Raw genomic sequence first — 115,343 nt, 5'->3', positions numbered from 1 at the left:
CCTGCACTAGCAGGTTTTATAATCGTCATAATAGGTGGATTTAATGCTCTTTGGATAAATGTATGCTCTTTTGTAGCCACGTTAATAGCTGTATTACTATTACCGAAATTAGAAAAAAAGAAAGTACTAGATAAAACAAAAAATCTATTACAAATTATAGGGATTGATATGAAAGAAGGACTAAAATGGTTAAGGAACGATCGCCTTAATCTCGCTTTGTCTCTTCAAGCAATGGTGGGGAATTTTGGCGCTAGTGCTTTATTAGCCGGATTGATGTATTACTTGCTTACCACATTAAACCTGTCTGCTGAAGAAAGTGGTATTAATTATACTTTAATAGGAATAGGTGGCCTTTTAGGGAGTATCATTGTTATCCCACTAGAGCAGCGCTTTCGGCGTGGAATCCTCATCCCAACCCTTCTAGGTATGGGAGCAATTGGATTGACCTTTGCCATATGGAGTGACTATTGGCTTGCGCCAGGGATTTCATTTGGTATTGTGATGGTTTGTAATATCGCTTGGAATACAATTGTAGTGTCCGTCAGGCAAGAAACCGTACCAATCGATATGCAAGGAAGAGTTTTAGGATTTTCACGTGTGCTTACTCGTTTGGCTATGCCATTAGGAGCACTAGTAGGTGGATTCATTTCCGATCTTAATCCGGTTGCGATATTTATTTTGGCGTCAACTACAAAGATTATTGAGGTTATAATCGCACTTGCAAGTCCTATACGTAAACTATGAGTAGTATTAATTCCTCATTTGTTAGAGATAACTAAATAAGTAAAAAGTTGACTCTCTTAGCGTGCGAGAAATCAGCTTTTTCTTTGTGAAAATTTAAAGCTTCTGGTGACAAGGAAGCTTATTTTATCGTTTTGGGGATGACCTGTTTTCTTGGCTTGATGGGCATGGGGGTAATCCAAGATGTTAGCTTGGTAGGCATGTATGGTGACCCTTATTAAACATTGTTAACTTTCTGTATAAATATTATAAATTTACAGTATTTTTTAAAGGTGAATACAGGGGTTCAGCCGAGATACGTGTAGAAATGGGTTATAAACATACATTATTTCACAAATGCATCTTATCTTGAGGTTATATGGATTACATAAAGTTAAAAATATAGTGTTAAACCTAAAAAATACCATAACAGTGGTCACGGTGTTTTCCATATTAAAAATATGACTATCCTTTAAGTATTCTGAAACCGATTCATATTGTAGAAATATCCATTTTAAGATAATGATACGCTTCAAAATCGTCATTAAATATATCTGTAACTAATTGTATAGCCTCCGTATCATAAAAACTCTGATATGTTGGCAGCCGAGGGAATGATGGATCTGTAATGTCAGCTTCAGCGTAGTTTCCCTTATGAATCATCTTAGGCGCCTGATGATGCCATGATTTCGTTAATGTGTCTAGTTGGATAGTCTTTAGGTTATATTTAGTTTCTATTTTTGAGATTTCATTAGAAAAATTCTCTAAATATACATAGTTGGTTACAAACTCTTCTTCACCTTGAATATATTGTTGTGAATAGTGTGGATCAAGGTAGTCAGAATCTGCCCCATTCGCGTGAAGATAATGTAAAAAATGTTTAAATGATATTTTCTTTTTGCATGTACTATCGTTATAAATAAACTTTCTAATGGGTCCCCACTCTGGATTTTCTATATCTGGTGGAGCAATAAGCGAAACAAATGAGCTTACCGCTCTTTTGTAAGGATTCCGTACTAATTTTAGCGTGTCTTTTTCTCCTTTTAGAAGTTCGCTTGACAATTTCGTTATATAACCTGCTTTGCTTTTATATATATCATATTCATAGTTATGAATGAACCGATTATACTGCATTGCAATTTCATATAATCCTATCTGGGAAAAAAACCAATTTGCAAATGATGTACACCCACTCTTTTGACTCCAAAATAAAATTAAAGGGAAATTAGGATGAAAATGAGGGGCACGTGCCCCGTATTCAATGATTCTCTTTACTTTTTCGTTCATTATAAATGCCCCCCATTTCTCAATTTATTAGAATTTGTTATGAAATATTCAAGTGTTGAGAAATTTACTCACCATATTTTTGAATTTAAGTTTGTCATAGTTTATATACTGGTTTGCCATGTTACATATCGGATCACCCGCGTAGAATCGCTCATATAATTCATGCCGAGATCCTAAAGGGCTTCCAATTATATCCCATCCCAACTTAAAGAGCTTTGTTTTTTGGTCTGCTGGAATAGTAGCTCCTTTAAAATATTTTTCTAATAAATGTGATAATGGACTTTGAAAATCCTCTACACTAGAAGGTAGTTGTATGAAGCCACCGGCTCCAATAAGTTGTAAAACTTCTATAGCTCTTGGGTAATACTTAGATCCTAGATTTCTTGCTGTTTCAATGTATTTAAAATTAGGTAAATATGTTTTACGTTCATCTTGCTTCCCTTCTCTTTCTGAAGAGAGTAAAAGAGCTCTGATCGCGTCAATTTGCATAATAAGTTCCCGAAGCTTTTCTTGGACATGTAAATAAGAGTCAGCACCAATTGCTTACGCCATTTCACAAGCAATTGCTGTAACGAATTCTAACTTTATTAATAATCGAACAATCGCTTGGTGATAAGCTAAGCTGTTGGAAACTACATCTAATTTTAATTTCCTTAGAGCCTCTGGATTATCATACAGTAATACACGTTCCCAAGGTACAAAGACATCATCAAAGATTAATAGTGCATCCATTTCATCGTATTTGGAGCTTATAGGAGCATTAATTTGTTGTGAAAAATCAGTTGCGAACGATTCCCGACAAATCATATGTAAACCAGGAGAATTTACTGAAACTATAAGAAAATGCGCTAAAGAACTCTGTTCACTTTTTAATCTTGTTACAGGAGTAAGCGTCAAATTGCTTAGGTTTTATTCAGTGAACCGTATTATAAGTAAATGAGGCTATTTCTTAAAGGCTCTTTTCGTAAACTTTGTTGCTATGAGCTATAAAAGTAAAAATCGGTACCAGGACTTTTACGATTTTAACCTCTTATTTTCTATAAGTATGAAATCAATTTATTTACCCTCTTTTTTTGCATCTCCATCTATTCCCCATACCTTTCGTAGTTCTGTTGGTATGAGAAACGGGGTAAGGGTCCTTTTAAATTAGGATTTTAATTTTCTTGGTTAAGGTAACGTGTATATCTCGGCTGTACCCCTAATGGGTTCAATAAACTATATGTATACTGATTATCTTACATGAATCGCTCTAGCTGCCTGGAATAGATACCTGTTGCTTCGAACACAATTTCAGGTGATTCACCAGTTTCATCTGTAAGCTCATGTATCTTTTCATGTAGCTTTTCAAATTCAGGCTTAGAATGTTTGATTTCACTTTCAAATACACATTGTTTCTTCTCATTATAAATTACCATATAACTTTTACCCATCTAACTAATCCAAAGTACGTAGTGACATATGTCGCGGTAATTCTCTAGAAAACAATTGTAATTCATCAAAAATTGATAAATATATACAAAAACGCATCCTCTCGTTTTGAATTTATAGCGAAAGAATAGCGTTTTTTCCATATTTGAACACTACCACTTTATTAACTTGAATAAATTTATAAAAATCACACGTTACATGCCATTATTTACTTTCTGATGTTCTTTTACATGTTTTTTCTTGATTAATATAGCCTTATAGAAAGAAGCTAGACCTAATATAGCAAATACAATGATTGCAGGAATTCGAACTATATGTGGAAGATAACGCGGAAGAAAAAAAAGACGCACTTTTTCATCTATATCAAGTATTTCAAAAATGAATGGTACCATACTTTGATGAACGAAAGAAAAAATACCGAGAAATACAAGAAGTGCAACAATAGCAAGTTTTTTCTTAGGCAATTCAGTCGCTTTATTTTCTACTTTCTTTTCACTATCCTCTCGCTGATTTCTCATGCCATTTTTCATTTTAACTAGTAATTCAGGGCCACTTGATTCAAGCTTTACATAAGCAATGCGGCCAAACCACCAGGCAAAAAATGTTCCCGTACAAACACCTGTAGGTACACCCACCCATTGCAAAAAATTCAAATGAAACAATGTTCCAATCCACACCACTACCAAAGCAGGTATAGCAGTTGCTAGCACCATCACCATCATAAGGCAAGTTGTTATAAACATTTTACCAGCATTCATATCGTCACCAGATACAATAGTGCCACGCCCCCGCCGATGAGGATCGGTTATAGGGATTAAGTTAAATACCGAAAACAATACAATAAGGCCTGCAGCCCCGCCCAGTAATGCAGGAATTAATGCGAACACCCATGGATAAACCAAAGTCAGTCCGCTAGACATGGTGAAAATAACTGTCGCTACAATGGCAACTGGGCCGACAATCATCAACCAAGCTCCTTGTCGGCCTCGTATATCGATCCTTTCTGTGCCAGGAGTCACTAATATCAGCCACAATGCACTTCCATCAAAACCATATAAATTACAGGTAAACATACTTGTAAAAACAATCATAATTACTCCTGCCCATGGCATTAAGCCAGGTATACCAGCAATCGTAACTAGGAAGCCATAGAAAAACCCTATCCATAGACCCATCCGGAGGAAACGCCCTCGCTGTGGATCTCTTATCCAACACTGTAGTTCTTTAGTCATTATTGCCCCTATTTCAGTTTTTGGAAGGATTCGGGGAGCGTTCCTATGTTTTTTTACAGTAGTCCAACCTTTTATTTTTGTAACATTTGTCGTTGCACTTCTTGTCAATAATTTCGCCCATATGTATAACAGAAATCCGCAAAATATTGTTAGAACAATTAAAGAAACAAAAGCTAATAACCAATTTGATTGACTAGCCTGATCTACAGCAAATATCGCCCAGCTTGACGGGAAGATATACAGTACAATAGAATTTTTTGTTGTTATCCAGTTGATGGTAGGAAGTGCATACCAGCCCACGTTTAAAAACGCTATAACAAAACCAATGAGCATCGCTCCAATCTCCATACCGATCCGAGATTTCATCGTCTCGCCCATGATACTAATCACTACTTTTGACAGCAGCACTACAAGCAATAATTGCAGAAGGGTTGCCGGAGCAGCAACTATCATGGCCCATAGGTTAAGCCGTACTGCGTACAACAAGAGACCCGTGAAGGCTACTAGACTAATCAGTGGTCCTAATCCTATAAAAGCTACAACAAGTAATCCCCTAGCCAGTTTATATGGGCTGAGCGGGAGCAACATGAAATATTCCGGACGCAACGTCCCATCTCCACCGGTAAGCATCGGTCCCATTATCCAGCCGATCGTCCATACAGCAAAAACAATGTAAAGAATATCCTTCGGTGCGGCAGGATCAGTAGGATAAAAGGAAAAAAGTAGGACAGTTCCAATTGCTAATAATAGACCAAATAATCCTCCCATAATTAAGAGGACGGCTCTACCTCCATTCATCGAATGCCTAAGTATAGCTAACTTCATTCGGACTAATACACTAACCAAGACAATTCCCCTCCTTGAGCGGTACGACTGCCTACTAACCGAACGAACACTTCTTCAAGACTTTGTTCACCACAGACATCATGCATTGTTCCTGATGCAACCACGCACCCTTTGGTGATAATAGCAACGTGGTCACATAGTTGCTCAACTAGCGCCATAACGTGACTAGAGAATACTACAGAACCACCTGAAGCAACGAATCTCTGCAAAATCTTTTTTATAGTAGCTGCAGAGATGGGATCTACCGCCTCAAACGGTTCATCGAGAACAAGCAACTTCGGAGCATGAAGAAGCGCAAGAGCTAGCCCGATTTTTTTACGCATTCCAGTAGAATAGTTGATAACTAGCGTTTTTTCAGCATGATTCAATTCCAGTACGGTAAGTAGTTCCTCTGTACGATGAACCACTTCCTCGGCATCCAGGCCTCTCAATAGTCCTATATATGTTAATAGTTCGCGTCCAGTAAGCCTTTCTGGCATAGATAACCCGTCTGGCAATACTCCAACCAACCTTTTAGCATGTGTTGGATTTCTCCAGACATCGACACCAAAAATTTTCGCCTCCCCACCATCTGGTCTTAGTAATCCTACAGCCATCGACAGTGAAGTAGTCTTACCCGCTCCATTTGGTCCAACCACTCCGTAGAATGAGCCACTCGGTACCATTAAGTTAATATGATTAACTGCAATCGACTCGCCGAATCGTTTATATAAATGAAGAAGCTGCATTGCTGGAGAGGATTCATCAAATGTAAATTCCGATGATATTGATTCAGAGCTTTTCATAACCTTCGTTCCTCCTTCAGGATTTTATCCCGCTATTTTAGGAAAGTAAAGGGAAATTAGAAGGGGCTAGCCCCTCGCTTTGTCTTTCCACAGCCAGCGCACTCACACCCAAAAACAAGGGGAATACATGAATTAGATTTTAGATGAACTTAATTCTAAAGATCTATTGAGTATTAAAAAGGATAATTCATGATCTTTAATAACATAAGGAAATTCTTCTGGTTCTACCCAAATTCGGCATATTGCTTTTAAAAGGTAAGCATTCTGTAACATTCATTTGATAGAAAAGTTGATATCCAATAAGTGGGTATTTTCCATTTGGATCATATTTTGAATTTTCTTCATGACTAACTTTAATAAAAACTAAGAAGGATGTGTTTCCTGTAACATATCCTTCTTCCATAGCTTCTCGAAGAAGAGTTTGTTCAGGAGTTTCTCCTTTTTCAATATGCCCTCCTGGCATATTGAAACCTTGGTCTTTTATTTTAACCAATAGGGCTCACCATACATGCCCATCAACTTAAGAAAATCTAATACACCAAGCACCAAAAAATGTTATTATTTCTAAACAAGCTTCATTAGAAATAATAACGTTTTCTTATAAATCAGCTACTATTGCATTTAGGCCTAATCACAGAGTTACTGCTCTAGTCCATCAGATAGATCCTAATAAAAGGAAAATGGTTTAGTTTTGCTACATTTCTTAGTGGGGTACCGCCACATCGCTATCAACTTAATAAAACAAAATACCCCCTAAAATGAAAAAAAGGGCTGACTTCTCACAATAACTAACTATAGAAAAAGAAAATTTTCATTTCTTGACAGTTATTAATTAATAAAACCGGTTGCTGGATTTATCCTTTGATGGCAAAGTCATATCCCTTTAAAGGCTGTTGGGTAGAATAATGAGTAATAATTCCAGTTATTAAAGAAATTAATCCCCAAATTAATGCAAGGTAATGTACTTGGGAGCTTAAATAAAAAGGCACCCAAGTGAAACTCCCAAAATAACAAGTATGAAATATAAATAATCTAAATGATCCAGCAAAGAATAAGAAAATGAGCGGCATTTATAATACATATTACAGGAAGTAACATATCCGCATTCAGTTCTTTAACGAGAAACAATACTGGAATACAAACAACTACGACACCGGAGGAAAATGTAACAAATGATGAATACTGATTAGGTTTTGCAGACATTTTCATCACTTTAAATAAAGCTACTCCAATTATAGGAATAAGCAATCCACCCCATATATAAAACACTACTACTGCTACTTTAGGTAATGCATAGTTTATATAAATGCTAATAACCAAAAAACAGCACCTGCAATTAACATAAATCCTCCGCCTCGGTATTCTTTGATAAAATCATAGCGATCCTGACTAATCTCAACATTTTTAGGTACAAAAGGTATTCTCACAGTTTCCCTCCTCAATTAAATTTTCCCACCATTAAATGGCCTGTTTGCGGCGTCATTTCAAGTGATTTTGCAATGTCTTTTCATTTAAAATTCTAGCAAGTATTTAAGAATTCCTTCCTTGTTTTTTTGTGTGAGTGCTGGCTAGAGGTTTAGGGGCTAGCACTCATCGCTATTAAGCTAACAAAATTAAATTTCCTTCAAATGAAAAATGCGCTATTCTTTCTGTAGAATCATAGGAAAGGATGGCGTTTTTGTATGTCTATTTCTGTATCTGATAAATTACAACTATTTGCTCAAGAAATTCAAAACTTCTTATCTCCAAATTTCTTACGAGATCTTGCTAGAGATGCTGGTTTTGTACAACGAACCAGTAAGTACCAAGCAAAAGATTTAGTAGCTTTATGTGTATGGATTAGTCAAAATGTCGCTAAAACCCCTTTAACTCAGTTATGTAGCTGCTTAGAAGCATCAACAGAAGTGCTCATCAGTCCTGAAGGACTGAATCAAAGATTTAATGCCACAGCCGCGCAATTTCTACAACAAGTGTTAGCCGAACTTCTCAACCAGAAGTTATCTTCAACTAAGCTGTTCTCTTCTCCATACACTTCTATTTTCAAGCGTATTCGTATCCTAGATTCAGCTGCATTTCAACTTCCTGATGTATTTTCACCTGTTTATCCAGGTGCAGGAGGATGCAGCCATACTTAAAAGCTAAAAATACTAAATTCTTTTGATTCCTCGACTTCTACTTATCATGTAGTGTAATAATGAATGGACGAACTATTTCTCTTATAGATTTTGAAACCCTTAACTAATATCCTCAGACAACACTTTAATTATATAAAAAGTGCATTTAATTATGAGTTTTTTATATAATTAAATTCGTTTTTTGGGTATTATAATTTCCAATCCAATATATTAGTCGTTTAAAATTATCGGGATTTTTCATATGATATAGTTTCTTTATTCGCATTTCGATTCTGGTGCAAAAATAAAATATAGGAGAATAAAGCACATATATTCCCAACAGAATCGTATCTTATGCTGCAAGTCCAAACAATTGATGGATGAATTCTTTCTGATTTTGGACAGACTGGTCCCGTAAATCAAGCTGCCCTTTTTTACTTCTACTCCAGAAAGAATGGATGTAGCTGTATCAAAACATTTGAACCCAACGCATAATCATTGTATGCGAAATGGATAAACCCCGTTCTTCTAGCATTTCCACCAAATCATGCACCCTTTTTAAAGTAATAGTAACAGTATGTCCAAGATTTATAGATTCATTGCAATTGTCCTTAAGTTTTTGCACCAGAACTTATAATCCTTATACTCTTCTGTTGTACATATTCCACACGAGCAGGTACTGGATACACCTATACTTCCACTAAAATTAATCATATTATATGTTATTATATAAACATTCAGAAATTATGGGTATTATTGATTTTTAGTTTACTATAATATAAATATGTATACTTATATTTTTTTCATAACGTATTTTTCCAAAAGTTCATTTTCATTTGCTTTTTTCTGTGGAGTGCATTTTATTTTAGTAAAAGAAATAATAGCATGGTTTACAAAAATATCAATTTTTTTGATTGTGAATCTTTTTTCTGATAATTAACTTACCATTTTTTGTAATTATAGCAGATTTGAAAAAACAAACAAAAAAATCACCTCTTAAATTCAATTGTAATCCACTTTAATGAGGGAGTTAATACAATTACATTCCAAATCGCATAATCATCTACAAAACGAAAATAGGACCCTTAAAACGATTTCCGATTTTAAAGGGTCCTATTTTCGTTGGAAAATCTATTATTCTATTTCTCCCTTCACTTCTTCATATAAAATGTCTTCTGCAAACTTTTTGTAACCATTATACCCTTTTTTTGAAGCTATTTTCTTTATTGCTTCCACTACCTTTGGATCAAGATATAAGCTCACATGCTGCTTTTTTTCTATTGGTTCCTCTTTTGATATATTTTCAATTTCTTGCTTAAAAATTTCTAAATCTCTTTTTAAATACAATCGCTCAGTAGATTTCCCTTTAGCAATTTCTTTAAATGGTAATAAGCCATCTCTTGCAGCATTATGTACATATGTCTTCGATTTACCGAGAAACTCTGCTGCTTTCTTTAATGTCAAAGCATCTTTATACATTTCAACAAGTTTTAGCACATCTTCTTCTTTAAAACGGTATCCGCCATCTGCTTTCCAGGTAACAGGATTTATAGGTTGGATTTGTTTATACTTTATTAAATAGCTTAATTGATTTTTTGTTAAACCTACGCTATCGCATACCTCTTCGAAAGATAAATAGTTCATTTCTCACCTCATCCGAAACATTCATTCTAGTTTTTGTATTAATTTTCTTAGTTCGTACTTTGTTATACCCGTCTCTTTTACTACATCCTTTAATGAATACTCTTTATACTGCAGATACTTGATCGGATTATCTATGTAACGTTCCCTTACCTTATTAAATGTACTCTTTTTTGATAAAAGATTCAATTTCTCTCCTTTCTCACCAATGGAATCGAAAATTGGACAGCCTTTACAATGTTTGTAGTTTCGTTGTTTTGTCTTTTTTGCTCATCTGTACAATTCATTGATAGGTTGTTCAGAGGGCAAGTTGAACAATGGGTATATTCTAAATCATAAATTTCACGTAAAATTTTCCGAAGAAGATTTTTCAAAAAAATCTCCTCCTATCATATTTGGGTTGAAATGTACAAAAAAGCCAATTAAACATTTCAATTATATATTAACTAAGATGAAAAGTTAAATAACAAGAAAAATACTATTTTTAAATATTTCATTTTATACCACAATAAATAATCTATTTATTGTGGTATAATTGGAATAATAAAAGCTTATAAAAAATATGTATGTTTCAATTCATTCTACTAAAGGTTGTGACTAAATTTGAATATTATAAATTTCAAACATGATAATCAACTGATAAAATCGAAGTCGGATTTTTTTGATAATAGCCACTTTGAAAAAATCATGGGTATAGGCATCCGAAACATTGATTATTCCCAATTGAGTGAAGAATCCTTGGTTTACTTATTTTTACATGATGAACCTTCCTTAACGAAAAAGAGAAGTGATCGGACAAAAAAAATCTATCTACATGACCTTTCTCATTTCCTTCGTTACATAAAAGAAAAAGTAGGAACCATTCAAGAGTTATCGCATAATGAGATGGAAATCTACTTCTATGAACTAAGTAAGAAATATGCGGCCACTACATTACGTCGAAAAAAAACAGTGGTACAGCAGTTTCTACGATATGTATATGATAATAATGGATTAACTGATGACTATAGCACTCGTATAAAAAAGGTATCTGTAAAAAAAGAAGCGCTGGTCAATCGTGACCTCTTTCCTGAAGAAGTAAATGAGATTCTAGATACACTGAAGAAAACAAATCACTTTATGTATGCATTGTTTTTCCTCCTTACGACTACTGGACTCCGGATTGAAGAAGTTGCAAATGCAAAGTGGGCAGACCTTGTATTCCATTCCTCCTTAAATACGTATCTCTTACGTGTAGTTGGAAAAGGGAATAAAGACAGAGAAGTTCGTATTTTTGAGGATGTACTTGATGATATCTGTCGTCTTCGTCAATTACGAAGACAAACGAGTAAATTGGATGTCTCAAGTACATCTGCTTTTCTACCCAAAGCAGATGGCTCACACTATCGAGCAGACTACTTATCAAAATACGTGGCAGAAAAAATTGTAGAAACTAATTTACCGTTTCTACGCCACCGAAGAGATAGAATTACACCCCATACCTGTAGACATTTCTTTGCGAATTATTTAATGGGAAAAGGTGTTGAACTTAAGAAAATACGTGACTACTTAGGACATGAATCTATTATGACGACAGAGCGTTATTTAAGAGAGCGTACAAGACGTCAAAATCTGGCTACAATAGCTATTGGGGATTCATTGTTCTAGCATCTATATAATAGGAAGATTCTCGATTTGTCTTATCGATATCTCCCTATTTTTTGCTTACAGGGGTAGCGTCACATGCCCATCAAGCTAAGGTTTTGGATTACCCCCAAAATGAAAATTTTCTTTCTCTACAGTTAGTTATTTTGAGAAGTCAGCTCATTTTTTGTTTTTGGGGGATTTACTTTTCTTAAGCTAATAGGCACAGCAGCGTATCGCCTACATTTTAACGAAAATATGCTCTAATTTTTCTTTTTATCCGTAGGTGGTGTTTCAGCTTCTATTAACGGTTCTAATGGTGGCTCAAGCGTCACTTCAATTGTTGCTCCTTCTTTTAAACTTCCCCCTATTAAATTTCAATAAGTATAGGTACAATCATTGGTTTTTTCTTAGTATGTGTATATACATATTGTCGTATTGATTTTTTTATTTGTTTTTTCATTACATTCCATGAGTTTCTATTTGCTTCTTGTAGCTCGTTAACAGTTTTTATAGTAAGTCGATTAACGTCTCTTCGGAGTTCTGAGAAATCGCTATCCATAAATCCACGAGAAATGGTATCGGGGTCAGAAATCAACGTTCCTTCCGCTTTGCTCATAGTTAAAATAATCATGAGCATCCCATCCTCTGAAAGTTGTTTGCGGTCTCGTAACACAATTTCCCCAATATTATCGACATCCCCACCGTCTATATAGGTATTCCCCACCGGTATTTTCCGGGTCTGACGGGCAATGGTATGTTCAATATCGACGACATCCCCATTATTGATGATAAACGTGTTTCCTTGCTCTACTCCAACGGATTCACCTAACAAACGGTGATGGTGTAGCATTCTAAATTCACCGTGAATGGGAATAAAATATTTTGGTTTCATTAATGTAAGCATTAGTTTTAAATCTTCTTGATAACCATGGCCAGAAACATGCATTCCGGATGTACTTCCTGATCCATAAATCACTTTGGCTCCAAGTGCAAATAGGTTGTCTACGATACTTGTGATATTTCGTTCATTCCCGGGTATTGGACCTGCTGCAAAGATAACCGTATCTTCAGGTAAAATGTCGACACCGCGAAAGTTTCCTGTGGACAGGCGTGCAAGAGCAGCCAATGGTTCTCCTTGACTCCCCGTGCATAAAATGGCCACCCTTTCAGGATCCATTTCATTGATTTCATGTGGGTCAATTAACATTCCATCTGGAACTGTTAAATAACCACGTTCCATAGCAACCGCGATGACATTAACCATACTTCGTCCAAGCAACGCAATTTTTCGATTTGTTTTTTGTGCTGCATTCACGACTTGTTGAACGCGACTAATATTTGAAGCAAAGGTAGAAAGAATAACTTTGCGTTCGGCTTTCATGAAAGCTGCTTCCACATGTTCACCTACTATTTGTTCTGATGGGGTCAAACCAGGACGCTCTGCATTGGTACTCTCAGATAATAGAAGCAAGACCCCTTCTTTGCCGATTGCAGCCATTTTATGAATATCCGAATTCTCATTATTCGCAGGGGTTAAATCGAACTTGAAGTCCCCTGTATGTACAATATTACCCTCTGGTGTGTGAAAGACTATTCCCAAGCAATCAGGAATACTATGGATCACTTTGAAAAAACTTACGCTTATTTCCCCAATTGTCAAGTTTGAGTTTGAGTTGATTTCAATAAGTTCACTTTCTCTTAGGAGTTTATGTTCTTTTAATTTGATTTCAATTAATCCTAGTGTGAAGCGTGTGGCATAAACGGGTACATTCAATTTTTTTAAGAAGAACGGGATCCCCCCGATATGATCTTCATGTCCATGTGTGACAATTAAAGCCCTGACTTTATCTTTATTTTCTACTAAATAAGCTATATCAGGGATAATTAAATCAATTCCTAATAAACTTTCATCTGGAAACTTATTGCCACAATCGATAATCACGATATTGTTTGAATATTCAATCGCATACATATTTTTTCCGATTTCATTCAAGCCGCCTAAGGCGAAGATAGATAATGCATTCTCTATTGTACTCAAATTTATAACCTCCCATTTTAAATATAATCTTAGTAGGCCCTTTAGGTTTTCCCTTATCAGTAGGTTCAATGCTCGAGATTCCTAGAAAAAAGGGAACTTTAGACTTGTTTTTACCTAAATATACTGACTACAACATTGATGTCTTCGTTTCACACATTGTTTTCGAGGTCTTTCCTCCCATGGGGACAGCTGCTATTGAAATCACTCATGGTTTTCGATTCTTAATAAAGATGCAATTCTTTTTTAAGAAATGCACCCGATAATGGAAGATCGTTATGCAGAAGTGATGCTGCACTTATATTGTAGAATAGCCCTCTAAAACAGAAGAAGCTCTCCTCATACTAATTGCATAGCTTAGGGTGAGAACAAATTCTTCTAAATCATATCTACGCGCATTGGAAAAACCGTTGTCTTTACCTTTAACACTGAATCCACATCTCATCAGAACCTTAAGGAATACTTCAAATTATTAGCTTGATGGACATGGGACGACACCCTAATATGCTTGGATTAAAATCATTGCAAACAGCTAAAATGGTGATTGCAAGAATAGAAGTTATGCATATAATCAAAAAAGGACAAACTCTCCAAGATGAAAAGTTTGTCCAAAACCATGATTTCTTTGGTTCAACAATATAAAATTTAGTTCCGCTAGGAATCTTTCGTTCTTTTTTCATATCTCACTATTTTTGCATCAGAACTAACAATAGTGAATTAGAATAATGACTTAATACTTGCTAGGACAGTAAGGATACCTATAATAATGACAAATACATTGCTCATTTTCCCTCTATATTTAGCTAGTACAGGCACTTTACGAATTGCATACATTGGTAATAAACATAAGATAGCAGCAACTAACGGTCCGCTAAGGGCATCAATGATTCCAAGAATACTTGGGTTTGCATAAGCAACATACCAGCATGTTAATACGACAAAAGTAAGGATCATAGTCTTAACTGTTTTTTCTCCTATATCTTTCCCGCGTGTTTTACCGGACTTAATAATCATGTCACGCATTACTTCATATGCTCCTATATAATGGCCAAGGAAAGACTTTGTAATAGCCACAAAAGCAATGATAGGAGCTGCAATCGTGATTACAGGCGAATTAAGCTCATTAGCAAGATATGATAGGATTGACAAGTTCTGTTCTTTTGCCACCTTAAGATCATCTGGAGTCAAACTTAAAGTACTGCTCCAAACAAAGAACATAACAACAGCGAATGTCATGATATAACAAACTTTTTGTATTTGAGCACATTTGGCATCAGTAGCTTCTATTCCATACGTAGCTCTCTGTTTCATAACAAATGACGAAATCATAGGAGAATGATTAAACGAGAATACTATGATTGGTAGTATCATCCATATCGTTCCCAAATATCCTGTTCCTGTTGAAGCAGTAGAAACACTTGAAAAACTAAGCATTGACGTATTCCACTGTGGAATCAAAGATATTGAGATAAAAAGTAGAGAAGCTATGAAAGGATAAACTAGCATGCTCATTATCTTTACAGTGATATCTTGACCAAAATTTAGTATAACGATAAGACCGAGTACTAATACAAGCGATAAAATGGCTCTTGGAGGCTCCGGCATGTGCAATTGATGCACGATAAAACTACTTGCAGTATTTGTAAGTGCAACAGAATACATTAGCACGATTGTATAAATTGAGACGAAATATACTATGTTAAAAATGATACTTGCCTTATTTCCAAAATACTCTCTTATTGTACCTGTAATCCCCTCTTCAGCAGAATTGGAAGCATATATCATTTTAGCAAGCGCCCTATGTGAGTAATACATAACTGGATATGCAAGTAATGTAATTAGTAGTAATGATAATAATCCCCCTGAACCTGCATTAATCGGTAAAAAGAGTACTCCTGCTCCAATGGCTGTTCCAAAAAGGCTCAATGCCCAGGTAGTATCCTGTTTATGCCACTTTGTAGGATCTGGATATTCCTCATTTTTTACTGCAGTATTTTCAGCCTGAAATTCTATTTTTTTTGCAGTATTCCCATTCATATAATAATTCCTCCTTGTGTCCTATTCTTCCGTCTCTTTTTAAGGCTTAGGAATATAGACAGTTCTTGAAAAATGAATTGCTTACAAAGTACGCCACATCGTGTGTCCTTCTTCTAAGTTGATCAAAATCGAAAAATTCGCTAGTCATCAATCTGATGGGTTTGTTAGCTCTTACAAAACACTTTAATTATATAGTAGTATATTTTAGTGATAATAGCTCTCAATATACAGACATCCTTAGGAGAACAATAGAGAATAGGATTGCTAACTATTTCACAATATTTCCGATAACTGTTTATTAATTTGATTGTTTCTCCCCAAAGATTTTATTTTTAATGGCAATCCCTGTAGGTGTGGCCGCAATTCCGCCTAAACCTGTCTCTCTTAATTCGCGAGGCATCTGTCTTCCAACTCTATACATCGCTTCAATAACTTCGTCTGCATTGATGATATTGTTTACGCCGGCTAATGCGATGTCCGCTGCAGCTAAAGCATTTGCCGTTCCAATGGCGTTTCTCTTTACACAAGGAATTTCTACCAAACCAGCGACCGGATCACAAACTAAACCGAGTAAATTTTGTAATGCGGTTGAGAAAGCTTCAGAAGATTGCTGTGGCGTTCCACCGGCAGCTTCTACCGCCGCTGCAGCCGCCATCGCTGAGGCACTGCCTACTTCAGCTTGACATCCTCCGTAAGCTCCTGAAATACAAGCGTTATTTGCGACTATCGTTCCAAATAACGCTGAAGTGAATAGAAAATGGATCATATCTTCATGAGTTAACTGCAACGTATCTTTAATACTATATAGGACTCCCGGGATCGTCCCACTCGCACCTGCTGTTGGGGTTGCACAAATAGCCCCTAATGCAGCATTTACTTCATTAACACCGATAGCACTTTGAATCCCTAACACCATCAAATCTCCAGAAAGAGTTTTCCTATTTTCTCGATAGTTTTTAATTTTAACAGCATCACCTCCGGTTAAACCGGTCGGAGAAAATACCCCGTCGCCCTCGATACTTTTATTTATGGCATTTTCCATAGTCGCTAAATTTCTTTCCATTTTACCCCAAGCTTCTTCATAAGAAGTTTTAGTTTGTTCGATTTCCTGTTCGATTGCTAATTCATAAATTGGCTTTTGGCTTTTATTAGCTGCATCCACAATTTCTTTTATGGTCATATACATATTTTTTCACCCCTTAAAGTAACTAAAAAATAATGATATTAGCTATATTGCTTAAACTTCCTAATTCCTTCTGAACATAACCAGGCAATAGCGAATCCAAAGCGAATGCATATAAATATTTTCTGTTTTCTTCTAAACTATGAAAGTTGTTAATTTCCACATCATATTGTTTAAAGATCCTACGTAAGACAAATTCAAAGTCAGCTCTTTCGGAGATCGCAATAACAACTGGCAATGGCCCCTGCAGATCTAAGCTAAATCCGTCAATTTCAACATGTTTGACTTCAATTAATCCACCGCCGACCGAAATACCCATCGTTCTAATACTTCGGCTTTCATCCTCTAAATATATATCTGCCGTATTTGGATGACCAGCAGGACTATCACCCGCTTTTTCAATAAAGGTAATGTCAATTCCTTTAGATTCTGCTATTTTAATAGCATCTGGCACTTTGCTGTCATCGGCAGCAAATCCTAATATCCCAGCAATAATTGCAAAATCAGTTCCGTGTCCTTTATGGGTTTCAGCAAACGATTCATAATACCTTACCACGACTTTTTTTGGAAGACCTTGAAATAATTTATTGGCAACTGTCCCAATAGCCAAAGCACCTGCAGTATGTGAACTTGAAGGACCTATCATTACCGGCCCAATCACATCAAAACAACTTTTGTATTTAACTACCTTTTTTTCTTTAATAGATGCTACATTCATGTTCATATAAGCACCTCCATAATTTATTATTTTTAATTGCAGTTGAATCTAAGTTATTAGAATAACCAATTCAAAATAAGATCGAGTTGATAACGCTTTCATTTTTTGTGTTAATAAATTTCCCTTCTGACCACACACCTTTCTTAGAGTAATCGTATCAGTATGTCCAATTTTAGAAGTACTTGCAAGGTCTTTAGAATTTTTGCACCAGAACTAGGTTTGATATTTTCTCTAGAGGTAATAGATTATCTCTCGACGCCCTCATTATAACTTGTATATTTATGAGTCTAAGATTTTTTTATTTTTAGAAAGATTGAATAAACAGAATCTTGAATGGATAATAAATTATACTTGGCATGTAGCAATTGTGTCCATTGTTTGAAGCTGTATTAGTTAGTAGAAAAGCAAAAATAACACAGAGTTCCTTTCATTAACACATTGATCATATTGGAAAATCATTATAAAGATACTTATACTTTCCTTTGTTGAAACATCTTATTTTAGACGTGAAAGCTGTTGCAATAAATGATTAATGTAGATGGAAAGGAATAAATTAATGAAATATAAAATCTTTTTTGGATATTCATGATACATTTTGCATTTGTATACATTTTCAGAAAAAAGGAACTTCTTTTTGGGGTAGAACCACATCGCTATCAAGCTAAGATTTTGAAGCCCCCAAAAAACGAAATTTTAACTCGCTACATCTTCCATACCCGCATCCATAGTCCAATAAGATTGCATCTTTATTTACATACTTTGAGAATAAGTCGAGTTGAAAAGGTGTCGTGAATTCTTTTTCATTTGCTACTCCATTCCAGTATTCTTTTTGTTTATTCATACGTGACAACATTCCTTCCCCATAAATTCCCTTGATTATATTCCTAACAAGAAGAAAAAAACATTCTTTACATTCATTTGTGTATTTGATACAAATCTGAAATAACTACAAAAAACACTATCCTTTCCTATGATTCTACAGAAACATTAGCGTGTTTTTTCATTCTAGGGGGTACTTTGTTTTGTTAGCTTGATAGCGATGTGACGCTACCCCTTGAATAACATAGTAGAACAAGATCATCGCTTTATAAAGAAGCGAATCTGTTCTATGCTAGGTCTTAAATCTTTTGACACAGCTACATCTATTCTTTCTGGAGTAAAAGCCATGCATATGATTAAAAAAGAACAGATTGCTTTACGGAACCAGTCTGTCCAAAATCAAAAAGAATTCATCCATCAATTGTTTGGGCTTGCAACATAAGATACGATTCCGTTAGGAATATATATGCTTTATTCTCTTTTGTTTTATTTTTGCACCAGAACCCCTGAATCTATTCGTTTCCCAATCTGCCAAGGACAAATAGATTTCTTCTTTGTAATGAAATTGGTACGCTGTATGTATAATTGCATATCTGACTAATCACTTTAAGTGTTATATTTTAATAGCGATGAATGCTATTATTTCATAATTTGTCAATAAGCAATAGGTATGTGTGAGTAGAAGGAAGGAGACAAAAGGCTTCTTCCTTTTATACTATATAAAAGAAAAAGAACTCAAAATAACATTTGGAAGGGAAGCAAAAAGATGAAAGATAAAATCATTTCAATCATAAACACATATGTAAAAGATGGTGATTTTATAGGTGGTGTAAGTGAAGATACGATTCAAGAAGCGTCACACTTTCTAAACACTCCATTCCCAAACAGTTATCATTGGTTTTTAAAGCAGTATGGTAGTGGCGGACTTGATGGAATGGATATACATGGTTGTGAAGGAACTGCAGCGGATTCATCTGTTGTATATCACACGAAATTGTATAGAAAAACATACGCTCTGCCATTACAGTATATTGTTATAAATGATATTGACGGCACCGTAACATGCTTAGATACAAGTCGCATGAAAGACGGCGAGTGTCGAGTCGTTTTTCAAAAGAAGTGTATGCGATTACTTATGACAACTTTAGCGAGTATCTCTTAGATTCTTTACAAGAAACGATAGATAATTTGTATGATGAGAATTAGCTGTGTAATAGGACGATTTAAAGGGGGAATTCGATATGATGAAGGCCGTATTCTTTGGAGTAGCATACCTATTTATTGCCACTATAACAGGGTGTGAGAAAGATGAATCATCTATTGCCGTAAACACAGATGACATTGTGATACACATACCGAAAGAGAAATCGAAAAATCTGGAACGGTTCCAATCATTTACTAAACATGTGCAAGATAAACAGAGCGACGAGATACATATTAAAAACTACTTAACAGACGAGCAGGCCAAAGTACCGAGTGTAGAAACAGTAACGTATCAAGATGAAAAATTCACTTTCACCTCAACATACAAAGGCGAGTCTAGAACGGATACATGTAGCAAGTTCGTAACCCCAGAAGAAACCCATAATCAGGCCTATATGTTAAGAGATTGCGCTCAATCAAAAGATGGAATCATACTTCACTACACTGCAAAAGATGGTGAAGATGGAGAAGGTTCGCATTCTGTACAAAATAAAAGAGTAGAATTTGTTGAAGTTGAAGTTGAAGGTGATAAGAAATATAGTTTTGTAAAGGATATGGAAGTAGGAACGATTTTAAACGTAATAAAATTCTCTCATCAAGAAACCACACCTCATACATCGATTACACCTAAACCAAATTACAAAATCAATATCCATTATTTAAACGGTGAGATCGATCCACATTATATTTGGATTAACAAAGAAACATCTCAAGGCATCATTCTGGAATCCAAACAAGCGAATCAGGGGTATGAAATTGATAAGATGTTTGTAGATGACTTCGTAAAAATGTTGAAATGATAGCGCCATCCCTTCCTTGCATCTACAGAAAGAATGGCTCATTTTTCTTATTAGGGGATATTTTATTTTGTTAGCTTGCTAGCGATGTGGTGCTTCCCCTAAAGGGAAAAATTAATACCTTTTTACAAATAACAGGAAATGATATTAAACCTTGATGGAGTAAATCCCCCTTCACTTCCTCTATTTAATTCTTTGGTAAGGATATATTTTCCTGATGATAATCATAACCTATATCAGAATTTCATTTATTATAGGAAAATTCCAAAAGGGGTGAATGTGATGGGTTTCCCGCCTCAACGACAAAGTAAACCTGGGATTGAATCATTAATGATACCTAGACCTATATTTGATAACCCCAATTACAAGCCAGCCGGTAAACTTATAAATAAGGTAGCGCTTATAACTGGTGGGGATAGTGGAATTGGGAGGGCTGTCGCTGTAGCCTTCGCGAAAGAGGGTGCAGACATAGCAATCTCATACCTAAATGAGCATAGTGATGCAAAAGAAACGGAGTTCTATATTAAAAAGTATGGCCGTAGTTGCATTACCATTCCAGGTGATATTGGGTATGAGCAGCATTGCCAACAAGCAGTAATGCAGACAATTCACCAATTTGGTCGTATTGACATTTTGGTGAATAATGCCGGTGTACTATACATAAGGAACAGTCTACTTGATGTAGATTCTAACCAACGAACAAGTACCTTTCACACAAATGTTTTTTCTCAGTTTATTTTGACGAAAGCTGCTTTGCCATATATGAATTCAGGGAGCTCCATAATAAATACAACATCCCTTAGTGCCTATCATGGAGATCAAGATGCAATTGATTACGCGGCATCTAAAGGAGCCATTGTTTCCTTTACACGTTCGCTGTCATCGTCACTGGCACCGCAAGGGATCCGAGTTAATGGTGTGGCCCCGGGACCAATTTGGACTCCATTAATTCCATCTTCCTTGCCTCCAGAATGGCTTGCCACATTTGGAGACCATGTTCCTATGAAGCGAGCCGGTCAACCGTTTGAAGTGGCACCTGCTTATGTATTCTTGGCATCCGAAGATGCATCTTACATATCAGGACAAATTCTGCACGTGAATGGTGGGGAAATTATAAACGGCTAACTATTTAACAAAAAATTACTTTTGAACTACCCCCACTTTCACTTCGTTTAGAAGAGGGGGATTCCTAAGTAAAGAGTTCTATCGAACTCTAATTTATTAGGCTATCTCCACAGTCCTTGCGGTTAGAAGCCTTATCGCTTCATTCTTTAGATTGATACTTGCGTTAATATCCCTATCATGGTGTGTACGACAAGAAGGGCAGTCCCATTTACGTAGGTTTAGATTTTTAACGTCTTTGTTTTGATATCCACAACAAGAACATAATTGGCTTGAAGCAAATATTTTCGATACAACAATCACTTGTTTACCGTACCATTTTGCCTTATATTCCAACATAGTTCGAAACTGAGACCATGATACCTCACTAATTGCTTTTGCTAACTTATTATTCTTTAACATATTCGATACTTGCAAATCCTCTATACCGATAACATCGTGGTTTTTGATGATTTCAGTCGAGATTTTGTCCAAGTAATCTTTTCTAGAATTCGTCATGTATTCATGAATTCTAGCTACTTTTACTCGTTGTTTATTCCAGCGAGAAGATCCTTTCATTCTTCTAGAAAGAACACGCTGTGCTTTTGCCAACTTCTCTTCTAATGATCGAAAAAACTTCGGATTTTTATAGGTAGTTCCATCTGACAAAATGGCGAAATCTTTTAGTCCCACATCCATTCCAATGTAAGAGTTTGTTTTCGGAAGTTCTTGCACTTCTGTTTCAACTAAGAATGACACAAAGTATCTGCCAGAAGGGTTCCGTCTAACTGTAGCATTTAAAATACGTCCTTTTACTTCACGACTTTTGGCAAATCGAACAAGACCTAGTTTTGGCAATTTTATTTTGTTTCCTACAACGGCAATGTTTTCATTTGTTTGTTTTGTGGTATAAGATTGTACGTTGTTCTTCTTAGATTTGAAACGCGGGGCATTGTTTTGTTTTTTGAAAAGGCGTGTATAAGCATCCGCAAGGTTGCGAACAGACGACTGAATCGCGATACTATCCACTTCTTTTAGCCAAACAAACTCTTTCTTCATGGCAGGGAGTTTGGCAGAGCATGTACCATATGTCAAACCTTTCCCTGTTTCTTTGTATGCATTATTCCATAGAGATAGGAAATGATTGAATACAAAACGAGAACAGCCAATCGTTTTATTGATTAGGGTTGCTTGTGCTTTATTTGGATAGATACGAAATTTATATGCTTTATTAATCATCATTCATTTCACCTCCATTTCGGTATGTTTCTATTATACAACAAACATATATTCGATAGGTAGTGAAGTAACAGTTTATGTATGTCGAACAATTAAGATGGCTTCCTGCCATCCCATGTCCGAAGCAAATTCATCTCCCACCTACTCACTTCGCGTTCCTTGAGGAAGGAGTCTTCTTGGCTAAAATGATGAATGAATTTATATTATATTGGCTTAAGTGTTATGGAATTAAAATCATAAAAAAACCAAATAACGTTTAACCAACCTGTAACCACTCATATAAGATTTGATTCGCATTGATACCTATGGTATTGATGTGAATTTTTGAAGTGCTTACAAAGAAATATAAGAGGTCATTTTTTAGATTCACAATCAATATTTTGAAGTTTATGTAAAAAAAGAAAAAGAATCCATATTTTTTAAAAAATGGATTCTTTTTTATTACTTCTTTAACTTAGTGTAATCTATATTCTCCTGTTAATTGTTCTTCGGCCATTCGAACTAAGCGTTTTGTAATTTCTCCACCGACAGAACCATTTGCACGCGATGATGTATCAGGTCCAAGTGTGACTCCTAATTCACGAGCAATTTCATACTTCATTTGCTCAATAGCACTTGCAGCAACTGAAATATGAAATTCATTTGCATTATTTTCGTGTCTTTGAATATTCATCGTTGCACCTCCATTATATTTGTATATAACATGTGCTTAATTATGATATTTATACATGAGTTAACTATTTTCTTCTATTTTATTCATTGCAACAGATCTGCAAATGAGGTACCCACATTATTCTTTCGTTTCATGTGCTTTTCTAAATAAATCTTTGTCGTTTGAATGTTTTCATGCTCCAGCGTTTGCATTAAATGATACAAATCAGCATTTCCTGTTCAACTGCCATGATTGCAAAAGCATGACGGATAGAATAAATTATTTATGTTAGGATGACCTTTCTAATTTAGTCTTTTGATATTGATTCACATAGTTGTACTATGGATTTCATATGTTATTAATTCTAAACTTCTCCATAATACCTATAGAAGAACTACCAACAATCCAAATCGGATTTTATACGTTTTCGCAAGTTAAGAAAAATTCATCCTAAAAACAGTCGATTCCGTAATATAAAGGAAATCGACTGTTTTTAGGGTTTTCTAGATTGCTATCTAAATTCTACTTTTAGTTGATGATTTTCGTCATAATGAGGAGCAGGATGGTATGGAATAGAAGGAATCTCAGAAATATTGTGCAAGCGTTTTTTATATTCCTCTAAGTAACGTTTTCGATCTTCTTCATTATGGGATGGTGTCCAGGCAATGAATGGTTCAACAGGCTCTGAACCAGAAAAATAAAGCATGCCATGATTAATATGATAAAGTATCTTCTCATGCATATCTCCATCCATTCCGTATGGTGTATAAGCATTTTTAGGGGAACCTGTTGTAGTAGACAACATCGCTTTTCTGCCTTTCAGTTTACCTGTATCATATCTTTCATCTCTTGAATAAATAAATCCAGAAGTAAATACTCTATCAAACCACCCTTTTAAAATGCCAGGAACAGAATACCACCATAGTGGAAATTGGAAAATAATAAAGTCTGCCCAAAGAAGCTTTTCTTGTTCTGCTTGAATATCAGCCGAAAAATTATTTGTCTTAGTTGCTTGTTTTTGTTCTACGGCATATTTTAAAAACTCATTATTTTCTCGCTGGATAAAATCATCTCCGTGCCCCTTCTTAGATAAAAGATAAATTTGTAATCTTAAATCTAAAATAAATTGTTTATGGTCCGTAGTACTAGTCCATTTATTATTTCCAAATCTATTCAGAATGATCAATAAATAAGATCAGACTATGTTGATATTTCGTATAAATAATATCATTACACTAATTTTCTTTTGGAAGAACAATTCTTTTGTACAATTGAACTGTAATAAAATAGTAAATCGAGTAAATTACTACAAAAATAATAATTGGTACCCAAATACGATTGTACGGATCAGGCAAAAGAACTCTGAACATGTTCATACCAACTAATACGTGAACAATACCCACAATTGCTGGGACTAAGAATACAAAGAATAACTCCTTATAAATTGATTGTGCTAATAACTCTCGGCGAACACCGATTTTACGAAGCATTTGATAACGTGTACAATCTTTGAATGCACCAGACAAAACTTTAAACATAAGGCAACTTGCCATCATCGCTAAGTAGGCAATTCCGACGAAGAAGCCCATGAACATCAATCCACTAAACATGCCATGAAAAGAATCATACATTTGATATTTACTCTTCAGTTCTTCAGGTTTCATACTTGTATATTTAGCTAACTGCAATTCGTCAAGTTGTTTCCATTCTTTTAAGTATGATTTAAAATCATCTGTTTTCCCAATAAACACAGTACTTTCTCGACCCTTTATACTATGGTACATGTTTTTATCTACAATTTTTACTTTATGATCAGGATATATATACTTTGGCTGGATTGTTTGGAAAGCGTCGCTCCATTGTTTTGGTTTCCCATCATCTTTACCCCATTGACTTGACAATGCAAATGCATCCGTGGGAATTCCCTCTGAAACTTTCATCGCCTTCCCATCTTTTCTATCGTTTACCAAAGGACGATTTTTCTCTAAATCTTCTTTTAGATAATAAATATACTGGTCATCTATTTTGTAACGATATTCATGCTTATCTGTAAATACGATTGCATTCAAAATTTTCTTTTCTTCCGCTGTTGGATTATGAATGACTGAATCGTAAATTTGATTTTGATCAGTAATTACTCCGGTGTTGTTTTTAAATGCCATACCACACGCAATTCCGCCAGCGCCAAGAGCCACTAAGATTGCTACTGTTGCAAGCACATTTGTTAGGCCATTAATGCGGAAATTTAATTGTGCAAAAGTAAAAGCATTGAGGCCTTTTTCGCTACGTTTTTTATTACTCTTTAACTTGTTAATCATAACTGGGAGAAATGATCCAAATAACATGTAAGTACCAACGGTTGCTGTGATTAATCCAACGGCCATTAATCCCAGACCAATTAGCGGGTTTGCATATTTCATATAGATTAGTGATGCATAACCAATACCCAATAAAATCACACCAAGGATTGCAACTACAACTGTCATTTTTCCTTTTATGGCGACACGTTCTGTTTGTGCATCTGCATGTACAAGTTGTAATACGGAAAAACGCGCTAGCTTAATACTACTTATACTTGCTGATAGTACAAATAATGCAAAGAAAAAGATGCAAGTAACCGTCATAGATGGCATGTAAAATGCTTGATAACCACTAACAGGAAGTTCTAATTGTTTCATTAGTAACTGACCGATACCTTCTGCGAGCCCTACACCAACTATAATTCCAATCACAAGAGATGTGGCACCTAATATAATTGTTTCGATAAACATAAGTAAGGTAACTTTATGCTTTTTTGCTCCTAACATCATATACATACCAAATTCTTTTTGGCGAAGAGATGATAAGAAAGAGTTTGCATATAAAATATAAAAAAATGTGATAAACGCTAACAAAAAGGACCCAATTTTAAATACAGACACAATATCCCTAATAGAAGAGTTAGATTCAAGGAACGCCTTATTGAGTGCTAATGTTTGAAACATATAAAAAGTTGAAATAGAGACAATAAGACCAACAAGTAAGACAATGTAATCTTGCAACTTACTTTTTAGGCCTGACATGGAAAGCTTAAATAACATGATTGAACTTCCTTCCTTACGCTTTTTGTGTACCTAAGTTTGCAAGCACGTCTAAAATTTCTTTATAGAACTCTTCACGTGTACCACCGCGATAAATTTCTTTATATAGCTCACCATCTTGAATGAATAAAATACGCTGACAGTAACTTGCACTGTACGGATCATGCGTAACCATCATAATAGATACGCCTTGCTCTTTATTTAAGTTTGTCATCGCATCCAGTAAACTCGTTGCATTTTTAGAATCAAGCGATCCTGTTGGCTCGTCCCCTAAAATAATTGCTGGTTCATGCACTAACGCACGTGCTGCTGCTGAACGTTGCTTCTGTCCACCAGATACTTCAGATGGATACTTTTGAAGGATTGCTGAAATGCCTAACATATCAGCTACTTTTTCTACTTTCGGTCCAATATTTCGTGATGAAACACCTTGAAGTGAAAGTGGAAGAGCGATGTTTTCGTAAATAGATAAGTTCTCTAATAAGTTAAAGTCTTGGAAAATGAATCCTAACTTTTGTGAACGGAAATCAGAAAGCTCACCTTGTTTCATTTTCGTAATATCCGTTCCTGCAATTTCAACAACGCCGTCCGTTGCTTTATCTAACGTTGAAATTACATTTAATAATGTCGTTTTACCAGAACCAGAAGGTCCCATAATTCCGACAAACTCCCCCTCTTGAATTGAGAATGAAACACCTTTTAACGCGTGTGATTGATTCTCACCTTTTTTACCGTACAATTTTTGAATGTTTTTTACATCTACAACTGGTTTTATCATATATATCCTCCTACGTTTGTTTTTTCATTTCTTTAAAATAAGCTGCTATTCTTATTTGCTTTTAATAAAATTTTCATGTTGCATCCACCTTAAAGCTACAATGAAAACTTTCTTCTTTATCTACTTCACTCACCTCATCGCTTTCAATATATACATGATAAACTATGAAAATTAGAAAATACCCCGTAAAAACCTTAAGAATTCTTAAGATTTTATAAAAAAAAAGCTTATGGAACCTGTAATTCCATAAGCCTTTCTATTTGATTGGATGTTCAACAATAAAGGACATCCAGCCGTCTTTATACTCTGCATGTATATTACCATGATGAAGTTCAACAATTCTTTTTGAGATAGCAAGTCCCAGTCCATTTCCTTGATCATCTTTTCTTGCCTTATCTCCCCTGAAAAACCTTTCAAACAATTTATTTGGATCGCTAGCAGGTGGCTTCTCGACTTTATTTGATACTTTTAAAATTGCTTTGTTACCTATTAGTTCAAGACTTATTGATAATTCGGATGGTTTCATGCTGTACTTTATCGCATTCATAAACAGGTTTTCATAAACACGTACCATTTTTTCTACATCCATGAAAATAGGTATTGTTTCTTCCGTTATTGATTTTTGAACGATTAAACCTTCCTTTTCAAATATAGGTATGTATTCTCCAACTATTTGCTCCAACAAACCTGATAAATCAACTTCCTTAAGGTTTAACTTAGCATCGAGGTCTGATAAACGGGTATATTCAAACAGTTCATCAATTAGATATTTCAGTCTCTGTGATTTTAAATAAGTGGTTTCGAGGTATTCCTGTAATTGTGTTTTACTGTCGTATTGCCCTCTTTTTAATAAATCTACATATCCGATAATAGATGTCAACGGTGTGCGTAAGTCATGAGATACGTTGGTAATGAGTTCATTTTTTGTACGTTCTAATCGTCTTTCCTGTTCAAATGTATTCTCCAATTCCTTGGACATATAATTAATATTTTGAGCAAGTTGGGTCAATTCGTCCCTACTTTCTATTCTGATTGTTAAACCAAGTTTTCCATTAGCAATATGGTGAACGCTCTCGGTAATAAGTTTCAAATATAATAATTTTTTCCGCACCATTAACAAAAATACTGCAATAAAGATAAAGATTATGATTGAAAACAAAATTAGCGTATAAATATAACCTGTAACTAGAGTAACTTCGGGCAGATAATTTTTCACGGATAGATGATAAAGCAATTTACTGAAGAGAAATATCGCACCAAGTGAAACAAAAAAACTAATTGCTACCGCAATAAGAAGTTTTGCAACTAACTTATTTCTAAGTTTAAACATCCTCATATTTTATATCCTACTCCCCATACTGTTTTAATGTAGATGGGATGTTTGGAATCTTCTTCTATTTTATCTCTAATTCTTGTAATGTGTACCATTACATTATTATCCGATTTGTAAAAATTCTCCTTCCAAACAGCTTCATATATTTTTTCAATACTTAAGACCATCCCTTTGTTACGAGCAAGAAGTTCAAGTATATCGAATTCTTTAGGAGTAAGCCTGGTTTCCTTTCCCCTTACCCATACTTGACGTGCATCTGTATTCAAGGTCAAATTACCAATTTCAATAATATTTTTATTCTTGTTCGTTGCAGTATTATATTTTGTATATCTTCTTAATTGAGATTTTACTCTAGCAATTAATTCTAATGGGTTAAACGGTTTTGACAAATAATCATCGGCACCAGAAGTAAGCCCCTGAATTTTATCCATATCTTCGGATTTTGCAGAAAGCATGATAATGGGAATAGTTCGTTCTTCCCTAATCTTCATACATGCTTTAATTCCATCCATGTTAGGCATCATAATATCCAAAATAATGAGATCAAACTCTTTTTCTTCCAACTGTTTTAAGGCCTCAATAGCATCTTCAACCTTTTGAGTTTGCAAACCTTCATTTTCCAAATAAATAGAAATAAGATTTCTGATTTCTTTATCATCATCAACAATAAGAATTTTAGCTTCCATATTTTTCTCCCTTATTTTTTGGTGTTGAACAGCTAAAAACAAAAGCAGGTGGTACGTTTCTAAGCTCCCATTTCTCATCTATTGTATCAAAAAACTGATTAAGGAACTTCTTTTTAAATTTTGTATATTGAAAAGTAATAAATACCCCATCTTTCTTTAAAATTTTTGTGGTAGTTAATAAAATTTCATCTGAAACATTTTGGGGCAAACTAGCAAAAGGAAGACCAGAAACAATATAGTCTGCATAAGGAATAGAGAAGTTTTTTAGATACTCGTCGATATTTTCCGCAGACCCCCATACAATGAATAAATTTTTCTCTTTTTTAAATTTTTCTTTCAACATTAAATAAAACTCTCTATTATTTTCCACTAGCATAAGAGTGGTATTCGAATTTCGTTTTTTAAGTAATTTCTCAGTGAATACACCCGTACCTGGCCCATATTCAATAATATATTTAGCGTTCTCAAAATTAATGTTTTCCATCATTTTTTCTGCGAGAAACTTTGAACTTGGAAGTACTGCACCGACGTTTCTTGGATTAGTTATACATTGAGATAAAAAAGACAAATGATTCATATTTAGTCACTCCAATAGATTAACTTTACAACCATAGTTTAAAATCCAAACATGAAGAAACTGGAGTGAAAATCCTTAAGAATCCTTAAGATTTAAAAAAACTGTTAAAATTTCTCGGCTTCAACAGAAAAAACGCGGGAGTTTACACTCCTACGTTTTTTTACTCATATCGTAAACATTCAATTGGATCAAGTTTTGCCGCTTTGTTAGCTGGTAGTAAACCAAATGCAATACCGATTAGCATTGAAATGCCTACTGCAAGAAGTCCAAGTTCTGTTGAGACAACGAGAGGCCATCCGGCAAAGATTGAGACGATCCAAGCGAAGAAAATACCGAGCATGAATCCGATGAAACCACCGAGTCCAGTCAAAATACAAGATTCAATTAAGAATTGTGTTAATACTTTACCGCGTGTTGCACCAAGTGCTTTACGAATACCGATCTCACGTGTACGTTCTGTTACGGATACAAGCATAATATTCATTACACCGATACCACCAACAAGTAAGGAGATAGCAGCAATACCACCGAATACCATTTTCATCATACCGATTGATTCGTCTAATTGCTTCGTAAATTCACCCATATCTTGAGCTTTAAATTTATGCTCAAATTTAGGAGCTTTCATCTCGTTCAAAATAGAAACAGCTTGTTTTTCTACACTTTTACGTTCTGTTGGTGAAGTTAGTGTTAATTTTACAGAGTCATACTCAGTTACTCCTGAAATGACAGGCGCGTTTTCAAGTGATGTATAACCTGCTGACATAGCCATTCCGGAATCATTTTTTGCTTCATAAACACCGACTACTTTATACGGTTTTCCTTTTATGTCTGTATATAGATTTGGTTCCCAACCATTAAATAATTTGTTGAAAGTTTCTTCATTTAATATAACAGCAGAGATTGCTTGTTTTAGTTCACTATCGTTTAATTCCCGACCGTGAACTAATTTTATTTTCGCATCTGTCATAAAGGCGACTGTTCCACCTTTTAGATTAAGAGAGACATCTTTTGAACCAGAAGATGCTTTTACTTTCATACTCACATCTGGATCAACATCTTTAACGCCTGGCACAGTTTGAAGACGTTTGAGCATATCAGCTGTGATTTTGGCACTATCTGTTCCATAATCGGGGTTGTTATAGTAAATCGTTACTTCAGTATCTTTTCCTTGCCCTAATTCTTTTTTAAACTTTGCGTTTGTACCATCACCCATTGAAATGATGGTAATGATGGCGCTAATACTGATAATAATTCCTAGCATCGTTAATATAGAACGCATTTTATGAGCAAAGATAGAGGAAAGGGCCATGCGTATATTTTCACTCGTGTTCAAAATTAACCTCTCCAATCTTGGACGATATTTCCGTCACGAATTACAATTTGACGTGCTGCCGCTTCCCCGATTTCACGATCGTGGGTAATCATAATGATTGTTGAGCCTTGTTTGTTTAGTTCGTAAAAGAGGTCCATAATTTGTGTACTCGTTTTCGTATCAAGTGCACCCGTCGGTTCATCTGCTAAGAGAAATTTCGGGTTATTTACGATTGCACGTGCGACTGCGACACGCTGCTTTTGTCCACCTGACAATTCATTTGGTAAGTGAGTAGCACGATCAGCTAAACCTACTTTTGTTAAAGCTGCTAGTGAACGTTCACGTCGCTCTTTTTTATCAACACCTGCATAAATAAGAGGTAATTCAACATTTTGCATTGCTGTAAGTCTTGGTAGTAACATAAAGTTTTGGAATATGAATCCGATCTCTTTATTACGAACGTGTGCAAGTTCTGTCTCAGACATGTTTGAAATATTTTGACCAGCTAGTTCATACGCACCTGTCGTTGGTTTATCTAAGCAACCGATAATGTTCATTAATGTTGATTTACCAGAACCAGATGGTCCCATAATAGAAGTGAATTCTCCTTGGTTCAGTGTTACGTCAATTCCGTGTAATATTTGAACGGATTCTGCACCATTTTGGAAGGATTTCGTGATGCCTTTTAAGTTAATCATTCAACCACAACCTCCATACCATCTTTTAAGTCTTTTTCAGGTTTAGAGATAATTTGTTCTCCTTTTTTCACTCCAGAAACTTTTGCTTCGCTATCTGTCTCGAATTCAACAGTAATCGCTTGTTCTTTCGCTTTACCGTCTTTTATAACGAAGACAACATTTTTGTCACCTTTTTTCACGATGCTGCTTTTCGGAACAATCGTACCAGTTGCTTCGCCAGATTTACTCGTTACGTATACATGGAAGCCGTTTTGTAATTCTTCACTATTATCTAATGTGACAGTGAATTGGTAATTAGAAACTGTTTTGTTTTCGTCCATACTCTTTAATGGTGTAGAACCGATTTCTGTTACTTTTCCTGTCCAAGTCTTACCAGCGACAGTTTTTGATGAAACAGTTACTTCTTGCCCAACTTTCATACTAGCAAGCTCATATTCAGAGAGTTGACCTTTTACTTTAAATGGACCAGCGTGACGAAGTGTAATGCCGCTCATACCTGTTTTTTCATCGGCAGTTTTTACGATATCATCAATTACACCATCAGTAGGGCTCGTTACAGAAAGGGTGTTTACTTTCTCTTTTGCTGCTTTAATCATTTCATCAGATTTTTCAACTTCAAACTTCTTCATTTCAAGTTGTGATTCTAATTGTTGTACTTCGATTTCCGATGCTTTTAATGCTTCCTGAGGAAGGCCTGCATTTTTATCTTTTTGTAATTTTTGTTTCGCTGCATCAATTTGTTTTTGATATAGTGTTACTTCTTTTTGTGCGATTTTCTTTTGCATTTCTGCTTCCGTTACACCTTGTTTAGCAGTAGGGTCATTATATTTAAACAGAAGCTGCCCTTTTTTCACTTCATCACCTTTTTTAACAGCTAATTCATACGTGCCTTTTGTTGGATCGAATGAAATTGTTTCAATACCATTTGGAATAACTTCGCCGCCAAATTTTTGTGCATTTTCAATTTGTTTTTCCGTAACTTTATAACCGCTATATGCCATTGCTACTTCTGAACCACCGCCAGCAAATGCAAAATATGATCCAGCTGCAATTCCGATTGCTACTACACTAGTAATTAACACTTTATTTTTCTTCTTCATCTATTTATCACCTTTTCAATGAGATTGTCACTATGTATCCACCTGAAAGCTACAAAGAAAATTTTCTTTTTTAATTTCTTCACTCTCCTCATCGCTTTCAATACATACATGATAAACTATGAAAATTAGGAAACACCCCGTAAAATTCTTAAGAATTCTTAAGTTTTATAAAAAAAGCTTATGGAACCTATAATTCCATAAGCCATTCTATTTAATTGGATGTTCAACAATAAAGGACATCCAGTCGTCTTTATATTCTGCATGTATATTACCATGATGAAGTTCAACGATTCTTTTTGAGATAGCAAGCCCCAGACCATTTCCCTGGTCATCTTTTCTTGCCTTGTCCCCCCTGAAAAACCTTTCAAACAATTTATTTGGATCGCTAACAGGCGGTTTCTCGACTTTATTTGACACTTTCAAAATTGCTTTGTTATCCATTAATTCAAGACATACGGATAATTCGGATGGTTTTATGCTGTACTTTATCGCATTCATAAAGAGATTTTCATATACACGTACCATTTTTTCTACATCTATGAAGATAGGTATTGTTTCTTGTGTGATTGATTTTTGAACGATTAAGCTTTCCTTTTCAAATATAGGAATGTATTCTCCAACTATTTGCTCCAACAAACTTGATAAATCAACTTCATTAAGATTTAACTTAGCATCTATGCCTGATAAACGAGTATATTCAAACAACTCATCAATTAAATATTTCAGTCTCTGTGACTTTGAATACGTGGTTTCAAGGTATTCCTGTAATTGTGTTTTACTGTTGTATTGCCCTCTTTTTAATAAATCTATATAGCCAATAATAGATGTTAACGGTGTGCGTAAATCATGAGATACATTGGTTATAAGTTCATTTTTTGTACGTTCTAATCGTCTTTCCTGTTCAAATGTATTTTCCAATTTCTTGGACATATAGTTGATATTTTGAGCAAGTTGGGTTAATTCGTCCTTCCCGTTAATCCCAATAGTCAAACCCAGTTTTCCATTGGCAATATCATTCACATTATCAGAAATGAGCTTCAAATATACTATTTTCTTTCGAACCAATATCAAAAAAATTACTATAAAGTTAAAGATTGCGAACGTGAATAAGAACAACATTGCGAATCTGAATTCAAACATGCCAAAATCTTCGTGTTTTATAAATAATGGATCTATGACGTATACCAAAATGAGGATTGTTAAACCAAATGAAACAAAAAAACTAACTGCAACAGCACCAAGAAGTTTTATAATGATCCTATTTCTAAAACTAACATTCTTCATATTTTATACCCAATTCCCCAAACAGTTTTAATATAAATGGGATGTTTAGAATCCTCTTCAATTTTGTCTCTTATTTTTGTAATATGCACCATGACGGTATTATCTGATTTATAAAAAACCTCTTTCCAAACTGCTTCATATATTTTTGCAACACTCAGGACAATCCCTTTGTTACGGGCAAGTAATTCGAGAATATCAAACTCTTTTGGAGTTAGCCTTGTTTCCTTTCCCCTTACCCATACTTGACGTGTATCTGTATTCACGGTTAAATCACCAATTTCTAGGATGCTTTTATTATGATTTATTGATGTATTGTATTTTTTAAACCTTCTTAATTGGGATTTTACCCTAGCGATTAATTCCAATGGATTAAATGGTTTTGTTAAATAATCGTCTGCACCAGAGGCTAGACCCTGAATTTTGTCTATATCCTCAGATTTTGCAGATAGCATAATGATAGGCATATTGCGGTCTTCCCTAATCTTCATACACGCTTCAATACCATCCATATTAGGCATCATAATATCTAAAATAATCAGATCAAACTCCTTTTCTTCTAACAGTTGTAAAGCTTCAATAGCATCTTCAGCCTTTTGAGTTTTCAGACCTTCATTTTCCAAATAAACAGAGATAAGATTTCTAATCTCTTTATCATCATCAACAATAAGAATTTTTGACTCCATATTATTCCTCCACATTTTTTCTCATATTGAACAATTAAAGACATTTACAATAAAGAGACATGTCTATCGTCTCTTTATTGTAAACTTGCAAACGGAAGACAAGAAATAACATAATGGATATAAGTGATATCGTTCCCTTAATATATTGTTCAATATTTACTGCTTATCCATATACAATTAATAAGTTCCCTTCTTCTTTAAATTTTGCTTTTAGTAAAAAAATAAAATCCCTTATTATTTTCCACTATTGAACTACCCCCACTTTCACTTCGTTTAGAAGAGGGGGATTCCTAAGTAAAGAGTTCTATCGAACTCTAATTTATTAGGCTATCTCCACAGTCCTTGCGGTTAGAAGCCTTATCGCTTCAATCTTTAGATTGATACTTGCGTTAATATCCCTATTATGGTGTGTACGACAAGAAGGGCAGTCCCATTCACGTAGGTTTAGAATTTTAACGCCTTTGTTTTGATATCCACAACAAGAACATAATTGGCTTGAAGCAAATGTTTTCGATACAACAATGACTTGTTTGCCGTACCATTTTGCTTTGTATTCCAACATAGTTCGAAACTGAGACCATGATACCTCACTAATTGCTTTTGCTAACTTATGATTCTTTAATATATTCGATACTTGCAAATCCTCTATACCGATAACATCGTGGTTTTTGATGATTTCAGTCGAGATTTTGCCCAAGTAATCTTTTCTAGCATTCTTCATGTATTCATGAATTCTAGCTACTTTTACTCGTTGTTTATTCCAGCGAGAAGATCCTTTCATTCTTCTAGAAAGAACACGCTGTGCTTTTGCCAACTTCTCTTCTAATGACCGAAAAAACTTCGGATTTTTATAGGTTGTTCCATCTGACAAAATGGCGAAATCTTTTAGTCCCACATCCATTCCAATGTAAGAGTTTGTTTTCGGAAGTTCTTGCACTTCTGTTTCAACTAATAATGACACACAGTATCTGCCAGAAGGGTTCCGTCTAACTGTAGCATTTAAAATACGTCCTGTTACTTCACGACTTTTGGCAAATCGAACAAGACCTAATTTTGGCAATTTTATTTTGCTTCCTACAACGGCAATGTTTTCATTTGTTTGTTTTGTGGTATAAGATTGTACGTTGTTCTTCTTAGATTTGAAACGCGGGGCATTGTTTTGTTTTTTAAAAAGGCGTGTATAAGCATCCGCAAGGTTGCGAACAGACGACTGAATCGCGATACTATCCACTTCTTTTAGCCAAACAAACTCTTTCTTCATGGCAGGGAGTTTGGAAGAGCATTTACCATATGTCAAACCTTTCCCTGTTTCTTTGTATGCATTATCCCATAGAGATAGGAAATGATTGAATACAAAACGAGAACAGCCAATCGTTTTATTGATTAGGGTTGCTTGTGCTTTATTTGGATAGATACGAAATTTATATGCTTTATTAATCATCATTCATTTCACCTCCATTTCGGTATGTTTCTATTGTACAACAAACATACATTCGATAGGTAGTGAAGTAACAGTTTATGTATATCGAACAATTAAGATGGCTTCCTGCCATCCTTTGTCCGAAGCCAATTCATCTCCCACCTACTCACTAAGCGTTCCTTGAGGAAGGAGCCTTCTTGGCTAAAATGATAAAATAATTGTCTTGAGATTTCTTCTTTTAATTAATTTTTCTGTGAATACACCTGTACTTGGTCCATATTCGACAATGTAATTTACTTTCTTAAGATCAATTCCTTCAATCATTTTGTCTTCAAGAAACTTTGAACTGGAAAGGGCTGCACCAACTGATTTTGGGTTCATTATATACTCAAATAAGAAAGAGAATTGTTTTCATACTTAATCACCCCACTGGTTTGAATTCATAATCATACTATAGAATCAAAACCTGAAGAAAAAAGGGCAAAAGTTCTTAAGAATTCTTAAGCTTTCTAAAGCAGTTTGTTATAACAAATATATGGCCATTCTTGAAATGGTCACTAGTAGTATATCATTGTAATGGTAGTTATTAATGCAGCTAAATTAAATAAATAGAGGATGTAAACATAATTTACACCCCCTTTCTGTTTATTTGCATCTTTAATGCACGGTATTCCTTTAAGATGCTGACTATTTCTTTTTGCACCTTTTTATCATCGATTGCTGGTAATAAAGTTAATTGTCTTTCCATGCAGAAATTCCCCTATTTCGAATTTGTAATTTAAATTTTATATATGGTACGTGAAATTTTACCATCTCATTGTTGAATAAGGGACACATTCATGGCGAGTAGCCCCTACCATCCACTCTGCATGGTTCCGTTATCCATTAAGCCTTTAATAATTTACGTTTTTTATTATTCATTTTCTCTTTCGCTGCTTCAATGTTATTTACTTCCCTTTTATGGTCCTGATCTATCCGAATCATCCCATCTAACACCCCTGGAATTAATCCTGTCTCATCGATGTATTGTAAGTAATCAACTGGTGCTCGTTCTGTTTATTCTACTAAGTATCCATAAATATCAAAGTCTGCTCTCGGTATCGACTTCTTACCATTCGGTTGATGAGACATCCCCACATAAGATTGAATAACTGATGCTGGCACAAGGAATACTATCTGATCCTTACTGAACTCTATAAGGAAAAAACAAATAGATGAAATAATAAGTATATCTAATTAAAATTTCATCTGTACTTTTCTATTCAAATAACGATTTCGTTATAATTTATGAACATATTTTAGGCCTAAAAATCCTACCAAATATTTTTAGGATAAATTTACCGGGTGAATTAGCAGAAATTTCGTGTTATTCTGAACGTGTTGGATAACCCAATACATTCAACAATGCTCTTGATTGCATACTTAGTATGCAATCACCTATACAGATACCTTAGCTAATACGTCTCCCTAATCGTTGTTATTACTAAGGTATCTTTTTATAAGCCCTGTGTACAGGGCTTTTTTATTTCAGTGATGATGCTCTTTTTCCCATCTAGGGGTACTGCCACATCGCTATCAAGCTAATATTCTTAATTACCCCCAGAATGAAAATTTTATATCTATACAAATTGTATTACTATGCACCTTAAAGACAAGTTTTATTATCATTATGACAAGTTAACTTGTCATAATGATAATAAAACTGTACAATAAAAATATAATTAATAAGGGGTGGTTACTAATGATGCAAAAAGAAGAGATATTAAGAAAATACAAAAAAATGGGGAGAGATGAACGTAAAGAACTTATAGAATTAGATTCATCTAGTTACGGTTTAATAGCTGTGCTTGTTTTAGTCCTATTTTTTAGTTCTTGGAAATTGATGCATGGTATTAAAAGTTACGAATTAATTTCAATTTTTTCTGGTTATATAGCTAGTACAAGCTTTTATAAGTTTAAAAAATTGAAAGCACAAAAATTTCTTATTGCAAGCATTTTAGCAATAATGAGTACAATTGCAAGTGCCATAGCTTTCTTTCTGGAGGGATGATAATTGAAAGATGAATTAGTACTGCAAAATCGTTTGAAAGTAGCAAGAGCTGAGAAAAAAATATCACAGGGAGAATTAGCTGAAATGGTAGGAGTATCTAGGCAAACAATTAGTTCTATTGAAACAGGACAATTTTGTCCAACTGCAAAGTTAGCATTAGTACTTTGTATAGCACTAGATAAAAAATTCGAAGAATTATTTTATTTTTGATTAATTGGTGTACTGGGAGTCAAAACAAATCCCTATCAATCTAATTTTTTATTATCCATAAAGCAAAAAATACGCCATCCTTTCCTATGAGCCTACCGAAAGAATAGCGTATTTTTCATTTTAAGAAAATTTAATTTTGTTAGCTTAATAGCGATATATGTGCTCTTTAAATAAGTTATTAGAATCTTGATGCTTTAAATAAAAATTTATATAAAATATAGAAAAATAAAGCTATCAAGGCACCTTGCCATAAACTTAAGTTATAAGAAAGATAAGAGTGTTTTTTAAAATACATATGTAATAATACTGACATTCCAAATGGAATAGAAATTGATAATACAAATATAATTCGGCTCTTCCAATTCATTGTGAATTTAAACGAGAATCCTTTCATTACATATAAAATAATATAAAGACCTCCAATAAGAATTATGAAAGATAGTGTGGTTTCCAGAATATCAAATGACACACCTTCAGTTGGATAGTTTTGTTGAAAAAACGAAGTTATTACAGCAGATATCGTATCTATTCCAAATTGAATAGCAAGTAGTAAACTAATAATAAAACCAATTGTTGAAAATTTTTCAAACATTGTTTGTTGAGGTAGGGCGGCAATTAATTCGTCACAATACGTTGGAAGATCCTCCCCAAATACATCATAAGCATTTTTCCCTTCTTTTTGAGATTCAAGAAGGTGGTCTAAAATCTCCAATAATAGTTCTTCTGATTGCCTTTCAGGAACATTTGAACAGCGAATATACACTAACATATTTCCATAAGCTAGTTCATTTTCTTCTGTTAGTAGCTTTCTTTTTTCATTATTCATTTTAGCCATTTCATCTGGTTTCATTTTGTTTTTCCCCTCCTAGTAACCGATTTACAGTTGTTGATACCATATCCCAACTTTCCTTAAATACCTCTAATTGTTCTAATCCCTTCTTTGTTAAATGATAATACTTACGTTTAGGTCCTAGATTAGAGGTTTTCAAAGTTCCTTCGATTAACTTTTCTTTTTGCATACGCAATAAAAGTGGATAAATACTGCCCTCACTTACAAACGTAAAGCCATATTGATTCAATTTGGTACTTAGTTCATAACCGTATACTTCTTCTTGTGAGATGATATATAAAATACAGCCTTCTAATACACCTTTTAGCATTTGGCTATGCATTGATTCATCTCCTTTCAGTAGATTGTTATGCAAGTTAGTGTGTAGTTAGAGTGTAACATCAGGTAACTTGCTTTGCAAGTCACCTGTTATTCCTTTAATAAAGAATAAAAAAATCCCTAACAATTCTTTTGGATATTGTTAGGGGTTTTTTCTATTTATGTTTTGTATTACTCCACGTTGTCAGCAAATTAAAAATTGCATGGTTTTCTAAAATGAAAAAATACGCTATTCTTTCTGTAGAACCATAGGAAAGGATGGCGTTTTTTATGTCTGTTTCTGTGTCTGACGATTTACAACTATTTGCTCAAGAGATTCAACGTTTTTTATCTCCAAATACCTTACGGGATCTTGCTAGAGATGTTGGTTTTGTACAACGAACCAGTATGTACCAAGCAAAAAATTTAGTAGCTTTATGTGTATGGGTGAGCCAAAATGTAGCTAGGACTTCTTTAACTCAGTTATCTAGCTGTTTAGAAGCATCAACAGCAGTACTTATCAGTCCTGAAGGACTGATTCAACGATTTAATAAGGCGGCCGTCCAACTTTTACAACACATACTAGCTGAACTACTAAACCAAAAACTGATCTCATCTATGCCGATTTCTTCTCCATATACTTCTGTTTTCAAGCGTATTCGTATTTTAGATTCAGCTGCATTTCAACTCCCGGATGTATTTTCATCGGTTTATCCAGGTGCAGGAGGATGCAGCCATACAGCTGGGATAACAATTCAACTTGAGTATGATTTGTTAAGTGGACAGTTCCTACATATTCATACAGGTCCAGGTAAACAACATGATTGCACTTACGGCTCTCTGTGTGCCCCAACTGTGACAGCGAATGATTTATGTATCCGAGATTTAGGTTATTTTCATTTAAAAGACCTTCAATATATACAAGATAAAGAGGCCTACTATATCTCTCGTATTAAGTCAAATACACGTATTTATCAAAAAAATCCTAACCCTGATTATTTTCAAGATGGAAGAATTAAGAAAGGTACAGAGTATATACAGATAGATATGGAGACGTTAATGAACTCCCTTCAACCAGGACAAATATGTGAAATAGCTGATGCTTATGTAGGAATGATTGATAAAGTGCCAGCTCGTGTAATTGTTCATCGATTAACAAAACAACAGCAACAAAAACGATTACAAGATCAAGCTGTAAGAGAAAAAAAGAAAGGAATGAAGTATTCTCCTCGTAGTAAACGACTCAGTGGTATCAATGTATATATGACAAACACCCCTACAGATATTGTCCCGATGGGACAGGTACATGACTGGTATTCTTTGCGTTGGCAAATCGAAATTTTATTTAAAACGTGGAAGTCATTCTTTCAAATTCATCATTGTAAAAGAATAAAACCAGAACGATTGGAGTGCCATTTATATGGTCAATTGATTGCCATTCTACTCTGTTCTTCTATCATGTTCCAAATGCGCCAATTGCTCCTCATAAAGAAAAAACGAGAGCTTAGTGAGTATAAAGCCATATATATGATTAAAGACTATTTTCTTCTTCTATTCCAAACTATACAAAAAAACAGCCAAGAGCTATCAAGGTTGTTACTTCACCTGTTCAATCTCCTACAGCACAACGGGCGAAAATCTCATCGATATGAGAAAAAAACGGTCTTTGATATATTAGGTGCCGTTTACAATTGTACCCTGTCTGATAATCAAGCCGCTTAATTCAAAAAAGTGAAACCCGCTAGGGTTTATTTCGTATTCAAATCTTTCAATCAACTACACTTGCCCTTTAGGAAAAAGAAACAATCTCGTCTAAAATTGACTTTGCATAATCTTAGCTTGATAGCGATACCTTATAATCCCTTAACTAGCATAACAGAAATTAATAGGGGAATTAAATTTGTTTGATACCCTTCTTCCTTACAAAGTGGTTGTATTAATTTATAATTCAAACTTATATCATTTTTTTCATAATCACATAACAGGTCGCGTTTATTTTTTATTTCACGTGAAAAATAGTACATTTTTTGCTTCCCAATTTCTTCAAAATATGATGATTCTATCAATCCATCCTCAACATAAAATTGTAATACTTCCGCGCTTTCTATTAAATCATGAATATTTGCCGATTTTACGGCCATGCCTAAAGATTTATACAAAATAGTATTACTATAAAATAATAGATTTACTCCTATTTCTCCAGCTGTACTTAATCCCATATCCACCTTTTCATTTTGTATAATCATTTTATTTCTCCTTCGCTCTACCTTATTCAATTCAACTTATATTTCTGTTGATTTTGTAAATATTCATTTTTCATGACATAGATTAATACCACAAATCGAATGACAGCTATCATACTTATCAATAGAAATAGTGATTGATAACCAAAGTTTTCAACAATCAATGTAGAAATCAGCATAATTAATAAAGTACCTATTTGACTTAGAGATAGTAAACCTCCTAAAGTTTTTGCTTGATCTCCATCCGGAATCCTAATAAACGCTTCTTTTTCAGAAAGAGTTGATAATAGAGGACTAGTTAAAGTAACAAAGGAAAAACTACATAAATATACTACAGAATTAGATGTGAATGTCATAATTAAAATACCTAAACTCATTAACGTCCCTGAGATAAATAAACCTTTAAATATATTCTTCGTAAACAATTTAGATCCTACTAAAAAATAGTTTGAAAGTATTGAACCTATACCTCCTATAAGCCAGAATAGTGTTATATCTCTTGAATCAAAATGAAACTCCTTAGTTAATGCATATATAGAGGTACTCATAATGATAGGCATAATCATTCCTTCCAGGAAAAAAATTATTGAAAAAGGTCTTACATTTGAATTAAAAGCCAAAGCCTTTAATCCTTCAAATGGACGTTTCTTTCTATTCTTCTCATCTTTTTTAGGTAAAGCATCTTTTATAGGAATATTTATAAGACAAACGAAACATATAAAAAATGATAACGCATCTATTAAAATTGCATTTGTGTTCAATGTTGTAAATATTAATGGTCCCAGAGTAAAACCTAATGTCTTCGCTGTTACAATCCAGCCAGATCTTTGTCCCATTAACTTTAATAAGTTATCTTTCTTATATAGAGAGTTATACCAAGTTTTTTGACTTAGGCTTGTAAGTGCTCCAAGATATTGAGATATGATAGTTACTGGTATTAAAAGAACAAAGTATTCTTTTGTTAAACCCAAATACAATAATAGAACAACTATTATATTTAACATAAGAGCAGTCAATGTTACTTTTTTAGGGGAATATCTATCAATAAGTTGACTTCCAAATGCACCTACAAGAATACCAGCTATTGTTCCAGTAAAATAAAGTGCACCCGTAAAAAAATAAGAACCAGTAGATAAAAATGCAAACATCGGTAATCCAGACCATGTAATAGCTGTTCCTAAAGTATTTAATGTATCTGCACATATTAACCTATTCTTATATTGAACCATGTTTTTTCTCCTTTAATTAAAATGATACGAGGAGAGCCTCGTATCATTTGCATTTAGACAACAAAAATGTTAATTTAATGTTGTAGAATCTTATTGATTTATTTTAAGGGGCTCTTTATAGCAAGTTTCCATACTTTTCGCTTTTAACGGCTCTTTATAACATGTTTCCATACTTTTTGCTCTTAAGGGCTCTTTATAACATGTTTCCATATTTTTCGCTTTTAACGGCTCTTTATAGCAAGTTTCCATACTTTTTGCTCTTAAGGGCTCTTTATAACATGTTTCCATACTTTTTGCTCTTAAGGGCTCTTTATAACATGTTTCCATACTCTTCGCTTTTAACGGCTCTTTATAACATGTTTCCATACTTTTCGCTTTTAACGGCTCTTTATAACATGTTTCCATACTCTTCGCTTTTAACGGCTCTTTATAACATGTTTCCATACTTTTCGCTTTTAACGGCTCTTTATAACATGTCTCCATACTCTTCGCTTTTAACGGCTCTTTATAACATGTTTCCATACTTTTCGCTTTTAACGGCTCTTTATAACAAGTTTCCATACTTTTCGCTTTTAACGGCTCTTTATAACAAGTTTCCATACTTTTCGCTTTTAACGGCTCTTTATAGCATGTCTCCATACCTATATTTTGAAAAGTATCTTTCTTAATTCCAATATCATAACTTTGATTAAATTCCATATTCCAGATTTCTTCTGAATTATCATAGATACCCTCTAATACTTCATATTCCTCTTGCATTTTTCCAAAACCAGCATTGTGGTCCATGATTTCTCCAAAATACCCCATACAATCATGGTAATACTTTTTAGGATGTAACATATGTAAATGCCACATTTGATCTATATCATGTGTTGGACAAATCATTTCCTCAGGATATTTTTTACAAATAAACCAAAATTGTTTATACCTTACATATACATCTATTAACATTTCTAAAGGCATTTCTCCTAAGATACCCTCTGCTCTTTGAGCGGCTTCTACCAAGTCCATACTAAATTCAGGCATAGTTACAAATTCATTTCTCATCACACATTACCTCTTCTCTCAAAATTTAATATTCGAACAAAACCTAAAATTAGCTTTGTTATATTCAACTACAATTTAATACATGGGTTAAAAATTAAAATACAGGCCATACTGGATCAATTAAAGCCACAATGTTTAATATATATAACAAAATAATCACCCCATTAAGAATTTTCTGATTACAATAACATAATATTTCTATTCAAACACTTTGTCAACACTTTTTAACATTTTTATATTAATGTTCAAAAAGTTAAAAAATGTTCAAAAAATCCTAAAAACATTTATAATATATATATGATTGAATTAATAATGGAAGGTGGAGTGAAATGACCGGAGAGAGAATAAAAGAATTACGAAAAAAGGCAGGTTTAACTCAGAAAGAGCTAGCCTCAGGGATTATTACAAGAAGTTATTTAAGTCAGATAGAACAAGGAACCGTAGAACCAACATACAATGTCTTAGAGCAACTTTCTAAGAGGTTAGGTCATAGTGTTGAAGAAATCCTTTCAAATAATATTGATAAGGATATTGGTATTCTAGAAATAAAACGAAATTTAAAACTTTGCGAAACGTATATAGTTACCAATAAAGCAGCAAAGACAGAAGAAATTATAAATAAGATAGAAAATACACTAGGAAAATTAGAGGGTAGTCCTAATACTCAAATTTCTTACTATGAGTATGGATTATTGAACTGGGTAAAGGGGAAATATCACGAGACACTGGGGGATTTTTCAATAGCTGAATTACTCTATAGAGTAAGTGTTGAAAAATTTCAAAAGACTGCTTCTTCAAAAGAACTAATGAGAAGTTTAGACTCATTAGGAAGTTGCTATACAAAATTAGAAAAATATGAACTAGCGACCCAAACGCTCAAGGAAGCCTATAGGATTTCTGTTTATGAACAGATTCAAGATATAACAAAGGTCTCTTTACTTTTAAACTTAGGAATTGTACATGGAAGAATTAAGGAGATTTATTCTGCCATTCATTTTTTGACCGAAGCTGTAGAATTAAATCAAATGTTAGGCACATATTTTAAACAAGGTGATATATACATGGCTCTTGGAATTTGTTATATGGAGATTAACAATCTAACAGAAGCCGAATTTTGTTATTTTAAATCTCTTCACTTCTTACAAATAACGGATAATAAAAAAAATGAAGCCGGTTTATATACTAATTTAGGAATTTTATATGTAAAAGAAAATGATTTGGATAAAGGCATTGAATATTTCATAAAATCATTGGCACTATACCATCAAATACAAGCTTCAACTTCAGTAATTAATAATACAAAGATTGAGCTTGCTAAAACTTACCTAGCAAAAAAGGATTTTATAAAGGTTGAAGAATATTGCCTAGAGATTATTAAAACAGAGAAAAATCACTACTTCCTTGCCAAATCCCATGAATTGTTTGGTGATTTGTGGTTGTTACGACTAGATACTCAGAAAGCAATTAACGAATATAATAAAGCCTTAGCCACTTATCAAAAAACGAATAACAAACTTTCAAATCAAATATTAAAAAAACTCGGAAATACCTATAGTTCCATAAATGATTATATCAAAGCTATTTCCTTTTACGAAAAAATTAATATTTAATACAGCAATCAATTTAATAACTATAAAAACAAAAGGGAAACGTTTAAGCGTTCCCCCTTTTTTCTTTGTATAAAATATTTAATACCTATAGTTTTTTTTCATTACACCCCATCATTTTCAAATTATGAGATTAATATTACAAACTTAACGTAAGCCCTTCAAATAAAAAAACCTCGTTTACTTATGATACGGTTCACCACTATTAATGCTGGACTATATCCTCTACAACCTGCCCTAAACATGAAACAGGCACGCGCATTCATCTTTCGATAATCGCACCCTATAATGGAATAAGGAATGATTATTTGTTCCCTTCCCATAGCTTTCTATATAATGAAGCCCTTAACACATTTGCAATTTCGCAAATTTGATTTACAGTCATACCTCCTTCTTTATATAGCTTTACTGCATAATTCATCCCTGGATGATTTTTATGATATTTCTTTAATCGGCCTTTAAATTTTCCTTCTTTCTTGGCCAGATCAATCCCTTCACGTTGATGCATACGGATAAGATCTTGCTCTAATTGGTTAACACCAGCCATTACTTTAATTAAGAATCGGCTGTATGGATTATCTTCTGATAGGGATATTACTTGGATTCACTGAAGAAGAAATTAAACTAAAACGCTATTTTATAAATAATTAAAAATATAAACCTTTCCCCACTGGCTGAACAGTTTCTAGCACAGCGTCAACCATTTCTTCATTAATTAGAGTTCTTATAATCCAAGCTGAGAGATCTTGAGCAGCAAAACAACCTGCAGCAGTCGAGATATTTCCTTCGTTTATGAAACTTTGTTCAATGACGTCTACTTCAAATTTTTTAAGCTGTTCTACTACGGATGGATATGTAGTGGCTTTTTTACCAGTTAACAATTTTTTAGCTCCTAGTAGTAGAGAACCAGAGCACAAAGAGCCTATTAATTGTCTTTGAGGATCTACATGAATGCTATTAAGATATTCTTGATTTATATATAAATCTTGTACACCCTTACCACTTGCAAATATTACAGCGTCAGCAGAAGGAATATCGGATATGCTTCCTGTCATGGGGATACGTAAGCCAGACATAGATATATGAGTTTTTTCCGTTCCTAATAGTTGGACATTCCAATCAGAAATACCGCCAACTAAACGTACACGATTTAATAAATCCCATGGTAAAAAAACATCAATATCAGTAAAGTTATCGAAACAGACTATTGCAATTTTCATTCTCCACCCCTCTGTTATTTAAATATTACAAACATTTTAATTATAACAATTTCAAGTGGAGGTAGCGAGGTTTGAATTTTTTAATACCTGGGTATTGCCCCATCGCTATCAAACTAAAGTAAACAAATACCCCAAAACGAGAAAATTGACATCTTCAAATTGAAAATGTGTAAAATTCTTGTTTTGGGGTTTTATAAATTTCTTAGGTTGATGGGCATACCGTATGACCCCATAATAGGCGAATACAGTTACGTTCAAATTCCGCAAAAGAAGCAAATAAATGAAACACAAGTTGACCAGTAGCACTTGAACGATCCATTGTAATATTTTCATAAACACTATAAAAACTAATCCCTAGTTCATTCAATTCATTAACAATCTGAACATAGATAAGTTTACACGGTTTTTAAACAAAAGACGAAATTCTATAATTTTTGTTCAATATTAACGTGTCCAGAAACATACAATTTTCTGGACATGATAAAGCAATTTAGTTTCCATGCAAAATACTGGCTAACTCTTTATACATATAGAAATACTTTAATAATTTTTAAAAAGTATACTAAAGGTATTCCAGGTCTACTTTTCACAGCAATTGAAAGTAATTTCTTATTTTGGGGAAATGGATGGTAACTCTTGTATACTTTCCTTCTTGTGATTGAATAGAAATATCATGTCCCAATTTCAAAACCATTTGTTTTGCAAGATACAGTCCCATCCCAGTAGATTTTGTATGGGTTCTTCCAGTAAAACCTGTGAATCCTCTTTCGAATACACGGTGTATATCTTCTTGCTTTATCCCAATGCCTGTATCTTGAATGATCAATCGTTTTTCTTCATTATCCTCCTCAAAACGGAAAAAAACTTCTCCACCTTCATTTACATACTTTAAAGCATTTGCTGTAATTTGGTCTATGATAAATGCAAGCCATTTACTATCGCTTTGTACGGATTTCTGAGCTTCCTCCATATGAAAGTGAATTCGTTTCGAGATAAAGATTTTGGCATATTTCTTTACACTTTGTTTAATGATTTGATCCAGCTGCACATCTGTAATGAAATAGTCTTTAGAAAATGAGTCAATCCGTGAATAGTAAAGAGCCTGTTCCACGTAATTATCTATTTTATTCAGCTCGTCTTCAAACTTATCTATAAGAAAATCTACTGTTTTTCCCGTACTGTTTTCAATAAGTAAACTACTTGCGGCAATTGGAAGCTTTACCTCGTGAACCCAGGACATAATAAAATCTTGGTGATCCAATTTCTCGTGAATCAACTTTTGAAGTTGCTTAGAATGCTTGTCCCGTACTATTTTTATCATTTTGACATATAAAGCTTGTTCATAATTTTGTGGTTCAAGCATTTCTACAGGAAAGTCTTCCTTCTGATTCTCAATTAAATCATTTAGTTCTAGGTAAAAAGACCTCCGGTAATAATATCCAATAGTAATATACAGACTTACGGAGAGGAAACAAATAACGTGAGTATAGAGCAGATTTTGAATAACGAGATTCCGACTATCGTTTACAACCATAATTAATGAAACAAACAACATTAATATGAAGTACAGTATGAAAAAGAATCGTTTATCTTTTATATATTGAAAAAAACTCATAAAATAATATACCCGTATCCTTTCTTAGTGGTAATGAAACCTTCTTTACCGAGGTCAGTAATTTTTTTGCGTATCCGTGCAATGTTAACCGTTAAGGTGTTTTCGTCCACGAATCTTTCATCAGCCCAAAGACTGCGCATTATCTTTGTTCGGCTTACAACTGTCCCTTTATTTTGCATGAGAAGTTTTAAAATAATAAATTCATTTTTAGTTAGCGTAATCTCTTCATTCACATAAGACACATTGTAGGTTTTAAGGTTGAGCACAATTCCATCATGCTCAATAACTTTTAACTCTATGTCTTCTATATACGTATACGTCCTACGCAGGAGTGCATTAACCTTTGCCATTAAAACATCTGTGTGGAACGGTTTATTAATAAAATCATCCCCACCCATATTCATCGCCATTACCATATCCATTGGTGTATTACGAGACGAAAGAAAAATAATCGGCGCTTTTGAAGTTTCTCTAATTTTATTACACCAGTAAAATCCATCAAATGATGGTAAATTAATGTCCATTAGTACAAGGTGAGGACTATTTTTAAAAAATACTGATAATACTTGGTCAAAATCTTCTACCTTTACTGTAGTAAATCCCCATTTTTCTATTGTCTCTCCCAACATATCTCGAATCGTTTTTTCGTCTTCTACAATCATAATTTTCATGGTTATTCCCCCAAAATCTTATATTAAAGATAATTTGTGTTATATGTTACGTGCTCATACTTCTGCATTAAATTACGATAGCATAATCGTCTATATCACATTATAGTGGAAAAGATAAAGAAAAAAGGGATATTTATTGTAAGGTGACAAAACTGTAAGGTTAACCTACACAACTGTAAGGTTATCGAAGGGTTACATCATATAGAATAAAACCTGTAAGAAAAAAATAACTTCTTTGATGGAGGAATTATATATATGAAATCAATAGTAGACGCAAAACAAATCAAAAAAATGTATGGAGCAAAAGGAAATACATTTACTGCATTACATGATATTGATTTAACTGTTCGCGAAGGTGAGTTTGTTGGAATTATGGGACCTTCAGGTGCCGGAAAGTCCACACTTTTAAATATTTTGGCGACCATAGATCAGCCAACGTCCGGTGAGATTTTAATTGATGGGACAAGCATACTAAACATGAAAGAAGAACAATTATCCGCATTCAGGCGGGATAAACTCGGTTTCATTTTTCAAGATTACAATTTATTAGATACGTTAACAGTGAAAGATAATATTTTGCTGCCACTTGCACTAGCAAAAATGGATGTACAAGAAATAGAAAACAGAGTTAACGAGATTTCAGAGCGTTTTGGTATTCGTTCCATTTTAGATAAATACCCGTATCAAATTTCAGGTGGGCAGAAACAGCGCACAGCTGCTTCGCGTGCGATGGTATCTAAACCCAGCTTAATATTAGCAGACGAGCCGACTGGCGCACTCGATTCAAAATCGGCAGCAGATTTATTGGAGAGCTTACAAAATTTAAGCCAAGAAGATAAAGCAACCATCCTCATGGTAACACATGATGCATTTGCAGCTAGCTATTGTAAACGCGTGTTATTTATTAAAGATGGCACGCTGTTTACCGAACTCGTAAAGGGGAATTATTCTAGCAAAGATTTTTTCAAAAAGATATTAGATGTATTGTCCATTCTTGGAGGTGGTACAAGTGACGTTATTTAGTTTAGCGAAAAAAAATATTAAAGGGAATTTAAACAACTACCTTCTCTACATTTTCTCTATGGTGATTAGTGTCGTGATTTGCTATACTTTCAACTCATTATTGTATACACCAGAAATTAAAAATGCCGTTAATAATATGGAAGGTACAATGTCACAAACCTCTTTCGTTTTAATAGGATTCATAGCGGTTTTCATCGGATATTCTAATGCATTTTTCACGAAAAAACGTAAAAAAGAAGTAGGTATGTACTCCCTACTTGGCGTGAGAAAAAAAACCATCGCAAGAATGCTGTTTTTTGAAAATGTAATTATCGGGGCTATCACTTTAATATGCGGGCTCGTATTAGGAGTCATATTATCCAGATTGTTTATCATGTTACTCCTTAAACTCGTAGGTGCTCCGGTCGATGTAAATTTTGGTATTCCTACGGAAGCAATTATGAATGCCACTATTACATTTACGGTCATTACAATTTTTACATCCCTTCAATCGTATCTTTTAATTTATCGCTTTAAATTAATTGAATTATTCCAAGCAGAGAAAAAAGGGGAGAAAGTACCAAAAGCATCTATCGTTTCTGCCGTAGTTTCGATCACTTTACTCGTAAGTAGTTATTGGCTTATGTTTAACGAGGCAGCAATGCTTTCTATGCCTCTTGTTGCTATTGGAACGTATTTATTATTTCGTTCTTTAACTGTGTATTTACTAAAGCGTGCACAAAAAAACAAACCGAACTACTATAAAGGGATTAACATCATTGGAACATCTTACTTGTTGTATCGTATAAAAGGAAATGCCCTTATGCTTACAGTTATCGCATTACTAATTTCTGTAGCATTACCATATCTTCAAGCTAGTTTCTCTGAATATTCAATCACTGAAAAAGATGCTCATGAAACAGCTCCTTTTAGCTATATTCATCTTTCAAAAGATGAAACATCCGACAATCAAATCAAACGGATTATTTCAAAAGACAAGGATCATCCAATTACAGCGCAACTAGATATCCCGATTATTCAAGTAAAAGGGAATACTTCAGCACCATTCCAAGATAAAAATGATCTTTCTGTTAATTTGATTTCAGAGAGTGTATTTCATAAAATGAACAATATTCTAAAATTAGGAGATATACCAAATCTTTCTGGTGAGCATGCTATAGCATTTAAACGATACATTAATCAACCAGCCACTGATTTTATTAATCATCAAGTCAACATTCTGTTACCCGAGAGAAATTATACTTTTAAGCTCAACAAATTAGAAAAAAATCGATACAATTAACATCTGGTTCTGAGCTTCTTTACATTGTAATTGATAATGAAATGTTTGACAGTGTTGCAAAACAAGTCAGTCCAATCACATATAAAGCTTATAAAGTAGAGGATGAAAAAACAACCAAAGAAACATCTGAGATAGTAATGACACTAGCAGGAAACGATACTCACATGCGTACATTCTACGAAGAGTATAAAAAAATAAAGGCACTTACAGGAATGAAAATCTTTGTAGTTAGCTCTTTAGCATTAGTTTTACTAGTGGCAACAGGAAGTGTTATTTACTTCAAACAGCTAACAGAAGCACATTCAGATAAAAATCGTTATGAAATTTTACGAAAAATCGGTGTAAATAAAAAAGAAGTACGAACTACGATAGCAAAACAAACATTATTTATATTTATCCTTCCGTTAATTATTGGGATACTAAATGCAGCCATGTTAACAATATCAATGGTTTTACAATATGACATGGACATAAAGGAAAACATAGTTTCATTTATTTATGCTATGACAACGTATGGTGTAATCTACCTTGTTTACTACGTGTTAACCATTAATTCCTATAATAGAATTGTGAATAAATAAACATGAACCATCTCTCGAATATCGGGAGATGGTTTAATATATTTAACAAAATAAGATGCATAGTGAACAGTGGGCTAATTAAGATATGTCTAAACGTACAATTTGAATGCATTTTACATTGCTCCAAAATCAATCAGAAATTGTACGGACATTCAAAATTTTTTCTTATCTAATTTTTCTTGTATTACGATCATAGAATTACGAATTTGATTAATTTCACTATTAGTTAATCCATTAAATAATTGATATATTTGTTCATCTGACTGAATATTGATTTTATCTAGCAATTCCTCACCTTTTTTTGTCAAAAAAAGAAAGTTTTTTCTACTATCTATTGCTGAGCTTTTCTTCTTTATTAATTCTTCCCTCTCTAATTTACGTAAAATTCTACTCATATAGCTTCTATCAATATTAAGTTCTTGCACGAGATTATTCGCAATACAATTAGTTTTTTCACTTATCTCAAATAGTATCCGTGCTTCGGTTAATGAATATTCTGTATCTAGAAATTGATTATTAAATAAATCAAGTAGCTTCGTATAAAAACGATTGAATTGTCTAATATCATAAATAAATTCTTTATCCATAGTTCCTCCTTTAGTTGACTTAATCCACATTTAACATTAACATAACTGTATCCTTATAATGTGGACTGAGTCAACATTTAGGAGTTCAATTTTCTAAATACTTTGAACTTTAATAAAAGACTAATTGGAGGAGAGATCATATGAATATTCGGGAAATTAAAAAAGAAGATAATGTGCAAATTAAAAAAATAATACAAAATTCATTAAAATCACTTGGATTAGCGATTCCTGGAACAGCTTATTTTGATCCTCAACTTAACGATCTTCACCAATATTATACTGATTTAAAACACGGAAAATATTGGATAGCAGAAATGGAAGGAGAAGTAGTTGGTGGAATTGGTATAGCGCCGTTTAACGAACATGAAAAAGTTTGCGAATTACAGAAGTTATACTTAAGTCCCCAAACACAGGGCTTAGGATTTGGAAAGAAGTTAATGGAAAAAGCTTTATCATATGCTGCTAAACATTATACAAAGTGCTACTTAGAAACACAGCATGAATTAAAAACTGCATGTATACTATATGAAAAGTTTGGATTTACGCTTTTACATGAGCCACTATCAGGTTCTGATCATTCTGCTATGAATGCGTGGTATATAAAAGATTTAAATTAACAATAAGGAAAATTTTTATAACACCTGATTTACACGAAGATGCTGGTATTGCTTTTGATTGCATCAGGAGTATAGGAACGTTATAATAATCTCTTATTACATGTAAAGAGGTGCAAAAAATGAATAAAACTGAACTAACAAAAATGGTAGCAGAAAAAGCAGAACTTACACAAAAAGAGGCAGCAGCAGCAACACAAGCTATATTAAATGCTATAACAAATGCGCTTGCAAATGAAGAGAAAGTACAGATTCTTGGCTTTGGTACATTTGAAGTGCGTGAAAGATCTGCACGTACAGGACGTAACCCACAAACAGGTGAAGAAATGCAAATCGCTGCTTCAAAGGCACCTGCTTTTAAGGCGGGAAAAGAATTAAAAGAGGCAGTAAAATAATTATACATAGTGAAACAGGATCTGATATATGAATATCAGATCCTGTTTTTTATTTAGTTGATTCTAAAAGAGCGTTACTCATATCCATTCCTCCTTGAATGTAACCGATAACTTGTCATATACTATCTATGCATCTAGATTTTCATTTTTGATCTGAGCAGTTAGCTTTTGCTAATTTGACGCTTAGAAATAAAAAGTTACTTTTATTATCATTAAAAAATAGAAAAAAACGACCTTTAATCAGTCGTTTTTTTAGCATTTCCTTTTTCTAAAACCATAGAAAAGATAAGTAGTATAGCTAACACCATAATAAACCTTACTTCACTTCCATCGCCTACAAAAAGTGAATACAAAGTATAAATTAAAAGTAATATTCCATAAATAAAATTAATAATTTTGTGCAATGAACTCCCCCTTTTCGCCGCATATATTTTAGTATAAAAGTTTACTTTCAGGTTTATTTAATTCAAGTCCTATATCAAAATGAAAAGCACCTGTGATATACACAAAATGCTTTTCTCTTGTCAATTTATATATTTTCTTCTGATAAATTAATTTCTTTCGAATCGTACTTTTCTAGGTCCTTCGGTATTTCATCACCCTGTTTTGTGGAAATTGTTCCATCCTCATTTACCAACCTGTTTATGCTTTTTTAAAATTTGCACAGAACCAACAATTTCTTCATATTACTTATTATCCATTATCGGCTGGATCCTCTCCTGTATTCCCATCATTACTTGGTTGCGTTGGTGTTCCATGGCCATCCCCATTGTTTGACGGCGTTGTATTCCCTTGGCTACTACCATTGTTTGGCGGCGTTGTATTTCCTTGGCCACTTCCATTGTTTGGTGGCATTGTATTTCCTTGGCCACTTCCATTGTTTGGTGGCGTTGTATTTTCTTGGCCACTTCCATTGTTTGGTGGCGTTGTATTTCCTTGGCCACTTCCATTGTTTGGTGGCGTTGTATTCCCTTGGCCACTTCCATTGTTTGGTGGCGTTGTATTTCCTTGACCACTTCCATTGTTTGGTGGCGTTGTATTCCCTTGGCCACTTCCATTATTTGGCTTACTTTGCTTTTGCTCTTCTGGTTTCTTTAATTCCTCTTGTTTCTTTTGCTTTTCTTGTTGCTTATTTTGATTATTATTACTTGGCTTTTCAGTCGAATTTGGAGAAGAATCACGTTTCTCACCTTTAATACGTAATTCGCTACCTTCTTGAACTACACTGTTCGGCATTTTAAATTGCGACTTATCTGTAGCCATCTTGCTCATCATTTCTTTAAAAATCAACTGAGAAATTTTCGTATTTTTACTACTAATATAATCGTCTTTACTATCTTTTATATATCCAGTCCATACTGCCATCGTATATTGTGGTGTATAACCAGCAAACCAACTATCACGAGTTGCACTTTCTGGTAGATTATATTGTGCTATTTGTTCTAAAGAATAGTTTGTTGTTCCTGTTTTACCCGCTACATCTAAAGAATCTATATTAGCTGCTGTACCCAATCCGGATGAAACAAAAGTACGAAGCATATCAGTAATCATATATGCTGTAGAATCCTTCATAACTCGTATTGGCTTTTGCTCAAAGCTTTTTGATTTATCGTCTGGATAAACTACTTTCTTAACAAAATGCGGCTTCGTATACTTACCATCATTACCAAATGCCGCATAAGCACCTGCAATTTCAGTTGGTGACGCTTCATTTGTACCAATCGCTGTTGATTCGGTCGGTGCTACATTAAATGTAATACCTAACTTTTCAGAGAAGGCTTTTGATTTATTAATTCCTACTTCTTTTGCAGTTTTAATAGCCGGGATATTTCTGGACGTTTTCAATGCATCACGCATTGTAATTGGTCCTAAATGCTTTCTATCTGCATTTCTAACTTCTTGTCCTGTTGAATACTTAAATGGAGAGTCATCAATTTGATGGTAAGTAGCCCATTTTAAATATTCAATTGCGGGAGCGTAATCAAAAATTGGCTTCATCGTTGAACCTGCTGAGCGATCTAATTCAATCGCTATATTATGCCCTTTAAATACAGCTTTATTTTCACCACGTCCGCTACCAATTGCACGAACTTCTCCTGTTTTCGTATCCATAAATGTGAAAGCCCCTTGGAATTTCTCATTTGGATAATTAATAATATTTTCATTTAAAAGCTTGTCCGCAAAATCTTGTGCCTTTGGGTCTAATGTTGTATAGATTTCTAAACCGTCAGATCCAATATTAGCATCTGGCAACTCTTTTTCAACTTCTTTCACAACCGCATCCATAAACGCAGGATATGGCATTTCTTGTTGTTCAGTTGCTTCCTTAAGTCCTTCTGTTACTGGAACTTTTGATGCTTCTTCCATTTCTTTTTTTGTAATATAACCATGTCGATTCATTAATTCAAGTACAACATTTCTTCTTTCTGTTGCCTTTTGAATATTTTTTTCTTTTGTTGGATCATAGTTATTAGGCGCTTTCAGTAAACCGGCAAGCATCGCAACTTCTGGTAGTGTTAAATCTTTCAATTCCTTACCATAGTAATTTTGTACTGCTGTTGCTATTCCGTATGAACGGTTGCCTAAGTAAACTTTATTTAAATACATTTCTAAAATTTCATGTTTTGAATACTGTTGTTCTAGCTTATACGCTAAATATATTTCTTGTGCCTTTCTCTTTGACGTTTTCTCCATCGATAAGAAGTAATTTTTAATAACTTGCTGCGTAATCGTACTTCCACCTTGAGAGCCGTAATCTCCTTTTAGGCTGACTAAAACTGCACGTGCAGTACCTTTAAAGTCTACGCCACTATGCTCGTAAAAACGTGCATCTTCTGTCGCTAAAAATGCATTTTCTACTAATTTAGGAATTTGATCATACATAATATTTGTTCGTTTTTCTTTCCCATATTCATATATCAATTTTCCATCTTTATCATAAATTTTTGAGGATAAAGGATTAACAAGTTTTGCTTTCTCAAGTTTTGGTGCATCCTTGATCATAACGAAAAAGGTAGCAACTCCTGCCACTAATCCTACAATACCAAGTAGTAAGCAACTGATTAAAAATTTGCGAAAAAACAATGTTTTACCTTGTTGTTTTTGTTTTTTAGAAGCTGGTTGTTTTTTCTTTTGAACTTGTCGTCGCTCCTCTCGAGAACGATAATTTTCTGACATGCTACTTTCTCCTGCCTTTCAATTCTCCCGTTGATTTACTTAAAATTATTGAGGTCACCTTCAGAAACATACTTATATTTAAAAAGTGTGTTAATTGGATATCGTAGTAACAATGCCCCTGTAACCAGCGCCTTAAAGTTAGATGCGTAAACAAACCGTTCATTAGGTGATCGATAAGTAACTGCCCAGTTTGTACCGGTGTCAAACTTTTTCTCGAGTTGTGCGAATTCTCAATGAGCCGCATGATTTGCATGTTTAGTTTTCTCTACTTTTTCTTTTGCTTCCACCTACAATGGTTCACCTGTAAAAAGTTTTACACTTGCAAGACTTAAATTTAGTATTCCAACACACATCCCTATTTTTAACATCCTTGTACTTTTCAAGATAATCAATCCTTTCGTATTTTGCAGTACTTAGAATAGATGTCAAATCAGATTCAGTGTATCAAGTTTGGGCACTAAGTTTTTAGGATTACACTTAATAGACAATCTAAGTAATAAATTTGTTCCACATTTACAAATAAATTAAATCTAAGATAAAATAAAATCTTTGGTTTGTATAGTAACGGAACAGAAATGGTAATAGAGATATGGCAATATCTCCATCAAGCTAAGATTTTAAAGCACCCCCTAAACAAAGATTTGTGTTTTTTATAGCACCAAAGTTCATTGTACGTTGAAAAGGCGGAGTCTCTTTGAGGACTTCGCCTTTGTTTATATAGGGCATGATGATTGTTTTAAAAATCATATACAATTTCCTTTCTTACAATGCTTTTTTTAGTAAAATTAGGTAACGTTTTTACTGATAAAAACCAATTTTCAAAGATAATTATTTTCATACTATAAACGTTGATCTTTCTGGAAATTTAGGTGGAAATGATCTGCATCATTGTATACACCAAATTCATATCCTTTCTCTTTATAAAATTTAATAATTTCAGGAAGAGCTTGTAATGTCTGTGGTTTTTCATGCATCAAAACAACTTCTATATCTTTTGTCGTTTGTTTTTTTACATTTTCTGCAATCTGAGTTGGATTATCTTTTAATTCCCAGTCATGAGAATCAATCGTCCAATCCCAAACTTTTATTCCAGATTCTACAATTTGGTTGCGAATTTCTTCGCTTTTTAAACCTGGTGCGGAGCCATATGGCGGGCGAACTAATTTAGGGTTTGTACCTGTAATTTCATGTATAAGAGCTAGAGTTTCTTTCATTTCTGGTACAAATTGCCCATTTTTATATAACTTATTACTATTATGTGTCATACTATGTGCACCAATATAATGCCCCTCTTTTATTGCTCGTTTTACATTTTCCTGAAGACTGGTATTTTGCAAATTACTTCCTTGCATGAAAAATGTTGATTTAACATTGTCCTCTTTTAATACATCCAAAAATTGACCAGTTAATGTGCTCGGACCGTCATCAAATGTTAAGTAGACTACTTTTCCTACAGGTTTTCCATCCGGCCTTTTTTGTTTTGTCGGTGGTGTTTCACCTTTCTTTTCTTGTTGCTGCGTGTTAACTTGTTTAATACTTTCTTGAGCTACCCCTTTCGCAGGAGTGGAATTAAATTTTCCAATCAATAAAAACATGAAACAAGCCGTTGCTAGAACAGCTCCTAGCGATATTATTGCCTTAGTTATTACACCTGTTTTATTTTTATTTTTTGTTTTTTTCATTATTTACCTATCCTTTCTCTATTGATTTTTATATCAATTATTTATAAATCCGAACCTTTATTTGGTTGACTCAGTATTTTCAATCGGTTCTTACAATAAATAGATTAATAGAGAGGGATAAAGATAAAATGCAGATAATGTCGAAATTAGTTAAAGAATACTTTAATTCACTCTTTAGAAAAATATTTGCCTCTCTACTAAAGTTAAGTTAATTCCCGAATTCGAGAACTGGTTATACACCTTATAAATAGTGAACAAACATTCAATTGCTGGTGAATAAATATGTATAATATCACCAGCATTAGCCCTGTACACCCAAAATAAAAAAATACTATTCTTCCTGATTAAGATAAAGAAAGAATAGTATTTTTCTATTTACCTATTTTGTTAGATAGTAAAATAATTAATGAACGCTGATAAAGATAAAGTGCAGATAAGGTCAATTTTGTTTAAAAATAATAAAAGCTTGTAGAACTCAAATTCTACAAGCTTTTATTTAAATAGAAGAAAAATAATACACCATCTTCAGTATTTGAAACACCATATTGTACACTATGCAATTCTAAAATATTCTTTGAAATAGCAAGCCCCAGCCCTGTTCCACCTTTGGATCGTTGACGAGACGTATCTCCTCGATAAAAACGATCCCATATTTTCTCTAAATGTTCTGGTGCGATATGAGCTCCTTTATTTTCTATACATACTTTGCATATCCTCTAAATCGATAAAACTATACATTGGAATATGAATTACACGATTAGAAAAAAAATTATTTTTATTAGGATCTAATTGAATTTCTAAAGTTAACCCATTTGCATATTTTATATTGCCTACACTGTCTAGCGTTGTAATCCATGTCGCATTCTCTTGATAGAAATTTTGTTCCAATTCTTGAATTGCTTTCGCATCATCTCCAGATTTTACATATGCTTTTTCAAAGGATTGAATATTCGTATTAATATCATTAACTTTTCGATTCGCGTAGTATTGCTTGAAAAATATGGTTTGTCCAATAAAAATAGTTACTAAAATAAGTGTGCATAATGCCGTTGTTAATATAAATAATTTTAATACAATTCCTTTTTTCATATCTGATCCTCAAATTTATAACCAGCTCGGACAACTGTTACAATACAAGTTGCTCTATTTCCTAATTTATGACGCAAATTACGGATATGACTATTGACTGTACGATCATCCCCTGTAAATTCATACCCCCATATTTTAGTTATTAATTGTTCTCTAGAAATAATAATCCCTTGATTTTTCATTAAATATGTTAGTATTTCAAATTCTGTGTGCGTCAAACTTATATCTTTTTCATCAACAGTTACTGTACGGGAGGGATAATGTACATAGATGCTACTTCTAGTTAATGTGTCCTCAATTGATATATTAACTTTCGAAGAATGTCGACTTTCAATTAACCGTTTGGCTCTCGCTAATAAAATAGGGGGACTGTATGGTTTTGTAACATAATCATCTGCTCCTAGTTCAAATCCAAGTAAGGTATCATCCTCATCAACCCGAGCCGTTAACATAATAATAGGTACATTAGATGTTTTACGAATTCGTCGACAGACCGTCCAACCATCTAATTCTGGTAACATAATGTCTAGAATAATTAAATGTACCTCATGTTCTTCAAATGTAGACAATGCTTCTTTCCCATCAATCGCCTCTAACACCTTATATCCTTCGTTTAGTAAATAATCCTTCATAATTTCACGTAAAATATCTTCATCTTCCACAATTAAAATTGTTCTTTCCATATTCTATCTTCCCCACGATTTATTTTCACGAAAAAATACTTTCTTTTCTAGTTTAACCAATTAAAAGTCTTTCACTATTTCCATTATTAATAAATGTAAGATACTTGCATGTGGAGAATAACATGCTGATGTAAAGATAAAATGCAGAAATATTAAAATGCAAAATCTATATTGTGAATTTGTAGTTGATTGAGGTACATAAAACCACACCGTAATTTTATACCTAATTGTTTTAGTGGTTTAGTAGCGGCTAAAACAACAGAACCTGGTCTTGCCGTATCGCTAACTACTGCTAACTTTGTTTGTAGTGAATCATAACCTAATTTCAAATAAGAAACTGATGCGAAAAATGACACAAGATCTAGGCAAAATACTGTATTGTTTGGGCAAAGTGAATAGTCATACACCGCATTATCCCCATCACAGAATGTTCGTTCTCAATATATTCCTACTTAACCCAAATATTCAACCTGTTTTACGAAAATACATTCGCTATTTTGATGGATTTTAATATAAATAGTTATAAATCATACTTCTCTATAATCCCTATAGATAAATATAATGAAATAAATGTGATATGAAAGATAGCTGAAATATTTGTAATTGTAAGAAGAAATGGATGTTATTAAAATTAAGATGGTTCAAGTAGGAGAACAGACACTCTATGATGGAGTGACCCCTGTCAAGTAGACAGTATTCAAAAAACACAATTAAGCAACCTGAGTTCTATATTTATATGGACTCAGGTTATTTAGTTTCTTTTGGAACCTGTGGTGATTATAAAAGTATATATATTTGCGCACAGCAAACTTAACCTCATCAGCTGTGCGGAAAGAGTATAGGTGAAAACACTCTGACTTAAAGTGACTGAAGAAGCTTTCTATACAAGCATTGTCCCAACAGTTTCCCTTTCTGGACATACTAGCCTTCATCTGATATTTTTTGAGTAGTTGAGTATATTGACGAGATGTGTACTGGAACCCCTGATCACTATGCAGGAGAATCCCTTTCACGTTTCGTTTTTTTCTTGCCTTTTTAAGTGTGTCTAGTACTAGTTTCAGGTCATTTCTACGGCTAATTTCATAGGCAACAATTTCATTGTTGTATAGGTCTTTAATAGCGGATAAGTACAATCTCTGTCCATTGAAAATCAAATAGGTAATATCTGTTACCCATTTTTCGTTTGGTTTGGAAGCTTGAAAATCCCTGTTCAGATGGTTATCTGAAATCACGTAAGCCTCTTTCTTCCCGTAATAAGGTCGTTTTCTCCTAATAATGGCTTTGATACCTAGTTCACCCATCAACCTTTGTATACGTTTGTGATTAAAATGAAGGTTATAAGTAGCTTTCAGCCAAACTTGTACTCTCCTGTATCCATAAATCCCTTTAAGTTTTTTATGACACTCCAATACCTTCTTTTTTATTTCGGTATCCTCCAATTGTTTTTCAGAAGGCATCAACTGTCGCTTTATCCATTTGTAGTACCCACCTCTAGTTACTCCAGCGATATCACATAGAATGGTAACTGCATAACCTTTTTTTGATAGCCCTTTGATGGCTTCAAACTTCTTCGTTTTTGGTACAGATTCCACTCCTCCTTTTACATCCCTAAGAGCTTTTTTAACATTTCATTCTCCGCTTCTAATCGTTTCATTTTAGCTTCTGGATCTTCTGGATTGGTTTTTGGTCTACCTATACCTGGACCTTTCGTTTTACCACGTTTTTCTTCTAGTCCTTTGATACCTTCAGCTTCAAAGTGTTTCACCCAACGTCTTACTACCGAGTGATCAATTCCTAATTCTTTAGCAACCGTTTTGTATCCCATTCCTTCTTTCAAGTATAAATCTACTGCTTTTTTCTTAAATTCTATATCATAAGTTACTCTAATTTTGCCCATAGAAAAATCCCCTCCATAGTAAACAGATTAATGTGCTTTCTTTTTACTGTCTACTATAAGGGGATCATATCAATGAAGAGTGTCTGTTCTTTTTATACTTTATTAGATTTGAAATTATTCAACTATCCCATCTGGATGAATAATAACTCCTTTATTTACTACGTCGCTTGAATTCGTTAAATAATAGATCCATAACAAAACGGCCCTGACACTTACTGCAGAGCCTTTTTTGAATCGGAGTACATCTGTTAATTTTTACAAGCATTTAATGTGTTACATTTTTTACGTACTTTAATTTCAGCTGGCTCAGCACCAAGCCAATAGGTTGGAAATGCAGTCCCCTCAGTGACATCGCCATCACGGTGCATGTAATAACGTTCATCATAGTGAGTCTTAACGTTACCTTCAAGTGCAAGTTCTACCCATTCTGCACCAAAACGGAAAATTTCTGCAGCTACTCCACCAAGCGGATGGAATTCATTCTCGTAGACACGCAGCTCCTTTGGTGCTTCTACAAGCTCATAAAGACTTAATGCTTCTTCCAAACGGGTTAGTTCATCAAATTCTCCTATTCCCATGAAGACTGGACAAGTAATCTTTGGAGCCAATTTCCATAGGTTCATCTGACTACTCAGCTCGTTTTCAAAAGCAACCTCATCAGTGTAGCCCGACATGTACATAAAGTTTGCTTTGAAACTCGGCTGTGCTCGGTTGAAGATGGTATCAAATTCGCCATATACACCTTCAAAAGTTGCTAAAGCGTTTATACGTTTATCGTTTGCAGCAGCCCGCATCCCCCAATACCCACTCATACTGATGCCAAAAAATCCAATCCGATTTGAATCAACCTCAGGTCGCTTTGAAAGAAAATCGATATAACAACTAACTGCACGCTCATAATTAGTCAAATCAACTTTTAGACCTCCTGACACAGATTCGCCTTGACCAGGACCTTCAATTGATAGAGCTACAATTCCACGAGATGTATAATAACGTTGTGCAATCTGTATATAGTCTTCCTTAATCATATCCATACCTGGACCTAATATTACTGCTGGTGCATTACGAATTTCGCCTGCAGGTAAATGAAGCAATGCATATATCTTTTTTCCTTCAAAGTCTAATACTACACGTTGTACCGTTCCGCCTCCAAGTGACGAAATAGCTGCCACACATTCGTTACAACGCTCTCGAAATGCCAATTTTCGTGGATCATCATTAAAATATGAGTATTGCGCACGTCCCCACATAACAGCAGCTCGCTGATACAGGTCACGAGCAGTCACAGCGAATCCTTTTTGTTCATAGTGCTTTGCTCGTTCTTGAGCCTGAGCAGCAACCGTGGCCCATGCTTTTGGTATCATTGCCCCACTCTTTACTTGGGAAAAAACCTTATCAAAATCAGTATGATCGTGTCCTAACTGTTCCATAGTTGCCTTTGCTTCAGGGTGCAAAGCATCAAATCCACCAAGCGCAAGAGCTATGTCTAATGCCCATCCTTGAGATATTGAACGTTGAGTCATAATAATCATCCTTTACTATGTTTTTGATTAAGTACTTAATCATTAAGTACTTAATTAATAACAATGAAGTATACTATAGGTTTTTGTCAAGTCTATATTTTAACAGATTTAACGAAAGAATTCTCCTTCCTTAAGCGTGTGAAGGGCAATAGCCCAACGGTAGGTGGGAGATGAATTTCGGTTTTGCATAGCCAAAAACTTTTGATAAATTAGCTATATGAAATTCTTTGATAACCTGATATATGAGGTTGCAGGAAGAAAATAGGGTACGAAAACCAAGCCATTCGGTTCCAGCGTAAAATATCAACTGTACCAAGAGAGCGTCCAATGGTTGGACATCTAGGGGTGGAACACCCGAAGTAACGCTCAGGGAGACGAAAGGTTACTTTCATCGTGGAACTGAGAAGCTCCCGCTTCAAGCTTTGCTAAGTGGCGAGTAGTTCACGTATTCTATCTTTTCATAAGATGACTCCAGATAATGAGATATACTATCGCTTGAAAAAAGGACAGTAAATTCCCACTTAATTTGACTCTATTCTTCTCTATATGTTAATGTTATTTTTATATAATTAAGTACTTAACTAATGAGGGAGTGGTGATTTTATGACAAATTCTGCAAATAAATTAACTACAATAGATGTACTTAGTCAAGCTATATATAGCCTGACTGCAGCCGATGGACGTTTAAGAGGGCGAGCTACTCGTACATTAGGAGGTGTTTCAATGGTCCATGCCCGAACCCTTAAAGTATTAGCTGAGGAAGGTGAATTATCAGTCAAAGATTTAGCTGATCGAGCAGAAACTACCGCCGCGGGTGTTACCCAATTAATCAATGGATTGCAACAGGCTGGCTACGTTGAGCGTGTTCGTTCAAATAACGACCGTAGAATTGTCAACATCCGACTTACACCTAGTGGTTTAAATTGTCATTTAGAAAGAGAGAAAAAACTAAATCATATTCTTAATGCGACCCTTTCAGATTTTGATGCGGAACAACTCAAACAGTCTGCGGAAATAATAAGACGTCTAGTTCATGTACTTGACCAACTTTGACACTCCCACCCCTAAAGGGGCAGGCTGACAAACGTCAGTGGGATTCTTGCTACCAAAGGCAAATTTCATTTCTGGTATCACTGACGTGCAAGATTGCGGTGTGCCATCACCACTCTCACGACAGACCGTATAGGTTCGTGAGCTACGGTACTATCACCATACCGTACAGACCGTTGCGTGTTCATATGTTTTAGCGTCTTGTTCTTGACGACACCTATCATTTTACCGATAGCGTGAATTCGGCTATCGAACTCCATATGATATCTTGTTTTCAAGGAACACATAGGCGTTTTAAAGACTTGTGCTTGTCTATCGTACAAGTCTAATCAAAGCACAACTGTTTTTCTATGAAAAAGCGATACTTTCATCTCATGCCTAAAAGCGGACTAAAGTCCGATAGGGGCTTTCCCACATCGCGAAATCTGTACTGTTTTTATAAATCTTTCTTGATTTCTCCCATCACCATCAAATTAATTAATTTATTGCTCCATAAAATTTTCTTTATGGAGTTACTTTGAAATCATAGGTCGATGGGCATTTGTTTTTCTTAGCTTGATAGCGGTGTGGTAGGATCCCTTGTTAATCAGCCTGATTACAAGCAGTATCTGATGTCTGAGCAACACCTTTCCCTCCTCTTCCCCTTCTAGTTTTACTCCCTGGAACAGAATAATTAACACTATCCCCCACTTCAGCTACTGCATATTCTTTTTTTGTAGCTTCTTTAATATGGATTTTATAGCTTTTCATCATTTACACTCTCCATTTAATTCATTTCTAATTAAGCTGCCTTTTTATTAGGAAGTAAAACCCTGGGATCATCTTTTCATGTAATCGTAGGGGATATCCCCATAGAATTACACATCTCTCCACCCCTTCTCCAACCACTAGAATTAATATTTCCTGTTATTTAAATACGATTTTGTTCAATTTTTCCTCTGATAGGAAATACTTTTCTTGTACATTTTTTTCGAGAATGTCTAATAATAGCATCCTTTAAAGGAATAACTTATTGCCACACAACAGTTCCCTAGTCTATCCTTCAATTCAGATGTTCTTTTCCTTTTTAGTATAAAAATACCCCTTTAGATAACCACCTAAAGGGATAGAGCATCGTATCTTTTTTATAAACATCAAGACTTTATTTTAAAACCATAGTTAACTCTGCCTTCTTGTTATAATCTACTTTTGCGAATTCTCGATCACTATATCCTTATTTTTTTCTTTTCTTTTTCATCTCTATTTTTCGGTAACTCCTATGTGATAAATAGTGGTTTCTAAAGGCATTATTTATTACATCCTTTTTCCCTATTTTACCATTTGAGAGAGGCGATATGTTGTATGATTTTAGTTGTATATTGTATACATGATCAGTTAGCATAACGTCTCATTATCGGTAGCGAAGAAAAAGACGAATCCCTACTCTCACAAGGGAATCGTCTTTTTTGGGGTAGCGTCACATTGCTATCAAGCTAAGAAAATACAACTTTCCCAGAACGAGATTTTGTCCTAATTTGTAATAAAAAAGCTCATTTTTTCGTTTTAGGGTGGATTTGTTTTCTTAAGTTTATGGGCATGTGTCGTACCCCATAAAGGGAAAAAGAATTAATTTTCGAATAATTAACTATAATATACTAAATTTAGGAGGAGCTTATGAAAAAGATTTTATTGAAAAAAGCATTTTCCGCGTTATTATTGACCACAGTTTTAACATTCTCATTTTCTACTGCTGCATTTGGAGAATCCGGAACTACCCAATCCCTTAAAATGAACAATGTTCTTGAAAGGGTTGTGACGGTTGAAACAAAGGGTGAATTTGATCATGAAGAGACCCAAAATATGGTTGATCGTCTCTGGAGCATCCCAACTAATATATTAATCACCATGCATAAACAGGGAGTTCGGGTTAAACTGATTAATTTCCCTCTTACTGATTTGCCGGAGTATGAATATTTAAGGGGAACCGTTCCAAGGGGATGGGAACATACTCCATATACGTGGGATGATGTGCCAGGTGCAGGTGGGCAAACAGTTGTTGCTCGAATCGGTTACAGCTATAAAAAGATGCATAATTCTGTAAGCCTTGAGCTGCATGAAACAGCCCATTCCATTGATCGTTATGTATTTGACAATATTAGTTATTCGGATGAGTTTACTGAAATTCACGCTTTGGAGCATGATGATTTTAATGACAATCCATATTTCGATTACAAGGAAGAATATTTCGCCGAAGCCTTTGCCTATTTTTATGCTGGTCCAGACACGAAGGCTGAGTTAGAAGAAAAAGCTCCATTAACTTATAAATTTATTAATGAGTTGCAGCGGAATATCCCATCGAAAAAGCATTCAAATAAGTAGAATTATAGAATTTTTCCATAATCATGGGATTCCCAAGTTATAGAAACGGAATTCAAAAAGGGGTGTACGGCAAGAATTCCTTCTTTTTTGAGCCACTTAAAGAAAAGTCTTTTTATCCATTTAACGCTTGCTAGGTATCAATATTTGTACGAAAAAAGCTGTGATCAGTGATTTTTACTTGATATAATAATTCATTTATGCTATAATTAATTTTTATAATTTTAAGGTATATAATAGGATTCTCCTGGCCAGGGGAATCCTATTTTTTTGTTCTAAAAGAGGGGCACGCTCCATCGCTATCAAGCTAAGAAATACAAATACCATCAAAACGAGAGAATTGACATCTTCATGTGAAAATGTACATTTTTTTTGGGGTGTTATAAAATTCTTAAGTTGATAGCGATGTGGTACTACCCCTTATAAATGTTACAAAAATCTTTCAAATAGCTCTAACTTGCACAATGCTTCCCGTTAATATAATACGCTGATTCTGTGAAAACAGTAAATACAACCTCTACTTCTGGAAGTCCAAAATCCATTACATATGTAGTAATAGCCTTGGCAAATCGATCACGAATTTCCTGTCCACGCTCGAACCATTTCACTTCAATAAGAGGAAACGCTTCTATTTCTTCTCCATTGAATACAAACGTAGAACTTGGTAGTTCCAACGTAAAATTATCCGTACCACACTCACAAATCTCTGCGAGCTCTTCTACTAATGGCTTGCTTATACGTTTTAATTGTTCAGTAGTAATTCCACGAAACACAACATGCGGCATGTGAATCCCTCCGTTAGATAACTTTATATTTGCTCACATCATAGCACAATTTATTTTGCTGCACTAGAATCTATTGGTACATTTCAATGACATTCTTAAGAATGATCATATGTTATTGAAGCAATACATGTATTGTAACTATTTCAAACATTTGAGAGCTCGGTAATTGGGTAAATAAAAAATGCCGTATCATTCTCCCTGTAAGGAGGCATGAGGGGGGCCTCTATTAGGAAAGGGATGGTGCGCTTATATATTTTAAAAAGAAAAGACACCCTAAGGTGCCTTCCTCCGACTTGATAACCACTTTAATTTTAATAACATTGGATTCCCATCCGAATACTATTTTACCACATTAAGTAATGTTGGTCATTGAGAAAGTCAAATACGTAGTGTTCATATATAGTGACCCCTAGGAGCATGCAAGATTTAATACAGTTTTTTGGTTGATCCAACAACAATCGAGAACCCTAAAACCGCGCCAAGATAGGAATGTATAAAAAATTGAAAAGATCCATAGAACAAAAAAAGGCGGATTCCCTATGAGAGTAAGGGGCCGCCTTTTTCCTTGCTACCGATAATGAGACGTTATGTTAACCAAACATGTATAGGATATACAACCTAAATTCCACAACATATCATACTCTCTAAATGGTATAATAAGGAAAAAGGAGAAAATTAATTGAGAAAGAAAACGCTCTATATAATCTTAATCCTTTTCATGTCCTCATCGTTATACATTTATTTACACAGCACGCCAATTCGTGCCATCCGTACTACTATATTTTTTGCTGGTCACCCAATACAAGCATTCCAAGGAAAAATTAAAGAAATGGAAGATATGAACCATCAGATTATAAAATACGATGGCAAAACCTTTTACTGGATTCCCGCATTTCAAGTTCGGAGTACCGGTATTGATGTATTAACTGCTTCTGTTGAGAAAAAAAGTTTCCTGTATAAAGTAACGCTTGGAAACAATCCCTAAAACTATAAAGGTATTAACTTCCGTTTTCGTGCGCTATGTTAACTTAATAAGAATATTTATTCATAAGCAAAATTAAAGAGAGTAACATTTTGTTACTCTCATCAGAAAAAATCAAATCAATATTTTCTAAATTATACTCCAAACGCAGTCATTCTAACTCTCGAAATTTCGCTTTCTTAATTAAGTTTGCTATTTTTGTTCTTTAAATCCTTTGTTGATTAAATCCTCTGTTGATTGTATTACTTGTACATCCTTTGGAAGTTCACTTTCATCAATTTCTTTATACGTTATATTTCCATCTTTATCCTTATCTTCAATAACAAATTTTACTTTATCTGTGATAGATGGTTCTTCTTTTTTATCTGTTTCTACACCCTCTGTTGATTGTACTTGTACATCTTTTGGAAGTTCACTTTTATCAATTTCTTTATACGTTATATTTCCATCTTTATCTTGATTCGGAATAGCATATTGTACTTTATCTTTGATAGATGTTTCTTCTTTATTATCTGGTACTGCACCTGCTCCACCAGTTAATAACCCTGTACTTAAAAGTGCTCCTGCTAATAATGTTTTAAACATTTTTACTACCTCCTTGTTTGAAATTATATTAAACATAAAGCAAAAATCTGTAGTTAATATGGATTATATCTGGAGAGTATGTGAGTTTTATGATTGGGCTACCCTTTGTTTTTGGGTTGGAGGCTGGCTGGGGGTTTTGGGGCTAGCCCCCAAGAATTTAACGTAACTTTATATAGCATAAGTGAAATTTTTGAACGATAGTTCAAGGCGGTTCGGCAGGTACAATTGCTAATCCAAGTCGAGCAACCTAAGTCCTCGTTTTTGGTCTGTTCGGCTTGGCGATATACCAACCCCCGCCGAATTTCGGAATGCAAGGAGAAAGGAGGAAGATTTTTTGAGTGGGATTCTCAAAAAATACTCTCCGTTCCTTGTATGGAGAAAAGCCCTTATATAGAGAATAAGAAATGTGAGGATTTACAAAGATTACAGATGCTCTAGCATTATTACCTTCTACACCAGATTCACCTTTAAATAACAAACCGTTTTGACACAACAAGAGGGTCTTAAGAATAGTGAATCTGATCAACTCCTTATCCTCCCTTCGGTCTGGTACCGTTGACAGACGCTTTAAATTATCTTCTAATAATCACAACATAATTACCCATATTTTTTGACTTAAAACGAAATAAGACATTTTAAAATCCAAAATAAAAGTTCTCAGTGATACTTGGATCCTTTCCTTTTTTTAAACTTAACCTTATATAAAAAATCTATGGAAAAGTTCTACAAAAAAAAGTATCCCTACTTTTTTAGATAGGAATACTCTTTTTTGTATTAGAATAATTTACACTTTTATTTTTTTGCAGCAATATAGTATAAAGCCTCTTGTTTACCATTTATTATTCCTTCAAATTGATATACAGGCTGTTGGAAATCTTTTGTATCTGAATAAGATGATAATGTACATTTTGTAATAGTTATTATATCTCCTTTTTTTAAAGATTCTAGAGGTAAAAATTCTCCACGTTTTAATTTTTGGAATGCTTCTTTTGAAGAAATAATTTCTATATCTTTAATCTTTATTTGTTCTGAAGAATTTTTCTTAAATTTATAAACAGGCATTTTTTTAGAATCTGCATCTAATGATATAGTTGTTTTCATAGTAATATCAGACATATCCATTTTAGTTTCTGGGTTAATAGGTAAATTACCAAATTCTTGCATTTTGTAAGAGATAATAATTCCCAATGGTAATAAACAAACTATCACTGGTAAATATATACATTTAACAATTTGTTTAAATGGTACTGATTGTTTATCTAAAAAAACAATCAATAAATTACTTATACAATATCCAAGCATACCTCCTAAGGTGTTATGTAATACATCGGATATATCTATACGTCCAATATTTGTTACAAATTGAATTATTTCAATAAAAAAACTTGTACTAAATACGACTAATAATACTGCCCCTGCTTTTTTAAAGAAATTACTAATTAAGGGTAACAAAAATCCTACTGGAAAAAGTAAAGCAATATTTATAATAATATCTTGAAAAGAAACAAGTGAAAAATTATTCCAAGCAACTCTATATCCACGTAAAATATCAAAATTAATTATCCCTTCAGGCCGAATAATATTTTCACGACCAAATAAAGTTCCAGCTAATACAATAAGGTAATATCCTATCAATAGTGTAATCAAAACAATTTGTTTTTTTTCAAATGAATATTTCCCTTTATATATTCGTTTATACAAAACAAAATAACCTAAATTCAACAAAATAGGAACCAATAAAATTATTATTATACTAATAATACTTAAACTTCCTAATGTAGAATTGATAAAATTCATATAATACCTCCATACAATAACAATATATGTTTGAATTTAATTAAATAATAATATATATAAAAATACAAAGGTATAAAATAACAAATATAATTAACCTGTAGTGCTAGTTGGTTATGAATATTATGTTTTCCTTTACCTTTTCATTGTGACATTTAGCTACGCTCCATGTGGTTGTGCTTCCCCTTTTGTAAGGACATACACATCTTTTTCTTTCACTAACGGATTAAATCTATCTACTATATCTCCTCCTGCATAAGTTAATAATCCACCTCCTACAACAACTAATCCTGAAACTGCAATCAATGCTTTTTTCATCTTTCATTTCCACCTCTCTTTTTCTTATATGATTAAGTGTGATTTTATTCATTTTTTAACGAATTCCCCGAAAGAATTCTCCTTCCTCAAGCGTGTGAAGGGCGTAGACCAACGGTAGGTGGGAGGTGAATATCGGTTTGGCATCGCCAAAAACTTTTGATAAACTAGCTATATGAAGTTCTTTGATAACTTGATATATGAGGTTGCAGGAAGAAAATAGAGTGCGAAAACCAATCCATTCGGTTCCTGTGTAAAATATCAACCGTACCAAAAGAGCGTCCAAGCGTTGGACATCTAGGGGTGGAACACCCCTAAGTAACGCTCAGGGAGACGAAAGGTTACTTTCGTCGTGGAACTGAGAAGCTCCCACTTCAAGCTTTGCTAAGTGGCGAGTAGTTCACGTTTAAATAAGAATGACCTTTAACACATTTCCAAGTATAAAGAGCATTTCTTAATAAAAAGCGGGGGAGCTTCTTAAGATTTTCTTAACAAACAGTTTCACATTGTAAAAAAGAACCCTTCCTTTAAGAGAAAGACTTATATCCCTATATAAATCATAGGGGATTGTTTGCATATGGACTTTAGTTTTATGTACAATAAAGGTAAATATATAGTCTGAAACAGGAAGAGGAAAACCATGTCCAATTCATTAGTAAATTTACGTATCGATTTTGCATTTAAGCAGTTATTTGGCACAAATGGGAATGAAGATATTTTAGTTGCCTTTTTAAATGCCATATTAAAAGATTCTTTAGAATCACCTATTGTTTCCCTACAATTAGAAGATCCACATTTGCATCGAGAATATGAAGAAGATAAATTATCGATTTTAGATATTTCGGCTACATTAAATACAGGAACAAAGGTAAATGTAGAAATACAATTGAATAATAATCACGATATGATCAAACGCAGCTTGTATTATTGGGGAAGGTTATACACCTCTCAATTGCAAAAAGGAATGCCTTATAGCTCACTTCACAAAACAATTACCATAAACTTGTTAAACTTTGTGATGTTTCCAGAATATGAAGCGTTTCATACAACAGGAATCCTTTGGAATCAGCAACATCAAAAGTTATTAAGTGACGATATAGAAGTTCATATTGTAGAGATTCCAAAGTTACTACAGCAATGGCGCGAAGAGAAAGTTAATCCGTGGGAAGATTCGTTTGTTCGTTGGTTATTATTATTACCAGCGAATGAAGATGAGTATCTCACACAAACATTGGAGGACATTGCCATGAACCAAGATCCGATTTTACAAAAAGCAATGAATAAGTGGGAACGTATGAGTCAAGATTCTTCTTTCCGACAAGCATATGAAGCAAGAGAAAAGGCCTTAATGGATGAGGCTGCAAAGTTTGCTCATGCTCGTAATGAGGGAAAAAAAGAAGGAATTCAAGAAGGGGTTCAGCAAGGAAAAATACAGATGATTAAAGGTATGCATGAACTTGGTGTACCACTTGAAACGATTGCTAAAGCCAGTAAATTAGGAATAGATGAGGTTGAACGTATTTTAGAACAAAAATAATCAACATCAAAAAAAGAACCTCTTAATTTTAAAAGAGTAATCCCAACCGTTATAAAAACAACAAATTAAATTTTTATAAAAGAAAACAACCTGTATAAAAACAGGTTGTTTTCTTTTATAGGGTAAAACAAAGAAAGAGTGAAAAAAGATGCACAAACTTCTACGGTACAAGAAGTAAAACAATCTAAGGAAACTAAAAATTCTGATTACTTACTAGATAAGGGTTTTTATTTTCTCTTTCTTTGTTGTTATGAGTATAGCATTAAAAAACGACATAAATCAACAAAAATTTCATAATTCTTATTTTTTCGACATATACCGTGATCCCTTTGTGAATAATTATATATATATATAATTATATTTAAAGTCATAACTTTTAGAATTGAGGTGACCATCATGAGAAGTTTCGGTTCATTAGTAATTTCTACTCTATGCTCAGTAATTCTTGTAATCTCGAACACCTACTCCTTCTATGATAAATTCACAACTGGAGGTACATATTATGGTTCTGGTGCAAATAAAGGATACATTCAAAAAAACAATGAGGATTCCTACCGGAATCGTTCTTTACGCTGTTAATCCAAATAATTGATGAATGAATTGTTTTTGATTTTGAACAGACTGATTCCGTAAATCAATCTGTTCTTTTTTTATCATATGCATGGCTTCTACTCCTGCAAGAATAAATGTAGCTGTGCGAAAAGATTTAAGTCCTAACATAGAGCGTATACGTTTTTTAATGAAACGATGGTCTTGCTCTACGATGTTATTTAGAAATTTATCTGTCTGATTTGAATGCCTAACGGCATTTTTTTCTCTTTCTTCAACCGGCTGATAGCAATGGGATAGGCGGGATTTTTATCATCTGTGATTGCACGAGGTTTTGAAACATGAAAAGACCGCAAAGCCTTCTTGAAGAATCGCTTTGCAGCCTTATGGTTTCTAGATTTACTGAGATAAAAATCAATCGTGTTCCCTTCAGAATCAACGGCACGATATAGGTACATCCATTGTCCTTTTACTTTTATGTACATTTCATCTACTCTCCAGGAGTCATTCGTTTGTTGGAGATGACGTCGAATTCGCTTATCTAACTCCGGCCCATATTGATGGACCCACCGCATAATCGTTGTATGAGCCAAGGATAGTCCTCTTTCCTCCATCATTTCTACCAAATCACGAAAACTAAGATTGTACCGTAGGTACCAACGTACAGTTAATAGAATAATATCTGGCTGATAGTGCTTCCATTTAAACAAAGTTTCCTTTTTCATACTGATCACACACCCTTTTATAGAGTAATAGTATCAGTATGTCCAAGATTTACAGATTCATTGCACAAGTGTTATATTTTTTGCACCAGAACCAGTATCCTATTATGTTCTTCTACAATGTTTAAGATGAGAGAACTCCTGTTACGTAAGAAACAGAAAGAACTAAGTGAATATAAAGCGATGTACATAATTAAAGATTATTTTTCACCAAGCATTACACAAAAACACCCAAGAGCTATCAAAGGTTCTCCTTCGTCTGTTTAACCTCCTACAGCGCAACGGACGAAAATCTCATCGATACGAGAAAAAGACAGTCTTTGATATTTTGGGTGTTGTGTATGAGTATACCACTTCTACTCATCAGGTAGCATAGTAAAAAAATTCAAACCCGTCAGGGTTTATTTGATATGTCTACTTTTATAACATCTATAAACGATAATAAAATAATACGCGAAAAGACCGCGTTTTGTATAAAAATATACCTTAAGTTGATGGATGTGGGGTAGCACCACATACCCATCAACTTAAGAAAAATAAACGCCTCCAAAACGATAAAAATGAATTTCGGTGCTAAATAAACACAAAATTTCCATTTAGGATAACTTTATCCATCCCCCGAAAAAAAAGAATAAGACAGAAAATACCAATTGCATGTTAAATAGAAAGTAGACGTCTTTTTTACGAAATATTGTACTTATAAAAAATATTATTAGGGTTTAGTTATCTATTATCATTTTTATACTGCCTTCTGTTCTGTCGCAATTAAAGTTCACCTCAAAACCAAATTTTTTATAAAAATGTTCTAATTTATCGAAACGGTCTCTGTCTACTGGTGATAGCCACCCAGAAATGTGTGAAACTTTCATTTTTTTAGCCATTTTAATAAGATATTTCATTGTAATAGAGCCGTTCCCAATGTTTTCTTTCGGACTCGTTATATTTCCTATCCATATATAGTCAAGTTCTTGAGGTGAATTGTTATGGAGAGTTGCAAAAAGTGTAGGAATTTGGTAATTATAATTGGATCTTCGTGCATACAATTTAATCTCAAAAGACCTTCCGATTGGTTCTCTAAATACAAATACTTCATCATTTTTCTTATTTTTTTCAATGCCAATAATTTCAGCTTGTGGATACTTATAAAAAATTTCTTTTGGTATGTCATATGTTTTTTTTAGTTTGTTTATTTTAGTTTCAAATTCATCTTTAATAAGCAATACTTGCCGTTGGTAGTTATTATGGATTAAGGATAATTCTTTTTTAAAAAGAGTTTTTAGAATAAATTTTTTCATTTTTAGACCTCGTAAATTGGGATTTGTATACGTGTATCTAACTCTAAAATAAATTAAACGTATATCGACTATATCTCGATTGCATTTATTGGTGATGACAAATTTTTTTCATAATATCCCCCTTAAATAGTATGATTCAGTTGCTTTTCAAATTTTCTTCATATTTCTTTACAAGTCGGTAAAATGTAGTTTTTGCTAGATTCGCTTGTTTCATTGCCTCAACAGCGGTTATCGTACCTGTTTTCCAAGCGTTATAAGCAGTGATAAATTCATCTGTAATTTCTGCCTTCGGTCTTCCGAGATGTTTTCCTTGTTTTTTAGCCAGATGTATTCCTTCTTGTTGTCGAACTTTTATCTTGGATCGCTCTTCTTCAGCGAGCCAAGAAAGAATTTGAAGTATTAGGTCTGTAATAAGATTTCCTAAGTTGTCCTGATACTTTGTTGTATCTAATAAAGGCATATCAATTACAACAATATGTGCTTTTATATTTTTGGTAATATCCCTCCATTCCTTTAAAATAGCTTCCTTGTTTCTTCCGAAACGATCCAGGGATTGTACATATAAAATGTCCCCTTTTCGTAACATCATTTTTACAAGTTGATATTTTTGACGATTAAAATCTTTACCAGATTGCTTATCAAGGAAAATATCCCTTTCATCAATACCAACTTGTTTCATCGCTTCTAGCTGTCTACCTTCATTTTGATCTTTACTACTTACACGGATATATCCGAATTTTCTGTTATTCAAGGTGTCAAAATCTCCTTCACTTAATGTTTTATAATACATATTATAACAAAATAGTTCCAAAAGGTATATATATTTTAGAAACGTTCCAAAAATAGATTTTTGAGGTTTTGGAACTGAATTTCTATGTGGTTTTGATAGTTCCAAAAGGTGTACCTTTTGATACGAAAAATCCCCATGAAATTATTGTGAATTTATATTATTTTTCCATTTTATATTTATAAGAATAGCAGATTGAATGAAATTTGAGGGATCTTGTGGATTTTGAATAAAGTTTGATTAAACTTTATTTCAAAGCAACACTAAAGTGCTCCTAAAGACGATGCTGATTTTATTACTCTGGCAATTTTTACTTCTACAAAATCTGATACGCATAAATCATTGTTTTGAGCACATAAAAAATAGACTGTAGCAAACATATAAAATATTTTTGCTACAGTCCCCATTCATCTTTCAATTAGTTTTTATATAACTTTATTTCTGAAGCTGAAGCAAATCCACCGTGTCCTGATACAACTTCAAGCTTTACATACTGAGCATTTACTTTACTGAAACTTGCATTCTTTGTAAGATTATTATCTTCCCACGTTCCAGTTGCAACTTTTGTAAAGTTAATTCCATCCATACTTGTGTATATATTATAACTAGTTATGTTACCATTAGGATTGCCACCTTGTCTTGGAACATAAGTTAATTGTGATATATTAGTAACTTCATTAAGCTTTAGCGTAATGTATGGAGCCTTATCGCTTCCATTCCAAAACGTATGCCACATTGTTGCAGGGTTTCCATCAATTGCATTTGTAGCAGCATTACCATCTGAATCTTGCTGACTTGAGAAACCTGCAATTGATAAGTTTTGGCGCGGTATTAATCCTGCTACAGAAGTATCAGTAAACTTTAAGTTAACAGCATCACCTGCTGGATTTAAACCAGTAGCAAATTTTCTAACTGTTAACGTAACATTTCCTGTTAAATTCGGTAAATTAGGAGCAGCTGGATTATATTTTGTCCAATGTGAACCTTGATCGATGCTGAATTCCATCGTACCGTCTAGACCAAAAACTGAGTTCTCATCATCATTTGCATAAACATTAACTTTACCAGCTTTTCCAATTGGAATTAATAAAGGCTGCTCTGTTCCAATCACTCTTGTTAAAATACCATCTGTTGAATTGATTGCTGAGATTTCTTCATTGCTCAGAAGCATATCATTGCTTGTAGCAGCTTTATACGTTTTTCCACCATCAATACTGTATTCCGTATCAGTTTTTATTCCCATTAATTTCCCTGCATTTGCTCCATCAAAACTAAACGTAGCAAGGCACAATCCTAAACTTGGCATTTGGGCTTTTATATTATTAGCTACTTGTTTCTCATTGACATTCGTTATTGTCGAGAATGCATTTAATATATTTAAAGTATATTGCTGAAGCTTAGCTCTATCACTTGTATTCAGAACATGGCTTTTTATTTGAGCAAGAAGATCCATCATCGGTCTTGGTTCATTAGCAAAAGAAGAAACGATACTGTTATTTAATTCTTGCCACTCAGCATCTGTTACATTTGGATTTTGTAACATGAGAGAAACGTAATCTTTCCATACTAAAACATTAATTGGTAGAATATTAGTAGCTGTTTTATAAATTGCACTTTTCTTAGCTGATGAAGATATCGCTTTCGCTAACCAGCGTAATCGCTCTGATTGATCTAGTTTTACTGAATCACGTCCAGCATTTTCAAATAATAATATGTTCGGTACTTGATTTTTCAAACTATTATCTGACCAAGGAATAACAGTTACATCATCACGGCCCGATTCTCCCCATCCAAATATATCATTTCCTAAATTCCAAGAAGATGGTTTGTCATTCCATATGAGTGCACAATGTCCAGGCTGTGTAACAGGCATGGCTGCCACACCAAAGGCTTGACTTACTTGCACACCAAACTTTGAAATACCACCGCATACCGCACCATTTCTGTAAATTGAGGAAAGATTCCAACCTGAACCATAGAATGCATCATTTCCAGCTTGAACGCTAACTCCATCTTTGTTGTTTGTTACATACTGAATCAAATATGCACTTGTTCCTATCTTATCTTGACTTTTCAATTCGGGATGTTCCGTATTAATCATTTTTCTTGCCCAAGTTAAATCTTCTTCTGGTGACCAAGTATTCACTACTAATCTTAAATGCCAAACATCATATGTTCTAAAGCAAGGAAGTAATTCATTATTTTGATCTGCTGATTTATAATGTTGATACCTCGTTAACGGATTAATAGGTTTATTGTTTGTCCAATATTTTATAGGTTCAGCATGAGCTAACGATGTAGCTATAGCTAATTTTAAATACAACCCTTGGTGAGAATCTGCATCCGCATTCCATATTGTATTCCATATCTCAAGTGCATTTACAGGATTGTTTCCTGTGGGACTGCCACCTTCAAGGTATGTATTCATCACATCTGTATTTTTCATAGTCCAGCTAAGAAATTTCTGATGCTCAGCATCTTTTTTAGCGAATGTATTCATTGCTGCAGCACCTGTTTGTGAGATCAATTGCCACTGAGCCAAAGCTGCTGAAAATGCTGGGTCTGCAAGCTTATTTTGTAAACCCGCTCCAGTGATATTTCCAATCTTTACATTCAGATACGCACTGAGATAACTCAAATGACCCTCAAAATTACCATTTGCAATTGCCTGATCTGTCTTTTGGTTCAATGTTTCTAGATTGAATATTTCTAGATTGGATGACACCGTTTCAGCTTGAGCTGTCAAGCTATTTGTTAAAGTAGGTGTAAATAGTGTAGTTGCCAAAATAGCAGATGTCGCAAGTACTTTCATCGGTTTTTGGAACATAAAATTATTCCTTTTCTTCATATAAATCATCCTTTCCTTTTCAATTCGTTCCATTAAAGTCTTTTCGCTGAATGAATGTAATTGATTTTGATTTCCTGTTGGTTTCACATTTCTTCCTATTAAATATAGCAAGGGAAGAATATTTAATAGGAAGAGAATTAATTATTTTATCATTTGAAGTAAACAAATAATTGCAACAAGGAAAACCCCCTCATTTTTAGAGGAGGCTCCATCACTTCGCTTTGCTTGTCCAGGTACTGTTGACATATATTGCAATATGTTTCTTATTTATTTAGCTATTGTTCTTGCTATTGTTTGCTTACTGTCTCTTACAATCGAAGGATCTGTAACAACTGAACCATCTGTTCTCTTTAATGTATATTTTGTTACCAGTTGATATGCTGTAAATCCTGTGTTTTTACCAGGTATACTTGGAATACTCTTTTCCTCTGTTTCTTCCGTTGCATTCGTAGAAGTTTTAGTAACTTCTGTTTGTATTGTTCTTGAAACACTCGATTTAATTGAAAGAGATGATTCTCCAAATTTCAATCCTAAGTCTGATCCAAAGCTCATTGCAAGTGTATCAGACATCTTTTTTTGATCTATCTCACTTACACCTGATTTAACTGTATATTTACTAGTGGCACCAGCAGGAATAATTTCTGAGCGTACTTTCTCCCAATATTCTTCTTTTACTAAGACATAATATGGTGAATTGTGTATTTTTGTATAATCACTCGCACCATTATCCTTTACCATGATAGATGGTATTAAAGATGCCCCAACAACAACAGAATTTGACGTTTGAGGTAATTGTTGATCAATAGCCCCACTTGTATTATAATCTGGAGCATTTGGTCTAGTTCCTACAGTTGGTAAGGTTGGTAATGAAAAAGTACTGCGAGCAGCTGGAATGTTAAATAACCTGTCGTTATCAGAAGGATTTGATTCATCCAAATCTACATAATCTTTATATCCATACATTTCAACCCCCGCCCAAGATGCAACTTTCCCAGATCCTTGGTTTACAATTTCAAAATTATTATTTCCCTTGTCTCGTAAATACCATTGTTCATTAGGGGCACCAGTCCAACTCGTTTGTCGCAAACCCTCATTATTGAAAGAGGGGAAATTACGAACACCATCACTACCAATGATAGCACTACCAATCCCTACAGGTTTTCCACTATTTTTATTTACGATTGCATATGCTCCTCCATCAAGTGGGAAAAATACAAATTGTTCATTGTCACCACGGGCTCCATCCCATAGAACAATACCTGCATCATCAGATTGCCATCCTTTATATACATCCCAAGCTATGTTTGTATTAGCTGCCAAATGAATAGTATGATATTCATTATTCGCTGGAGCTGCTGCTTGACTTGAAGGAGCCCAGATAGATAGACTCATTGCTCCTACACCTAACCCTGCCATGACTTTTTTTGATATTGATTTCATAATATTTCCCCCTAGTTTTGCCGGTAAAATCCCTACAAGATTACAAAAGATGAAATTATACTGTACATTGCTTATACTTTTATTGCGAAATAAAATCACTTTTGCTATGTAGAAACTTAAAACCAATTTTGTACAAATATGATACTTTTGTGATTCGAGATCCTTTTTAAAGTGACTGAATATTAAGAAAGTTTAAACCGACATAATGTTACTTGCAACTTTACTAAACTCCTATTTAGTGTAATTTGCTCCTTTCTTAATGGTCCTACCAGTTATGTTATTTATTAAAACATTAAATTCCCGCTGCGTATATAGTAAAATTTTGTCGTATATAGTAGAATTTTATCTTATGTATTTGATGATTTTATTGTTACATTCTTAATATGAGTGAGAGGATATTATACTAATAAAATTAATGATGAATTCTATTGTAGTAATTATAATGATTACAACTTAATATATCCAATGAAAAAATAACTATATTAATTTAGAGGGGGTTAGTTTTTATTTTAGAAAAATACTTATAGAATAATTTAATGGTATTACTTATACTTTTTTACCTTTATTTAGGTATGCATAATTGCATGAAATGTGGATATATCAAGTAATATATGTTATATTATTAAGTTTTATAGAATAATTCCCGATATTACTATAAATAAATACTTAATTTACCATATTATTCAAAAACATCTTTATATAGTCATAAAAAACCTCTGAAATACAATTCATTCCAACCACCTCAATACTTGACATGAAGATAATAAAATGGATTCTTATCGATCCGTTATAACAAGAAGTTTTAAAACATGAAAAGGCCGCAAAGCTTTCTTGAAAAAGCGCTTTGCAGCCTTCTGGTTTCTTGTTTCGCTTGAAAAAAATGGTTTGCATTTCCTTTCAAATTAACACCATGATATAAATATATCCATTGCCCTTTTACTTTAATACATGTTTCATGGACTCTTCAAGAGTCATTGGTTTGAGGTGAAATCAGATTCATTTGTCCAATTCAGAACCATACTGATGAACGCTACGCATAATAATTGTATAAGAAATGGATAAACCCCGTTTCTCCATCATTTTCACCAAATCACGTACCCTTTCTAGAGTAATAGAAACAGTATGCCCAAGTTTTAGAGATTACTTACACGTATATTAAAGTTTTTGTACCAGAAACAGATACCAAGCTTATATTACGGTATATTTTTCACGATACTGTCTAGGAGTCATGTTTGTAATTTTTTTAAAAACCCTTATAAAATAACTTTGGTCATGAAAGTTAAGCAAAGTGAAAATATCTAATACTGGATATGTAGTTAGTGTTAATAATTTTTTTGCTTCTTCTACTCGTTCCCTTTGAATATATTCACTTAAAGGAATTCCCACTTCTTTTTTAAATAATTTAGATAAATAAGTAGGGGTAATCGCCAAATGATCAGCGAGTTTATTGAGAGATATTTCATTGTAAACATTTTTTCTAATATGATTCAGGCATGCAGTAATCGCTTTTGAATACTTTTGCGCATTGTATTCTTTCACACGATCTGCAAAAGTACGTAAAGCGTCTCCTGACAATCGCTTTACAGAGTCAACGTTATCTAGTTGTTCAATGGTTTGTATATACAAAAGACTAAGAGAAAAAGCAATATCTGATGGAAGGTTACCATCTATCGCATATCGAGTAGCTAGAGTAATCGCAATAATTCCAAGAACCTTTTGGTTTCTGAGTGGATCTGCTGCTAAAATAACCCCATCACCTTCTTTTGGAATTGCATACATATATTGTAACAACTTTTCTTTATTTCCTTCTTTGATTGCTAAAAAATAATTATGTACTAATGCCGTGTTGTGAGTTTCAGGATTATTTTGTTGGCGTTTTAAAATATATAAATCAGGTTTCACAATTTTATAGGGAACTTCCTCTAGCAATTTATTTTTTTCTAAAACGATATCTACATCTAATTTTTCATTGAAAATCATGTAATGTAATAAGATTCCGATATCAATTAAAGTAGTTTTTTTAATCTCGGGTAGGCACTGATAATAGGCAAGTCTTTCTTGAATTTTATTACTTGAGTTAAATTCTTTCCGAATTTTAAAGGTTATATCACCTGAGCCCTTTGGATGTATAGTGGGACCGATTATAATAGTCCCTTTTACATAATCATGATTTGCTATATGAATTAGGACGAAATTTTCAAGATAACTGTTACATCTGAAAAGTGGGAAGTTATTGGGATCATTTCCTTGATAAATGTCACTAAGATGTTCTTCTTTAGAAGAATAAAATGGACTACAAACATCATCAGAAATAGAATGATATAGAATTTTTTTGTCTGTAGATAAAATATGAACAGGTACATTAAAGGCTTTATGTGCGAGATCACACAAGTGTTGTATGTCGATGGAATTATTCATTACCTTCTCCTTTTGATTAGATTAAATGATAAATTTTTACATTGTTCCTTTATAGATTCATAAATTATTTGCCGTCAGGTATAACTCACGACAAAATATTACTATGAAATATCAAAATAGTACAATTCTCGACAAAATATCACTATATTTTTTTTATGAAAATCATAAATTATTTAATGGTTACAACAGATGAAAATAGAAACAAAGAGTTGGCAAATAATCTGTCTAAAATACGTGAAGAAAATGACAAGTTAATAAAAAGTTTAGAATCAACGTTAAGCTCCCAACAAGAAAAGAAATTATATGAAAATTTCAAAGCAAATTTCGGCGAGTTAAGACCGAAAATGAAAGAAGCACAAAATTTATCAATGCAAAACAAAAACGAAGAGGCTTATGCTTATTATTTAAAAGAAGTTAAGCCTGCTATGCAAAAATCAATTAATTCTATTCAAGAATTCGCTAATTCTAATAGAAACCAAGCAGAACAATTACAGGAACAAAATGCTAGCAGCGCCAAAACTGCAATAATGACTTATATTCTTATTTCAGTTTTGGGGACTGCAATTATTATATGTATTGGATATGTCATTAAAACAGCTATTCAACGTCCAATTACTTTATTACAGCATGATATAAAACAAGTAGCAGATGGAAATTTAGTAATACGTACTTCCTATCAAGCAAATGATGAATTAGGAGCTATTGTTACCTCTTTTAATAACATGTTAGATAATTTACAACATTTAATTGAGAAAATACAAGTAACGACATACGAAGTTATCTCCTTTACTGACAGTATGTTGCAGAATACAAAACAGGCATCTAAAATATCTAACGAAGCTGTTTTAACAATTAATGAAGTAAATAAACAAATAGAAGGACAAGTTACTAATATTCATGAAAGTTCAACAGCGATGAATGACCTAACAAATAGAGTTCAATCAGTAGCTGAATCAGCAGCAACTGTTGCTGAAGTATCTGTCGCTACAACAGATCGTGTAAATAATGGTAGTAAAGTAATCAAGCAATCTATTACTCAAATGAATAATGTGCATGCAGTTGTTGAAGAAACATCTACGGTGATAGAACGTCTTATTATGCGTACACAGCATATAGATAAAGCTTTAGACGCGATTACAAATATTGCGGAACAAACAAATCTGCTTGCTTTAAATGCTGCAATCCAAGCAGCACGTGCAGGAGAAAATGGAAAAGGATTTGCAGTTGTTGCAGCTGAAGTGAGAGATTTAGCTGAACAATCCAAGCAATCCGCAAATGAAATTAATGATTTAATTAAATCGATCCAGCAAGATACAAAAGATACTGTTCAAATCATGAGAAAAGGACACGAAGAAGCTATCCAAAGGAAGAAATGCTGCTAATGAAGCAGACGAAGCCTTTTCAACAATCATGAAAGACATTCATAAGATAACGCGTCAAATCCAAGAAGTATCAGCTATAACAGAAGAAATGTCTGCTGGAACTGAAGAAATTAACGCTTCACTATCAGTAGTATCAGAAACTTCTACAAGAGTAGCGAAAGATACAAATTAAACCGTACAAGCCATTCAAACTCAAGCATCAGCCATTACAGAAATAACAAATCAATCCATGCAAATAAGGAAAAAAAATACAGAATTAGAAGGCTTAATTTCACGATTTAAAATTAAAGAATAAAAAAAATAAAAGGAAGAAACAATTAATTTAAGCTTGATTGATATGTGGTTCCGCCCCATCGCTATCAGGCTATCAAATCAACAAATCAAAATATCCCTAAAATGAAAAAATACGCTATTCTTTCTGTAGAATCAATCGAACGAATTCGTTCGATATCTTTTATTTAGATAAAAACCACCGATTCATTAAATCGGTGGTCTTATGTTTATATATTATATATTTGTATCAGTATCGAATTTTTCCAGTACTTTTAATAAAATAGTTAAAATGATTGTGGACACAATAGCTACAATTAAAATACCATGAGGTGATAACTGTACCGAAGTTAATCCGATTTTTGCGATTCCAAAATATCCAACATAAGTAGCTAAGAATGATGTAGCTACTGAAATTGTAAATCCTAAAAATCCCAACTCGTCTAATTTTTTCTCAGTCAGTCCACATACACTTAAAATCTTAGTAAAAATAGTCGCAACGAGGAATAATCCGATAGATAAAAGGAATAATGACATTGCTCCAGGATATACAATTTCATCTGGCATCCATTTTCCTAATGCTAGCATTAAAAATGCAGGTAGGAAAAGTGGTAAAAACAGTCCTAGAATTATTACTAAGACCGCTGTTTTATTCGGGGTTTCATTATTATTTTGATTACTCATAAATCCTCCTAAATACTAAGATGAAAAATAACTTCTTAAAGAGTTCAATATATATTACCACATTAAAATCACCGAATTGATATTATTTTTTATTCAGAAAATGGAGCGGGTTATCTACTGTTTGTAAGCTGGGTACTCGGTGTTTTACTGTATACGTTATTTAGGGTTACCGCCAGTATTTCGGAAAAAAACCACGCTAAAAGCATGCAAGATTTTATGCGAAAAATCGGGAGACATAGGGAACTATCGGGAGGCCAAAAGGCGCGCTAAAATAGGAATGTATAAAAAAATGCATAGTATCATAGAAAAAGAGAAAGGCGGATTCCTTGTGAGATTAGGATTCTGCCATGTCCTTGCTACCAATAATAGGACGTTATGTTAAACCATCCTGAATATTCTATACAGTCTACTCGTCACGTTTGTTGTGCTGTTTCATAATTAAAATCCTGTAAAGGCAAACTAACTTAAAAAGCCTTTGGAGGAACTTATGAGACAATTTATCGTGACATTAGTAATGTGTATGACCATTTTTGTAAGTCCATATCAAGCACAGGCAAGTGCATCAGCATCCTTACCATGTAGTGTTATACTAAATCCACTCAACAAAGCAGACAAGAATGCCAAAGGGGTTGCTTTGGTCTATAAGGTGAAGTTAACAGAGAGTTTTCCACGAACAAACATAAGCATTCTGGGTGTACATCTACCTGACCCAAGCACTTTAGGTAATTACGATACATACGAAGGTTTTGCCTTCATTCCAGACAAAATTAGTTGGCGATTCAAACTGTATCCTTCTGAAGAGGATGATGATCCTACTTGGGCGGGGAGAATTGACATTATTACGGCAGAAATGAAAGGCGTACAGATTCAAGTACGCCCATCCAATTCCAAAACCGAAAAATTAGGATTACCTGTTTTAACAAACAGTATCAAAGCCTGTAAATGAAGAACAATCCATACACCTTCCAATAGCGGAAATTATGTAAATATGAACCCCCTTCAGTAAGTAAACTGAAGGGGGTTTTTCTAGATACATGGAATACCGATAAGTGGGGTTATGTAAACTTATATAAACAGCTTATTTATAACGTAAAAAAACAGAAAATTCATGATATAATAGACCTTGTAATATCCATAATTCGGAAAAAATATTAGGAGGGAATTTATGCAATCATTTGTAAGACAAAATATAATTAATTATAAAACAATAGATAAGCTGTTTCTAATTTTAATTTTACTATCTGGTACTTTAGCTTTTAGCATAGATCAATTTTTATATGTTACATTTTTCTTATTAGGGATTATGTTTATATATAGAAGCATAAGAGATTTGTATTTAAATGTTTCATATATAATTATTGGTCTTGAATTAGTAGTAGGTGTATTTCTAGCCATATATATGGCATTTAATTATTTAGTTGTTTAGATGAAATTATAAAAAAGAATACTGCCTTTGATATGATCCCCTTATAGTAGACAGTAAAAAGAAAGCACATTAATCTGTTTACTATGGAGGGGATTTTTCTATGGGCAAAATTAGAGTAACTTATGATATAGAATTTAAGAAAAAAGCAGTAGATTTATACTTGAAAGAAGGAATGGGATACAAAACGGTTGCTAAAGAATTAGGAATTGATCACTCGGTAGTAAGACGTTGGGTGAAACACTTTGAAGCTGAAGGTATCAAAGGACTAGAAGAAAAACGTGGTAAAACGAAAGGTCCAGGTATAGGTAGACCAAAAACCAATCCAGAAGATCCAGAAGCTAAAATGAAACGATTAGAAGCGGAGAATGAAATGTTAAAAAAGCTCTTAGGGATGTAAAAGGAGGAGTGGAATCTGTACCAAAAACGAAGAAGTTTGAAGCCATCAAAGGGCTATCAGAAAAAGGTTATGCAGTTACCATTCTATGTGATATCGCTGGAGTAACTAGAGGTGGGTACTACAAATGGATAAAGCGACAGTTGATGCCTTCTGAAAAACAATTGGAGGATACCGAAATAAAAAAGAAGGTATTGGAGTGTCATAAAAAACTTAAAGGGATTTATGGATACAGGAGAGTACAAGTTTGGCTGAAAGCTACTTATAACCTTCATTTTAATCACAAACGTATACAAAGGTTGATGGGTGAACTAGGTATCAAAGCCATTATTAGGAGAAAACGACCTTATTACGGGAAGAAAGAGGCTTACGTGATTTCAGATAACCATCTGAACAGGGATTTTCAAGCTTCCAAACCAAACGAAAAATGGGTAACAGATATTACCTATTTGATTTTCAATGGACAGAGATTGTACTTATCCGCTATTAAAGACCTATACAACAATGAAATTGTTGCCTATGAAATTAGCCGTAGAAATGACCTGAAACTAGTACTAGACACACTTAAAAAGGCAAGAAAAAAACGAAACGTGAAAGGGATTCTCCTGCATAGTGATCAGGGGTTCCAGTACACATCTCGTCAATATACTCAACTACTCAAAAAATATCAGATGAAGGCTAGTATGTCCAGAAAGGGGAACTGTTGGGACAATGCTTGTATAGAAAGCTTCTTCAGTCACTTTAAGTCAGAGTGTTTTCACCTATACTCTTTCCGCACAGCTGATGAGGTTAAGTTTGCTGTGCGCAAATATATATACTTTTATAATCACCACAGGTTCCAAAAGAAACTAAATAACCTGAGTCCATATAAATATAGAACTCAGGTTGCTTAATTGTGTTTTTTGAATACTGTCTACTTGACAGGGGTCACTCCACTTTAAAGGTGGTATTCTTTTTTAGATTAATGAATTGTTTTTTTGTTTACAGGTTTCTTGAACCTTTTATTTATAGGGTTTTGAATGTATACTTTTCTTGTTAATTTTGAGAATATCGGGGGAATTGTTGTGAGGTCAATGTTTAAGGTGATTTGAAAATAAACTAATGGGTGAAAGTTTACTTTCGCATTTTGAGTCATTTATAGCTAATTTTGTAATAAATTTCTCAATATTGATATAGATGTTAAATATGGGTTTTATATCGGAAATTAACAAAAAATATAATATCATAAAAATTAAGATGGTTTGTGTCACTTGTTTTTCCCTTATGCTTAAGATAAGATCATCCTCTCCGATCTTATCTTTTTTTTGTGGATTTGCAACAAAAAAGGAATCCTTATTATATATAAGGATTCTGCAACAGGAAATAACAAAAATATAAATAATAAAAAGAATTAATTATATTATATATATTCATTTCAAGTTCAGCTTTGTCTTGGGTAGCACCTGATACCTTTTCTTCATATATAATGCCCATTCCAATTTCCTTCATTTGTTGTAATTGTCTCTTTGGGTTCTGATCAACAAAACGGTTCTGGTGCAAAAATAAAATAAAAGAGAATAAAGTGCATATATCCCTAACAGAATTGTATTTTATGCTACCAGTCCAAACAATTGATGGATGAATTCTTTCTGATTTTGAACAGATTGGTCCCGTAAATCAATCTGTTCTTTTTTGATCATATGCATGGCTTCAACACCACTCAATATAGAGGTTGCTGTTTTAAATGACTTGAATCCCAACATAGAACGCACGCGTTTCTTAATAAAACGATGATCCTGTTCCACTATATTATTGAGATATCTGACTTGCCTTAGTTGTATGCCTTCAGGCATATGTTTCTCTTCTTTCAACTCTTGAATCGCTACAGGATAGGCAGGATTCTTATCTACTGTTATCACGCGAGGTTTAGAAACGTACGAAAAAGCCAAGGCTTTCTTGAAAAAGCGCTTGGCTGCTTGTTTATCTCTTGATTGACTTAGATAAAAATCAATTGTATACCCCTCTAAATCGACTGCACGATATAAATACATCGATTGCCCTTTTACTTTGATATATGTTTCATCGACTCTCCAAGAGTCATTTGTTGACTTAAGATGATGTCGTACTTTCTCTTCTAATTGAGGTCCATATTGATGAACCCAGCGCATAATCGTTGTGTGAGCAATTGATAATCCTCTTTCCTCCATCATTTCCACCAGGTTACGAAAGCTCAAATTGTACCGTAGGTACCACCTTACTGTTAATAAGATTAGTTCAGGCTGATAATGCTTCCATTTGAACAAATTCTCCTTTTCCATACTGATCACACACCTTTTGTAGAGTAGTATTATCAGTATGTCCAAGTTTAAGAGATTTTTTGCACCAGAACCGGAAATTTACTAGTAACGAGTGCGATCTATGCATCTAATTTCGTTTTTAAAGAATATTTATCTATAAAAAATTGCACATCCAATTGTTAGTTGTGTCTAACAATTGGATGTGCAGTTCATCAATGAGATGCGACTTTTCTATCTATTTACACACGTACAGCTGTACCGCTTACTGCAACCATTAACATTCCATCGCGAACCACTTCGTAGTCTACATCGATACCAACGATTGCATTTGCTCCTTTTTGCGTAGCAAGTTGTTTCATTTCTTCCATTGCAATGTCACGTGCTTCTTTTAATTTACTTTCATATGAACCAGCACGGCCACCGACAACATCACGAACAGAAGCGAAGATATCACGTACGATATTTGCGCCCATAATTGCTTCACCGTTTACGATGTCTACATACTCAATAATTTCTTTACCTTGAATAGTATTAGTTGTTGTTATGATCATTCTTAACACGCTCCTATAATCCCTAAAAATTCATTGTTGTTTTTTATAATCTTATTATTACATGCAAGGGATCTTAACTGTCCCATTTGATCGTTAAATGTCCATACTCATCAAAGATATGGTCTCTATATCCATGTATTGTCTCAAGTCTAACAGTTTCATTTACATAAATCTCGCCATTTTCTTTAGCATAGAAGTTGTATTGTCCAAACTGGCTACTGGTCCGTGACCAAGCGGTGAATTTTCCTACCGTAGCTTCTCCAGAATCCTCGAAGCTATGCCATTTACCATTGATTTGTTGCCAACCTGTTAGCATTTTTCCTTTATCGTCATAATAGTATGTCTTACCATCTTTTTTAACAAACCCTGTCTGCGTAGCTTGTCCCCAGTCATTAAAATAATATGTTTTTCCGTCAATAGTTTCTGTACCATTCACAGTAGAAGATTTTCCATCTCTAAAATAATATTTTTCTTCACCAAATTCCTTCCAACCGGAATAGTTAATCCCATCTTCTAAACTAAAATATTTCACTGTATTACCTAATCTGCTGACCCCTAGTGGCTCAAGTGCACCATTTGGATAAAATGGTAATGTTTTATTGTCCAAAGTAACATTAACTGTTTTGTTTAGAGCTTTTCCATCCATCCCAGAAACAAACATAAGCCTACCTTCGTCGGAGAAACGAAGAATAACACCTTGGTCTTCTAAAGGTAGTTTACCTGTAGTAGCATGGTAATTTTTAAAATAATAAATTTGACCATCAATTTCTTTCAAGCCTTCTTTAATAAGTGCTCCAGATTCATCGGAATAGTTTAGACCTTCCCATGCTGATTTTTGTAGAATACCGTCATCGTTGAAGTTATAGTACTTACCTTCAATCTCAACACCTTTCCTTGTATCCCTTCCATAATCTGCAAAATAATATGTATTCCCATCAATTTCTTTCCAACCCTTCAAAATAACCCCTGAAGAATCCGCGTAAAAATGCTGACCATCTCTGTTTATCCAACTATTCGTTATCAATTTTCCAGAATTGTAAGCAGTCCATATAGAGGGATCTTTTGCATCAAATTTGAACTCTAATCCGTCATATGTCTTTCCTTCATGTTTCTTTGTCTCATTTTCCTTACGAGGATGCCAATCAATCAACCAATTATTCCACTCATTTGCTGCAAGACGAGATGTGAGTTTACTAGCTGTATTAATATCATCAGTAGTCCACGCTGGTGCACTTTTACCAGTCCTAGGAACGTATAAATATTGCCCTTTATTATTTTTTAAAGAAAACTGACCGTCCTTTCGAACAACAAGATCCCATATTTCATCAGAACTGATATCTCCATCATGAGTATAAATCCATTGACTGCGATCCCCAGATTTAGATGTAAGATATTTTACTTTTCCATTAAAGACGGATGATATAATGACCTTATTAGATCCCTTGCTAATCGGTGTAATTGTAAAATCAGTCCCTCGATTTGGATCCGAGTTACCTTCTTCATGGACATAATCCCCTGCTTCTAAGTTTATCCCGTCATTTATAATTTTTGTAGAAATAGAAGAATATCCCCCTGCTTTATGGTTTGTGTAGATATCAAGTGTACGTTTCTTCAGATCCTCACGAGCTTCAGGGTCATTCGTAGCATAATTAGAAAGAACATCTTTTTCCACTGTCTTTGAAGTACTTGTTCCTAGCGTTTGTTTTTCTGCAGGTAGTTTCTTGAAAAGTTCATCCTCATCAACACCAAAATTACGGATGCCATTATGATAAGCATTTGGGAAGTGTTGTTTTAAATATTTATATCCAAGATCATTTCTACGACTGCTATTGTCACTTTGTAGATAATAAGTTTTGAAATTCGTAAGTGAAACAGCCGTATTTCCTTCATCTAGTTGTTTTTGTGTAATATACAAAATATCATGTTTTAATGGATCTGGTTCATCAGGAGTTAAGTCTACAATTGTACCCGCCTGCTTAATACGAATTTGTTGTCCATGCTTGATTGTTTTATATTCAACTTTTCCATTTGGATAAGAAAGTTTAATCGTCTTGCTAAAATCGCGATTTTTATAATAATCAAACGCACTAATACCAAACTCTCCTTTTTGGAAAGTAGGAGCCATGTAAGTGATGTTTTCATAAAAATTATCATAACTAGTTTTTGCATTGACGTCCTCTAACCATTTCCCAAACGCCTCTGCAGCAAACGCTTCATAGATACTTCCAATTGTTGTAATAATCGTTGCAGCCGTATCAACATCTGCTTTCACTTTATGTTCTGTTACTGGGCTGGTGCTAAATAAAATCCCCATTGCAATCCCTACAGGAAGGACTTTTCGCATACCTTTTTTTGCTTTTCCATTCATAATTGTGCTCCTCACTTTGTGCTACCCTATTTTTTTCTATTTGTTAAACTGAATTTAACGTTCCGAACTGTATCTTAGTATAAATACCTTTCAAAAGTCTTTCATAAATGTTACAAAAGTCTTGCATGAATACCGTATAAAATTCTGAATTTTATACGGTGATCTATATTTTTTCAGCTTGACCTCATGCTTATTAACCGAAGATTTTTAAGTATCCCCAAACAAAATTGTCATTTATAAAATGAATGAAGTAGTAAACCAGAAAGGCTGGCAATATGCCAGCCTTTCTGGTTTTTTGGGTCTCAATTTTTATTTTAATAAATCAATAATAACTAAAAGGAATCGTTTGTCTCGTTCTTGTTATACAAAGGCCTTTTCTTAAGGTATATCATAATTACACCAATAAGGGGTACCACCCCATCGCTATCAAGCTAAGAAAATACAACTACCCCCAGAATGAGATTTTTGTACAAAAAACTTACCCTCATAATTATAGATAGTAGCAAATTTAAGTTGATGACTAATGCATCACATCAATGAAATTAGGATGGTTATCCTTATAAAAACGAAAGAAGCCCCAGATCATTGGAGCTTCTTTCATTTTTTGTTATGCGTCAGGTGTTAGAAGTATATAAAAGTAAAAGTTTAAAACGTTTGTTTTTCTGATATTTTCTCTTTCTGAGCATTGTATAAAAATGGACTCTGTGTAAAATACCCTCCTGCTAACAGCAGGGTAACAGAACCAACTAAATATAAATGAGATGGTTGAATATAATCCGATAAAACTCCACCTAGTAGATAGCCTACAGGTGCCATTGAACCTTGAATAGCATAAACGGCTGTTAAGGCTCTTCCCAAGTATTCACTCTCAATTCTACTTTGCAACAAGGTCTGAAATTGCACGCCCATTATTCCAATCATAAACCATGACAAAGAAAATAAAATAAGTGTTGTAATAAGAGAAACGGATAATAGCCAATATGAAGCAAACCAAGTACTCCCACCGATAAAAGCGACAGTAACAAAAATATGTTTCAAACTATAATTGACCAGTTTCCCTGACACCAAACTTCCAGATAATGTTCCAACGATATGGCTGTCATCCAAAGGCCATATTCCTGCCCTGTGTTTGCTAACACAGGAATTAAGCCCATTGGAATACACATCAACATGTTGATTCCTGTGAACGCTAAAATAAAAATGCGTAATTCTCCAAGTTCCCAGAAATAACGGATCCCTTGTAGAAATTCTTCCTTATAGGTAATTTCCTTATTTTCTAACGCTTCTTTTTCTACCACTCTTGGCAGCTTTAATATAAACCATATACAAAAAAACAATATAACATATGTTAGAGAGTTTAAAAAATATACCATTCCTATTCCAATTGAGGCAATAATAATACCAGACACCGCATTACAAATAATATCGAGGCTACTATATGTGAATGCAAAAATAGAATTCACTTTCCCTAACTGTTGCTTGTTCACTAAGAAAGGGACTAATGCACTTTCCGTCGGGTAACTGAGATGTGCTGCCATAGTTGCCACAAATATGAATGCGAGCAACAGAGCTGGTTGCAACTGATTTAAGTTATACAAAAACACCAATATAGAAAAAATAGTAGCTTGTATCCCCATAGAAATTATAAGTAATTTCTTTTTTGAATATCTATCAATAATGGGGCCATATAAGATTTGCAAAGCGACAGGTAACATCGTAATAAAGCTAGCGATCCCAATCCAGGTGTTGGAACCCATAATTTCCTTAATAAACCATATGGTTGCCATGTAATATAGGCTGTCTGAAAAATTTGCAACAATCCGTACGAAAAGTAACGTCAATATATTCTTGTTCATCATTTCTCGCTCCTTTAAATTGGTTTATTTCTAAATCATCCAATTTTAAAGGTGGCGGGCGTATGACAGGTTATATGTCCGTAATATAGTGGTACATATTATCATCCTTTTATTTATTATCTTTGAACATAAATGTTCCTAATTAATTAAAACTTCGATTCACGTAATTATACCATAAATTAACTAACTTTTCCGATAATTGGAGGTGGGTAATTTCTTAAGGTTTTAGTTGTTAGGTGTCGCCACATATCACTATCAAATTAAGACGATTTTGTATCTATATCATGAAAAAAACGCTATTCTTTCTGTAGAATCATAGGAAAGGATGGCGTTTTTGTATGTCTATTTCTGTATCTGATGAATTACAACTATTTGCTCAAGAGATTCAAAGTTTTTTATCTCCAAATACCTTACGGAATCTTGCTAGAGATGTTGGTTTTGTACAACGAGCCAGTAAGTACCAAGCAAAAGATTTAGTCGCTTTATGTGTATGGGTGAGCCAAAATGTAGCTATGACTTCTTTAACTCAGTTATCTAGCTGTTTAGAAACATCAACAGAAGTACTCATCAGTCCTAAGGGACTGAATCAACGGTTTAATAAGGCGGCCGTCCAACTTTTACAACACCTATTAGCTGAACTACTAAACCAAAAATTGACCTTATCTATGCCGATTTCTTCTCCATATACTTCTATTTTCAAACGCGTTCGTATTTTAGATTCAACTGCATTTCAACTTCCAGATCCCTTTTCGTTCGTTTATCCAGGTGCAGGTGGATGCAGCCATACAGCGGGAGTAAAGATTCAGCTTGAGTATGATTTATTAAGTGGACAGTTCCTTCATATTCATACAGGTCCAGGTAAACAACATGATCGAACCTACGGTTCCCTGTGTGTCCCAACTGTAACAGCAAATGATTTATGTATCCGAGATTTAGGTTATTTTCATTTGAAAGATCTTCAACATATACAAGAGAAAAAGGCTTATTATATCTCACGTATTAAATCGAATACACGTATTTATCAAAAAAATCCTAATCCTGATTATTTTCAAGATGGCAGAATCAAGAAAGGTACAGAATATATCCAGATAGATATGGAGGTTTTAATGAACTCCCTTCAACCAGGACAAACATGTGAAATATCCAACGCTTATGTAGGAATGGCTGATAAAGTCCCAACTCGTGTGATTGTTCATCGACTAACAAAAGAACAACAACAAAAACGATTACAAGATCAAGCTGTAAGAGAAAAAAAGAAAGGAATGAAGTATTCTCCTCGTAGTAAACGACTCAGTGGTATCAATGTATATATGACAAACACCCCTACAGATATTGTCCCAATGGGACAGGTACATGACTGGTATTCTTTGCGTTGGCAAATCGAAATTTTATTTAAAACGTGGAAGTCATTCTTTCAAATCCATCATTGTAAAAAGATAAAACCAGAACGATTGGAGTGCCATTTATATGGTCAATTGATTGCCATTCTACTCTGTTCTTCTATCATGTTTCAAATGCGCCAATTGCTCCTCATGAAGAAAAAACGAGAGCTTAGTGAGTATAAAGCCATATATATGATTAAAGACTATTTGCTTCTTCTATTCCAAACTATTCAAAAAAACACCCAAGAGCTATCAAAGGTGTTACTTCGCCTGTTCAATCTCCTACAGCAAAACGGGCGAAAATCCCATAGGTATGAGAAGAAAACAGTCTTTGATATATTAGGTGTCGTTTAAAATTGTACCATGTCTGATAACCAAGCAGCTTAATTCAAAAAAGGAAACCCGTTAGGGTTTATTTCGTATGCAAATCTTTAAAGCATCTACGTATAGACTTTCGAAAAAAAGAAACAATCTTGCTTATCATTGACGTTACACCGGCTTAGCTTGATAGCGATGTGGTACTACCCCTAAAATAAATAATTGGAACTCTTTTATTTCTCTAATTTGGCGTTTCTAATCATTTACTCCAGTGTTACTTTATTCAATCACAATAATATATTAAAAATTTGTGACACCTTACATTGTTAACATAATATATTTATCGTGCTCTTATGTTGATACCTACGCCTTAAGGAATACGGACACGATTCTGGGTATGAAGGGGCACTCTAGGAAAATATTCAAAGTAATTCTATAAAATTCATTAATTATTTGGATACGTTTCCTTCAAAAAACTTACAGATTGTTTGATTAGCGCTTTTAGAACATTACTATCAATGTCTGCCATTTTATTAATATAAATACACGATTTTCCAGAGGTGTATTTTCCAAAGCTTTTTAATAGTTCCTCTCTCTTAGGATCACCAGCTGCAAAATATAAACTAATTTTAGCCTTTCTTGGGGAAAAGCCTACTAATGGAGCATCTCCCTCATGACCAGATGCATACTTATAATGGTATGTTCCAAAGCCGATAATACTTGGTCCCCACATTTTTGCTGTATAACCTGTTGTTTCAGTAAATATATCTAATAATTGATATGCGTTTTCTCGTTTTTTAAGATTTTCAACACTTTCAATAAATTCAATTACACTATTGTTGGTTTCTTTTGTTTTAAGTTTGTACATATTAAAATCACTCCTTTTTAGACATAGGTTTCATAACATATATAATTATAATATAGGGCTCATCATACATGTCTCTTAACTTTAAAATGCTAACTGATTTCTTTAGCAATACACAGCATACTTTGTCTTAAGAAAATACAAATACTCTATTCCTGCATCAGTGATCTTTGTACCTGCCCGTCCTCTGCCTTTTACGACGAATCCTTCACTTTCTAAAATATCCAGGCGGCGGCGAATTTGCTGAGGAGATAAAATAAAGTCTGATTCTTTGCTTTTACTTGAAAGCAGATCTCTGCTTGCCGCTTTTCCTTTTTCGTTGCATTGCTTGATTACTTCCAAGATAAAAATATGCTCCTTCATTTCCAGTATACTTCCACATATGGAATATTCGGATGTCATGCTCCCCCCCTCTTGTCCCAGCATTGACGGAAGATTTCCTTTCGTCACGACATTTCCCTCACAAATCGTTAGCATATAATCAATTGTGCTTTTTAGTTCTCGTATATTTCCAGGCCATTCATATTGCATGAAATACTCCAGTACATCTTGTTCTATCTTTACCCATTTTCCGCTCTTTGTGATGAAATACTTAATCAAAATTGGTATATCCGCCCTTCTCTCAATGAGTGGTGGAATACAGAGATTAAGTACATTCAGTCGGTAAAATAAATCGGCTTTGAATGAACCGGCACGTATCTTTCCTTGAAGATCTTTATTTGTTGCGGTAATCACCCGTACATTAACAGGTATAATTCTTACACCGCCGATTCTGCGGATTTCTCCCTCCTGCAGAACGCGCAGCAGATGTGATTGAACTGTAAGGCTTATGTCGCCGATTTCATCCAAAAAGATAGTTCCATTGTCGGCTAATTCAAACAGACCTTTCTTGCCCCCCTTTTGTGCTCCTGTAAATGTCCCTTCCTCGTAACCGAACAATTCACTTTCAAGCAGGTTCTCTGTTAATGCGCTACAGTTTACAGCCAGAAACGGTCCGTTTTTGCGCAATGAATGTTCATGAATAGCATGGGCAAACAGTTCTTTTCCTGTCCCTGTATCACCCTGAATTAAAATTGGATGTTCTGATAAGGCAAGTTTCTTGGCGATTCGTTTACGCTCTTTCATTACAGTATGTTCGCCGATAATATCTTGAAATCCGTATTTAGTATGAAATCCTTTATTACGCATTTCTCTTTGCGCTGTTTTTTCAATTTCAAAGGCTTGATGTACACTCTTAAAAGTTGCGACAATTGTATTTTCTTGCACCATTTGCAATCGAAAAATTACGACATCCACGCCATCTATGTTGAAGAACTTGCTTTCATCCTTTCCATTCATGATGAAATCGGTAATATCCCCACGACTCATCACATGTTCTATATACTCATTAACCACATCTTGTGCCACAATATGAAACAATGCCGTAAGACGTTCATTGATTACCGTAATCCGTCCTTCCTGGTTAACGACCAATATTCCATCATCGACAGTTCCCAACACATTTTGGATATGCTCGCTCATCTGCTTAGCATCCCGCTCTGCATGTAATAGCTTACGTTGTAATTCAATGATATTGCTAATATACCTTTCTGAAACCTTCGAGGATATATCCTTGTTCAAACCGCAACATTCTACAACCTCCAGGATTGTTGTCATATCAAAAAGACGTACGCCTATATCGATTACTTCTTTTATGTAAGATGGGCACAGATGTGTTTCTCCTGGCGAAACAGCAATTCGAACATCATCATAAAACAATACCCCCTTCCGAAAAGGGATAAATTGAATATGATCGATACCAAGTTGATATAAGGATTCAATAAGATTTATAGTTGCATCATCATTATCATTCACCACCAGAACTGATGAATCTTCAGGTATTCTTAAAAGTTTATCAATATATTCATGATGAACTGTTCTCTTTCCCACAATTATTTCCTCAGTATTCACACTATACATATCATTTGTTTGATCATAAATAGAAGCTGATGAATACAAGATAATTGTATCTTCAAGGGACTGCGGTATTCCCTCATCCGCAGCATAGCTTTTAATATGAACATAGTCTCCAAGCAATTGTTCCAGTTGCTCCTTTAAGGCTTGCTTGGTTTTTGAGCTTCCAGCTATGAGTGTAAGTGAAAATTTTGACATTAAAACACCTGCCTACGTTTAAATTGGTTCTATTATATCGCCAAAAAAGAACAATAAAAACCAAAAACTCGAATCTTACCATAAAAATCCCCTTAAAAATCAATCTATTAATACTGGCACAGATATTGCATATATAAATCGATGAAGTGTCCGAGGTTATGAAAAGGAGGTAAACAGCAGAATACGCGAAAGAGAACATAGTCTATTGGCGGCACTTTGGTAAGCATTCTATTTCAACCCATTTATTTTAAATACAAAGGAGGAACACATATGAGCCAACTACACGAACAGACTGTTTCGCTTGGAAAAAAAGAGAAAAAAATTAATGTTTTTGTATTGCTGTTCGGCATTCTCGTAATAGCGACCCTATTAACTTATTTTTTGCCGACCGGAGAATATGCACGGATTGAAGTAAATGACCGGACAACTGTAGACCCAAATTCTTTTAAATCGATAGCATCAACTCCGGTCGGATTTTTCGATATGATAAAAGCTGTTCATACGGGAATGGTAGAAGCCGGCAATATTATATTTTTCTTGTTGATTATCGGAGGGTTTTTTGGTGTCTTACGAGCAACAGGTACGGTTGATATGCTTATCGCTACATTGGCTAGGAAGTTGGCGACGCGTGAAAAACTATTGATTCCTGCCGTGACGCTGTTTTTCGCTGTAGGTGGTTCTTTAATGGGGATGGCGGAAGAAACTCTGGCTTACCTTCCACTTATCATTCCTCTGGCTCTGGCTCTAGGATTTGATGCAATTACAGGAACTGCTATCGTCATAGTAGGAGCATTATCAGGGTTTACAACTGCCATCATGAATCCTTTCACAGTAGGACTTGCCCAAGGAATCGCAGAATTACCGATGTTCTCAGGCATAGTGTTTCGTCTTATTTTATTTGTTATCGTCTACCTTGTTTCAGTTCTTTATATCTATCGTTACGCAATGAAGGTAAAGAAAAATCCTTCTATAGGAATCTACGGAAAGTATACAAAAGAAGACGCGAAAAAGTTACTGCAATCAAGTGGGAAGTTAACAACAAGACATAAGTTCATCTTAGGAGCTTTTGTAATTAATTATATCGTTTTGGCGTTTGGTGTAATCAAATTCCAATGGTACATTACAGAAATTACATCTTTGTTCCTTTTATTGACAATAATAATTGGAATCATCGGCAAACTATCTGCAGATCAGATTGTTAACTCCTTTATAAACGGCTCTGCAGCCTTGCTCGGCGGTGCTTTGATTATTGGTGTATCGCGCGCCATTCTTGTTGTATTGAATGAGGGACATATCGTTGACCCTATGCTGCACCAATTATCTGTATCAATCAAGCATATTCCGGACTATTTAAGCGTTGTTGGCATGTACAATTTCCAAGCTCTTATTCATTTCGTTCTAGCATCTGGCACTGGTCATGCGATGCTGACAATGCCGATTATGGTGCCACTTGCAGACTTATTGGGTATTACACGCCAAACTGCAGTGTTATCTTTCTCTTTTGCTGATGGAATCGGAAATATGATTTTTCCGACCGCTACGACCTTAATGGCAGGCTTGGCGATTGCAGGAATTTCTTGGACAAAGTGGGCAAAGTGGATTCTGCCACTTGTGTTCATTCACTACCTCATCGGATTAGTAGCTGTTATCATAGCTCACTTCATAGGATATGGTCCATTCTGATATAAAACGAAAAGTATTGACAGGAGGAAAAAAGAATTGATTACCTTAATAAAAAATGGAGAAGTATACGCACCCAACTACCTAGGACGGAAAGACATATTAATTGCAGATGATAAAATCGCATTCATAGATGATAGAATCGTAATTCCTAACAACTTTGCTCCTATTTTAGTCATTGATGCGGCAAATCTTTTGGTTGTTCCAGGATTTATCGATTCACACGTTCATATTATTGGTGGAGGCGGAGAAGGTGGATTCAAAACCCGCACACCTGAGCTGATGCTCACTGATATTACAACTGCAGGTATTACAACACTAGTCGGTTTACTCGGTACTGACGGGACAACACGTAAAATGGAAAGTCTGCTTGCCAAGGCGCGGGCACTTGAAGAAGAGGGGGTTTCTTGTTTCATTCACACAGGCTCCTATCAAGTGCCAGTAAAAACGCTGACGGGAAAAATCGAAGATGATATTATTTTAATTGACAAAATTATCGGTGTTGGAGAGATTGCTATCTCCGACCATAGATCATCAGAACCTACATTTGAGGAGATAGTTAAAGTCGCCACTGCCGCACGCAATGGCGGCATTCTGTCAGGAAAAGCTGGCATATTAGAAGTTCATGTAGGGGACGGAGAGCGAAAACTTTCATTGTTGCATGAAATTGCAGATAAAACCAACATTCCGATTCGGCACTTCCATCCAACACATATAAACCGAAACGAAGAATTATTCAGAGCGGGTATTGATTACGCAAAACGAGGCGGTTACGTAGACTTTACCACAAGTACTACTCCTCAATTTTTGGAGGACGGAGAAGTGAAATGCAGTGAGGCATTACGTATTATGCTTGAAGATGGGGTCCCAGTCGGACATATTACCTTCTCCTCAGATGGACAGGCCAGCCTCCCCTTCTTTGACAACAACGGGGAGTATGCAGGCCTTCAAGTCGGAAAAGTATCTTCGCTATTTCACGAAGTACGAGAATCTGTTTTAGTGGAAGGCATTCCATTAGAAACGGCACTGGAAGTCATTACTACGAATCCCGCACAATTGCTGAAGCTTTCAAGTAAGGGCTGTATCCAAACCGGGAAGGATGCTGACATCGTATTGTTGGAAAAAGAAACGTTGGATATTCACAGCGTCATTGCAAAAGGCAAGTTTATGGTAGAAAATAAAGTTCCGATAGTGAAGGGAACATTTGAATAGAAAAGATAAAAAACCTCTAGTAATTGTTGCAATTCATAATACACTGAAAAGGCGAAGTCTGTTTGATGTCTTCGCCTTTGTTTATATAGAGCATGAACGGTTTCGATTCCTTTTATCGTACGTGAGGCATGACGAATATTTTTGGAATCCTAAGGAACGAGCGAAACGGCGCTTCACGTATCGATGATCTTGCTCGATGCAATTATTGAGATATTTTGTTGTACGATGAAAGGTATTTTTGTAAAAGTCTATGCTCTGTAATTTTTTAAATGCACAAGTTAAAGAAGGGGCTTTATCTGTAGTCAGAACCAATGAAACACCCATCGATTATAGAGAGAGCATTTTTCAATATGTACTAACTTATTAAAGATTGAGTAAATATTTTTCCTTTACTTGACTATTCTCCTGTTTAATTACCCTATGTGAATGTTAGCAATTGCTCATCAGATCCGACTCTTTTTAATATTTGTAAAGCTAGTTTTTCCCTTGAAAAATAGGTTTTTTAATTAATGAAGTAACAGGACGTATGTTAAATACAACATACTGCGTAAATAATGCTATTAATAATCCATGTACACATCCTGCAATTACATCAAATGGATAATGTACTCCTACCCATATTCTTGAAAAAGCTACACCAAGCGCTAAGAACAACCAAGTATATTTAAAACGATATGCAGAGAACAATAGTGTAGCTGCAATTACAATAGCTGATGTTGCATGATCACTTGGAAAAGAAGAATTAGCAGCATGATCTACGAGTTGTGTGATGCTATGTGAGACAAAAGGACGCTCCCTATAAATAAACATCTCGATGATTCTATTGATGGAATACGCTAAAGTAAACGCAACCATCGATTGAAAAGCTATTACACGAAAATTAGGTTTATTCTTTATCCATAACAGTATGAGTAGTAACACGAAAGCATATTGTACATATTCTGCAAATAAAATCATTACATTATCTATCAGTGGATATTGTTGTACTCTATTATTTATAAAGTTGAACCATTCATAATCTAAATCTTTAATATTCATTACATAATCTCCTTTAATGCTTTACCATGTTACATGCTAACAAAATATACCTTATTAAACAATTTTTATAAAATCCTAATAAATTCTTATTATATTTTTTCATTGTTTTCTACCATTAAATAATATTCTATTCAATTTTAAAAGGGTTACTAACAATGTACCATCTTATTTTGTGACATTAACATTACATTTTTGTAAGGTTCTTTTTTAAATTTAATAGTTCAACTTAGGGTCTCGCCACATGCCCATCAAGTTAAGAAATACATTCTTCCCCAATACGAAAAAAATGACTCATTTCTGAGCCATCTTGAATAAATAATTAGCTATATTCTTAACTGTTTCCGCAGAATGTTCGTTTACAACAATAACTTTAATTCCCCAAAATTCCTTCATTCCGATTTTCCTCTCAACCTTTTTAACGAATTATCCGAAAGAAGTCTCCTTCCTCAAGCGTGTGAAGGGCGTAACCCAACGGTAGGTGGGAGATGAATTTCGGTTTGGCATAGCCAAAAGCTTTTGATAAACTAGCTATATGAAGTTCTTTGCTAACTTGATATATGAGGCTACAGGAAGAAAATCGAGTGCGAAAACCAAGCCATTCGGTTCCTGCGTAATATATCAACCGTACCAAGAGAGCGTCCAAGCGTTGGACATTTAGGGGTGGAACACCCCGAAGTAACGCTCAGGGAGGCGAACGGTTACTTTCGTCGTGGAACTGAGAAGCTCCCACTTCAAGTTTTGCTAAGTGGCGATTAGTTCACTACTCCCAATTTGACATGGGAGGATAAAATCCCTCGTAATCGCGATTCTTAAAGAAACTTCATTTCCTGTAACATTCGTGCTGATGTTATTGGCCGATCCCCTCACTTTTTATTAACTCTTCGAGCGCTTCTAATGCTTCTTTTGCATCGTTACCTTCAGCTACGATTGTGATTTCAGCCCCACTCGGAACCCCAAGAGACATGACACCCATAATTGATTTTAAATTTACAGACTTCCCATTGTACTGAAGAGCTATTTCTGCCTTATATTGACCTGCTTTATTGACCAGCTGCATTGCTGGCCTTGCATGAATTCCGAATTTTTCGATAATTTTAAATGTTTTTTCTTCCATTTTATATTTCACTCTTCCTCTACTAAATTTTAATACTCACTCTATGTCCCGAGATGCCATATTAATGCTACGTCTATATCATCAAGCGATCCTTCTCTTACCATAAAACGTTTTACCGACGTCAATTTCTCCCCCTGGGCAACCATAATAACGAAGTACCATAGCTGCTGCCAGTAAACCTGTTCCGAGTAAGTTATGGCCTCAACTATGTCCATTTCCACCGGATTATATTCTGATACGCCACCTGAACTGTAACTAAAGGAAAATTTTAGAATGGATAATGGAGTATTGTAAAAAAAGATCAATTGAATCACTCATAAACAAATATTATGAGTGATTCAAAGATTAAGTTAATTCAGTGTAAAAGCGGCAGCGATCGCCCCGCACAATGGATATACAAAATTCAACAGGCACACCATTGGTATCGTAGGCAGTTCGTTCAAGCAGAAGTGCGGGTCGACCTTCCTCCGTTTGTAGATATTCACTTTCTTCGGAACGGATGAGAACGGGTTCAAATGCCTCGTTTGCTCTTGTTACTACTGTATTAAAATGTTGTGAAAATAGATCATATAAAGAAATTTCACCTACCCTTTTTAACTGCTCTATATCTGTAACAACACGTTTCGGAATAAAAGATGATTCCAAAATAAACGGTTCATCTTCAGCACAGCGAAGGCGTTTCATTTCAATGACATTCACATCTTCACTCAGCTGTAGCGCTTCTTTGATTTTGGCATTCGGTTTGACTTCTTCTATTTTTAGAATGATATCCTTAGGATTCAAGCCTTTTTCTTTCAATACTTTACTAAAACTATAAAATCCCATCAATGACTGCTGCAATTTTGGTTTTGCTACGAAGGTACCTTTTCCTTGAATTCGGTATAGAATTCCTTCCTGTACAAGCTCCTCAATTGCTTTTTTTGCCGTGTTGCGACTCACACCAAATTGATCCATTAACTGATTTTCTGAAGGGATTTTATCACCAAGTGCCCAATGACCTTTTTCAATTGAATCCTTTAATCTTTCCATTAATTGGTGATAAAGCGGGATTAAACTTTCATGTTGCAATGGTTTCATTTTACTAAACCTGCCTCCAAACTATACTATCGTTCTTTTGATAACCTAAATTATACCATCATCACTTGTTGCGTCAAACTAACAACCAGGTTCTATAACGAAATAGCTTCTACCAAACTATAATAATGATAGCTTATCAAAATCGTTATTAATATCTTCTACATTTGCAGAATATGGACACCCTTCTTAATCGGACCGTTTTCCGAGTTCCAATCAAAACGACTTTTAAAAATAAATCAAAAAATAAGGAAGCGCGAAAACCTTCCCCACACTTTCTTACCTCGCTTCCTTATCCTGAGATTTTTACAAACCACGGGCATGCCGTCTCTTTCAAGACAATATTTAGTCTTTCGATATTTTTTTTGCCGTTTTCTTGTAACCAAGCACGTCCGGCTTGTTCACCATTTTCGGCAAATTGGGCGACACCATTTTTCCATGTTGCCCGGCCGCAGAGGACGCCATTGAAAGTTGAGCCGGATTTTTTCGCAAACGTCAAGGTTTCTTGAAACAATTCTGCACTTACGCCGGCGCTTAAGAAAATAAACGGCAGATCTGTTGCCTCACTTTGCTCTTTGAAATACGCAGCCGCTTTTTCCTTGCTATAGGCTGTCTCGCCTTCTGCGTAACCCTCTACAAACTTCATATCTACTGGAACTTCTACCTTTAAAACGTCCACCTTGTATTGCGGTTTAGAGAATTCCCTCATGGCCTCGATAACTTTATGAGGCTTCACTTTGGCATACTCCATGCTTTTCACATCATCATTTTTGGCATCATAAGTCACTATTTCAAGGAAGAACGGAATGTCCTCTACCGCACACTCAGATCCAACTCGTTCCATATAAACGTGCTTATAGTCATTAATTTTCTCATCTTCATCTACATCATAGTAAAGTAAAAATTTAACTGCATCTGCTCCAGCTTCCTTCAGGCGTCTAACGGACCACTCTGGCAATAAATCAGGCAATCGGCCCTCAGTTGTTGCATCATAACCTGTTTTTTCATACGCCACCAATAACCCAGCGTCCGAATGACGGACCTTCGCAGCCGGCAAACCATATTCTGGATCCAATAGAATCGACGTTGCATATGGTGTTAACTCTTCAGAAACCAACTCTTTGAAGCGAATGATGCCCTCATCCCCGACATTATTCTCACTTCCAGCTACAATCATTCTCTTTAATGAACCGCGTTGATCGATTGCCAAAGCCCCGATAATTCCATTTTCATCTGACAAACGCTTGAGAGCCGCTAATTTATTATTCGTTAATTTTAACATCAACAATCACCTCTATTAATCTATTTTAATAATCTCTACCATTTCAAAAAATTGACCGAACTTCTCCGGATCAATATAACCCGTTACCTCTTCCATCGTATTGAGCATGCCCGTCGTCATCGCAGTTTTCAGGATATCCGAAACGGCTTGCTTTCGTTTTAGGGCAACCGCTAACCCTGCGACAGTCGCATCACCCGAGCCAACAGCGTTTATGACCTCTATAGCCGGAATAGTAACCCGGTAATAATCTCCACCATGCTTGAGAAGAGCACCTGCCGCTCCCATCGAAACGACAATCCATTCAATCCCATGAAATAACTTATTATTTAACAGTTGCTTCAAGCTGCTTGTGCTCTCCTCCACTTCCATGCCAAAAAGCTGGAACAGTTCTGAGATATTCGGTTTGATCGCAAAGGGTTTTACATTATGATTCAAAACCTGTCGGAGCGGCTCTCCTGATGTATCAATAATTACGGGAATTCCCTTCTCCCGGCCGATTTCGACCATCTGACGGTAAAATCCAGACTCAAGACCTTTTGGTAAACTACCCGAAATAGTAACAATAGAAACTTCAGACAGCAGTTCTCGATATTTTTCTAAAAAGGCATCTCCTTCTTCCGCGGATACACTTGGCCCGGATTCGAGGATTTCAGTCTGCTTGCCTTCATGGAGGATTGCAATACAGTTTCTTGATTCTTGATTGATTTTATAAAAATGATTCCTGATATCACTTTTCGTCAATTCTTGAATAATGTAATCGCCAATAGTCCCGCCAATGACGCCTGTGGCCAAAACGTCTTCGCCCATCTGTTTGACAACCCGGGCGACATTTAATCCTTTTCCGCCGGCAGTTTTTCGAACATTTTCCACGCGATTTACATCATCTAGCTTAAAATCTTGAATTGGATAGGAAATATCAACGGATGGATTCATGGTAACAGCTAAAATCATCTTCCTCCCTCTTTCCCTATCAAGTTTTCAGCTTGAAGCCAGCAAACCCCATCAAGATACTTGCCAGTTAAATCGAGCTCCGGTGTTAATGCGATAAAATCGGCATCATAACCGTTCGTAACCTTATCGTATTCCCCATCGATGCCACTACTTTCCGCGGATGCTGTTCTTGCCATATAGAGGGATTTCTCACTAGTCGCAATTCTCCAATCAACGACATTTTTGACAGCCTCTTTTACTTGCAAAATACTGCCCGCCATAATCTTTGTCCCTCCAATATCAATGCCTATTGCAATTTTCATGTCCCTGCACCTCTATTTATTCTAGTGTACCTGCTCATCTGTTTTAATAAATTGATGTAATCAGGAAGACGAGTGTTTCTTCCCAAAAAACGATTACGAGATTGGGTTGTTGGTACAAGTTAGAGCGAAAGAAAAACTCATAGCAACTAGATTATGAGAATAATAGTTAGATTGTTTTAAGTAATTCTATTATGTAACCATAATTTATAGAGGTAACCCATTAAAATTAAAACATTTAATGCAACGCACTAAATGTTTTAATTTTCAGATAAACAACCCCAAAAATCTAGCCACTCTACACTATTCAGTTGTAGTTCCGTTCTATCCTATTCCTTATCGGGATGTGGGAGTCACAATTATTAGACTTATAGATTGCTCTATCCTTTATCGCTTTCATTACATGCTAGACTCTTTGAATTTTGGACGTTCCGACTTTTGAAAACCTTTAATCGCTTCTTTACCAGTATTAATTGCTAAATCTCTTAATCCATCGATTTGAAGTCCGTCCTTTAGTAAAATGGTTTCGAGGACCATCGCAAGATTTGTTCCGCCAACCACAGCAGAACCTTCCTTCCCATTTGTAAGTGAAACGGCTGTTTTAAACGGAGAACCGCCAACTAAATCACATAAGACTAAGATAGATTCACATTTTTGTAATCTTGAAAAAGCCTCAAGCAGCTTTTTCTCAAGGTCGCATGTTGAATCGCATTCAAGAAAATCCACGTATTCCACATTGGGTTGATCTCCAACGATTAGTTTTACTGAAGATCGAAGACCAGTTGCAAACGATCCATGACCGCTAATAATCAAACCATTCATATTAAAAATCCTCCTAACATGCTATATATTATAAAATGGTTCCAAAAGGAAATGGAATTTTACCAATAATACCGATGATCACGGTAATGATAATTAGCTTAACTGGAGAAAATCCCTTTTTTAATAGATAGTACATTAATAAAGTGTATGCTAAAGGCAATAGGTTTGGTATGAGTTTATCGAGTAAATCCTTTTGCAGGGCGATTTTTGCCTTACCAGCATGGATCACTAAACTTGATTCTAACTTTACGAATGAGGCAATCAATGCGCCAACAACTGTTACCCCGACAATAGATGCTGCGTGTGCTACTTTTTTAGTATTTTCCTTTAAAGAACTGATAGCATTTGTTCCGGCATTATAACCGTAATGCATTAACCCAAATCTAAGAGCGAAATGAACTGTGTTAAAAATTAATAGAAAGACCACTGCCCCCATAGGGTTTCCATCTTGCCCAAGTGAAGCACCTATACCAACACAAATGGGAAGGAGGGTCAGCCAGAATAGGGCATCACCAATTCCACCAAGCGGTCCCATCATGGCTACTCGAATAGATCTAATCATATTTCGATTTTGTTTCTTTTCCTCCATCGCAAGGACAATCCCCATAATAATGTTTACAAGGAATGGATGCGTGTTGAAAAATTCCATATGACTTTTCATCGATTCACTTAAATCATGCTTATTTTTGTGGATTTTTTTCAATCCTGGCAAAATCGAATATAACCATCCTGCGGCCTGCATTCTTTCATAGTTAAATGACGCTTGAAGTAAAAGAGATCGCCATACCATCTTGTTTAAATCTTTTTTAGTTAAAACCTTTTCTGTGGCAACGTCTTGATAATATTCCGGACTGCTCGTATGATCCATTATCGTTTCTACTTGTTTAGATTCCACGTTTTGCCCCTCCCCTTACTGATCCATCACCAGAATTTACTTTGAAATAATCGTATAGCGCGATGGCAATCCCAATTAAAGCAACAGCAATAACTGGCATTTTCATATATGTGACTAAAATAAATCCGACGATTAAAAAGGCAACGTATTGTTTTTTCAACATAATTTTTAATAGCATCGCAAAACCAATTGCGGCCATCATCCCACCAGCAACACCAAGGCCACTAATAAGCCATTTTGGTAAAACCTCTACGACCCCTTTAGCACTTTCTGCGCCAAAATAAATTGGTAAAAAAGCAATAACAAAATAAAATATAAATAATGTAAGAATTCCAAAATAATTAATCCGTTCAATTCCCTTTGTGTTAGCCTCTTGTGCATATTGGTCAGCTTTATGCATGACCGGAGAAAAAGCAGTAAACATGAGGGTGATACATGCCTGAACTGCAACTGCAAACGGAACAGCAATACCGATTGCCACTGTTGGCTCTTGTCCTGTCAAAATCGCAAACGATGTTCCGATTATTCCTCCAATAACAACATTTGGCGGCTGTGCCCCAGCGAGCGGCACCATACCAGCCCACACTAACTCCATAGCAGCACCTGTCATAACCCCTGTTGTTACATCCCCAAAAATCAAACCAATAATGACACCGGTTACAATCGGCCGGTGAATGTGGAACAAACCGTTAAACAGATCTATTCCTGCAATTCCAGCCCATATAGCAACTAATAAAGCTTGAAGCAGCATGTGATTATCCATTCATTCTCACTTCTTTCTATAAGTGTTTATAAATATCATCTGGTCTTTCATCCGGAACACGACGTACCTCAAGTTTCGTTCCCAAGTCACGCAGCTTCCTAAATGACTCTTTATCATCTTCATCAACGGAAACGGTGGAGAATAATTGTGTTTTTCCTTGAGAAAAATGCATATTCCCAATATTCACCTTTTCAATTGGCACACCGCCTTCTACAAGTCGCAACACATCTTGTGGTGTTTTTGCAACTATAAAGATATGCTGTTCATCTGCTGCATTGTGAATCACATCAATGGTCGTCTGGATTGAGAAAAAGCGAATTCCAATTGACTCCGGAACAACCATTTCCATTAAATCCTGTTGTACCTCATCTTCAGACACCTCATCATTTGCGACGACAATTAAATTAGCTCCTAAATGATTAACCCATGTTACTCCTACTTGACCATGAACCAATCGATTGTCAATTCTTGTTAGCAAAATATTCGGCATGATATTACCCCCTATAAATATGATAAATATATTTAAACTCCTTTAACAACCCGGTTTACCATACCAGATGGTGATGGGTTATCTAGAGCTATTCCCAAATAAATCGAATAGAATAATGCAAAAAGCAGACCATAAAGCAAATAATTTAAGGAAAGGTAGATACGACATTACTAGTTAAAGCGTACCTGGAGATGGATTCATCGTGTCAGTTAAAATCTGCGCACTCCCTCTCTCTGTAAATGGTAACGACAAGCACCATCAAGGTACGTCGCCATTAATTCCAGTTCAGGGTTCAACACAATAAAGTCAGCGGCGTAGCCCTTAGCAATTTTCCCACATTCCTCATCCATCCCAATACTTTTAGCAGGTGTGGTACTAGCCATATAGATTGCTTCCTCTGGGGTGGCAATCCCCCAATCAACGACATTTTTGACTGCATCTTTCAGCTGTAAAACACTGCCTGCTAAACTGCCGTCCTCAAGACGGACCGCACCAACTTTCACCTCTACAGCAAATTCGCCGAGCTGATAGGGTCCTTCTGCCATTCCCCCAGCCATCATACAATCGGTGACCAAAACGGTTTGATTTCTGCCGCGTGCATTCATTAAAATATTGGCGGCAGCAGGATGAACATGGTGTCCATCACAAATGATTTCCGCAAAAACATCTTTTAGATTCATTGCAGCTCCGGCCATCCCTGGCTCACGATGGTGGAGTGGGCTCATTCCATTGAACGTATGAACAAAAATCGAAGCCCCTCTCTCAACCGCTTGTTTTGCTTCTTCATAAGTTGCATCACTATGAGCTAACGCTACAGCTATCTCTTCACCGATAGCATATTCAATAAATTCCGCTGCACCTTTTCTTTCAGGTGCAATCGCAATTTTTTTAATAAAATCATTTGATAACCTTTGCCAAACTTTCAACTTTTCAACGGATGGGTCACAAAAATATTTCGTATTTTGTGCCCCTTTATGCTTTTCGGTAAAAAACGGCCCTTCTAAAAAGATTCCTTTAATTTTTGCTCCCCTGACTTTCGTATAATTGGCACCGATCATTTCAGCGACGTGATTCAACACTTCTGTTGAAGAGGTTAAGGTTGTCGGTAAAAACGAGGTAACGCCGCAGGAAAGAAGCCCTTCTGAAATCTCATTCAATCCTTGAAAATCATTGTCCATAATGTCGTGATTTCCAAACCCATGAATATGTGTATCTACTAAACCAGGAGCAATCCAATCCCCCGCGTAATCAACGATTTCTGCCGATTCATCAGGACGATTTTCGGAAAAAACACCGAATTTCCCATCTTTAATTTCCAAAAAACCAGGCCCTACGACCTCCCCCTCAAGAAAAAACTGATCGGCAAAGATAAACATCGACTTGCTGCCCTCCCTACCCAAATTACTAGTATCCATAGATGGTTACACCTTTAACGACACGGTTCACTGTTCCTGTAGGCGACGGGGTATCCGGTGTATTGCCAACCTTTATCGAAGCCAGCAATGAAACCGTCTGTCCAACCATGACAAAAGGTAAGGCCAGATAAGCATCTGGTATAGATTGAGCCTCTCTTCCAAAACTAAATATGTTCCCATCATAATTGCTTTCTCCATCAACCTCGATGGCACATATATAGCTGGAAATATTGTCCTGTTGCATTTCTTTTAACATATCTAAATCGTATTGGCGTGTATAAGGATGGTTGGAAACAAACACAAAAACCACGGACTTTTCATTCACAAATGATTTAGGACCATGCCGGAAGCCTAACGTTGAATCAAAGGTAGTGACTATTTTTCCAGCTGTCAGTTCTAATAATTTTAATTGTGCTTCTCTCGTTAAACCTTCTAAACTACCAGATCCTAAGTAAATGATGCGGTCAAAATCACGATCGATAATCGCTTGAATGACGTCTTCTCTTTGAATGACACTTTCACCCATTTGCCGAATCATTTTTACAATGGCCGTTTTTTCTTCCAGGGGCTTAGGATCAAAAATGAATAAAGTCGATAGTGCCATACAAGTATAACTTCCCGTCATCGCAAATCCTTGGTCATTCGATCTTTCAGGCATTAAAAGCAATAAATTATTTTCATCCCCTGCTGCTCGCTTAGCCAATTGGCCATCCTTATTACAGGTAATTGTTAGATGATACAAATCGGTCACAATTTGCTCTGTTAATTGGACGGCAGCAACACTTTCTGGACTGTTGCCGCTTCTTGCAAATGAAACGAGTAAGGTTGGAAAGTCCGCTTTTAGGAATTGATATGGATTGGATACCAAGGTGGTTGTCGGAATACTCAGCAATTCCCACTGTTTTTCATCCACTTTTTCTTTTAGGTATGGAGTGACAAGATCGCCGATATAGGCAGATGTTCCGGCACCAGTAAAAATAACCCGAACTCGGTCGTGTTTCATTGATAATTTTAGTAAAAACTTTTCAATCTCACTGCTTCTATCCGTATACAACGCAAAGGTTTCAGCCCATAGATCAGGCTGCTGTTTTATTTCTGCCGTTGTGATTTGTGCACCTAATGGTACTAATTTTTCTTGACTGAATGTAAACATATCCGAACACTCCTCTTTAAATTCTTTTGAATACTCGCAATCCCGCACCAACAACACCATTATTCTGCGCCAGTACATGGGAAGACGAGTTTTCTTCAAAAAATCCATTCCATCCCTTTTTAACATCGGGTTGATGGTATAAGTTAAATGTACGAAAAACTTATAGAAATTAGACCGTCTAAATAATCAGATTATTTCAATTATTTTTATTGTACCACATCGGAATGTAGGGTCAACCCAACAAGTTAAAATATATTAAATTTTCAGATAAAAATTTTAACAACCTATCCCCCTTATTTAAAGGTTCTACTAACTTGTTACTTATTAATACTCCTTCCACCTATGCTCCTGATTGCTCTATAAGGTCCGGTGCATCCCCAATTAACGCTGCTATTCTAACCTTCGACATGAATTCACTGATCATCCATTGAATATCCACTTTGACATTTGGATTTGCAGCCTCAAATTCATCGATAATTTTTTCGGATGTCAATCTGTTACGGTTCCCTTTTGTTCCACTCATAATAGAAATTATGTGTTAGGGTTAACAGGTCAACCCTAACACAACTAAGATAATAAGATATATTTATGTTTATTTCTCTACTTAAGCAGGATTCTTGGCAAAAGCTGCTGCACCACCCTGCATCTTTTCCCCTTCACCAGTAACTAACATATCTTTATCCGATAATTGTCATTCCTTTGGCTTTTGTGGCTGTTCCACCTCTCCAGGTTCTTGGCCAGGATTTAAAACCTCTCCTATTTTATCAATAGTGTCAAAGGATGTATTAATCAGTAAGGACCTGGTTATCGGCATATCAAATTGAAGATCTTTCTTAGCCTTTAACTTAATCGTGGCCAATGTCTTCGTACCTTCTAATGTATTTTGTGTTCCCTTATTGGAAAATGCAGCCATAATTCGTTGTTCAGGCTTTCCAATCCCCGCAAGTAAGGAATAATTCAACATATTAGCAGTTTCATTGGAAGCTGAAACAATATTTTTACCGCAAGTCCCGTCAGGCTTACATTCTTTTACTAATTCATATTTGTTAGGGTCTAGCTTTAGTTCCAAGTTGAATGCATTAATATCCTTTAATCCTGCCCCGATTATTTCTACGAAAAATTCCTCTCCTGCTTTTAACTCCTGCTTACTAGGTCTAATATCCAATAATCCGGCAACCGGTTTACCTGTTGCTTGAAGTGGTTTTTGTCCCAATTGTGATGCTACATACATTAAATCATATGCGTCTATTACACCATTGAAATTAATATCCACCTTTGAAACCTGCTCCCAAGCTTCCGTTTTATCAACACCCATATAGCTGGCAAAGAAAAGCAGATCAGCTTCATCAATTACGCCATTTGGTATATTTTCACCAACTACCATTCCTTCAGTTTTATCCTTTTTGTATGGTCTGAATTCCATTGCACTTCCAAAACCACCTACAGAGTTTGTAATGGTCAACTTAATATACCTTGCAGTAATATTCCCCTGAAAATCAATAATTTTCGTTTCGTCATTTTTCTCAAATGTTCCATCAGTGATGACGTTTTTATAAGTTTTTCCATCTAAGCTTACGTCTAAATTATATTTTAATATCGTACCATTCCCTGCATTTGGTCTTGGAATATACTCAAGCTTATCTAATTCATAAGCTAACTTCATATCAATCTCAAAAGTATGTGGCAGTTTATTACCCGCATCTCCCCATGCAGTATGCCACATTGTTTCATCTTTTCCATCGACAGCTAGAGATGCTTCTTCCCCTGGTTGTTCACTATCA

At 34.7% G+C, this 115,343-nt stretch carries 99 protein-coding genes and 22 pseudogenes (2 of these 121 only partly in view); 30 read left to right on the top strand and 91 right to left on the bottom strand.

Annotation, left to right across the window (positions count from 1 at the left end):
* On the top strand, positions 1-744 hold the 3' portion of the coding sequence (locus tag ACP6L7_RS33765; protein WP_257156224.1) for an MFS transporter. It extends 423 nt beyond the left edge of the window; only the last 744 of its 1,167 coding nucleotides appear in the window; the start codon falls outside the window, past its left edge; its stop codon occupies positions 742-744.
* 468 nt (positions 745-1,212) lie between these two features.
* Here ACP6L7_RS33765 and ACP6L7_RS33760 read toward each other — a convergent pair whose 3' ends face one another.
* The 8 genes and pseudogenes from ACP6L7_RS33760 to ACP6L7_RS33725 all read right to left on the bottom strand — a co-directional run bounded on the left by ACP6L7_RS33760 (position 1,213) and on the right by ACP6L7_RS33725 (position 7,725).
* The gene (locus tag ACP6L7_RS33760; protein ID WP_430529730.1) at positions 1,213-2,007 is read right to left on the bottom strand and encodes a sulfotransferase family 2 domain-containing protein; all 795 of its coding nucleotides are present in this window, start codon (positions 2,005-2,007) and stop codon (positions 1,213-1,215) included.
* Between the two features lie 48 nt (positions 2,008-2,055).
* A pseudogene (locus ACP6L7_RS33755) lies at positions 2,056-2,898 on the bottom strand (4-hydroxyphenylacetate 3-hydroxylase C-terminal domain-containing protein); the annotation flags it as partial.
* Positions 2,899-3,245: 347 nt separating this feature from the next.
* A pseudogene (locus tag ACP6L7_RS33750) lies at positions 3,246-3,437 on the bottom strand (IS110 family RNA-guided transposase); the annotation flags it as partial.
* Between the two features lie 192 nt (positions 3,438-3,629).
* A complete protein-coding gene (locus ACP6L7_RS33745; protein ID WP_098791774.1) occupies positions 3,630-5,513 on the bottom strand; it encodes a hypothetical protein in 1,884 nt (627 codons plus the stop codon).
* Complete coding sequence (locus tag ACP6L7_RS33740) at positions 5,498-6,298, bottom strand: ABC transporter ATP-binding protein (protein WP_098791776.1); 801 nt, start codon at positions 6,296-6,298, stop codon at positions 5,498-5,500. Before ACP6L7_RS33740 ends, ACP6L7_RS33745 begins: the two co-directional genes overlap by 16 nt.
* A gap of 196 nt (positions 6,299-6,494) precedes the next feature.
* Positions 6,495-6,791, bottom strand: coding sequence for an NUDIX hydrolase (locus tag ACP6L7_RS33735; RefSeq protein ID WP_097831100.1), 297 nt, complete (start codon positions 6,789-6,791; stop codon positions 6,495-6,497).
* A 539-nt stretch (positions 6,792-7,330) separates the two neighbouring features.
* Complete coding sequence (locus ACP6L7_RS33730; protein WP_430529729.1) at positions 7,331-7,618, bottom strand: hypothetical protein; 288 nt, start codon at positions 7,616-7,618, stop codon at positions 7,331-7,333.
* Positions 7,597-7,725: a hypothetical protein gene (locus tag ACP6L7_RS33725; protein ID WP_257156223.1), complete on the bottom strand. Its 129-nt coding sequence runs from the start codon at positions 7,723-7,725 to the stop codon at positions 7,597-7,599. The genes ACP6L7_RS33730 and ACP6L7_RS33725 overlap by 22 nt, the downstream gene beginning before the upstream one ends.
* A 255-nt stretch (positions 7,726-7,980) precedes the next feature.
* Between ACP6L7_RS33725 and ACP6L7_RS33720 the strand changes: the two are divergent.
* Positions 7,981-8,430 (top strand): annotated as a pseudogene (locus ACP6L7_RS33720) (transposase); the annotation flags it as partial.
* A gap of 334 nt (positions 8,431-8,764) precedes the next feature.
* Here the strand turns inward: ACP6L7_RS33720 and ACP6L7_RS33715 are convergent.
* The 4 genes and pseudogenes from ACP6L7_RS33715 to ACP6L7_RS33700 all read right to left on the bottom strand — a co-directional run.
* A pseudogene (locus ACP6L7_RS33715) lies at positions 8,765-8,901 on the bottom strand (IS6 family transposase); the annotation flags it as partial.
* Positions 8,885-8,959 (bottom strand): annotated as a pseudogene (locus tag ACP6L7_RS33710) (IS6 family transposase); the annotation flags it as partial. The pseudogenes ACP6L7_RS33715 and ACP6L7_RS33710, both read right to left, overlap by 17 nt.
* A 587-nt stretch (positions 8,960-9,546) precedes the next feature.
* Positions 9,547-10,056 carry a helix-turn-helix domain-containing protein gene (locus ACP6L7_RS33705; protein WP_097831102.1) on the bottom strand — a complete coding sequence of 170 codons (510 nt, stop codon included), beginning with the start codon at positions 10,054-10,056 and terminating at the stop codon, positions 9,547-9,549.
* Between the two features lie 21 nt (positions 10,057-10,077).
* Positions 10,078-10,427 (bottom strand): annotated as a pseudogene (locus tag ACP6L7_RS33700) (transposase).
* 229 nt (positions 10,428-10,656) lie between these two features.
* On the opposite strand from ACP6L7_RS33700, the gene ACP6L7_RS33695 reads away from it, so the two are divergent.
* Entirely contained in the window at positions 10,657-11,700 is a 1,044-nt protein-coding gene (locus ACP6L7_RS33695) for a tyrosine-type recombinase/integrase (RefSeq protein WP_063218032.1), read from the top strand.
* A gap of 346 nt (positions 11,701-12,046) precedes the next feature.
* On the opposite strand, the gene ACP6L7_RS33690 is transcribed toward ACP6L7_RS33695, so the two are convergent.
* The gene (locus ACP6L7_RS33690; RefSeq protein WP_097831103.1) at positions 12,047-13,717 is read right to left on the bottom strand and encodes a ribonuclease J; all 1,671 of its coding nucleotides are present in this window, start codon (positions 13,715-13,717) and stop codon (positions 12,047-12,049) included.
* Between the two features lie 489 nt (positions 13,718-14,206).
* Between ACP6L7_RS33690 and ACP6L7_RS33685 the strand changes: the two are divergent.
* A pseudogene (locus tag ACP6L7_RS33685) lies at positions 14,207-14,356 on the top strand (IS6 family transposase); the annotation flags it as partial.
* A gap of 75 nt (positions 14,357-14,431) precedes the next feature.
* Here the strand turns inward: ACP6L7_RS33685 and ACP6L7_RS33680 are convergent.
* The 4 genes from ACP6L7_RS33680 to ACP6L7_RS33665 all read right to left on the bottom strand — a co-directional run bounded on the left by ACP6L7_RS33680 (position 14,432) and on the right by ACP6L7_RS33665 (position 18,502).
* Positions 14,432-15,751: an aromatic amino acid transport family protein gene (locus ACP6L7_RS33680; protein WP_097831104.1), complete on the bottom strand. Its 1,320-nt coding sequence runs from the start codon at positions 15,749-15,751 to the stop codon at positions 14,432-14,434.
* Between the two features lie 298 nt (positions 15,752-16,049).
* Positions 16,050-16,937 (bottom strand): L-serine ammonia-lyase, iron-sulfur-dependent, subunit alpha, encoded by an 888-nt coding sequence (gene sdaAA / locus ACP6L7_RS33675; protein WP_097831105.1) that lies wholly within the window; start codon positions 16,935-16,937, stop codon positions 16,050-16,052.
* Between the two features lie 22 nt (positions 16,938-16,959).
* Positions 16,960-17,658, bottom strand: coding sequence for an L-serine ammonia-lyase, iron-sulfur-dependent subunit beta (gene sdaAB, locus ACP6L7_RS33670; RefSeq protein ID WP_097831106.1), 699 nt, complete (start codon positions 17,656-17,658; stop codon positions 16,960-16,962).
* Positions 17,659-18,313: 655 nt separating this feature from the next.
* Positions 18,314-18,502: a hypothetical protein gene (locus tag ACP6L7_RS33665; RefSeq protein WP_240523198.1), complete on the bottom strand. Its 189-nt coding sequence runs from the start codon at positions 18,500-18,502 to the stop codon at positions 18,314-18,316.
* A 204-nt stretch (positions 18,503-18,706) separates the two neighbouring features.
* Here ACP6L7_RS33665 and ACP6L7_RS33660 point away from each other — a divergent pair.
* The 4 genes and pseudogenes from ACP6L7_RS33660 to ACP6L7_RS33645 all read left to right on the top strand — a co-directional run.
* Positions 18,707-18,913: pseudogene (locus tag ACP6L7_RS33660) on the top strand (DDE-type integrase/transposase/recombinase); the annotation flags it as partial.
* 324 nt (positions 18,914-19,237) lie between these two features.
* Positions 19,238-19,677 (top strand): annotated as a pseudogene (locus ACP6L7_RS33655) (SMI1/KNR4 family protein).
* A 35-nt stretch (positions 19,678-19,712) separates the two neighbouring features.
* Positions 19,713-20,474, top strand: a complete 762-nt coding sequence (locus tag ACP6L7_RS33650) for a DUF4362 domain-containing protein (protein WP_097831107.1) — start codon at positions 19,713-19,715, stop codon at positions 20,472-20,474.
* Positions 20,475-20,753: 279 nt separating this feature from the next.
* A complete protein-coding gene (locus tag ACP6L7_RS33645; protein ID WP_097831108.1) occupies positions 20,754-21,596 on the top strand; it encodes an SDR family oxidoreductase in 843 nt (280 codons plus the stop codon).
* Positions 21,597-21,692: 96 nt separating this feature from the next.
* On the opposite strand, the gene tnpB (ACP6L7_RS33640) is transcribed toward ACP6L7_RS33645, so the two are convergent.
* From tnpB (ACP6L7_RS33640) to ACP6L7_RS33560, 17 genes and pseudogenes are all read right to left on the bottom strand, one after another.
* Positions 21,693-22,814, bottom strand: coding sequence for an IS200/IS605 family element RNA-guided endonuclease TnpB (tnpB, locus tag ACP6L7_RS33640; RefSeq protein ID WP_430529728.1), 1,122 nt, complete (start codon positions 22,812-22,814; stop codon positions 21,693-21,695).
* A gap of 451 nt (positions 22,815-23,265) precedes the next feature.
* Positions 23,266-23,484, bottom strand: a complete 219-nt coding sequence (locus ACP6L7_RS33635) for an alpha/beta-type small acid-soluble spore protein (protein ID WP_097833428.1) — start codon at positions 23,482-23,484, stop codon at positions 23,266-23,268.
* An 83-nt stretch (positions 23,485-23,567) separates the two neighbouring features.
* Positions 23,568-23,740: pseudogene (locus tag ACP6L7_RS33630) on the bottom strand (tyrosine-type recombinase/integrase); the annotation flags it as partial.
* Between the two features lie 234 nt (positions 23,741-23,974).
* Positions 23,975-24,649 (bottom strand): NAD(P)H-dependent oxidoreductase, encoded by a 675-nt coding sequence (locus ACP6L7_RS33625; protein WP_430529727.1) that lies wholly within the window; start codon positions 24,647-24,649, stop codon positions 23,975-23,977.
* A 49-nt stretch (positions 24,650-24,698) separates the two neighbouring features.
* A complete protein-coding gene (locus tag ACP6L7_RS33620) occupies positions 24,699-26,543 on the bottom strand; it encodes an FtsX-like permease family protein (RefSeq protein ID WP_097833430.1) in 1,845 nt (614 codons plus the stop codon).
* 16 nt (positions 26,544-26,559) lie between these two features.
* Positions 26,560-27,321, bottom strand: a complete 762-nt coding sequence (locus ACP6L7_RS33615) for an ABC transporter ATP-binding protein (RefSeq protein ID WP_097833431.1) — start codon at positions 27,319-27,321, stop codon at positions 26,560-26,562.
* 256 nt (positions 27,322-27,577) lie between these two features.
* The gene (locus ACP6L7_RS33610) at positions 27,578-28,657 is read right to left on the bottom strand and encodes a HAMP domain-containing sensor histidine kinase (protein ID WP_097833432.1); all 1,080 of its coding nucleotides are present in this window, start codon (positions 28,655-28,657) and stop codon (positions 27,578-27,580) included.
* The gene (locus tag ACP6L7_RS33605) at positions 28,654-29,340 is read right to left on the bottom strand and encodes a response regulator transcription factor (protein WP_097833433.1); all 687 of its coding nucleotides are present in this window, start codon (positions 29,338-29,340) and stop codon (positions 28,654-28,656) included. The genes ACP6L7_RS33610 and ACP6L7_RS33605 overlap by 4 nt, the downstream gene beginning before the upstream one ends.
* Positions 29,330-29,917, bottom strand: a complete 588-nt coding sequence (locus ACP6L7_RS33600; RefSeq protein ID WP_097833434.1) for a class I SAM-dependent methyltransferase — start codon at positions 29,915-29,917, stop codon at positions 29,330-29,332. The genes ACP6L7_RS33605 and ACP6L7_RS33600 overlap by 11 nt, the downstream gene beginning before the upstream one ends.
* A 160-nt stretch (positions 29,918-30,077) precedes the next feature.
* A complete protein-coding gene (locus ACP6L7_RS33595; RefSeq protein WP_430529747.1) occupies positions 30,078-31,229 on the bottom strand; it encodes an ABC transporter permease in 1,152 nt (383 codons plus the stop codon).
* 26 nt (positions 31,230-31,255) lie between these two features.
* On the bottom strand, positions 31,256-31,930 hold the full coding sequence (locus ACP6L7_RS33590; RefSeq protein WP_000609096.1) for an ABC transporter ATP-binding protein: 675 nt from the start codon (positions 31,928-31,930) through the stop codon (positions 31,256-31,258).
* A complete protein-coding gene (locus tag ACP6L7_RS33585) occupies positions 31,927-33,030 on the bottom strand; it encodes an efflux RND transporter periplasmic adaptor subunit (protein WP_097833436.1) in 1,104 nt (367 codons plus the stop codon). The genes ACP6L7_RS33590 and ACP6L7_RS33585 overlap by 4 nt, the downstream gene beginning before the upstream one ends.
* Positions 33,031-33,237: 207 nt before the next feature.
* A complete protein-coding gene (locus tag ACP6L7_RS33580) occupies positions 33,238-34,314 on the bottom strand; it encodes a sensor histidine kinase (protein ID WP_098519870.1) in 1,077 nt (358 codons plus the stop codon).
* A complete protein-coding gene (locus ACP6L7_RS33575) occupies positions 34,311-34,997 on the bottom strand; it encodes a response regulator transcription factor (protein WP_002147746.1) in 687 nt (228 codons plus the stop codon). The genes ACP6L7_RS33580 and ACP6L7_RS33575 overlap by 4 nt, the downstream gene beginning before the upstream one ends.
* A 322-nt stretch (positions 34,998-35,319) precedes the next feature.
* Entirely contained in the window at positions 35,320-36,441 is a 1,122-nt protein-coding gene (tnpB, locus tag ACP6L7_RS33570) for an IS200/IS605 family element RNA-guided endonuclease TnpB (protein ID WP_430529726.1), read from the bottom strand.
* A 613-nt stretch (positions 36,442-37,054) separates the two neighbouring features.
* A pseudogene (locus ACP6L7_RS33565) lies at positions 37,055-37,165 on the bottom strand (ArpU family transcriptional regulator); the annotation flags it as partial.
* A gap of 137 nt (positions 37,166-37,302) precedes the next feature.
* Positions 37,303-37,638, bottom strand: a pseudogene (locus tag ACP6L7_RS33560) (Holliday junction resolvase RecU); the annotation flags it as partial.
* A gap of 523 nt (positions 37,639-38,161) precedes the next feature.
* Here ACP6L7_RS33560 and ACP6L7_RS33555 point away from each other — a divergent pair.
* Positions 38,162-38,467 (top strand): DUF6442 family protein, encoded by a 306-nt coding sequence (locus tag ACP6L7_RS33555; RefSeq protein WP_033714617.1) that lies wholly within the window; start codon positions 38,162-38,164, stop codon positions 38,465-38,467.
* A gap of 3 nt (positions 38,468-38,470) precedes the next feature.
* Positions 38,471-38,677, top strand: coding sequence for a helix-turn-helix transcriptional regulator (locus ACP6L7_RS33550; protein ID WP_000651002.1), 207 nt, complete (start codon positions 38,471-38,473; stop codon positions 38,675-38,677).
* Positions 38,678-38,855: 178 nt separating this feature from the next.
* Here the strand turns inward: ACP6L7_RS33550 and ACP6L7_RS33545 are convergent, their stop codons facing one another.
* Together ACP6L7_RS33545 and ACP6L7_RS33540 are read right to left on the bottom strand one after the other, a co-directional pair.
* The gene (locus ACP6L7_RS33545; RefSeq protein WP_097833142.1) at positions 38,856-39,527 is read right to left on the bottom strand and encodes a hypothetical protein; all 672 of its coding nucleotides are present in this window, start codon (positions 39,525-39,527) and stop codon (positions 38,856-38,858) included.
* Complete coding sequence (locus ACP6L7_RS33540; protein ID WP_002191906.1) at positions 39,514-39,849, bottom strand: PadR family transcriptional regulator; 336 nt, start codon at positions 39,847-39,849, stop codon at positions 39,514-39,516. The genes ACP6L7_RS33545 and ACP6L7_RS33540 overlap by 14 nt, the downstream gene beginning before the upstream one ends.
* A gap of 266 nt (positions 39,850-40,115) precedes the next feature.
* On the opposite strand from ACP6L7_RS33540, the gene ACP6L7_RS33535 reads away from it, so the two are divergent.
* The gene (locus ACP6L7_RS33535; protein WP_430529725.1) at positions 40,116-41,546 is read left to right on the top strand and encodes an IS4 family transposase; all 1,431 of its coding nucleotides are present in this window, start codon (positions 40,116-40,118) and stop codon (positions 41,544-41,546) included.
* Positions 41,547-41,677: 131 nt separating this feature from the next.
* Here ACP6L7_RS33535 and ACP6L7_RS33530 read toward each other — a convergent pair whose 3' ends face one another.
* From ACP6L7_RS33530 to ACP6L7_RS33520, 3 genes are all read right to left on the bottom strand, one after another.
* Positions 41,678-42,070 (bottom strand): hypothetical protein, encoded by a 393-nt coding sequence (locus tag ACP6L7_RS33530; RefSeq protein ID WP_002150736.1) that lies wholly within the window; start codon positions 42,068-42,070, stop codon positions 41,678-41,680.
* A 26-nt stretch (positions 42,071-42,096) separates the two neighbouring features.
* A complete protein-coding gene (locus ACP6L7_RS33525) occupies positions 42,097-43,296 on the bottom strand; it encodes an MFS transporter (protein ID WP_097833484.1) in 1,200 nt (399 codons plus the stop codon).
* A 90-nt stretch (positions 43,297-43,386) separates the two neighbouring features.
* The gene (locus ACP6L7_RS33520) at positions 43,387-44,343 is read right to left on the bottom strand and encodes a glycine-rich domain-containing protein (RefSeq protein ID WP_430529746.1); all 957 of its coding nucleotides are present in this window, start codon (positions 44,341-44,343) and stop codon (positions 43,387-43,389) included.
* Positions 44,344-44,672: 329 nt separating this feature from the next.
* Between ACP6L7_RS33520 and ACP6L7_RS33515 the strand changes: the two genes are divergently transcribed.
* Complete coding sequence (locus tag ACP6L7_RS33515) at positions 44,673-45,953, top strand: helix-turn-helix domain-containing protein (protein ID WP_097832679.1); 1,281 nt, start codon at positions 44,673-44,675, stop codon at positions 45,951-45,953.
* Positions 45,954-46,254: 301 nt separating this feature from the next.
* Here the strand turns inward: ACP6L7_RS33515 and ACP6L7_RS33510 are convergent.
* The 5 genes and pseudogenes from ACP6L7_RS33510 to ACP6L7_RS33490 form a co-directional block, all read right to left on the bottom strand.
* A pseudogene (locus ACP6L7_RS33510) lies at positions 46,255-46,545 on the bottom strand (helix-turn-helix domain-containing protein); the annotation flags it as partial.
* Positions 46,546-46,597: 52 nt separating this feature from the next.
* Positions 46,598-47,170 carry a DJ-1/PfpI family protein gene (locus tag ACP6L7_RS33505; protein WP_097832680.1) on the bottom strand — a complete coding sequence of 191 codons (573 nt, stop codon included), beginning with the start codon at positions 47,168-47,170 and terminating at the stop codon, positions 46,598-46,600.
* Between the two features lie 241 nt (positions 47,171-47,411).
* Positions 47,412-47,555: pseudogene (locus tag ACP6L7_RS33500) on the bottom strand (recombinase family protein); the annotation flags it as partial.
* A 201-nt stretch (positions 47,556-47,756) separates the two neighbouring features.
* Complete coding sequence (locus ACP6L7_RS33495; protein WP_097832681.1) at positions 47,757-48,785, bottom strand: sensor histidine kinase; 1,029 nt, start codon at positions 48,783-48,785, stop codon at positions 47,757-47,759.
* On the bottom strand, positions 48,782-49,456 hold the full coding sequence (locus tag ACP6L7_RS33490; RefSeq protein ID WP_002150747.1) for a response regulator transcription factor: 675 nt from the start codon (positions 49,454-49,456) through the stop codon (positions 48,782-48,784). Before ACP6L7_RS33490 ends, ACP6L7_RS33495 begins: the two co-directional genes overlap by 4 nt.
* Before the next feature lie 255 nt (positions 49,457-49,711).
* Between ACP6L7_RS33490 and ACP6L7_RS33485 the strand changes: the two genes are divergently transcribed.
* Both ACP6L7_RS33485 and ACP6L7_RS33480 read left to right on the top strand, forming a co-directional pair.
* The gene (locus tag ACP6L7_RS33485; protein WP_097832682.1) at positions 49,712-50,479 is read left to right on the top strand and encodes an ABC transporter ATP-binding protein; all 768 of its coding nucleotides are present in this window, start codon (positions 49,712-49,714) and stop codon (positions 50,477-50,479) included.
* Positions 50,466-52,342: pseudogene (locus ACP6L7_RS33480) on the top strand (FtsX-like permease family protein). The gene ACP6L7_RS33485 and the pseudogene ACP6L7_RS33480 overlap by 14 nt, the downstream one beginning before the upstream one ends.
* A 152-nt stretch (positions 52,343-52,494) precedes the next feature.
* Here the strand turns inward: ACP6L7_RS33480 and ACP6L7_RS33475 are convergent.
* The gene (locus ACP6L7_RS33475; protein WP_097832683.1) at positions 52,495-52,929 is read right to left on the bottom strand and encodes a MarR family winged helix-turn-helix transcriptional regulator; all 435 of its coding nucleotides are present in this window, start codon (positions 52,927-52,929) and stop codon (positions 52,495-52,497) included.
* A 140-nt stretch (positions 52,930-53,069) separates the two neighbouring features.
* Here ACP6L7_RS33475 and ACP6L7_RS33470 point away from each other — a divergent pair, with 140 nt between their 5' ends.
* Positions 53,070-53,546: a GNAT family N-acetyltransferase gene (locus ACP6L7_RS33470; protein WP_097832684.1), complete on the top strand. Its 477-nt coding sequence runs from the start codon at positions 53,070-53,072 to the stop codon at positions 53,544-53,546.
* 119 nt (positions 53,547-53,665) lie between these two features.
* The gene (locus ACP6L7_RS33465; protein ID WP_097832685.1) at positions 53,666-53,938 is read left to right on the top strand and encodes an HU family DNA-binding protein; all 273 of its coding nucleotides are present in this window, start codon (positions 53,666-53,668) and stop codon (positions 53,936-53,938) included.
* Positions 53,939-54,174: 236 nt separating this feature from the next.
* On the opposite strand, the gene ACP6L7_RS33460 is transcribed toward ACP6L7_RS33465, so the two are convergent.
* From ACP6L7_RS33460 to ACP6L7_RS33410, 10 genes and pseudogenes are all read right to left on the bottom strand, one after another.
* Positions 54,175-54,342, bottom strand: coding sequence for a hypothetical protein (locus ACP6L7_RS33460; protein WP_170961032.1), 168 nt, complete (start codon positions 54,340-54,342; stop codon positions 54,175-54,177).
* Positions 54,343-54,631: 289 nt separating this feature from the next.
* On the bottom strand, positions 54,632-57,115 hold the full coding sequence (locus ACP6L7_RS33455; RefSeq protein WP_097832686.1) for a PBP1A family penicillin-binding protein: 2,484 nt from the start codon (positions 57,113-57,115) through the stop codon (positions 54,632-54,634).
* A gap of 839 nt (positions 57,116-57,954) precedes the next feature.
* On the bottom strand, positions 57,955-58,797 hold the full coding sequence (locus ACP6L7_RS33445) for a polysaccharide deacetylase family protein (protein WP_097832687.1): 843 nt from the start codon (positions 58,795-58,797) through the stop codon (positions 57,955-57,957).
* Positions 58,798-59,279: 482 nt separating this feature from the next.
* A complete protein-coding gene (locus ACP6L7_RS33440) occupies positions 59,280-59,450 on the bottom strand; it encodes an ATP-binding protein (protein WP_240523211.1) in 171 nt (56 codons plus the stop codon).
* A gap of 46 nt (positions 59,451-59,496) precedes the next feature.
* Positions 59,497-59,886: pseudogene (locus ACP6L7_RS33435) on the bottom strand (two-component sensor histidine kinase); the annotation flags it as partial.
* The gene (locus tag ACP6L7_RS33430) at positions 59,883-60,569 is read right to left on the bottom strand and encodes a response regulator transcription factor (RefSeq protein WP_097832688.1); all 687 of its coding nucleotides are present in this window, start codon (positions 60,567-60,569) and stop codon (positions 59,883-59,885) included. The gene ACP6L7_RS33430 and the pseudogene ACP6L7_RS33435, both read right to left, overlap by 4 nt.
* A gap of 152 nt (positions 60,570-60,721) precedes the next feature.
* A complete protein-coding gene (locus ACP6L7_RS33425) occupies positions 60,722-60,976 on the bottom strand; it encodes a hypothetical protein (protein ID WP_373605125.1) in 255 nt (84 codons plus the stop codon).
* A gap of 303 nt (positions 60,977-61,279) precedes the next feature.
* Positions 61,280-62,161 (bottom strand): IS3 family transposase, encoded by an 882-nt coding sequence (locus ACP6L7_RS33420; RefSeq protein ID WP_430529724.1) that lies wholly within the window; start codon positions 62,159-62,161, stop codon positions 61,280-61,282.
* 8 nt (positions 62,162-62,169) lie between these two features.
* A complete protein-coding gene (locus tag ACP6L7_RS33415; protein ID WP_000516528.1) occupies positions 62,170-62,466 on the bottom strand; it encodes a transposase in 297 nt (98 codons plus the stop codon).
* Between the two features lie 248 nt (positions 62,467-62,714).
* A complete protein-coding gene (locus tag ACP6L7_RS33410; RefSeq protein WP_097832689.1) occupies positions 62,715-63,989 on the bottom strand; it encodes an alpha/beta hydrolase in 1,275 nt (424 codons plus the stop codon).
* 603 nt (positions 63,990-64,592) lie between these two features.
* Between ACP6L7_RS33410 and ACP6L7_RS33405 the strand changes: the two genes are divergently transcribed.
* Positions 64,593-65,042 carry a MarR family winged helix-turn-helix transcriptional regulator gene (locus ACP6L7_RS33405; RefSeq protein WP_430529723.1) on the top strand — a complete coding sequence of 150 codons (450 nt, stop codon included), beginning with the start codon at positions 64,593-64,595 and terminating at the stop codon, positions 65,040-65,042.
* A gap of 585 nt (positions 65,043-65,627) precedes the next feature.
* On the opposite strand, the pseudogene ACP6L7_RS33400 reads toward ACP6L7_RS33405, so the two are convergent.
* A pseudogene (locus ACP6L7_RS33400) lies at positions 65,628-65,789 on the bottom strand (DNA cytosine methyltransferase); the annotation flags it as partial.
* Between the two features lie 903 nt (positions 65,790-66,692).
* Between ACP6L7_RS33400 and ACP6L7_RS33395 the strand changes: the two are divergent.
* Complete coding sequence (locus ACP6L7_RS33395) at positions 66,693-67,397, top strand: anthrax toxin lethal factor-related metalloendopeptidase (protein ID WP_097832690.1); 705 nt, start codon at positions 66,693-66,695, stop codon at positions 67,395-67,397.
* A gap of 449 nt (positions 67,398-67,846) precedes the next feature.
* Here ACP6L7_RS33395 and ACP6L7_RS33390 read toward each other — a convergent pair whose 3' ends face one another.
* Positions 67,847-68,179: a DUF1904 family protein gene (locus ACP6L7_RS33390; RefSeq protein ID WP_001120967.1), complete on the bottom strand. Its 333-nt coding sequence runs from the start codon at positions 68,177-68,179 to the stop codon at positions 67,847-67,849.
* A gap of 679 nt (positions 68,180-68,858) precedes the next feature.
* Between ACP6L7_RS33390 and ACP6L7_RS33385 the strand changes: the two genes are divergently transcribed.
* Complete coding sequence (locus ACP6L7_RS33385) at positions 68,859-69,164, top strand: hypothetical protein (protein WP_001227991.1); 306 nt, start codon at positions 68,859-68,861, stop codon at positions 69,162-69,164.
* Positions 69,165-69,353: 189 nt separating this feature from the next.
* Here ACP6L7_RS33385 and ACP6L7_RS33380 read toward each other — a convergent pair whose 3' ends face one another.
* The 3 genes from ACP6L7_RS33380 to ACP6L7_RS33370 form a co-directional block, all read right to left on the bottom strand.
* On the bottom strand, positions 69,354-69,746 hold the full coding sequence (locus ACP6L7_RS33380) for a hypothetical protein (RefSeq protein WP_097833292.1): 393 nt from the start codon (positions 69,744-69,746) through the stop codon (positions 69,354-69,356).
* 792 nt (positions 69,747-70,538) lie between these two features.
* Positions 70,539-71,543 carry a VanZ family protein gene (locus tag ACP6L7_RS33375; RefSeq protein ID WP_097833294.1) on the bottom strand — a complete coding sequence of 335 codons (1,005 nt, stop codon included), beginning with the start codon at positions 71,541-71,543 and terminating at the stop codon, positions 70,539-70,541.
* 156 nt (positions 71,544-71,699) lie between these two features.
* Positions 71,700-71,858 (bottom strand): hypothetical protein, encoded by a 159-nt coding sequence (locus tag ACP6L7_RS33370; protein ID WP_016097120.1) that lies wholly within the window; start codon positions 71,856-71,858, stop codon positions 71,700-71,702.
* A 637-nt stretch (positions 71,859-72,495) separates the two neighbouring features.
* Here ACP6L7_RS33370 and ACP6L7_RS33365 point away from each other — a divergent pair.
* Positions 72,496-73,392, top strand: coding sequence for an Rpn family recombination-promoting nuclease/putative transposase (locus ACP6L7_RS33365; RefSeq protein ID WP_097833296.1), 897 nt, complete (start codon positions 72,496-72,498; stop codon positions 73,390-73,392).
* 567 nt (positions 73,393-73,959) lie between these two features.
* Here ACP6L7_RS33365 and ACP6L7_RS33360 read toward each other — a convergent pair.
* Positions 73,960-74,672 (bottom strand): annotated as a pseudogene (locus tag ACP6L7_RS33360) (IS6 family transposase).
* Positions 74,673-74,756: 84 nt separating this feature from the next.
* Between ACP6L7_RS33360 and ACP6L7_RS33355 the strand changes: the two are divergent.
* Positions 74,757-75,039 (top strand): annotated as a pseudogene (locus tag ACP6L7_RS33355) (IS4 family transposase); the annotation flags it as partial.
* A 343-nt stretch (positions 75,040-75,382) separates the two neighbouring features.
* On the opposite strand, the gene ACP6L7_RS33350 reads toward ACP6L7_RS33355, so the two are convergent.
* The 6 genes from ACP6L7_RS33350 to ACP6L7_RS33325 form a co-directional block, all read right to left on the bottom strand.
* The gene (locus ACP6L7_RS33350) at positions 75,383-75,958 is read right to left on the bottom strand and encodes a hypothetical protein (protein WP_097833298.1); all 576 of its coding nucleotides are present in this window, start codon (positions 75,956-75,958) and stop codon (positions 75,383-75,385) included.
* Between the two features lie 136 nt (positions 75,959-76,094).
* Positions 76,095-76,709, bottom strand: a complete 615-nt coding sequence (locus ACP6L7_RS33345) for a recombinase family protein (RefSeq protein WP_097833299.1) — start codon at positions 76,707-76,709, stop codon at positions 76,095-76,097.
* A 454-nt stretch (positions 76,710-77,163) separates the two neighbouring features.
* Complete coding sequence (locus ACP6L7_RS33340; RefSeq protein WP_430529745.1) at positions 77,164-79,626, bottom strand: discoidin domain-containing protein; 2,463 nt, start codon at positions 79,624-79,626, stop codon at positions 77,164-77,166.
* A 234-nt stretch (positions 79,627-79,860) separates the two neighbouring features.
* Entirely contained in the window at positions 79,861-81,033 is a 1,173-nt protein-coding gene (locus tag ACP6L7_RS33335; RefSeq protein ID WP_097833300.1) for an RICIN domain-containing protein, read from the bottom strand.
* 802 nt (positions 81,034-81,835) lie between these two features.
* Complete coding sequence (locus tag ACP6L7_RS33330; protein WP_430529744.1) at positions 81,836-81,958, bottom strand: hypothetical protein; 123 nt, start codon at positions 81,956-81,958, stop codon at positions 81,836-81,838.
* A 263-nt stretch (positions 81,959-82,221) separates the two neighbouring features.
* Positions 82,222-83,451: a helix-turn-helix domain-containing protein gene (locus tag ACP6L7_RS33325; RefSeq protein WP_097833301.1), complete on the bottom strand. Its 1,230-nt coding sequence runs from the start codon at positions 83,449-83,451 to the stop codon at positions 82,222-82,224.
* A gap of 155 nt (positions 83,452-83,606) precedes the next feature.
* Between ACP6L7_RS33325 and ACP6L7_RS33320 the strand changes: the two are divergent.
* A pseudogene (locus tag ACP6L7_RS33320) lies at positions 83,607-84,765 on the top strand (HAMP domain-containing methyl-accepting chemotaxis protein); the annotation flags it as partial.
* 96 nt (positions 84,766-84,861) lie between these two features.
* Positions 84,862-85,005, top strand: a complete 144-nt coding sequence (locus tag ACP6L7_RS33315) for a hypothetical protein (RefSeq protein ID WP_373605120.1) — start codon at positions 84,862-84,864, stop codon at positions 85,003-85,005.
* 335 nt (positions 85,006-85,340) lie between these two features.
* On the opposite strand, the gene ACP6L7_RS33310 is transcribed toward ACP6L7_RS33315, so the two are convergent.
* Complete coding sequence (locus ACP6L7_RS33310; RefSeq protein ID WP_097833302.1) at positions 85,341-85,787, bottom strand: epimerase; 447 nt, start codon at positions 85,785-85,787, stop codon at positions 85,341-85,343.
* A gap of 487 nt (positions 85,788-86,274) precedes the next feature.
* On the opposite strand from ACP6L7_RS33310, the gene ACP6L7_RS33305 reads away from it, so the two are divergent.
* The 4 genes from ACP6L7_RS33305 to ACP6L7_RS33290 all read left to right on the top strand — a co-directional run bounded on the left by ACP6L7_RS33305 (position 86,275) and on the right by ACP6L7_RS33290 (position 88,500).
* The gene (locus ACP6L7_RS33305; protein ID WP_048517272.1) at positions 86,275-86,733 is read left to right on the top strand and encodes a YoqH family protein; all 459 of its coding nucleotides are present in this window, start codon (positions 86,275-86,277) and stop codon (positions 86,731-86,733) included.
* Between the two features lie 219 nt (positions 86,734-86,952).
* Entirely contained in the window at positions 86,953-87,213 is a 261-nt protein-coding gene (locus ACP6L7_RS33300; protein ID WP_003209860.1) for a hypothetical protein, read from the top strand.
* A 100-nt stretch (positions 87,214-87,313) separates the two neighbouring features.
* Positions 87,314-87,610 (top strand): transposase, encoded by a 297-nt coding sequence (locus ACP6L7_RS33295; RefSeq protein WP_000516528.1) that lies wholly within the window; start codon positions 87,314-87,316, stop codon positions 87,608-87,610.
* Between the two features lie 8 nt (positions 87,611-87,618).
* Positions 87,619-88,500, top strand: a complete 882-nt coding sequence (locus ACP6L7_RS33290) for an IS3 family transposase (protein ID WP_430528867.1) — start codon at positions 87,619-87,621, stop codon at positions 88,498-88,500.
* A gap of 696 nt (positions 88,501-89,196) precedes the next feature.
* On the opposite strand, the gene ACP6L7_RS33285 is transcribed toward ACP6L7_RS33290, so the two are convergent.
* The 5 genes from ACP6L7_RS33285 to ACP6L7_RS33265 form a co-directional block, all read right to left on the bottom strand.
* The gene (locus ACP6L7_RS33285; protein ID WP_098361730.1) at positions 89,197-89,904 is read right to left on the bottom strand and encodes an IS6 family transposase; all 708 of its coding nucleotides are present in this window, start codon (positions 89,902-89,904) and stop codon (positions 89,197-89,199) included.
* A 218-nt stretch (positions 89,905-90,122) separates the two neighbouring features.
* Positions 90,123-90,434 (bottom strand): heavy metal-binding domain-containing protein, encoded by a 312-nt coding sequence (locus ACP6L7_RS33280; RefSeq protein WP_002175272.1) that lies wholly within the window; start codon positions 90,432-90,434, stop codon positions 90,123-90,125.
* Positions 90,435-90,507: 73 nt separating this feature from the next.
* Positions 90,508-92,802: an N-acetylmuramoyl-L-alanine amidase family protein gene (locus ACP6L7_RS33275; RefSeq protein ID WP_430529722.1), complete on the bottom strand. Its 2,295-nt coding sequence runs from the start codon at positions 92,800-92,802 to the stop codon at positions 90,508-90,510.
* A gap of 645 nt (positions 92,803-93,447) precedes the next feature.
* Positions 93,448-93,840 (bottom strand): MFS transporter, encoded by a 393-nt coding sequence (locus tag ACP6L7_RS33270; RefSeq protein WP_430529721.1) that lies wholly within the window; start codon positions 93,838-93,840, stop codon positions 93,448-93,450.
* Complete coding sequence (locus ACP6L7_RS33265) at positions 93,837-94,658, bottom strand: MFS transporter (RefSeq protein WP_170961017.1); 822 nt, start codon at positions 94,656-94,658, stop codon at positions 93,837-93,839. The genes ACP6L7_RS33270 and ACP6L7_RS33265 overlap by 4 nt, the downstream gene beginning before the upstream one ends.
* Before the next feature lie 338 nt (positions 94,659-94,996).
* On the opposite strand from ACP6L7_RS33265, the gene ACP6L7_RS33260 reads away from it, so the two are divergent.
* The gene (locus ACP6L7_RS33260; RefSeq protein ID WP_430529720.1) at positions 94,997-96,394 is read left to right on the top strand and encodes an IS4 family transposase; all 1,398 of its coding nucleotides are present in this window, start codon (positions 94,997-94,999) and stop codon (positions 96,392-96,394) included.
* A 409-nt stretch (positions 96,395-96,803) separates the two neighbouring features.
* Here ACP6L7_RS33260 and ACP6L7_RS33255 read toward each other — a convergent pair whose 3' ends face one another.
* Both ACP6L7_RS33255 and ACP6L7_RS33250 read right to left on the bottom strand, forming a co-directional pair.
* Positions 96,804-97,226 (bottom strand): DUF1801 domain-containing protein, encoded by a 423-nt coding sequence (locus tag ACP6L7_RS33255; protein WP_097833336.1) that lies wholly within the window; start codon positions 97,224-97,226, stop codon positions 96,804-96,806.
* 102 nt (positions 97,227-97,328) lie between these two features.
* Entirely contained in the window at positions 97,329-99,374 is a 2,046-nt protein-coding gene (locus ACP6L7_RS33250; protein ID WP_098361809.1) for a sigma 54-interacting transcriptional regulator, read from the bottom strand.
* A gap of 270 nt (positions 99,375-99,644) precedes the next feature.
* On the opposite strand from ACP6L7_RS33250, the gene ACP6L7_RS33245 reads away from it, so the two are divergent.
* Positions 99,645-101,057 (top strand): YfcC family protein, encoded by a 1,413-nt coding sequence (locus tag ACP6L7_RS33245; RefSeq protein ID WP_097833338.1) that lies wholly within the window; start codon positions 99,645-99,647, stop codon positions 101,055-101,057.
* Between the two features lie 36 nt (positions 101,058-101,093).
* Positions 101,094-102,266 carry a beta-aspartyl-peptidase gene (gene iadA, locus ACP6L7_RS33240; RefSeq protein ID WP_430529719.1) on the top strand — a complete coding sequence of 391 codons (1,173 nt, stop codon included), beginning with the start codon at positions 101,094-101,096 and terminating at the stop codon, positions 102,264-102,266.
* 14 nt (positions 102,267-102,280) lie between these two features.
* On the opposite strand, the pseudogene ACP6L7_RS33235 reads toward iadA, so the two are convergent.
* The 16 genes and pseudogenes from ACP6L7_RS33235 to ACP6L7_RS33160 form a co-directional block, all read right to left on the bottom strand.
* Positions 102,281-102,587 (bottom strand): annotated as a pseudogene (locus tag ACP6L7_RS33235) (DDE-type integrase/transposase/recombinase); the annotation flags it as partial.
* A gap of 153 nt (positions 102,588-102,740) precedes the next feature.
* Complete coding sequence (locus ACP6L7_RS33230; RefSeq protein ID WP_097833340.1) at positions 102,741-103,304, bottom strand: undecaprenyl-diphosphatase; 564 nt, start codon at positions 103,302-103,304, stop codon at positions 102,741-102,743.
* A gap of 847 nt (positions 103,305-104,151) precedes the next feature.
* The gene (locus tag ACP6L7_RS33225) at positions 104,152-104,418 is read right to left on the bottom strand and encodes a phosphocarrier protein HPr (RefSeq protein WP_097833342.1); all 267 of its coding nucleotides are present in this window, start codon (positions 104,416-104,418) and stop codon (positions 104,152-104,154) included.
* 53 nt (positions 104,419-104,471) lie between these two features.
* Positions 104,472-104,640: pseudogene (locus ACP6L7_RS33220) on the bottom strand (amidohydrolase); the annotation flags it as partial.
* Between the two features lie 123 nt (positions 104,641-104,763).
* Positions 104,764-105,495, bottom strand: a complete 732-nt coding sequence (locus ACP6L7_RS33215; RefSeq protein ID WP_097833343.1) for a GntR family transcriptional regulator — start codon at positions 105,493-105,495, stop codon at positions 104,764-104,766.
* Between the two features lie 289 nt (positions 105,496-105,784).
* Positions 105,785-106,774, bottom strand: coding sequence for a tagatose-bisphosphate aldolase (gene lacD / locus ACP6L7_RS33210; protein ID WP_097833344.1), 990 nt, complete (start codon positions 106,772-106,774; stop codon positions 105,785-105,787).
* A 15-nt stretch (positions 106,775-106,789) separates the two neighbouring features.
* Positions 106,790-107,725: a tagatose-6-phosphate kinase gene (gene lacC / locus ACP6L7_RS33205; RefSeq protein ID WP_097833345.1), complete on the bottom strand. Its 936-nt coding sequence runs from the start codon at positions 107,723-107,725 to the stop codon at positions 106,790-106,792.
* Positions 107,722-107,985 carry a hypothetical protein gene (locus tag ACP6L7_RS33200; protein WP_141533461.1) on the bottom strand — a complete coding sequence of 88 codons (264 nt, stop codon included), beginning with the start codon at positions 107,983-107,985 and terminating at the stop codon, positions 107,722-107,724. Before ACP6L7_RS33200 ends, lacC begins: the two co-directional genes overlap by 4 nt.
* 438 nt (positions 107,986-108,423) lie before the next feature.
* The gene (gene agaF, locus ACP6L7_RS33195; protein WP_097833347.1) at positions 108,424-108,846 is read right to left on the bottom strand and encodes a PTS galactosamine/N-acetylgalactosamine transporter subunit IIA; all 423 of its coding nucleotides are present in this window, start codon (positions 108,844-108,846) and stop codon (positions 108,424-108,426) included.
* Between the two features lie 28 nt (positions 108,847-108,874).
* The gene (locus ACP6L7_RS33190; RefSeq protein ID WP_097833368.1) at positions 108,875-109,714 is read right to left on the bottom strand and encodes a PTS system mannose/fructose/sorbose family transporter subunit IID; all 840 of its coding nucleotides are present in this window, start codon (positions 109,712-109,714) and stop codon (positions 108,875-108,877) included.
* Positions 109,715-109,730: 16 nt separating this feature from the next.
* A complete protein-coding gene (gene agaW, locus ACP6L7_RS33185; RefSeq protein ID WP_033712146.1) occupies positions 109,731-110,492 on the bottom strand; it encodes a PTS N-acetylgalactosamine transporter subunit IIC in 762 nt (253 codons plus the stop codon).
* Between the two features lie 28 nt (positions 110,493-110,520).
* A complete protein-coding gene (agaV, locus tag ACP6L7_RS33180) occupies positions 110,521-110,994 on the bottom strand; it encodes a PTS N-acetylgalactosamine transporter subunit IIB (protein WP_097833348.1) in 474 nt (157 codons plus the stop codon).
* A 209-nt stretch (positions 110,995-111,203) separates the two neighbouring features.
* Positions 111,204-112,409, bottom strand: coding sequence for an N-acetylglucosamine-6-phosphate deacetylase (nagA, locus tag ACP6L7_RS33175; RefSeq protein ID WP_257127399.1), 1,206 nt, complete (start codon positions 112,407-112,409; stop codon positions 111,204-111,206).
* Positions 112,399-113,562 (bottom strand): SIS domain-containing protein, encoded by a 1,164-nt coding sequence (locus tag ACP6L7_RS33170; RefSeq protein WP_097833349.1) that lies wholly within the window; start codon positions 113,560-113,562, stop codon positions 112,399-112,401. Before ACP6L7_RS33170 ends, nagA begins: the two co-directional genes overlap by 11 nt.
* 340 nt (positions 113,563-113,902) lie before the next feature.
* The gene (locus ACP6L7_RS33165; RefSeq protein ID WP_179864561.1) at positions 113,903-114,055 is read right to left on the bottom strand and encodes a hypothetical protein; all 153 of its coding nucleotides are present in this window, start codon (positions 114,053-114,055) and stop codon (positions 113,903-113,905) included.
* 198 nt (positions 114,056-114,253) lie between these two features.
* On the bottom strand, positions 114,254-115,343 hold the 3' end of the coding sequence (locus ACP6L7_RS33160; protein WP_240523216.1) for a TIM-barrel domain-containing protein. The gene runs 2,861 nt beyond the window's last position; only the last 1,090 of its 3,951 coding nucleotides appear in the window; its start codon lies beyond the right edge, outside the window; the stop codon is at positions 114,254-114,256.

The sequence above is a fragment of the Bacillus silvicola genome, assembly GCF_050524305.1.
Lineage (GTDB): Bacteria > Bacillota > Bacilli > Bacillales > Bacillaceae_G > Bacillus_A > Bacillus_A cereus_AT.
This window is presented reverse-complemented; position numbering and strand designations above follow the sequence as displayed.

Excerpts from the sequence above, each read along its gene's own strand:
- ACP6L7_RS33760 (WP_430529730.1), bottom strand. The coding sequence starts at position 2,007 with ATGAACGAAAAAGTAAAGAGAATCATTGAATACGGGGCACGTGCCCCT.
- ACP6L7_RS33740 (WP_098791776.1), bottom strand. The coding sequence starts at position 6,298 with ATGAAAAGCTCTGAATCAATATCATCGGAATTTACATTTGATGAATCC.
- ACP6L7_RS33705 (WP_097831102.1), bottom strand. The coding sequence starts at position 10,056 with ATGAACTATTTATCTTTCGAAGAGGTATGCGATAGCGTAGGTTTAACA.
- ACP6L7_RS33680 (WP_097831104.1), bottom strand. The coding sequence starts at position 15,751 with ATGAATGGGAATACTGCAAAAAAAATAGAATTTCAGGCTGAAAATACT.
- sdaAA (WP_097831105.1), bottom strand. The coding sequence starts at position 16,937 with ATGTATATGACCATAAAAGAAATTGTGGATGCAGCTAATAAAAGCCAA.
- sdaAB (WP_097831106.1), bottom strand. The coding sequence starts at position 17,658 with ATGAACATGAATGTAGCATCTATTAAAGAAAAAAAGGTAGTTAAATAC.
- ACP6L7_RS33650 (WP_097831107.1), top strand. The coding sequence starts at position 19,713 with ATGATGAAGGCCGTATTCTTTGGAGTAGCATACCTATTTATTGCCACT.
- ACP6L7_RS33645 (WP_097831108.1), top strand. The coding sequence starts at position 20,754 with ATGGGTTTCCCGCCTCAACGACAAAGTAAACCTGGGATTGAATCATTA.
- tnpB (WP_430529728.1), bottom strand. The coding sequence starts at position 22,814 with ATGATGATTAATAAAGCATATAAATTTCGTATCTATCCAAATAAAGCA.
- ACP6L7_RS33635 (WP_097833428.1), bottom strand. The coding sequence starts at position 23,484 with ATGAATATTCAAAGACACGAAAATAATGCAAATGAATTTCATATTTCA.
- ACP6L7_RS33620 (WP_097833430.1), bottom strand. The coding sequence starts at position 26,543 with ATGTTATTTAAGCTTTCCATGTCAGGCCTAAAAAGTAAGTTGCAAGAT.
- ACP6L7_RS33615 (WP_097833431.1), bottom strand. The coding sequence starts at position 27,321 with ATGATAAAACCAGTTGTAGATGTAAAAAACATTCAAAAATTGTACGGT.
- ACP6L7_RS33610 (WP_097833432.1), bottom strand. The coding sequence starts at position 28,657 with ATGAGGATGTTTAAACTTAGAAATAAGTTAGTTGCAAAACTTCTTATT.
- ACP6L7_RS33605 (WP_097833433.1), bottom strand. The coding sequence starts at position 29,340 with ATGGAAGCTAAAATTCTTATTGTTGATGATGATAAAGAAATCAGAAAT.
- ACP6L7_RS33600 (WP_097833434.1), bottom strand. The coding sequence starts at position 29,917 with ATGAATCATTTGTCTTTTTTATCTCAATGTATAACTAATCCAAGAAAC.
- ACP6L7_RS33595 (WP_430529747.1), bottom strand. The coding sequence starts at position 31,229 with ATGGCCCTTTCCTCTATCTTTGCTCATAAAATGCGTTCTATATTAACG.
- ACP6L7_RS33590 (WP_000609096.1), bottom strand. The coding sequence starts at position 31,930 with ATGATTAACTTAAAAGGCATCACGAAATCCTTCCAAAATGGTGCAGAA.
- ACP6L7_RS33585 (WP_097833436.1), bottom strand. The coding sequence starts at position 33,030 with ATGAAGAAGAAAAATAAAGTGTTAATTACTAGTGTAGTAGCAATCGGA.
- ACP6L7_RS33580 (WP_098519870.1), bottom strand. The coding sequence starts at position 34,314 with ATGAAGAATGTTAGTTTTAGAAATAGGATCATTATAAAACTTCTTGGT.
- ACP6L7_RS33575 (WP_002147746.1), bottom strand. The coding sequence starts at position 34,997 with ATGGAGTCAAAAATTCTTATTGTTGATGATGATAAAGAGATTAGAAAT.
- tnpB (WP_430529726.1), bottom strand. The coding sequence starts at position 36,441 with ATGATGATTAATAAAGCATATAAATTTCGTATCTATCCAAATAAAGCA.
- ACP6L7_RS33555 (WP_033714617.1), top strand. The coding sequence starts at position 38,162 with ATGCAAAAAGAAGAGATATTAAGAAAATACAAAAAAATGGGGAGAGAT.
- ACP6L7_RS33545 (WP_097833142.1), bottom strand. The coding sequence starts at position 39,527 with ATGAAACCAGATGAAATGGCTAAAATGAATAATGAAAAAAGAAAGCTA.
- ACP6L7_RS33540 (WP_002191906.1), bottom strand. The coding sequence starts at position 39,849 with ATGCATAGCCAAATGCTAAAAGGTGTATTAGAAGGCTGTATTTTATAT.
- ACP6L7_RS33535 (WP_430529725.1), top strand. The coding sequence starts at position 40,116 with ATGTCTGTTTCTGTGTCTGACGATTTACAACTATTTGCTCAAGAGATT.
- ACP6L7_RS33530 (WP_002150736.1), bottom strand. The coding sequence starts at position 42,070 with ATGATTATACAAAATGAAAAGGTGGATATGGGATTAAGTACAGCTGGA.
- ACP6L7_RS33525 (WP_097833484.1), bottom strand. The coding sequence starts at position 43,296 with ATGGTTCAATATAAGAATAGGTTAATATGTGCAGATACATTAAATACT.
- ACP6L7_RS33520 (WP_430529746.1), bottom strand. The coding sequence starts at position 44,343 with ATGAGAAATGAATTTGTAACTATGCCTGAATTTAGTATGGACTTGGTA.
- ACP6L7_RS33515 (WP_097832679.1), top strand. The coding sequence starts at position 44,673 with ATGACCGGAGAGAGAATAAAAGAATTACGAAAAAAGGCAGGTTTAACT.
- ACP6L7_RS33505 (WP_097832680.1), bottom strand. The coding sequence starts at position 47,170 with ATGAAAATTGCAATAGTCTGTTTCGATAACTTTACTGATATTGATGTT.
- ACP6L7_RS33495 (WP_097832681.1), bottom strand. The coding sequence starts at position 48,785 with ATGAGTTTTTTTCAATATATAAAAGATAAACGATTCTTTTTCATACTG.
- ACP6L7_RS33490 (WP_002150747.1), bottom strand. The coding sequence starts at position 49,456 with ATGAAAATTATGATTGTAGAAGACGAAAAAACGATTCGAGATATGTTG.
- ACP6L7_RS33485 (WP_097832682.1), top strand. The coding sequence starts at position 49,712 with ATGAAATCAATAGTAGACGCAAAACAAATCAAAAAAATGTATGGAGCA.
- ACP6L7_RS33475 (WP_097832683.1), bottom strand. The coding sequence starts at position 52,929 with ATGGATAAAGAATTTATTTATGATATTAGACAATTCAATCGTTTTTAT.
- ACP6L7_RS33470 (WP_097832684.1), top strand. The coding sequence starts at position 53,070 with ATGAATATTCGGGAAATTAAAAAAGAAGATAATGTGCAAATTAAAAAA.
- ACP6L7_RS33465 (WP_097832685.1), top strand. The coding sequence starts at position 53,666 with ATGAATAAAACTGAACTAACAAAAATGGTAGCAGAAAAAGCAGAACTT.
- ACP6L7_RS33455 (WP_097832686.1), bottom strand. The coding sequence starts at position 57,115 with ATGTCAGAAAATTATCGTTCTCGAGAGGAGCGACGACAAGTTCAAAAG.
- ACP6L7_RS33445 (WP_097832687.1), bottom strand. The coding sequence starts at position 58,797 with ATGAAAAAAACAAAAAATAAAAATAAAACAGGTGTAATAACTAAGGCA.
- ACP6L7_RS33430 (WP_097832688.1), bottom strand. The coding sequence starts at position 60,569 with ATGGAAAGAACAATTTTAATTGTGGAAGATGAAGATATTTTACGTGAA.
- ACP6L7_RS33415 (WP_000516528.1), bottom strand. The coding sequence starts at position 62,466 with ATGGGCAAAATTAGAGTAACTTATGATATAGAATTTAAGAAAAAAGCA.
- ACP6L7_RS33410 (WP_097832689.1), bottom strand. The coding sequence starts at position 63,989 with ATGACTCAACGTTCAATATCTCAAGGATGGGCATTAGACATAGCTCTT.
- ACP6L7_RS33405 (WP_430529723.1), top strand. The coding sequence starts at position 64,593 with ATGACAAATTCTGCAAATAAATTAACTACAATAGATGTACTTAGTCAA.
- ACP6L7_RS33395 (WP_097832690.1), top strand. The coding sequence starts at position 66,693 with ATGAAAAAGATTTTATTGAAAAAAGCATTTTCCGCGTTATTATTGACC.
- ACP6L7_RS33390 (WP_001120967.1), bottom strand. The coding sequence starts at position 68,179 with ATGCCGCATGTTGTGTTTCGTGGAATTACTACTGAACAATTAAAACGT.
- ACP6L7_RS33380 (WP_097833292.1), bottom strand. The coding sequence starts at position 69,746 with ATGTTTAAAACATTATTAGCAGGAGCACTTTTAAGTACAGGGTTATTA.
- ACP6L7_RS33375 (WP_097833294.1), bottom strand. The coding sequence starts at position 71,543 with ATGAATTTTATCAATTCTACATTAGGAAGTTTAAGTATTATTAGTATA.
- ACP6L7_RS33370 (WP_016097120.1), bottom strand. The coding sequence starts at position 71,858 with ATGAAAAAAGCATTGATTGCAGTTTCAGGATTAGTTGTTGTAGGAGGT.
- ACP6L7_RS33365 (WP_097833296.1), top strand. The coding sequence starts at position 72,496 with ATGTCCAATTCATTAGTAAATTTACGTATCGATTTTGCATTTAAGCAG.
- ACP6L7_RS33350 (WP_097833298.1), bottom strand. The coding sequence starts at position 75,958 with ATGAAAAAATTTATTCTAAAAACTCTTTTTAAAAAAGAATTATCCTTA.
- ACP6L7_RS33340 (WP_430529745.1), bottom strand. The coding sequence starts at position 79,626 with ATGGAACGAATTGAAAAGGAAAGGATGATTTATATGAAGAAAAGGAAT.
- ACP6L7_RS33335 (WP_097833300.1), bottom strand. The coding sequence starts at position 81,033 with ATGAAATCAATATCAAAAAAAGTCATGGCAGGGTTAGGTGTAGGAGCA.
- ACP6L7_RS33325 (WP_097833301.1), bottom strand. The coding sequence starts at position 83,451 with ATGAATAATTCCATCGACATACAACACTTGTGTGATCTCGCACATAAA.
- ACP6L7_RS33315 (WP_373605120.1), top strand. The coding sequence starts at position 84,862 with ATGAAAGACATTCATAAGATAACGCGTCAAATCCAAGAAGTATCAGCT.
- ACP6L7_RS33310 (WP_097833302.1), bottom strand. The coding sequence starts at position 85,787 with ATGAGTAATCAAAATAATAATGAAACCCCGAATAAAACAGCGGTCTTA.
- ACP6L7_RS33305 (WP_048517272.1), top strand. The coding sequence starts at position 86,275 with ATGAGACAATTTATCGTGACATTAGTAATGTGTATGACCATTTTTGTA.
- ACP6L7_RS33300 (WP_003209860.1), top strand. The coding sequence starts at position 86,953 with ATGCAATCATTTGTAAGACAAAATATAATTAATTATAAAACAATAGAT.
- ACP6L7_RS33295 (WP_000516528.1), top strand. The coding sequence starts at position 87,314 with ATGGGCAAAATTAGAGTAACTTATGATATAGAATTTAAGAAAAAAGCA.
- ACP6L7_RS33285 (WP_098361730.1), bottom strand. The coding sequence starts at position 89,904 with ATGGAAAAGGAGAATTTGTTCAAATGGAAGCATTATCAGCCTGAACTA.
- ACP6L7_RS33280 (WP_002175272.1), bottom strand. The coding sequence starts at position 90,434 with ATGATCATAACAACAACTAATACTATTCAAGGTAAAGAAATTATTGAG.
- ACP6L7_RS33275 (WP_430529722.1), bottom strand. The coding sequence starts at position 92,802 with ATGAATGGAAAAGCAAAAAAAGGTATGCGAAAAGTCCTTCCTGTAGGG.
- ACP6L7_RS33265 (WP_170961017.1), bottom strand. The coding sequence starts at position 94,658 with ATGAACAAGAATATATTGACGTTACTTTTCGTACGGATTGTTGCAAAT.
- ACP6L7_RS33260 (WP_430529720.1), top strand. The coding sequence starts at position 94,997 with ATGTCTATTTCTGTATCTGATGAATTACAACTATTTGCTCAAGAGATT.
- ACP6L7_RS33255 (WP_097833336.1), bottom strand. The coding sequence starts at position 97,226 with ATGTACAAACTTAAAACAAAAGAAACCAACAATAGTGTAATTGAATTT.
- ACP6L7_RS33250 (WP_098361809.1), bottom strand. The coding sequence starts at position 99,374 with ATGTCAAAATTTTCACTTACACTCATAGCTGGAAGCTCAAAAACCAAG.
- ACP6L7_RS33245 (WP_097833338.1), top strand. The coding sequence starts at position 99,645 with ATGAGCCAACTACACGAACAGACTGTTTCGCTTGGAAAAAAAGAGAAA.
- ACP6L7_RS33230 (WP_097833340.1), bottom strand. The coding sequence starts at position 103,304 with ATGAATATTAAAGATTTAGATTATGAATGGTTCAACTTTATAAATAAT.
- ACP6L7_RS33225 (WP_097833342.1), bottom strand. The coding sequence starts at position 104,418 with ATGGAAGAAAAAACATTTAAAATTATCGAAAAATTCGGAATTCATGCA.
- ACP6L7_RS33215 (WP_097833343.1), bottom strand. The coding sequence starts at position 105,495 with ATGAAACCATTGCAACATGAAAGTTTAATCCCGCTTTATCACCAATTA.
- lacD (WP_097833344.1), bottom strand. The coding sequence starts at position 106,774 with ATGTTAAAATTAACGAATAATAAATTAGCGGCTCTCAAGCGTTTGTCA.
- lacC (WP_097833345.1), bottom strand. The coding sequence starts at position 107,725 with ATGATTTTAGCTGTTACCATGAATCCATCCGTTGATATTTCCTATCCA.
- ACP6L7_RS33200 (WP_141533461.1), bottom strand. The coding sequence starts at position 107,985 with ATGGCGGGCAGTATTTTGCAAGTAAAAGAGGCTGTCAAAAATGTCGTT.
- agaF (WP_097833347.1), bottom strand. The coding sequence starts at position 108,846 with ATGAATGGTTTGATTATTAGCGGTCATGGATCGTTTGCAACTGGTCTT.
- ACP6L7_RS33190 (WP_097833368.1), bottom strand. The coding sequence starts at position 109,714 with ATGGATCATACGAGCAGTCCGGAATATTATCAAGACGTTGCCACAGAA.
- agaW (WP_033712146.1), bottom strand. The coding sequence starts at position 110,492 with ATGCTGCTTCAAGCTTTATTAGTTGCTATATGGGCTGGAATTGCAGGA.
- agaV (WP_097833348.1), bottom strand. The coding sequence starts at position 110,994 with ATGCCGAATATTTTGCTAACAAGAATTGACAATCGATTGGTTCATGGT.
- nagA (WP_257127399.1), bottom strand. The coding sequence starts at position 112,409 with ATGGATACTAGTAATTTGGGTAGGGAGGGCAGCAAGTCGATGTTTATC.
- ACP6L7_RS33170 (WP_097833349.1), bottom strand. The coding sequence starts at position 113,562 with ATGTTTACATTCAGTCAAGAAAAATTAGTACCATTAGGTGCACAAATC.